This window comes from Methylobacterium sp. J-030 (assembly GCF_022829545.1).
Taxonomy (GTDB): Bacteria; Pseudomonadota; Alphaproteobacteria; order Rhizobiales; family Beijerinckiaceae; genus Methylobacterium.
Genome location: NZ_JAKSYM010000341.1, coordinates 1 through 96,355, shown reverse-complemented (window position 1 = coordinate 96,355; position 96,355 = coordinate 1). Strand labels below are relative to the sequence as shown.

Sequence of the window (96,355 nt, the reverse complement as noted above, 5' to 3'; positions counted from 1 at the left end):
TCGAGGAATGGAGGTGCCACTACAACGAAGATCGACCCCACACGGCCCTGGGCGGCTTGACGCCCCGAGCCTTCGCCGACCAAGCTGTCACAGCCCGAGAACTTGCATAGGCCGTGGACCACAAACGGGGTCAACTCCACTAACCCGCAGGCCATACCTCAGGGCGGACCACTTCGATGGGGGCGGATCACAGAGGCGGGTGACCAGTCGATCGCAGGTCGAACTGCCTCCATTACCGCACGCCGTGAGGCGTACTGCAGCGCTACCGGTAGGCTCCGGGTACCCCTGTGATAGGGCTGGACTACTGACTGCAGCCAGCAGCAGGCCAATTGTTTTGCAGCGCACTAGCATGGTGAGTTCCGTCTCTGTCCCAGTGGTATGTGTATTCAATGTGCCCCTTTGAACGTCGAGCCGTTGTAGCGTTGGGACCCATAACGGTGGCGCGGACGGCTAGGGTGTGATTCGCGGCGCTTACGGGAGGCGCTCATGGACCCTTTCTGGCTGAGGGACGAGCAGTTTGCGAAGATCGAACCGCTTCTGCCGAATGACACGCGGGGCAAGGAGCGCGTGGACGACCGGCGGGTGATCAGCGCCATCATCCATGTGCCGCTGACTGCCCTTGCTGCAGTGTTAGCGATGATCCCGCAGTCGCGGAGTGCCTTCTGGAGACCGATGGCGATCACCATCTTGGCGGCCTGTTTATAGCTACGTTCCTAACCCCGCTGTTTTTCCGGCTCTCTATGCCCTGTGGTACCGGCACCGTCTCGACGAGTGTTCGAGATTGACCGGCGACACAGCGAAAGCCTGCGAAATGTCTCTGGCCCTGACAGCGGAGTAACCCGGCCGCATTCCGAACCAGGTGCAAGAACCAGCCCTACGATACGACCAAACCCGAAAGGTCGAAGTGGAAATCCGCTTGGGAACCGGTTTGGTAAAGTTTGGTTCGTCCCACAACCAGGGAGTCAGAGCCGAGCTAATTCCATGAAGCACGACCTGAGCCACATCGTCGGACTGAGGGTGAAGAGAGCCCGCGAGGCTTCGGGGCTTACGCAGAGCCAGTTGGCTGAGCGCATCGATCGTACGAAGGAAGCCGTCAGCAACATTGAACGTGGCGTGAGCCTGCCCGGCCTCGATACGATCCAAACGATATGCGATGTCACCAAGGTGCCAATGGTTTCTATTGTTGATGATACCATGGAAGACAGCAAATCTATCGATCTTCGCGCCCGTCTCAATGCAATTTTCTCTCAGCTTTCTAGTAACGATCAGCGTCTACTGGTATCATTAGCATCGGCGATGGTCGAACACGCTCAGTCAGATGTTTGATAAGACTGCCATCTCTTCGCTATCATTCCCTGTTTGTTATGATATGGTGTCAAGATAGGAGACACCATGACAGAGGATGATATTTGGCATACGGGACTTGCTGTTTTCGGATCGCATAGCTTACCTAGATCCAAACGATCGATTCGAACATCAGTCACCCATCCTCTTCAGATCGCCACAATCCCTGTTGGAGACAAGGCGGCCGAATTGGTATTACGCTCTGTCCCGGCAAGGTGGATCCATCGTCAGTCGGCGGTCCATGGAAGCGTGACCTAATCGCAGACATAGAGGCCATCCGGACGTGGGGTGCGTCATGCGTTCTCACCCTGCTTGAACCGCACGAATTCTATCTATTGAAGGTCCGTAGGTTGCCTGAGGCCGTGCGGGATGCGGGCATGGTCTGGTTGCACGCTCCAATCCCCGATGTTTCTATTCCAGGGCCGGCGTTCGAAGCGGCCTGGAAAACGATTGGCCCACGCCTGACGGATCAATTACAAGGAGGCGGGTCAGTCGTGGTTCACTGTAGGGGCGGCCTCGGTCGTGCGGGTCTGGTGGCGGACAAACTCCTCGTGATGATGGGCGACGATCCTAGGAGGACGATGGAACGGGTTCGCGCCACTAGACCGGGAGCGATAGAGACACCGGAGCAGGAAGCTTACGTTCTCAGGCAGGGGGCATTCGATGTCTGATGCCGTTCGTGACCGTGTGTTGGGCGCTTTCATTGGTCTCGCGGTGGGGGCTGCGCTCGGAACCACGCTGGAATTCGATCCGCGGGACGCCAAACTGCCTGCAACTGACATGGTAGGAGGCGGACCGTTCAATCTGTTGGCCGGGCAGTGGACGGACGATACCTAGATGGCCCTGTGTCTGGCCGACTCATTCATAGCGTGTGTTGAGTTGAACGAACGCAACCTGATGAAACGATTCTGTCGGCGGTATCTCGACGGAAAGAATAGCGCGACGGGAACGTGCTTTGGTATTAATCAACTCGCAACGGCATCGTAAACTTTCGCAACCTTGAGATGTCCGTATTACAGATACGAACTATTTCGACGAGGTACCAAACGCATTAACAAGTGAGTCCAGAAACTTGAAAAAAATCTCGACCCCATAACCAACCAAGAATGCAGTTGCTAGAGGAGAAAGCGATAGACTATGAGCTGGATTTACCATCCCTGATATTGCCCCGGCGATGACGGCAGTAATCATCCGAGCAGAATCAGAGAACGATGGGTGGTAAGTACGCCGACGTATAGTTTCAGAAAATGTTCTAAGTCTGTAGGCGAACGCGCCAAGTACAGCATATAAAATTGGTAACGCGTATGAGCTTATTCCTCCGTACAATGCCCCATAATTGTCCCGCACATTTTCTGCAAAACTTCGGACTTCTTGAAGCGTTCTTATTTTGCAAAGCGAGTCCGCAGCATAGTTAGAAATAGCAGGATTTATTTCGAGCTGTGCTCGGGAGTCCATTTCGTTTTTTGGCTGCACCTCTGTGAGATATTTTCTATCTTTGTGTCTTTTAGCCCTTAAGTAATCTGTATTTTGTGAACAGCTTGGTATCGGATCACACTCAACACTTCTCATTGTGATATTCAACTTGATTGATCTATTGTGTATTTCCCTAATTTTGCTACTCAGAGACTGTAGTAATTGTATATCATCCTCGCTTATGTGCACTCCATTGGGTAAAGCTACAATTTTATATATCTCGGCACATGGGTTTACTGCAAAACTATTGGTGCCGCCAGGGAATGAAAGCCTGAGCTTGGCTGCCAACGATGAAGCTGAGTCTATATCTTCTTTGATTTTGCTTGATGTCGAGTCAAGAACAAACGTAAGTAGGGATATGGTAGTCGCAATTACTGTGATCGAGATCGCCCAAACCCGATTTCTTCGAAGTATAGCCCTGGTACTCTCGGAGGAACAGTTGCGAATTGTGTTTGCCGTTACATCGCCAAGCAGTTTGGTAACAACGCTATAAGAGGCATAGAAATTAGACTTCGTCGAGATATCAAAGGAGCCAGTTTGAAGCTCGTCTCGTGCAGCAAAAATGTTTGTCAGATCAGATGCGGGAACAGCAATCCCTGTCTCCGATGCATATTTTACTAATACCTCCGCGTCATCAATTATATCTTCGAATGTATCTCGGGATAGAGCAATAGATTTCACACTAATATCATATGCCTGCTTCATAAGCGACGCATACGCAGCTTGAAATGCAGCTACATGCTCAGGCGTTAGAGAATTTGACCGGTTGGCATCCAATGCGGCCTGAATTGGAATCACAATATCTGGCGAGATCGTTCGACCGCCCTCGGCTGATCTTAGCAGTATAACTTCGGCATCTTCTATTGAAATTGACAAATGGTCAGTCTTGTACCCAAATATTGATTGTCCAGGCTTCAAACGACCCCAGAATTGTGCCAGCTTCATTTCTTATCCCATAGGTGGCAGCGAAACTCGAATGACTGCCATTAATAATATCAATTCAGCTTTAGCGTCTACATCTTTTTTGTGCTGATAACCGACTAAGTCGGTCGCAATGGAAGGCGCTATTTAAGCAATTATAGTTTTATCAAGTGCAGACATGCTCGAAATCGCATATAATAGACTCGAAACGAATTTTTGATCAGTTGTGTTTGTGAAATATAAACGATTTCATTTTCCGTATGTACTTGGCAATCGCCTCTGCTTCCCCTTCGCGAGATCGTCGGCATCATATCTTCTGCGATCCGTTATCGGTAAGGTATGGTCTTTCTTATATTTGAAGCTAATGGTCGACAGAGCAAACATCGCACAATCGGCGAATCCGACGTTCTTCACTGCTACAACTATAGTCTGTGGATCAGTTGATTTCGCAGTCGGCGCTACTGAATCGACTCGAAACTCAATTTGATGGGTGCAGAATGGTCTAGTTAGAACAGCGTCAAGGGCTGGCATTTCGAACGATATCCTTGGCTGGTCAGTGACGCTCGGAGGGCGGGGTCGCGGAACTATACGAGCCTATCAAGCGGGATGGTGGTCTCACACCCAGGATTCCCGTTATCATTCCGAAGCGTGGCTTTGACGGGAAGCTGTGACGCTATTCCCCTCATGTTCAATCATCGTCCAAAAACCGCTCAGTATCGCCGAGAATCGTTACGGGTGATCGGCTGCTTGAAACCGTTCGTGGCCGCGTGTGATGCTTGTATGTATTCTGGGGGGATCCTGAGCGAACAGTACGGGACAACAAGTCGGAGGTCAGTGGGCAAGCTCGTTATCGTTGTGATGATGGGCGCAAAGGCCGGTGGGGTGATCGGTTTGCTCTTCGACCGGAATAATAATGAAAACGGTGATCGCGGGGACGAGCAGAGGTAGGTCGCCGCAGTCCCTATTGCAAACTCATTATTGCGTAGGAAGGCACGTGAGCGACTTGGACGGCCCAGGGCAAACCGCAAATGCGCAGAACCGATCGTGGCGCTGGTGACGATCCTATGCGCTCCCACCCCCATCCGTAATGAACGGCGGGGGATGGTGGGCGGCTGTAGGTGGACGATCCTGTGATCGTAACGGTAGGCGCAAGGTCGGTTAGATGGCCGGCAGTGTCGTTGGTCGTAATGATAACGGGAGCCCCGATGCGAGGGACAGAAGGGAGATGGATAGCCGCTGTCCCTGTTCCCGCCCCTTCATCGCGTAGGATCGATCAGGAACGGCTTGAGCAATCAGGGCCGTGTCTGTGATGCCCAGAATCGTTTGCGGCCGCTGGTGACGATCCTACGCGCTCCTATCGCCTTCCTGAGTAAACAGTAGGAGACAGTGGAAGGCTGTAGGCCACTGATTCCATTATCGCCCCAACTACAGTAGAGCCGAAGAATGGGTGGTTGCATGGCCGACCGGGAAGAGTACGTGCAATTCTAGGGCAACCTTTGAGCCGAACACTACTCTTAAATACCCCAGGACCAACTGTTTTGGTCCTGGGGTTCTAGCGCAGTCAGGAAAAAACTCCAAATCGACGCTACTGTCGCGCTAATTTTCACCGAAAGTGAAATTAGAGTGGCTCTCAAGTGAGCAGATATGCCCTGCTACGCCGAGGCGGTTGCTCAACTGCAGTATATCGAGAAGTCCATCCCCCTCGATCTCGATCGTAAGTGATATCGTGATGGAACTTCCGAACGCGCTCATGTAGCCGCTCGTGATGCTCATCTCGCGGTGATCGAGAGTGACCTTGATGTCAGGCTGCGCATTCAAAACAGCGTCGCGCGTCTGCTCAGATTTGGCATGATCTTCGTTGGGCAACTTGACTGCGATAACCGGGATTTTTGTTCCGTCCGCCTCCAATCCGATACGAACAGCCGCAGCCTTCTTGGGATCACTGAAGTGGAGATATAGAGCAACAGCAGTCATATGAGCATCCAGTTGTCATATATTCATATACGCCGCGATGACACGACGTATTGCGTGTACGCCCACATTGCATTCAGTGAGTATTGCACAAATTGTCGCAGTATAACCTGCGGCGCTTGACAATAAATAACTCTTTCCAATTAAATATAAGCAAAACTCCGTCATAAAGTCGATCTTCGATGATACATGAAGAACTTCTGGTCTCCATCTTTGAGATTTTTGCTCGAAATTAGGATCCCATCCGAGAACGATATTTGGATGATTCATCTGGAGATACCAGTACATGCCTGCTTGAATTCCCCAAGGGCTATGAAACATGCCCTCAATCACCTAATGATGCACGAAATGTGGATTACATTTTTCGGAAGCTCATCTAATGACATGTATGATTGAGCTACAATCGATTGCTCGACAACTTTAAACGAATTACGTCATTTATCGCATTTGTATGAAGCGCAATGAAAGTATAAATTATCTGCTATCGCTTTCATTGCTCATCAACCAGCATCTTTCCATTCATTTTGCCCATTAAAATTGCAAATACCCGTAATGTCTTCTGACATTACGGGTATTAATTTTTGAGGATTAGGATTTAAAGTTTACCTGACTGAATACTTCTCGTGATCCGCCTTACATCTGCCTTCCGATCTAGCGGTGATGTTGCTTTTGACGCAGCATCGAGAAGCTGACTTCTAATTTCCCATATCGAAAGCTTGGCGCGTCTTAGAGAATGAGAAAGAAGAAAGATTCCTCTGTGACCATTCCCCCTTAGCCTTCCGTGCGTTTCCCATCGGTGCATCGCGTCTGTAATTATTATTTGCTGCTCCTCTGTCAGAACCGTTTCCCCGGTTGAGTCATGGGGAACAGGTAGATCGAAGAAATCGTTATCATTCTCCATCCATGACTTCTGTTTAAGCCAGATAGAAACGTCGAGAGGTTGTCGTCCTTCGGTTCTCTCGACGAAGAAACTCGCCTTACGATCATTGGACTGGCAGGGAAGAATAGAAAGCTGTGAAGGTCCAGAACGATTATCAATGCCATCAAATCTATCGGTATGGCTTACGCCACGCTTCGCGGTTACTCTCTTTCCCTGTTTCCATCCAAATGACTTGAGTGTATGTTTAATCTCGTGATAGATCGATACACTCTCGTCTTCATACATGGCTCTATTGGTAGGAATATAGATCCTGAAACGTGGATCCTGTTTCGTGTGATTGAAAGTGCTATAGGCGATGAACTGTAATTGAGGAAAAGACTGCTCGAAATCCTTGACTGTCAGATCTCCGCCCTCGATATCCAACCAAAGACCACGAGTTATGAGAACAGTCGTCCCGTCTCGTGTTCCTCCATTATTGATTCTTGGATCGAAAAGCGCACCGGTGATACAGGGTATGTCGTCTTTTTGTTCGTGTATCTGTGAAGACATATTCCGTAAGAAATCAAAGAACTGATCTTCCTCCCTATAGATGATTTTCGGATCGATTCGTCTCATGTGATCGAAATAAGAACCACGGAAATAGCGGACGAAATCACCTATAGTCTTATAAGTAGTTTCGTCCTGTTTATCCAAGAAAACGACATCCTCGGTAATTGCAGGTGCGATGTAACGGACGAAGTCCGCGCGAAGCGCCGATGATCCTTCCCTGGTTCGTTCGTGATGCCTCTTTCGTTCGTTATCGTTCTGGTGCTTTCGAGGTCGTCCCGCTTTCTTCTTTACAACCGGCACCAGACCGAGAGCCTTCACTACTGATCCAGGGAATCGTTCGGATAGCAGTCTCGCGTCTTCCTCACACGCCACCACCCATCGCGTTTCCCCGTCGATCTCATCATTCCTGAGAGAGCCGCGCATGAACGCCTGATAGAGCGTGTCCCCCATCGCTCGGTTCTGCTTCTCACGATCAAACCCAGCTACCCGTGAGAGGACATCAGCCTGTCCGGGGTCATAGTTCGTCGCAATGAGGATGACCCCGTGCCGAACGTCGCTGAAACCGTTCTGTCCAGCCGATACAGGTGGAAGACGCCTACCATTAGGGCATGCGTTTAGAGGGCTACTGTCGCGTCGGTCATTGTTCTCCAAATACAGGAAGGGCTCTCCACCTATCACCTGGACGGCCGTTTCCCGCAGCTCTCCGTTCCCTGCCTTCTCCAATCGGTCTCTGAGGCTCTTTGAGTTCCGACCCTCATAACCGTAGTAGATCACCAAGCGCGAATTCTCAGGATGGACTGGCCGTAGAAGCCTCTCTGCCACATCCTCATCCTTGCGCCAGTTCGCCCCAAGGCTCTTCCAGTGATGATAGGTGAAGGTGTCCGCGAAGAACGCCGAAGCGAACGTCACTCCATCGAACCCGACAAAACGATCCGGCCCGCGAAAGGCATAGATCGTCAGTTGACCCTTTGGTTTAAGGCCATTTTTCAAATCATTCAGTTGTTTGATCGAGACATAGTAAGCGCAGTCATCTCGCATCAACAGCGAGCACAACGGTCTCAGACTACGGTAAACAGCATCATCGTTCTTGTTGTCCACGATGCGCTTGATCGCCGTTCTATTGACAATCTTGATCTTGCCATGGACCGGCCCTGCATCCACGATCTCGATATGGTCCGTGATAAGTCCATGGTTGACGTGCAGGTTCAAAGTCCCAGTATCAAAGGTCGGAATATTTTCATCGACTAGCAGTTTACAACGTGCCTTACCGTCGAAGTAGGGTAAGTTGAGAAAACACTGATGGGTAATGATGAGGATATCACCGGGGCACCATTCCTCGCGCAGGTATTTCGAGACCTGCGCAGAGACAGACACGTCAGAGCCATCGTCGCTGTGAAACACCACAACGCGACACTTCGGATCCGTGATCGATATGACCTTCTGTAGCTCAAACAATAGCGCGACGGTTGGAACGACGATGAGGGTGTTCTTCCCATCCTCCGATCGTCCGGTGGCGATTTCTATGTATGCCGTCGACTTTCCTGCACCGGCTCTTGCTGCCACGTAACTAAGATTGATGGGCTGATGCAGTTTGATGGCGCCGAACGAATGAATATCAGGCCGGGCCACGATCCGAGCTTGACGCTCATCATCCATACTGTCGCGAAAGGACAGTTCGGGCGGAGTGTGAATTATTGTATCTTCTAACAATATCATTACCTTTAATTGGACAAGCAAAATCGTTTGGACTCACGGCCCTTCAAATCGATCAAAGCTGATTGGGTTGATAGAAAAAGCGCCGAACAAAAAGTCCGGCGCCTGATGGATAGCGCAAGCAATAACGTGATATATACAGGAATGTTGATGTTGCGTCAAGTCTTATTTATGGGCCTACAATGCCTAGAAGTTATGCGCATCATAGGCCCGTCATAAACCTGCGTGCAAACTGTCCGGGGAACCCTGCTCGCCCGTCGCTACTGCTATAGTAGTAGCCCTTCCCCACCCAGCCGACGATAGGTAGCGATATGACAACCATAGCGCGCCTCGCCGCCTGTAATAGTTACGAGGATTGCCCAGACAGCCGCGCCAGCTTCGCAGCCACGTTTTCGGGCTTCAAATGGGTGTATCTCTGCAAACATGAAAGTGTTCGATGCCCGCTTACGACGGAAACTTCCGGTATTGTCAATCCAATCTCGAACATTCGACTGATAGCTTCATGCCTCATTGAATGCATTTTTATATCGTCCAGGTCAGCTCGCTTACGAAGACGCTCCCATGCCAATCTCACCGCGTTAGCCTTTATCGGAAATACATTTTTTCCGTTACGTGGCAGTTCGGTCAGTATCTCTATCGCTTTTGGCGTCAGTGGAACAGTTCTTCCATATCCGTTCTTCGACAACTCCAAGACGGCAAGCCCGCTCACCAAATCGATGGCATTCCATTGTAGCGCAAGTATTTCGCTGCGCCGCATCCCTGTCTCAAGCGCAAGAATGATGAAGGGCCGGAGATACCACGCTCTAGTTTTAGATAAGGCAGCCATTAGGGATGCTTCGGCCCCTTGTGGAAGCCTTTGACCTCTTACCTTCGACGGGCAGGGGAGGGTGATTTGGCGGACAGGGTTTCCAACGAACGGCATACCCCATTCTTTTCGGGCGGTCTCGATACAGTGTCGCAGGACCGTCAGTTCCCGACGAACGGTCTCCCCCTTCACGGTCTTGAGACGTTCATCCCTGTGAGCCGCTATCATAGAGGCCGTCAGCCGATGCGCCGCTACATTCGCGAGCGGAGAGCGCAGGAAAGTCCGTATGCGAGATGCTTCGAACCTTTGCCCCCGCTTACCGCTCGTGACCTCCGCCTCATAGCGTAGGAGGAGGGTGCCCATGGTAAGCTTATTCGCCGTCCGGGTCCCACTCGGCCGACCACCATTTTCGATCTGACGCTCAGTTTCTCGCGCCCAACCGTCCGCATCAGCCTTCGAACGGAACGATTTGGTGATCGGGGGAAACCCGTCGCGGCGAATCTGAACTTGCCACGCTTGCCCGCGCTTTCGAATCGTAGCCATGCTCCGTGCCCACCGTGCTTGTGACGCCAGTGTGACAGACGGATCGAAAATGGGCTTGGTCGACGGAACCTTAAAAGCCAAATCTATAAGGAAATCAGAACCTTAAGATTGGCGCACCCGACACGATTCGAACGTGTGACCTTTGCCTTCGGAGGGCAACGCTCTATCCAGCTGAGCTACGGGTGCAGGCCGTGGCCATTCCCTAGCCCAACCGCGACGCCGGCGCAACGGCGTCCGCGGCCGCATCGATCAGTGCCACATGACCCGGCAAGCCCGGACCGCGGTGGTATACTCTCGGCGCTGCGACAACCTGAAGGTGTACGAGCCGTAGCCAGTCACGCGAAGCTGTGCTGTATAGGCCCGACAAAGGGCTGTGGGGCGTCGAGGCGCCGGCAGTGCGGTCTCGGTTTGCTCGTGTCCACTCAGCTCGGCATCGCGGCGCGGCCGCAGATCACGGCAGACGACCTGGCCCAGCGCATCGCCGCCCTCGGGCCCGGCGAGCGCCTCGTCGTCCTGGGGGCCGGCCGCACGACCATCGGCACCCTCGTGGCCGAGGGCACGGACCGCAGTGCGCTGCTCGTGGCGGGTGCGGACCGATCCAGCACGGCACTCATCGACCGGCTCCTCGACGATCTGGCCGACCTCGCCCGCGCGCGCTGGCCGCACTGGTACGGCCGCGATGCCTCCGTGACCCCGCTCAGTTCCGACCCCTGGCTGAAGGCGGCGGCGAAGCGCGCCCGACTCGGCCTGACGCCGCGCTTCCGCCGGATGGCGCGCGACCTCGAACTGCTGCGCCTCGCGCAGGCGATCGAGCCCGCCGGCCTCGTCCTGATCTGGGCGATCGATCCGGCCTCGCCCGACCGCGCCCGGCCGGCCATCGAGGCGCTGGAATGGTGCGCCCGGCACGGGGCCGCGGTGGTGGCGGCGCTCGCCGCCGAACCGCCCGAGACGCCCCCCTACGACCGGATCCTCTACGGCGCCCTCGGCCTCGCCGAGGAGGTTCGGCCGGCTGCGGAACGCTTCATCCCGCCCCCCGGCGGCATCCCGGCGAGCGCTATCGAGCGGCGGGTGGCGGCGGCTTTGGGGCAAGATCCGGACCTCGCGGGCCTGTTCGTCTGCAACGCCCCGGTCCCGGTCGGCGCCTGGGGGGCACGGCCGCGGGTCGATCTGCTGTGCCCGACGCTCCGCGTGGTCGTCGAACTCGACGGCCCCGAGCACCGGGCCGAGCCCAAATTCGGCGCCGATCGTCACCGGGATTTCGAGCTGCTGACCGCGGGCTACCTGGTTCTGCGCTTGACCAACGATCAGGTGGCGGCCGACCTTCCGCTCGCCATCGAGAAGATCCGCGCCGTGGTCCGCCTCCGGCGCGCAGGAGGGGGGTTAGCCGATGCGTGACACGCCGACGCCGCAGCAGGCCTTGATTCTCTGGTGCCTCCTCGGCCGGGGCGGAACCGCCCTGCAGGGCACGCTCGTGCCGGGGGTCAAGCCGGCGGATCGGAAGGCCCTGGTCGCGGGTGGCTATCTCACGGTCGAGAAGCAGGCGCGCGCGCTGCGGCTGACCGTCACCGACAAGGGCTGGAACTGGGCGGGGGGCCATCTGGACGCGCCCCTGCCGCCAGCCTTCCGGGCGTTGCAGGACTGGCTGGGGCGTATCGGAACCGACCTCGCGGCGCGCGGCCGCCCCCTCGCCGATTTCGTCGGCCCCGTTGCCGACGAGCCGCTCCCCGAGGCGCCGCGGACGCGCAACAAGGCGTCCCAGGGTCCCACGACGGCGAAGGGCACGACGGCGGCGAAGGGCACGACGGCGACCAGCGCAAAGACGTCGACCAAGCTCACGACGGCAGGCGTCGCCGACAAGCCCCCCGGTTCCCGGACGCCAGCCCGCCCCGGAAAAACGGCGCCACCCAAGAAACCCCACAGTCCCGAAAAACTTCGCGCCCGGATCGAGGCGGCCTATCTGGCGCTGACCGGCGGGGAGCGGGCCCGGCCCGTGCGCCTGAGTGCGCTGCGCACCGAACTCGCCGACCTCGACCGCGCGACGGTCGATGCGGGCCTCGCGGCGATCCTCGGCGGCGACAGGACCGCGCGGCTGAGCCAGTTCAGCGACCCCCGGTCGCTCGACGATGGCGAGCGCGAGGCGGCGTTCAGCCCCGCGGGCGAGCCCTTCCACGTCCTCTGGATCCAATCATGACCGATGCCCTCGACGCCCTGCGCCGGGTCGATTTCGACTGGGTGCGCACCCTCGACAGCATCTGGATCGACACCCCGCCCACCGGCAGCCCGAACGAGCGGCTCGTCCCGGACCTCGTCGTCGATCTCCACGCCAAGGCCCGCAAGCCCGCCGACCGCGCCCTCGGCCGCGTCTTCGTCGGCCCGTCCGGCGTCGGCAAGACGCATCTTGTCGGGCAGATCCGGCAGGAGGCGTGGCGCACGGGGGCGTGGTTCGTGCCCCTCGACGTCCTCGGGCTGACGGATTTCTGGCGCAGCGCCGCCCTGAGCTTCGTCACCGCCCTGCTGCAGACGATGCCGGACGGGCGGCGGCAATCGGATGCGGTGCTGGCCGGCGTCGCCCGCCGATTCGGCGTCGAAGCGCAGGTCGAGGCGGCGTTCAACACCCCGAACATCGATGCCCGCCGGATCGTCGACGTCCTGGTCACGGCGCTGATGCGGGTCGATGCCGGCCGCGCGCTCAAGCACCTCGACGTGTTCCGGGCGCTCTGCCTGCTGCGCTCGCAGGATTTCGGCGTGGTCGGCCTCGCTCATGCCTGGCTGCAGGGCTACGACGCCGACCCGACCGAGCGGGCCGCCCTGGGGTTCAAGACGCCGCCGCCGGCCCCGGTCGAGCTCGTGCGCGGCATGTGCTGGATCATGGCGCTCAGCGGGCCGACGATCGTCGCGGTCGACCAGATCGACGGGATCATCGAGAGCAGCCGGCTGGCCGCCCAGGACGGGCTCGAGGCGGAGGCCGGCCTCGCCGAGGTGCTGGCCGCGGGCCTGCTCGAGGTCAACATCGTCTGCGACCGCAGCATGACGGTGGTGACCTGCCTCCAGGAGTCCTGGGAGCGTCTTGCAGCGCGCAGCCTCGCGCCGATGCTGGGTCGCTTCGCGGAGCCGACGGTGCTGCTTGGCATGAACGAGCGGTCCGCCGCAGCCGCCCTGGTGGCCAGCCGACTGGCCCCGGCCTACGCGGAAGCAGGGTTCGAGGCCCCGTTCCCGACTTGGCCGTTCGGCGAGCGCGCCATCGCGGCGGCGGCAGCCGCCAACATGATGCCGCGCACGCTGCTGATGCGCTGCGACGCCGTCCGCCGCCGCTGCCTCGCGGAGGCGGTGGTCACCGTCTGCGACGACCTCGGCGCGCCGCCTTCGCCGCCGCGGCCCGTGGAGGACGGCACCGAGTTCGATCTCGCCGCCGCCTCCGCGCAGGCCGACATTGCAGGCATCCGCAGCGACGAGGACGCTTGGCTCGGCCAGCTCCTGCGCGATGTCTTCGACCTCTACGCCCTGGAGGACGACCCCGACGATTCCCTCGACGTCGCCAGCAAGGGCGAGCCGGAGCAAAAAATCCCGCCGCTCCACGGCCGTCTGATCTTCATCCACCACGACCAGAACGACCGGGAGCGGCACGTCTGCTACCGGGCGCTCCAGCACCAGAACGCCATCGCGTTCCAGGCGCGCCTGCGGGCGGCGCTGACGGCCTCCGGCATCTCGACGCGCATCCCCGACCGGGAATTGCTGCTCGTCCGCCGCGGGCCCGTGCCGGGCGGGGCCAAGACGAAGCAGCTCGTCGAGGCCTTCAACGCGGCCGGCGGCCGGGCGCTCGACCCCTCGGACGACGATCTGCGGGTGTTCGCCGGCCTGCGCGACCTGCGCGCCTGGGCGCAGGACGAGGGCATCTCCGACCGGTTCGAGCGCTGGATCCGCGCCGAGCAGCCGCTGGCCGAGACGGCCTTCTTCCGGGCGGCGGGCCTTGCCCATGGTGTGGGCGGCGGCAAGGGGAGCGGGGAGGGCGGTCGGGCAATCCCCGCCGCATCGGAGGTCCCTTCGCGAGCCGAAGGGCCGGCGGACCGCGCCACCGCCCCGGAGGAGGCCCCGAAGGAAGCCGCGAAGGCCCCTGCCAAGGCCGCCGCCGGGCGTCCCGCCGCCGCGGACGCGCCGGATCAGAAGGTCGGGAAGGCCGCCCCCGACCCGGAGCCCGCGCCGGACGCGATCCCGGTCGGCCATCGTCTCACCCCCGAGGCCCCCGCGGTGAGCCTGCCGCTGCGGCTACTGCCCCGGCACACCGCGATCATCGCGGGCTCGGGGTCGGGCAAGACCGTGCTGCTGCGCCGCCTCGTGGAGGAGGCGGCGCTCGCGGGGCTGCCGGCCATCGTGATCGACCCCAACAACGACCTCGCGCGGCTCGGCGACCCGTGGCCGGAGCAGCCGAAGGGCTTCTCCCCGGAGGATGTGCGCAAGGCGGCGCTCTACGCCGAGCGGGTCGAGGTCGTGGTCTGGACGCCGGGCGTCCATGCCGGCAACCCGCTGTTCCTCTCGGTCCTGCCCGACTTCGGGGAGCTGGGGGAGGATCGCGACGAGCGCCAGCAGGCGATCGAGATGGCGGCCGAGACCCTCGGGCCGCTGGCCGGCGCCAAGACCAATCTCCTGCGCGGCGTGCTCGCGGGGGCGCTCCAGCATTTTTCGGAACACGGCGGCGGGAAACTCAGCGCCTTCATCACCCTGTTGGCCGATCTGCCCGATGGGATCAGCGAGATCGGCAACGCAGCCAAGCACGCGGCCGGCATGGCCGACCAGCTCCGCGCCGCGATCGCCACGAACCCGCTCCTCAAGGTCGAGGGCACGGTGCTCGATCCGCGCCACCTGTTCTTCGGGCGCGACCCGGCGCGCACCCGCGTCTCAGTGATCAACCTGTCGGGCCTCGCCTCGGAGGCGGCGCGGCTCGATTTCGTGAACCGGCTCCAGATGGCGCTGTTCGGCTGGATCAAGAAGAACCCGCAGCCCCGCGGGATGCTCTACGTGGTCGACGAGGCGCAGACCTTCCTGCCGGCGCAGGGGGCCTCGCCGAGCCTCGGCAGCGGCATCAAGCTGGTGGCGCAGGGCCGCAAGTACGGGCTCGGGATGATCGTGGCGACGCAGGTGCCCCGCGGCATCCACAATCAGGTGGTCTCGAACTGCACCACGCAGTTCTTCGGCCGGCAGAGCGCGCCCGCCACCATCGCGGCCGCCCAGGAGATCCTGGCGGCGAGCGGGGGCAGCGCCGCCGATATCGGCAAGCTGGGGGCGGGGGAGTTCTACTTCGCCACCGAGGGCTCGGGCCGCCCGGCCAAGCTGCGCACGCCGCTCTGCCTGTCCTACCATCCGGCCAACCCGCCGACGCCCGAGGAGGTCGTCCGGCAGGCGAAGCGCTCGGCCGAGCTGGCCTGAGCCGGCGTTCGCGCAGGCTGGGGTTTCCGAAGGGCGGCCCCAGCCCATTCACGGTATCGGGCGCTCGATCCGTCCGATCCAACCCGTCATCGCGAGCGAAGCGTAGCGACCCAGGGCAGCGCGACATCGTTCGGGGTGGGCGCGACACTGGATTGCTTCGCTGGGCTCGCGATGACGGCCTTGCGCATGTCATGCCGAGTCGTCGATCATCCTCGACGGAACCGGATATCGGCACGGTCTTCGCCGCGACCTACGTGCACGACCTGCTGCCGGACGGCAGCGCGGTCCGGCGCGGCCTCTCGGACGGCAGCGGGAGGGGCGCTGCGTCTGCTTCGTGGGCGACGGCATCAACGACGCCCTCGCGTTCCGTCAGGCGGACGTCTCGGTCTCGCTGAGCGGCGCCGCCGGCATCGCCACCGACACGGCGCAGGTGGTGTTCCTGGAGGGCAACCGGCGGCGGATGAGCGACCTGTTCGGCATCGCCCGGGAGCTGCACACCAATGTCGGCCAGAGCTGGACCCTGATCCGCGGCGCCAACGGGATCTGCGTGGCCGGCGTGTTTCTGGCCGGGTTCAACCTCTGGCACTCGGTGTTCTTCAACAACGTCTCCGCCCTCGGCGCCCTCGGCAATGCACTGCGCCCGCTGCAGCGCCGGGCCGGGACTGCGGGCGTCCTCAACCTCCTCCGCTGACGCATCCGGCGGGTCCCGAACTCTCGCTGCTACCTGAGGACCGACGCGCCGTGATCCTGACCTTCGCCCGCGGCGAGACGCACCTGCACCCGCTCGACCGATTCCCCGCGGAGGAGCGACGGCAACGCCTCGCCCAGTCCCTCTGGGTCGATCTCCTGGCCGCCACGCCGGAGGAATGTGCGCTGGTCTCCGAGACGCTCGGGGTCGCGCTGTTCAGCCCGGACGAGCTGCACGAGATCGAGGAATCGAGCCGCATCTTCGTGGAGGGGGATGCGGTCAACCTGATCTGCTGGCTGCCCTCCTTTGAGGCGGACGTGCCGGTCAACCTGCCGGTCGGCCTGATCGCCGACCGGACGCGGCTGATCAGCATGCGCCAGGGCGACTTCCACGCCTTCCGCACCTATGCCGAGCCGCGCCGCCGCAGCGGCCTGCCCCGGGTCGACAATGCGGCCGACATGCTGGTCGACCTGCTCGACACCATCGTGGGGCAGCTCGCCAGCACGCTCCGCATGGTCGAGCAGGACTTCAACGCCCTCACCACCGAGATCTTCGCCGACGGCGAATCCCCCCCGCCTCGACTTCCGCCGGGGGTCCGGGCGGCGGCGGACGAGCTTTCGCGATCTGAAGGGGATCGTGCAGCGGCTCGGCCGGCGCAACGCCCTGGTGTCGAACCTGCGCGAATCCGCTGTCACCGTGGCGACGATCATCCCTTTCGTCATCAACAACGAGCGGCACTGGGCAGGCCCGGAGACGGTGGCCCAGCTCAAGCTGATCGGCAAGGACGTCGCGTCCTTGCGCGACTACAACGGCCAGCTCGCGGCGGAGATCTCGTTCCTGCTCGACTCGACCATGGGACTCATCACCATCGATGAGAACCAGAGCATGAAGTTCCTCGGCGTCGCCGCCCAGATCGTGGCCTTCGTCTGAGGGGCCTGTTTGACCGCACAACCTCAGACCATACGCCGCTCGATACGACAGAGATCCCACCCACCCCCTCATCCTGAGGTGCCGGAGCGCAGCGAAGGCTTCGAAGGAGCCCTCCAGCGGCCACCGCGATCCCTGGAGCCCTCCTTCGAGGCCCGCTTCGCGGGCACCTCAGGATGAGGGGGCTGGATGGGATCCACCCGGTCATTCTGCCACAGGGTGCTGTCGCGTACCGTTTGGCTTGCGACCGCTTCATCCGTCCAGCCCGGAAGCGTGGCCGCAGATCCCGCCCCGGTGTTGCCGCTTCGCCCTTGTATGATCACGGGGTTTTCCGGCTCCTAGGCGGGTGGCAGGCGAGGGGGGCGGGCAGGGTGAAGGCGGCGGGCGCCCGGACGGACGCGCGGGCGAACAATTTCGGGACGCTGCGCCTGCTGTTCGCGGCGCTGGTGATCCTCGCCCACGCCCCCGAACTGGTGGACGGGGACCGGTCGCGCGAGCTGCTCACCCGGGTGTTCGGCACCCTGTCGTTCGGGGAGGTGGCGGTCGACGGCTTCTTCCTCGTGAGCGGCTACCTGATCACCGCGAGCTACCGGGCCAAGCGCTCTTTCGCCGACTACCTGATGCGGCGGGTGCGGCGGATCTACCCGGGCTTCGTGGTGGCCTCGCTCCTGTGCATCGCGGTCGTCGCGCCCCTGGCCGGGGGCGACCTCGCGGCGGTCTCGCTCCCTGAGACCCTGGCCCGGCTGGCGCTGCTGCTCATGCCGGTGGTCCCGGGCGCCTTCGCGGACCTGCCCTATCCGCTGCTCGACGGGTCGATGTGGACGATCCCCTGCGAGTTCGGCTGCTACCTGCTGCTCGGCCTCGTCGGCACCGCCCGGGCGCTAAGGCGGCGGGGCCGCTACCTCGCCCTGCTGGCGGGCCTGAGCGGGCTGCTCGTCCTGCGTTGGCTCACCCTGCCGATCGGGCATCCGGGCGACGGGCTCGGTTCCCTGTCGGAGATGATCCGGCTCAGCTTCGTGTTCGCCTGCGGCGGTGCCTTCCAGCTCTTCGCCGACCGGATCGCCTATACCGGCCGGGGCGCGGCCTGTGCCGTGCTGCTGCTCCTGCCGCTGCTGTTCAGCCCGCCGCTCGCCGAGCCGGCCTTCGCGCTGCTCGGCGGCTACCTGATCTTCTGGTTCGCCTTCGCGGTCCGGCCCCTGGCGCTCAGCCGCGCCACCGCGCAGGTCGATCCCTCCTACGGGCTCTATCTCTACGCGTGGCCGATCCAGAACCTGCTGATCGCCCGGGTGCCGGGGATCTCCCCCTGGACGGTGGCGGCCCTGGCGCTCGCGGCCGCGCTGCCCCTCGGGATCCTGAGTTGGTATCTGGTGGAGCGGCCGATGCTCCAGCGCCCGCAGGGCTCGGCCGGGTTGGGGCCGGGCGACGCGTTGGCCGCCCTCGGCCGCTGAGATCCGGTAACCACCCGCCCGCGCGCGCGTTGCCGCCGGGCCAGCCGGGCGGGGAGACCGGACATGTCCGAAAGCATCGATCGCGGGACCCTCGAACGCCTCATCGCCCGCGGACGGGACCGGGGTGAACTCTCGGCGGAGGACCTGCGGGCCGCGCTGCCGGTGGAGCGCATGGAGGTCGACGACCTCGTCCTTGTGATGCTGGAACTCGAGGCCGCGGGCATCAGCGTCGAGCCCGAGGCCTTCGGGCCACCCGCCGACACGCCGCTCATGACCGCCCTGACCCTGCCGCCGCGGGATCCCGGCCCCATCCCGCCGATCCGGGCGGGGGAGGGCGCGGATGCGGTATCCGCCCCGACAGCCTCCGAATCGCAGCCAGCACCGCCACCGCGGGCGGATCCGGATGACGGGACAGGGGTCAACCGGGCCGTCATCCTGGCGGGCCTCATGACGCTGCTCGTGCTCGGGGCCGTGCTGCTGCTCCTGTAAGGAGGGGCGGAACGCTTCGGCCGGCGGGTCCGTTGGCCCGCGGCTCTCCCAGGAAGATCCGGCACCATGCGCCAAACCCCCGACGGAAGAACCCCTGACGGACGACACCCTGAGGGGACCTTGGCTCTGCTGATCGCGGCCCTGCGCGAGGGCAGCGCCCATGTTGAGGCGCTGCTGACGCTGGCGCGGAGCGAGGTCGACGGCAACATCCGGGCGATCGTCTCGCTGGTCGCCATCGTCGGGACGATCCCGATCCTCCTGATCGTGACCTTCTTCCTCGGCCTCGACGGGGTGGTGAAGCTGCTGGCCCTGCCTCTGGGCTCCGAGGCGCCGGCGGCGCTGATCGTCGCCGCACCCTTCATCATCATGGCGCTCTGGCTCGGCTGGCTCGGCGCGCGCCGGATGGCGCTCTCGAACCTCGAACCCTGGCGGACGTGGCGGCAGGCGAAGCGGACGGTCCGGGACGTGGCCGGGACCGAGGCCTGACGCCGGCTCTCAGCGTCCCCGCGTGCCGGTCTTTTCGGGGCGCAGGTGCAGGAAGCTGCGCTCGCCCGTGGCGGCCTCGGCGACGTGCTGGATCGTGTCGAGGAGGTCGGACACCCCGAGCGGGCCGGCGGGCCGGAACGCGGCCTTCGGGGCGACCCAGCGCTTCCGCGTGCGGCCCGCGGCGATCTGCGCCTCGCTCAGCGCGTCGAAGTCCCGGCGTCGCGTCATGGATCGTCCCTCCAGGCTGGCCCGCGATGGGAAAATCTGCCCGAACTATGGTTGATGGATGGTTAACGCCGGGGTCTTCGTCCCCAACCAGCCTCGGCTAAAGAGAAGCCGCTTGCGCGGCACTGTGTGTGCCGGCTCCCGGACAGGGGTGGTGCAGGATGAAGCGCCGACCCTCTCCCGGGTGCATGGCGCGCCAGCGGAATGCGATCCGGGATCCCGCACAAGAACGTGCCGCCAAGCGGCTCATAACCCGCGGCTTGATCCCCGGCATCAACCCCTATAGTCAGAAAAACCGAGGCGCACCAATAGATTAGTGTGATTATAAACTGCAGCCCCCGGATGGCCGGTCATCCCGGCGCCGGATCCCGGGCGTAGCCCCATGGCGGCAGGACACGCCCTCGGCGACCGGGTCACCGACACCCTGGCGGGCCTGCGCCCGCTGGCGCCGTTCTTCTGCCTGTACGTGACCTTCGGGGCGACCCTCGGCTTCCTGTCGGGCGGGGCGCCGCTGATCCTGCGGGCACGGGGGGTGGACCTCGCCGAGGTCGGGCTGCTGCAGCTCATCAACCTGCCGGTCGGGCTCACATTCCTCTGGGCGCCGCTCCTCGATCGCCTGCACCTGCCGGTGCTGGCCCACCGGATCGGCTGGATCGCGGCCGCGCAAGGAGCGACGGTGCTCCTGCTCGTCCTCCTCAGCCTCGGGGAGCACTGGCCGCTCCCGACGCTCCTCGCCCTGGCGGTGGCGGCCTGCACCGGCGTTGCAACCATGGACATCGCCCTCGAAGCCCTGGTGGTCGAGACCGTGCCGGCGGACCGGCGCGCCTTCGTGGCTTCGGCCAAGCTGTGCGGGGCCTCGCTCGGCGGCATCCTGGGCGTCGGAGTTTTGGTCGGCGCCTACGACCGGCTCGGCTGGCACGGGGCGGTGCTGGCCTGCGCGGCGCTGGACGCGCTCTGCCTCCTGCCGATCCTGGTCTATCCGGAGGCGCGCCGCCGCGGGGCCGGGGGCCGGCCGGAGCTTTGGTCGAGCTCGCTCGCGCGCCTGCGCGTCCTCGGCGGGCGGGTGCTGGTGCTCGGGGCCTACTTCGCAGCCGCCTACCTGCTCTCCGGCCCCAACACCCTGGCGCTGCTCGATCTCGGCGTGCCCCTCGGGCAGGTCGGCTTCCTGACCGGCACCGTCCTGCCGGCGGTCAACCTCGTCATGGCGCTGGCGGCGGGCGGGCTCGCCGCCCGGTTCGGCACGGTCCGGCTGATCGCCTTCGGGGCGGCCGGCGTCCTCGCCTCCGGGGCGGTGATGGCCGGAGCCTGCGCGGGCCGGATGTCGGATCTCGCCATCGCCGCCACGGTGCTGAACTTCGTCGCCGGCGGGTTCCTCGGGGTGCCGGTGTTCAACATGATCTATCGGTGGGCACAGGGACCGAGGCCCGCCACCGACTACGCGCTGCTGTTCGGGGCGGCGTTCTTCGCCGCGATGCCCCTGCGGGTCGCCGCCCCGGCGCTCGCCGGCTGGATCGGCTGGCCGGGCTACTTCGCCGCCGCCCTCTTGCCCTACGCCGCCGCGGTGGCCTGGCTCGCCGTCGCAGTGGGCCGGACCCTGCGGGCTGACCGGACGGGTCCGCGATGATCGCCGCGCAGGTCGCCTCCGAGGTCCCTGAATCCCTCGCTGCCTACCGGCACGGCGTCGCCGACGGGCCCGGCGGCCCGGGGGCGACGCCGCTCCGGGCGCTGCGCGACCCGCTCGTGTTCGACGCCACCCTCTCGGCCTTTGCAGCCGGCCTCGGCCCCGAGGCGGGCTGCATCCCTTGCGACCGGCGCATCCTGGTCTCGTACTGGAGCCAGTTCTACTTCGCGGCGCTCGCCACGCCCGCGCTCACCGCCCTGATCCGCCTCGGCCGCCCGCTTCCGCTCGCCTTTGACGCGATGAGCCTCGAACGCGACGGGGCCGGACGGCCCTGCCGCTTCCGCCTGCCCGCGGCCGGATGCGGATCCTGCCAAGCCCCCGGCCTCGCCGGGCTGGTGGAGGCCCATCTGCGGCCCTTCGTGGAGCTGTGCCACGCCCGCTGCGGCATCGCCCCGCGGATCCTCTGGGGCAACGCCGCGGTGATCCTCGACTACGTCGCGCGGGAACTCGGAGACGGAGAGACGGCAGCGTGTGACGACGTCGCGTCCTGCCTCGGATGGCGCGCCGGCCCCGCCTGTTCTAAGAGCCCGCTGGCGCAGGCGCTCTGCCCGGGGGCGTCGGGCTGCCGGCGGCGGGTCTGCTGCCTGCGCCACCGCCTGCCGGGGGTGCCGTCCTGCGGCGCGCTCTGCCCGGTCGACTGCGCCGCCCAACGCCGATCCGAGCCGCGATGCTGAAGGCCTTCCTCGCCTATTACCGGCCGTACCGGACCCTGTTCCTGGTCGATTTCGGCTGCGCGGTGCTGTCCGGCCTGCTGGAGCTCGGCTTCCCCGTGGCCGTGAAGGGCTTCATCGATTCCCTGCTGCCCCGGCAGGATTGGGGCCTGATCCTGCTCGCCGCCGCCGGGCTGGCGCTGATCTACGTCGCCAATGCCGGGCTGATGGTGGTGGTCACCTACTGGGGCCACGTGCTCGGCATCAACATCGAGACCACGATGCGGGAACGGGCCTTCGACCATCTGCAGAAGCTCTCGTTCCGCTTCTACGACGGCCAGAAGACCGGCCACCTCGTCGCCCGGGTGACCAAGGACCTGGAGGAGATCGGCGAGGTCGCCCATCACGGGCCCGAGGACCTGTTCATCGCCATCATGACGCTCTTTGGCGCCTTCGCGCTGATGCTGATGGTCCACGCGCCGCTGGCGCTGATCACCGGGGCGATCCTGCCGGTGATCGCCTTCGTGTCGATCCGCTACGGCGGCCGCATGACCCGCAACTGGCAGGCGCAGTACGGCCGGGTCGGCGCCTTCAACGCCCGGATCGAGGAGAATGTCGGCGGCATGCGGGTCGTCCAGGCCTTCGCCAACGAGCCGCACGAGCGCGCCCTGTTCGCCCGCGACAACGCCCGCTACCGGGACACCAAGCTCGAGGCCTACCGGCTGATGGCGGCGGGGCTGTCGATTAACTATCTCGGCCTGCGCCTCGTCCAGATCGCGGTGCTGCTCGGCGGCGCCGCCTACGTGGTCCGGGGCGACCTGACGCCCGGCGGCTTCGTCGGCTTCCTGCTGCTGGTCGGCGTGTTCTACCGGCCGCTGGAGAAGATCGGCGCCGTGGTCGAGACTTATCCGAAGGGCGTCGCGGGCTTCCGCCGCTATCAGGCGCTGCTCGCCACCGAGCCCGACATCACCGACCGGCCGGACGCCCGCGCGGTGGAATCCCTGCGCGGCGACATCCGGTTCGAGGGGGTGGGCTTCGGTTACGGCCCGGGCCGCCCGGTCTTCACGGGCCTCGACCTCGCGGTGGCGGCGGGCGAGACCGTGGCGTTCGTGGGCCCCTCGGGGGTCGGCAAGACCACGCTCTGCGCCCTGCTGCCGCGCTTCTACGAGGTGGAAGCCGGCCGGATCACCATCGACGGGATCGACATCCGCGCCATCACCCTCGGATCGCTGCGACGCCGGATCGGCATCGTGCAGCAGGACGTGTTTCTGTTCGCCGGCACGATCCGCGAGAACATCGCCTACGGCCGCCTTGACGCCACCGAGGCCGAGATCGACGTGGCCGCACGGCGCGCCCGGCTCGGCGAGCTGATCGACGGCTTGGCCGACGGGCTCGACACCGTGGTGGGCGAGCGCGGGGTGCGCCTGTCGGGCGGGCAGAAGCAGCGCATCGCGATCGCGCGGGTCTTCCTGAAGAACCCGCCGATCCTGATCCTCGACGAGGCGACCTCGGCGCTCGACACGCAGACCGAGCGGGAGATCCAGCGTGCGCTCGCGGACCTTGCCCGCGGGCGCACGACCCTGGTGATCGCCCACCGCCTCGCCACCATCCGCGATGCCGACCGCATCGTGGTGCTGGGGCCGGGCGGCGTGGTCGAACAGGGCCGCCACGCGGCTCTGCTCGCCGCCGGGGGGGCCTACGGCCGCCTGCACGCGGCCCAGTTCGGGGGCGGGGCGGCCGATCCGGTGCTGGCCGCGGAGTAGGGCCGACGGCGCGCTGCGCCGGCCCACGCCCATCACGCGTCCGGACCGACGATCTCCGCCAGCGCCGCCTCGACCCGGCCGCGGAAGAAATCCGCGTTGGGCATATCCCGGGTCATCGTGTCGGCGCGGGCGGTGGCCTGCCGCAGGATCTCGCCGCGCAGCGCCGGATCGGAGCGCTCCATCATCTCCAGCAGGATGCGCACCACCAGCTCGGTGGCGATCGACCGGGCCGGGTGGTCGTAGTTGGGCTTCGGTTCGTCCATCGTGGATGTTCGCTCTCAGGAATGGATCGGTGCGTCGTGCCGGTGGAACGCGCGCACGCGCTGCCAGACCGTCGTGTCGTAGTTCGAGGGCGTCTCCGCCTCGCCGGTGAGCCACTTGAACAGGTCGCGGTCCGGCACTTCGATCAGCGCCTCGAACTGGTCGAGCTCCGCCTCCGACAGGTCGCCGATCTCGGCATCGGCGAAGCGGCCCATGATCAGGTCCATCTCGCGGATGCCCCGGTGCCAGGCACGGTAGAGGAGGCGGCGGCGGCGCGGATCGAGATCGGCGCTCGTGCGGGTGGTGCCGGACATTTTCTTCGACTTCCGGTCGGAGGAACGGGCGGGTGTCGGCGCCAAGATAGGCGGCCGGACGCCCCGGATCCAGGATCGGGACCCGGCCGCACCCGGAGCGCGAGCGTCAAAAGGAAAAAGAAATTGCCTCCGGCCGTCGCTCCGTTATCTCGGTGGCCAACGCCCGGACGGGGCGGCGAACGGGAGCACGACGATGCCGAAGGCGATCCGGGTCTACGAGTACGGCGGCCCCGAGGTGATGCGCTTCGAGGACGTGCCCCTGGCCGAGCCCGGCCCTGGGCAGATCCGCGTCAAACAGGCGGCCATCGGCGTCAACTTCATCGACATCTATTTCCGCACCGGCGCCTACAAGTCGCCGCACATGCCCTTCACCCCCGGCAAGGAGGGCGCCGGCACCGTCACGGCGGTGGGCGAGGGCGTCAGCCAGTTCAAGCCCGGCGACCGGGTCGCCTACGGCTCGGTGGCGGACGGCTGCTACGCCGAGGAGCCGGTGGTCCCGGCCGCTGCGGCCGTGCCGATTCCCGACGGCGTCGACGAAAAAACCGCCGCCGCCATGATGCTCAAGGGCCTCACCGTCGAGTACCTGCTGCACCGGACCTACGCGGTGAAGCCCGGCGACACGATCCTGTGGCAGGCGGCCGCCGGCGGCGTCGGCCTGATCGCCTGCCAATGGGCCAAGCACCTCGGCGCCACGGTGATCGGCACCGCCGGCAGCCCGGAGAAGGCGGACCTCGCCCGGCAGAACGGCTGCGACCACGTCATCCTCTACCGCGAGGAGGACGTCGCCAAGCGCGTGCGCGAGATCACCGGCGGCAAGGGCGTGCCGGTGGTCTATGACGGCGTCGGGCAGGCGACTCTGATGGGCTCCCTCGACAGCCTCGCGCCGCTGGGCCTGCTCGCGAGCTTCGGCTCGGCCTCCGGGCCGATCACCGGGCTCGACCTCGGGCTGCTGGCGCCGCGCGGCTCGCTCTACGTGACCCGCCCGACGCTCGCGACCTTCTCGGCGAACCGCGCGACCCTGGAGGAGGCGGCCGCCCGCCTGTTCAAGGTGGTCGGCGAGGGCGCGGTGAAGATTGCGGTCAATGCCACCTATCCGCTGGCCGAGGCGCAAGCCGTGCACCGCGACCTGGCCGGCCGGGAGACCACCGGCTCGACCGTGATGCTGCCGTGATGCTGTTATGACGTCCTCCCCATGACGTCCTCCCCATGACGTCCTGGCCGTGACACCTGCCGCCTCGGACCTGCTCCTCGTCATCGACGTGCAGGTCGATTTCCTGACCTGCGGGGCGCTGCCCGTCCCGCAGGGCGACGCCGTGGTCGGGCCGATCAACGCGCTCCAGCAAAAATTCCGGACCGTGGCCCTGACGCAGGACTGGCACCCGGCCGATCACGTCTCCTTCGCGGACAATCATGTCGGGCGGGCGCCCTTCGAGACGGTCGCGCTCCCCTACGGCGCGCAGGTGCTGTGGCCCCGGCACTGCGTCCAGGGCAGTCCCGGCGCGGGTTTCGCGCCGGGGCTCGCCACCGACCGGGCGTCCCTCGTGATCCGCAAGGGGCTGGATCCCAGGGTCGACAGCTACTCGGCCTTCCTGGAGGCCGACCGGGCCACCCGCACCGGGCTCGCCGGGGCGCTCCGGGAGCGCGGCATCACCCGCCTCGTCCTGTGCGGCCTCGCCACGGACTTCTGCGTCGCCTGGAGCGCGCTCGACGCCCGCGCGGCGGGGTTCGACACCGTCGTGGTGGCGGATGCGGTGCGCGGGATCGACGTCGACGGGTCGCTCGCGCAGGCCTGGGCGCGCATGGAGGCGGCGGGCGTGCGCCGGATCGCGGCGGCGGAGATCGGCTGAGCGCCCGGACGGCCATGCGCCGTACCCGGGAGGCGAACCGCCGCACGGGATCCGGGAGACCGCATCGGCTCCGACGCGTTGGCCCCGCTCCGGAACCCGACAGGAGCCAGCATGTCAGGCAAGCACCCCAAGACCGAGACGCCCACGGATGCCGACCTCAAGGGCAATCCCGGCATCGGCACCTCGAAGGGCATGAGCGGCGCCGATCCAGCGGATCTGCAGGCGGATTCGACCTTCGAGGGTGACGTCGACAACGAGACGAAGCTCGACGGCGGCATCGACCCGAACCACCGGCCGCGCAAGAACGCCTGAGCCGGCTTCGCGACTCGGGCCGCCGGCGTTGCGCTGAAACCCGGCGGCCAACCGCGGCCCCGGAACGGAGCTGCGTCGGCCAACCCCCGCTCCGCGTCGCACGGCCGGCCCCCGAGGCGTCCCGATTTGTGCCGTGGACCGTGTTGCGGCGCGGTCGGGAACGGCTTCAGGACCGAACCGTGATGAGCCTGCCTCATCGGGGTTCGTCCGCGCGACGGCGCGGCGGCGGTCGTCCGCCGGGGGCGCTGATCCCGACCCCGGGTCGGGATCAGCGCAACTTGGTATAAGGCTACCGGCATGAGCGAGACACACGAGTCGGGCCGGGCGGGCGGACCATCGGCCGGGGAAGCGTCGGCGGAGACGGAACTGGGCCGGCTCCTGCGCCTGATGGCGGCGCTGCGCGACCCCGTCCGCGGCTGCGCCTGGGACGTGGCGCAGACCTCCGCCACCATCGTGCCCTACACGATCGAGGAGGCCTACGAGGTCGCCGACGCGGTGGCCCGGGGCGACCGCGACGACCTGCGCGACGAACTCGGCGACCTGCTGCTGCAGGTGGTGTTCCACGCCCGCATGGCCGAGGAGCAGGGGGCCTTCGCGTTCGACGATGTCGCCCGCGCCATCGGCGACAAGCTGGTCCGCCGCCATCCGCACGTCTTCGCGCCGGACGGGGCGCTCCTGCCGGAGGGTTCGCCCCAGCGCGACCCGGCGCAGGTCGAGGCGCAATGGACGGCGATCAAGGCACAGGAGCGGGCGGCGCGCGGTGACGCGGAATCCGGACCGGATCCGCTCGGCGGGGTCGCCCGCGCGCTGCCGGCGCTGGCCCGGGCGGAAAAGATCTCCCGGCGGGCGGCGGGCTACGGCTTCGACTGGGACAACGCCGCCCAGGTGATCGACAAGGTCCGCGAGGAGACCGACGAGGTCGCCGAGGCCCTGGCGGCGGGCGACCGGCGGGCCGTGGCGGACGAGATCGGCGACCTGCTGTTCTCGGTGGCCAACCTCGCCCGGCATGCCGGGATCGACCCGGAGGCAGCGCTTCGCGACGGCACCGCCAAGTTCGAGCGCCGCTTCGCCGCGATGGCGGCGCATCTGACGGCGGCCGGGGGCGAGCTCGGCCGCTCGGAGCTGGCCGCCATGGAGGCCGCATGGCAGGCGGTGAAGCGCGACGAGGCCGAGCGGACCGGATAGGCCGGCGCGACGATCCTGCGCGGGGCGCGGCGCCTCCCGAGGGCTCGACAGACCTCAACCGGCGGATATGTTGCCGCCCATGCGTGTCACCTTCCCCGTCCTCGCTCTCCTGACTGCGACCCTGGCCGCGACCGCCCTGTCCCGGTCCGCCCGAGCCGAGACGATCGTCCAGGGGCGGTTCGGCTGTCATTCGCAGGAGGTCACGGACCGCCTGTTCAAGCTGGTCATGGCCGGCGACGAGTCGGGGTTCGGACAGCTCCTGCAGGGCAGCCTCGCGAGCGGCGAGTGCCGGAACTGGAAGCCCGGCGAGGCGGTCCGGCTCGAAACCCGGACGATGAGCTACGGGTGCTTCGCCCCGCAGGCCGGGCAGGAGCGCTGCTACTGGACGCCCCTCAGCGCGATCGAGAAGCCGCACTGAGCCGCGCGGACGGATCGAATCGTGGTCTCAGAAGGGCGAGACCGTTCGCGGGTCCAGCACTCCGCCCTCAGCACCCGCCAAAGGGCAAGCCCTCTGGAAACCCAGGATTTTCCCAGTCACGCGGGCCCTCAGGCCGCCCGCACGGTGCTGAGGAACCGGTCGACCTCGGTCGAGAGCTGCCCGGCATGGCGTGACAGGTCGGTCGCCGCCGTGAGCACATGGTCGGCCGCCTGGCCGGTCTGCTCCGAGGCCTGGGCCACGCCGGCGATGTTGCCGGTGACCTGCTGCGTCCCGGCCGTGGCCTGGCCGACGTTGCGCACGATCTCCTGCGTCGCCGCCCCCTGCTGCTCCACCGCCGCCGCGATCGTCGCCGCGACGGCGTTGATCTCGCGGATGCGGCCGGTGATCGTACCGATCGCCCCCACCGTCTCGCCCGTCGCGCCCTGGATCTGTGCCATCTGGCCGGCGATCTCCTCCGTCGCCTTGGCGGTCTGGCCCGCCAGGTCCTTCACCTCGGCGGCCACCACCGCGAAGCCTCGCCCGGCCTCGCCGGCGCGCGCCGCCTCGATCGTGGCGTTGAGCGCCAGCAGGTTGGTCTGGGCCGCGATGCTCGAGATCAACTGCACCACGTCGCCCACCCGGGTGGCCGCCTCGCTCAGGGCGGAGACCAGCGCCGCGGTCTGATCGGCCTCGCCGACGGCCCGCCGGGCGAGGTCGGTCGAGCCCGTCACCTGCCGGCTGATCTCTTGGATGGAGCTGCCGAGTTCCTCGGTGGCCGCCGCCACCGTGTTGACGTTGACGGCGGCCTGCTCGGCCGCCGCCGCCACGGCCGTGGACTGGCTGGCGGCTGCCTGGGCGCTGGCCGACATCCGGCGGGCGGTATCCTGCAGGGTGGCGGCCGCGTTCGAGACCATACCGACGATGCCGGCGACCGTCTGCTCGAAAGTGTCGGCCAGGTCCATCATGGAGCGCTTGCGCTCCGCGGCGGCGGCAAGCTCGTCCGCGTGCCGCCGCTCCACCGCCTCGGCCGCCTTGCGGGCGACCATGGCCCTGATGTCCTCGACGGCGCGGCCGACCGCGCCGATCTCGTCCCGGCGCTCCGCTTCCAGGAGCGTGACGTCGCTCGCGCCGCCCGCCATGCGCTGGAGGGCGGCGACGAGCCTGTCGAGGGGGCGCGTGATGCCGAACACGGCAATTCCGCCCGCGACGCTCAGCGCCGCGAGCAGCCCCGCCACGGCCGTGACAATCAGGACCGTCGTCGCGCGCTCCACGTCGCGCTGCGTCTCCTGCTTCCTGTCGGCGATCTGCCGGTCCACCTGCCGGAGGCTGTCCTGCATGGCCGCGTGGAACGCCTTGCGGCCCGCGCCCGCCTCCTGGAACGCGAGCCGTAGCGCCGCCTCCCGGTCGCCCGCCAGGGCCGCCGCGTTGCTGCGCGCGACAATGTCGAACAGCGGAACGACGATCGTGCGGATCGCCTCGACCTTCGCCCGGTCCTCCTCGGATCGCGACGCGGCGATGAGGCGATCGAGGGTGCCCAGCATGGCCTCGACGGCCGCGTCGTAGCGGGTCTTGTAGGTGGGAAGATCGGCCCTGGGTTCGCCGATGAGAAGGTTGCGGTTCATCACCGCGGCGTCGTCGAGGCTGATCCGGGCGTTCTGCAATCCCGCCAGCCGGACCGTGAAATAATCAGCGATGAGGCTGCTGCGTTCCTGGACCGAATGCAGGGTCCGGATCGCGGAATATGCGGTGATGGCGCTGACCAGGGTCGTGATCAGCAGAGGAATGACGATTTTGGTGAGAATTTTGATCCGAAATAAAATCGCCATCGAAATGTTCGCCCGCAATACGCCACATCAGAAACAGTCACCACACGACCTGCCGCGCAGTCCTGTTCGGTGCCGATTGTTCATTCGGCAAGCGGCGCTTTATCATACCGTAATTCAGTGTTCAACGATTAAGATTCCACGCCCGATCGATGGTGTTTTCGCGATACGCAGCCGAGGAAAGCAAGACCTGTAATTGAAAATCGAGATTGATGATTTTCCAGATGATTGCCGCACATAATGTTTTTGAACGCGGGATCGATTCTCGATCGTCGGCACGGTGCGTCGTCGATGCATGTCCTGTCTGTCGAGCGAGCCCGGCGCCATCGATGACGGCGCCGGGCTCGGCGCTCAGGCGGCCTTCTTGCCCTTCTTCGCCGGCTCGGCATCCTCGGGGGTGCCGTCCGTGTTGATCGCCTCGGCGATCTTGGAGAGGAGTGCGTCGGCCTTCTTCTCCTCCTGCAGGGTCTCGTCGAGGAGCGTGGCGGCCTCCGCGTAGCCGAGCTGGCTCGCCCAGGTCTTCAGGGTGCCGTAGCGGGCGATCTCGTAATGCTCCACCGCCTGGGCGCAGGCGGCCAGCACCGCGTCGGCGGCCGGGCTTCCCTCGAACTCCTCCAGATCCTCCTCCATCTCGGAGACGATGCCCTGCATCGCCTCGCAGGTCTTGGCCCGGGCGGGCTTGCCGATGATCTCGAACACCTGGGTCAGGCGCTCGACCTGCTGGGCGCTCTCTTCGGCATGGGTCTCGAACGCCTCGCGCAGCTCCGCGTGCTCCGCCGCCTTGGCGGACTTCTTGAGCGCTTTCACGGATTGCTTCTCGGCGTAGTAGACGTCCTTCAGGGTCTCGTAGAAGGCGTCGTGCAGCGTCTTCTGCTTGGCCATGGCGGTCTGTCTCCGTTCAGGGACGCCGCGGACGGGTGTGCGGCATCCGGACGGGGAACGCCGGTGCCGCCGGGCGTATCCGACCGATCTTTTCCGATCTCTCGGCCCTGGTGAGGAACTTTTTCGAGCGCCGGCCTGTGGGGCCGGCGGCCTGTGATCCCGTGATCCAGGGTCTGCGGGATCACGGGTTGGACGGATCCTGGGTTAGAAGGATCCTGGATCGCCGTGATCCCTGGATCACGGGATCCCGTCAGGGCGTGGGGGTCGACCCCCCGGCCGATCCTCCGGCACGGCGGAAGGGCCAGTCGATCAGCCCGCCGGCCCAGAGCGCCGCCCAGACGAAGACCGGCTGAAAGGCGAGCCGCGGCCCGTGATACCACCAGGAATCCGGAATGCCGTCGATGTGGATCTGCTCGAAGGCGTGCTTGAGGTTCGCCGGGTAGACGCAGACCGCGTAGAGGGCAAGGCCGATCGCGGCGGCGCGGCGGAACCGGCCCGTCAGCAGGCCGATCGCGCCGGCGAGCTCGCATAGGCCGGTGGCCTGGATGACGAGGCGGGGCTCGGGCACCCAGTCGGGCATGAGCGGCAGCATCGCGTCGGTCGCCACGAGGTGGACCACGCCGATGAACAGGTAGATGGCCGCGAGCCCGTAGCGCAACCGGCGGCGGCCGGTCTCGATGGCTTGGTCGGTCACGCTACCACCTCCTCCGCCACGCCGCAGGCGCGGGCCACCCGGGCGCGCAGCGCCGGCATCAGGCTCGCGACCGCCGGATGCGCGGCACCCGGAAAGGCCCTGTCGCCGATGGCGGTCACGGGGGCGAGGAGCCGCAGGGAGTTGGTCAGGAACACGGCCTCGGCGCCCAGGAACGCCGGCAGGCCGAGCGACCGTTCCTCGGCCTGCAGTCCACATCCGGCGGCCAGATCCAGAATTTCCGCCCGCACGATGCCGGCGAGCACGCCGTCGTCGAGTGGCGGCGTGACCAGGGTTGCGCCGAACAGGGCGAAGAGATTGCCGGTGCCCGCGCAGGCGACGCAGCCCCGCGTGTTGCGGAACAGGGCCTCGTCGAAGCCGGCGGCGGCGGCCTCCCGGGCGGCCAGCACCGCGTCGAGATAGCCCAGGGTCTTCAGCCGGGCGGCGGGCGACGTGTCGTTGCGCGCGATGGCGGTCGGCCAGAGGCGCAAGGGCGTGAAGGCAGCGGACTTCGCACCCGGCGCCGCGGTGACGAACAGCGTCGGCCGTGGATCCGCCGGGGGCCTCAACCCCCGCGGGCCGGAGCCGCGGGTGAGGGTGGTGCGGAGCGCGAGCCGCTCGCCCTGGACGGCGACCGCCCGCATGGCGGCGCGGATCCGCTCTGCCTCGGCCGGGATCCCGAGGATCGCCGCGGCGGCCACCAGCCGGGCGATGTGGGCGTCCGCGAAGGCCACGCGGCCGCCGAGCGCGAGCGCGGTGTCGAACAGGCCGTCGCCGAGCGTCAGGCCGCGGTCGGTGTGGTCGAGGGGGGCCGTGGTCCCGGCCGTGAGCGCCCCGTCACGCCACAGCATCGCGGCGTCCCTCCGGCCGTTCCCGCCACGCGCGGGCGAGGTCCAGAAAATTGGCGAACAGGGCGTGGCCGCCCTCGGTCAGGACCGATTCCGGGTGGAACTGGATGCCGTAGGTCGGGTGGGTCCGGTGCGAGAGCGCCATCACCTCCCCCTCCCGCGAGACGGCGTCGACGGTGAGATGCCGGTCCATGTCGGGGCCGGGATTCACCACCAGCGAGTGGTAGCGCCCGACCGGCATCGGGGCCGGCAGCCCGGAGAACAGCCGCGCGCCGGTATGGGCGATCGGCGTCGCCTGCCCGTGCAGGGGACGCTGCGCCCGCGCGACCGTGCCGCCGAAGGCCGCGCCGATCGCCTGATGGCCGAGGCAGACGCCGAGGATCGGCACGGTGCCGGAGAGGTCGCGGATCGCCGGCAGCGAGATCCCGGCCTCTGCCGGGGTGCAGGGGCCGGGCGAGACCACCAGGGCCTCCGGCGCCAGCGCCCGGATGCCGGGCACGTCCAGCGCGTCGTTGCGCACGACCCGGACCGTCTCGCCCAGTTCCTCCAGGTAGCGGACCACGTTGAAGACGAACGAGTCGTAATTGTCGAGGACGAGGATCATGCGAAGGCCTCGAACACGCGGGCAGCCTTGGCCAGGGTCTCGTCGTATTCCGGGCCCGGCTCCGACAGCAGGGTCACCCCGCCCCCGGCCTGCAGGACCGCCTGCCGGTCGTCCATGAACACGGTGCGGATCGCGATCGAGGTGTCCATCGCCCCGTCGAAGCCGATCCGGCCGATGGCGCCGCAATAGAGTTCGCGCGCGTCCCCCTCGATCTCCGTGATGATGTCCATGGCGCGGATTTTCGGGGCGCCCGTGATCGAGCCGCCCGGAAAGGTCCCTTCCAGAAGGTCGAGGGCGTCGAGCCCGTCGCGGAGGTCTCCGGTCACCACCGACACCAGATGGTGGACGTTGGCGTAGGTCTCCAGCCCGCAGAGCGTCGGCACGGCGACGCTGCCCGGTCGGCAGACCCGCGACAGGTCGTTGCGCAGCAGGTCGACGATCATGACGTTCTCGGCCCGCTCCTTGACGTCGGCCTGGAGCGCGTCGGCCACCGCCCGGTCGGCCTCCGGGTCCTCGAGGCGGCGGGCGGTGCCCTTGATCGGGCGCGTCTCCACGCGCCGTCCGTCGAGGCGGATGAACCGCTCGGGCGAGGACGAGGCGACCGTCAGCCCGTCCCATTCCAGGTAGGCCCCGAAGGTCGCCGGGTTGGTGGCGCGCAGGCGCCGGTAGAGAGCGAACGGGTCGAAATCCGCCGGCAGGTCGGCGGTGAAGCGCTGGGCGATGTTGGCTTGGTAGATGTCGCCGGCCCGGATGTAGGCGCGAACCTTTTCGACTGCCATCTCATAGCTTTGGCGATCGAAGTTCGAGTGCCACACGAGCGGGTCCGCCGGTTCGGCCGCGGCCTCGACCGGAGCCCCGGCGCCGAGCCGGTCGGCGAAGCGGGCGAGCCGCGCCGCCGCGCGGGTCCGCCGGGCCTCCGGTTCGGTTTCCGGGAAGCCGGTGGCGACGAGCCGGCCGGTGCCGGCGGCGTGGTCGATCACCAGGGCGGTGTCGTAGAGGTTCAAGGCGATGTCGTCGGTGAGCCCCGCCCGCCGGGCCGGCGCCGCGACCCGCTCCAGCGCCGCACCGAGATCGTAGGCGAAGTAGCCGATCGCCCCGCCCGGAAACGGGATGTCGGGGCTGGGCGCGATCCGGTAGGGCGCGAGGCAGGCGCGCAGGGCCGTGAAGGGCCCGCCCGGCACCGGCGCGCCATCCAGGGTCGCCTGACCCGCGCGAAAACGGAAGCGCGCGAACGGATCGGCGGCCACGATCGAGTGGCGGCCGAGCGGATCGTGCCGCATGGCGCTGTCGAGGAAGGCGACCCCCGGCAGGGACCGCAGCCGGGCGGCGGCCGCGACGGGATCGATGTAGGGGATCTCTCGGGTCCACATGACCGGGTTCGGGGCCGTATCCTCTGGCTGTGCGTCACCGCTGCCGTCGCACAGGCGATGCCGCGGGGGAAGCGGCAGTTCCACGCAGGCACCGCCGCTCGGCGCGGCCGGGACGTGTCTGCAGCGCAGGGCAAGGGCGCCAGAACCTCATGTGTGGGCTCAGGATCGGCGCGCAAAGGGCCTCCATGACGGCAATTTTTCGATGCTCGGTAGCCTCGCACCCGGGACCGGCCACCCCTGCGGCGGCCGGTCTCGCGCGGGCGGGCTGGAACCGCTATAGGGACGCGACCCCGAATTCTCGTCCCCGCGCCCCGTGTGGCTGTCCCACCGGCCACACGCGGGCGGCGTCCGATCCGTCGAATGCGCCCATGACCGCCACCGCTACGCCCGCCGCCAAGACCGCGGCCCCCAAAATCTCGTTCGTGTCGCTGGGCTGCCCTAAGGCGCTGGTCGATTCCGAGCGGATCCTCACGCATCTGCGCGCCGAGGGCTACGAGCTGGCCCGCCGGCACGACGGGGCCGACGTGGTGATCGTCAACACCTGCGGTTTCCTCGATTCCGCCAAGGCGGAGTCGCTCGCGGCGATCGGCGAGGCCATGGCGGAGAACGGCCGGGTCATCGTCACCGGCTGCATGGGCGCGCAGCCGGAGGAGATCCGCGAGAAATACCCCGATCTCCTGGCGGTGACCGGGCCCCAGGCCTACGAGTCCGTGGTGGCGGCCGTCCATCAGGCGGTGCCGCCGGCCCACGACCCGTTCCTCGACCTCGTGCCGCCGCAGGGGATCAAGCTCACCCCGCGCCACTACGCCTACCTGAAGATCTCGGAGGGGTGCAGCAACCGCTGCAGCTTCTGCATCATCCCGTCGCTCCGCGGGAACCTCGTAAGCCGCCCCGCCGCCGACGTGCTGCGCGAGGCGGAAAAACTGGTCACCGCCGGCGTGAAGGAGTTGCTGGTCGTCAGCCAGGATACCAGCGCCTACGGGATCGATATCCGCTACGCCGAGAGCCCGTGGCGCGACCGGAGCGTGCGGGCGAAGTTCTACGATCTCACCAAGGAGCTCGGCGCGCTCGGGGCCTGGGTGCGGCTGCACTACGTCTACCCCTACCCGCACGTGGACGAGGTCATCCCGCTGATGGCCGAGGGCACGGTGCTCCCCTACCTCGACATGCCGCTCCAGCACGCGAGCCCGTCGGTGCTCAAGCGCATGCGCCGCCCGGGAAACCAGGAGCGCCAGCTCGACCGGATCCGGAGCTGGCGGCAGACCTGCCCGGATCTCGCGATCCGCTCGACCTTCATCGTCGGCTTCCCCGGCGAGACCGAGGCGGAGTTCGAGGAGCTGCTGGCGTGGCTGCAGGAGGCCAAGCTCGATCGGGTCGGCTGCTTCGCGTACGAGCCGGTGGCCGGCGCCACCGCCAACGCGCTGGGCGATCTCGTGCCGTCCGAGGTGAAGGCCGAGCGCAAGCGCCGGTTCATGGAGACCCAGAACGGCATCGCGCTCCGGCTCCAGCGGACCAAGGTGGGCAAGCGGCTGCCCATCATCGTCGATGCCGTCGAGGGCGGGGTCGCGCGGGGTCGGTCCAAGGCCGACGCGCCGGAGATCGACGGCACCGTCCACGCGGCGTTCCGGCGGCCGGTGCGGGTCGGCGACATCGTCACCGTGAAGGTCGATCGGGCCGAGGCGTACGACCTCTACGGCAGCGTCGCCTGAGGTAGCCCTTTGAAGGCGTCAGCCCGGTCGATCGAACAACCTCCCGACAAACCCTTCATCCGGTGGTGCCGAAGCGCAGCGCAGGCCTCGAAGAAGCTCTTCCGAGGCCTCTGCAATCCCTCGAGCTCCAGACTGAGGAGGTCAGGTGGAATGGCCCTGTCCTCAATGCGCGCGCTGGCTGAGCCAGAGCGCGCCGAGGGCCAGCACCCCGCCGCCAAATGGCGCCGCGAGCCGGAGAAGGAACTGGGCTGTCGTCAAGGGCGAAGGGTCCGCGGTGCGTTCCACACACCCCAATGACGGCACGATCCATAGCCCGGCCAAGCCCCGTGATGAAGCGCACCGGGTCAAGCGTCCCCTCCGTCATCACGAGCGCAGCGAAGTGACCCAAGGACAGCGCGCGACTGGCCGGTGTTGCGCAACATTGGGTTGCTTCGCTCCGCGCGCAAAGACGGTGGCAACGAAATCGTCGAGCAGCGCCGAATCACACCTGCTTTACAGCCGCCTCATCCGCCGCCCAGAGGTGCTGCGCCGCGTAGGCCCGGTACGGCCGCCATGCCTCGGCCTGGGCCAGAAGCTCGGCCGCGCTCGGACGCCCGGTGGCGGTCGCGAGCGCCCGCAGCAGGCCGACATCGCCCACCGGCAGGGCGTCCGGCAGCTTGAGCACCCGCATGGCGATGTACTGCGCCGTCCAGGGACCGATGCCGCGGATCGCCGTGAAGCGCAGCACCGCCGCTTCCAGGGATTCGGCTGGGGCGAACAGGTCTGGATCTGCCAGCGCCGCCGCGGCCAGCGCCCGGATCGCCGCGCCGCGGGCCCGCGGCATGTTGAGCGCCAGGGCGACATCCGCCTCGATCAGATCGGCCGGTGCGGGAAAGACGTGGGTCAGGCCGCCGAACGGCTCCGCGAGGGGCGTCCCGAACGCCGCCACCAGCTTCCCGGCGAGCCCGATCGCGGCGGCCACCGAGACCTGCTGGCCGAGGATCGCCCGGCAGCCGGTCTCGAACGGGTCCCAGGCGCCGGGCAGCCGTAAGCCGGGCCGTGCCGCCACGAGCGGCGCCAGCACCGGATCCCCGGCGAGGCATTCCGCGATGGCGGCGGGATCCGCGTCGCAGTCGAACAGGCGGCGCAGGCGTCCCGTGATCGTCGGAGCGTCGCTCGCCTCAATGCCGCGGAGCGTCGCGCACAGGCCGTCGACGCCGGGCTCGACCGTCACGAGGCCGTGCCTCCCCGCGACGCTGACCGTGCGCGCGTAGGCCGCCGCGGGGTCCGTCGCCTCGACCCCGGGGATCGCCCGCTTGGCCAGGAAGGCGCGGATCGCCGCCCAATCGTAGGGCGGGCGATAGGCCAGGCGGAGATCCGCCGGCCCCGCAAACGCGAAGGGCGGCCTCCCGGCCGCCCCCCTGATCATCGTCCGGGCCAGGTCCCGCCTCAGCCGCGCTGGTCCACCGCCACGTAGTCGCGCTGGGCCGGGCCGACGTAGAGCTGGCGCGGACGACCGATCTTCTGCGACGGGTCCTCGATCATCTCGGCCCACTGGGCGATCCAGCCGACCGTGCGCGCCACCGCGAACAGCACCGTGAACATGTCGGTCGGGAAGCCCATCGCCTTGAGGGTGATGCCCGAATAGAAATCGATGTTCGGATAGAGCTTCTTCTCGATGAAGTAATCGTCCTTGAGGGCGATCTGCTCCAGCTCCATGGCGACGTGGAGCAGCGGGTCGTCCGAGTGGCCGAGTTCCTTCAGCACCTGGTGCGTGGTGTTCTGCATGATCCGGGCGCGGGGATCATAGTTCTTGTAGACCCGGTGGCCGAAGCCCATCAGGCGGAACGGATCGTTCTTGTCCTTGGCCTTGGCGACGTACTTGCTGACGTTCTCCGGCGTGCCGATCTCCATCAGCATCTTCAGCGCCGCCTCGTTGGCGCCGCCATGGGCCGGGCCCCACAGGCAGGCGACGCCGGCCGCGATGCAGGCGAAGGGGTTGGCGCCCGAGGAGCCGGCGAGCCGCACCGTCGAGGTCGAAGCGTTCTGCTCGTGGTCCGCGTGCAGGATGAAGATCTTGTCGAGCGCCTTGGCGAAGACCGGATTCACAACGTAATCCTCGCACGGCACCGCGTAGCACATGCGCAGGAAGTTCGAGGTGTAGTCGAGGTCGTTCTTCGGGTACACGAAGGGCTGGCCGATCGAGTACTTGTAGGCCATCGCGGCCAGCGTCGGCATCTTGGCGATCATGCGGATGGAGGCGATCATCCGCTGGCTCTCGTCCGTGATGTCGGTCGAGTCGTGGTAGAAGGCCGAGAGCGCGCCGACCGAGGCCACCATCACGGCCATCGGGTGCGCATCGCGCCGGAAGCCGGTGAAGAACCGGTTCATCTGGTCGTGCACCATGGTGTGGCGCGTGACCCGGTAGTCGAAATCGGCCTTCTGGGCGGCGGTCGGCAGGGCGCCGAACAGCATCAGGTAGCAGGTTTCGAGGAAGTCGCCCTGCTCGGCGAGCTGCTCGATCGGGTAGCCGCGGTAGAGCAGCACGCCCTCGTCGCCGTCGATGTAGGTGATCTTCGATTCGCAGGAGGCCGTCGAGGTGAAGCCCGGGTCGAAGGTGAAGGCTCCGGTCTGGGCGTAGAGCTTGCCGATGTCGATGACGTCCGGCCCGATCGTACCGGATTTCACCGGCAATTCGATCGTCTTGCCGTCCACGGTGATGGTGCTGGGTGCGCTCATGGATCGTGGACCCTTCTCTGGCGACGTGGCGGATGCCGGCCTCGGGCTCCCCCGGGCGGTCCCGGGGGCATGAGCACCGCGCCACATGCTGCGGGTGCTCACAGACCTGCGTTACCCAAACCGCACTGCAGCAGCAACGGGGTCCGTGACAACCGGACCCCGACGCCAAGCAAATTCGTGACCCGGATGCCACCAAGCGAAATCCGGGCCGGAATCCGCCGTTCCCGGCCCTGCGGGCGGCTTCAGCCCTGCGACACCTGATCGCCGAGGCGGGCCAAGGTCTCGTCCCGGCCGAGCACCGCCATCACGTCGAACAGGGGCGGGGAGGTTGTCCGGCCGGTGAGCGCGGCCCGCAGGGGCTGGGCCACCTGCCCGAGCTTGCAGCCGGCCTCCTCGGCGTAGTGGCGCACCGCGCCCTCGGTCGAGGCCGCGCCCCACTCCGGCAGGGCTTCGAGCGCCGGCTTCACGCCGGCGAGGCGCCCGCGGCCCTCGTCGGACAGGAGGGCGCGGGCCTTGTCGTCGAGTTCGAGCGGGCGCCGGGCGTAGAGGTAGTAGGCGCTGTCGAGAAGTTCGATCAGGGTCTTGGCCCGCTCCTTGAGGCCCGGCATGGCCTCAGTGAGCTTGGCCTTGAGGTCCGGCGGCAGCGGCGCCGACAGGCCGCGCTGGGGTCCGACGCCCGGTAGGATGGTCTCGATCGCCGCCACGAGGTCGGCATCGGCGCTGCCGCGGATGTAGAGGCCGTTGAGGTTGGCGAGCTTGGCGAAGTCGAACCGCGCCGCCGAGCGCCCGACCGAGCCGAGATCGAAGGCCGCAATCATCTCCTCGGTGGAAAACACCTCTTGGTCGCCGTGGCTCCAGCCGAGCCGCACGAGGTAGTTGCGGAGCGCCGCCGGCAGGTAGCCGAGGTCGCGATAGGCCTCGACGCCGAGCGCCCCGTGCCGCTTCGAGAGCTTCGCCCCGTCGGCCCCATGGATCAGCGGGATGTGGGCCATCCGCGGGACGTCCCAGCCGAGCGCGGCGAAGATCTGGCTCTGGCGGGCCGCGTTGGTGAGGTGGTCGTCGCCGCGGATGATCTGCGTGACGCCCATGTCGTGGTCGTCCACCACCACGGCGAGCATGTAGGTCGGCGTGCCGTCCGAGCGAAGCAGGACGAGGTCGTCGAGGTCCCTGTTGGCCCAAGTCACCCGGCCCTGGACGGCGTCCTCGACCACGGTCTCGCCCTCCAGGGGCGCGCGCAGGCGGATCACCGGCTTGGCTCCGGCGGGCGCCTCGGACGGGTCGCGGTCGCGCCAGCGGCCATCGTAGCGAGGGGCGCGCCCCTCGGCGCGGGCGGTCTCGCGCATCTGCACGAGTTCCTCGGCGGTGGCGTAGCAATGATAGGCGCGGCCGGCGGCCAGCAGTTCCTCGGCCACCGCACGGTGGCGCTCGGCCCGGGCGAACTGGAACACCACGTCGCCGTCCCAATCGAGGCCAAGCCACGACAGACCGTCGAGGATCGCGTCGATCGCCCCCTTGGTCGAGCGCTCGCGGTCGGTATCCTCGATGCGCAGCAGCATCCGCCCCCCGGTGTGGCGGGCGTAGAGCCAGTTGAACAGGGCCGTCCGGGCGCCGCCGATATGGAGGTAGCCGGTGGGCGAGGGGGCGAAGCGCGTGACGACGGCTGAGGACATCGGTCCGGTAGGTTCGGGGCGAGATGGGGAGCACGGAGCGGCGGGCTCGATGAGGGCGCCCGTAGCACGAAGCGCCGCCCGTAGCACGGGCCCACGGATGCGATAAGAATCGGCCGGGGAATCGCCCGGCCGCCGACGACAGGTCGCGCGGATCGGGGCAGGGGCAATGCGGCGGATCGGCGCGAGGCTGACGGGGGGTGCCTTCGCGCTCGCCGGCCCGCGCGTGCCCGCGCTTCCGGCCGTTCGAAACTGGCTGGTCGAAGGCCTTGCCCGGGAGGCCGAGCAGCGCCGCCTGTTCCCCTGGCTCGCGGTGGCGTTCGGGGCCGGAATTCTCGTCTATTTCGGAGCCGCGGACGGCACGCCACTCCTGGCCGCCCCGCTGATCGGGGCGACCCTCGCCCTGGCGCCGGTGCCGTTCCTGGGAGCGCGGCCGGTCGCGATGGCGCTGGCGCTGGCGGTCGGCTTCGCGTTCCTCGGCTTCGCGGCGGCGACGTGGCGGGTCTCGCAGGTCGCCGCGCCGATCCTGGCCCGGACCACCATCGGGCCGCTCATCGGCATGGTGGAGGCCTTGGACGAGCGCGAGGTCGGCGCCCGGCTGGTGATCCGCGTGGAGAGCTTCGCCGGACTCAGGCCCGAGGCGCGGCCGTCCCGGGTGCGGGTCTCGTTCCGCAAGGCGCCGATCCCGCGGCCCGGCGAGACCATCGCGGCGACGGCCCGTCTGCTGCCGCCCCCGGAGGCGGCCCGGCCGGGCGGCTACGACTTCGCCCGGGACGCGTATTTCCAGGGAATCGGCGCGGTCGGCTCGCTCCTCGGCGCGGTCACGGTCCGGGCGCCCGCGGAGCCGCCGCCCCTGCGGCTACGCCTCGCCGCGACGCTGGACCAGGCCCGCAACGCCCTGACTCGCCGGATCGCCGAGGCCGAAGGCGGCCAAGCGGGCGCGGTGGCGGCGGCCCTGGTGACCGGCAAGCGCGGGCTGATCGGCCCGGCCACCAACGACGCTTTGCGCGCCGCCGGCATCTACCACGTGGTCTCGATCTCGGGCCTCCACATGGTGCTGGCCGCCGGCGTGGTGTTCTGGCTGGTGCGGGCGCTGCTCGCGCTGATCCCCCACTGCGCCCTGTTCTGGCCGATCAAGAAGATCGCGGCCGGCTTCGCCATGGTGGGGGTGAGCGCCTACTGCGCCTTCTCGGGCTGGGACATCGCCGCCGAGCGCTCGCTGATCATGACGCTGATCATGCTGGGCGCGATCCTCGTCGACCGGCCGGCCCTGTCGATGCGCAACCTCGCGCTGGCCGCCCTGATCGCGCTGGCCCGCGAGCCGGAGGGCCTGCTGGGGCCGAGCTTCCAGATGTCGTTCGGCGCGGTGGCCGGGCTGATCGCCTGCGCCCGGCTGATCGACGGGCGCCTGTTCGTGCGGCCGGGGGCCGGGCGGATCGGCCGTCTCGTCGGGACCGGCCTGTCGGCGGTCACCGGTACCCTGGCCACGACCCTGGTGGCGCAGATCGCGACCGCGCCCTTCGCCACCTACCACTTCCAGACGATCCAGCCCTTCGGCCTCGTCGGCAACGCCCTGACGCTGCCCCTCGTCTCGCTGGTGGTGATGCCCTCGGCCGTGATCGGGTGCCTCGCCTATCCCTTCGCCCTCGACCGGCCGGTCTGGTGGCTGATGGGGCAGGCAGTGGGCGGCATGCTGGCGATCTCGAACTGGATCGCCGGGTTCGAGCGGGCGAGCCTAGTGGTGCCGGCCTTCGGCCCCGGGGCCCTCGCCGCCCTGACGGCGGCCCTGCTGCTGGCGACACTGCCGGCCTCGCGGCTGCGCTGGCTCGCCCTGCCGCCCGTCCTGCTCGGGATCGGCCTGCTCGTCCAGCCGGAGCGCCGCGACCTCTACGTCGACCGGCAGGGCTCAGGGGCCGCGGTGCGCGGGCCGGACGGCCGCCTCGCGGTCCTCGGCAGCCCTTCGGGCTTCGTGCTGGAGCAATGGCTCAAAGCGGACGGCGACGGGCGGCGACCTGATCGCGGATCCGGCGCGGCCCCGGGCGGGCGCTGCGACCGTCTCGGCTGCATCGCGCTCCTGCCGGACGGCAGGCCGGTCGCCTTGGTCCGCGACCGGCGCGCCTTCCAGGAGGATTGCGCCCGGGCCGCCGTGCTGATCACGAGCCTCACGGCGCCGCCGACCTGCACGGGACCGCTCGTGATCGACCGCCGCGTGCTGGCCACGCGCGGAGCCATCGCCCTGCGGGCGGACGAGACTGGCTTCACGATGCGCGCGGCCCAGGGCGATGGCCGGTCCGCCCCCTGGCGTCCGCGGCCGGCACCCGCTCCGCTCGAGCAAGGGGCGGATCCCCCCGCGGGGACGGACGGCGGCATGGCCTCGACCGAAGCGCCTCAGATCCCCGCGGAGGCCCCCACCGAACCGCTTCAGTAGCGACGTACGAGGCTGACGAGCCGGCCCTGGATCTGGACCCGGTCGGGACCCAGGACGCGGGTTTCGTAGGCCGGGTTGGCGGCCTCCAGGGCGATCGAGGAGCCGCGGCGGCGCAGGCGCTTGAGCGTCGCCTCCTCGTCGTCGATCAGCGCCACGATGATGTCGCCGGTATTGGCCGTGTCCTGCTTGCGGATCACCACGAGGTCGCCGTCGAGGATCCCGGCCTCGACCATCGAATCACCGCGCACCTCCAGGGCGTAGTGCTCGCCGCCTGCGAGGAAGTCCGGCGACAGCGTGATGGCGTGGCTCTGGTTCTGGATCGCCGAGACCGGCGTACCGGCCGCGATCCGGCCCATGACGGGGATCGAGACCGCCCGGCCTGATTCGTCGATCATCCTGGCGCTCGCCGGCATCGGTGGCGCTGCCGCCGGCTGCCGGGACTTGCCGCCCTCCACCACGCTCGGGGTGAAGCGGCGGGGCTCGGGGGCGGGCGAGGCCGCCTGCGCCAGACTCTCGGGGATGCGGATCACCTCGATGGCGCGCGCCCGATTCGGCAGGCGGCGCAGGAAGCCGCGCTCCTCCAGGGCCGTGATCAGCCGGTGGATGCCCGATTTCGACTTGAGGTCGAGCGCGTCCTTCATCTCATCGAAGGAGGGGGGAACGCCGCATTCCTGCATGCGGCTCTGGATGAACCGCAGAAGGTCCAGCTGCTTGCGCGTGAGCATCGAAGAGGGCCTCGCGGCTTGGCGGACCGCCCCGGGCGGCCGCAGAAACAAATCGCGAACAGGTTAAACGTTCCGCAAGTGTTCCGCAAGAGCGATATGGCCACGCTGTCAGGTCGCGGAGCCGCCGGCACATCCCCAGGGGCGGCCCGGGACGAGCCGGCACCTCGCCCCGGCCCGCCGGACGGGGTGCGGCGACCGCGTGGTGGCGGGGCCCCGAGCCCACACAGGAGGACCGGTTCAACGCGCGGCTGCTAGCCGCCTACGCCGTGTTCCTGCGCCAGACCCCGTGGTACCGCTACCCCTTCGACCAGGACCTGTCCCGGCTCCGGCACGCGGCGCCGTTCGTGCCGTCCCTGCGGGCGGTCGAGCGGCGCGGGGCGCTCCCGCTGCAATGTGGGGTGAAGGGGCTGTACACGCGCGGGATCGCGTGGCTCGCCGGGATGGACCCGGCCGTGCTCACGATCCGCAGCGTCGTGGCAGGTCTCGATGCCGCCGACGCGGCCGCCGACCCGCGCATCACCCTCCTCGGCCCGGTTCCGAACGACGCGCACGGGCCGGCCGCCCCGATGGAGACGCCGCGCTACCAGGCCTTCACGGCGATCGTCCGGGGGCTCGGCGCCCGCGGCCGGACCGTGCTGGAGATCGCCGGCAATCGCCGGATCCTCACCTCCGTCCTCTTGCCGGCGGGCCGGTCGGTCGCCCTCGGCGGGGCCGAGCCGCTGTTCGCGATGCCGATCCAGTCCGAGCCGGGCTGGCGGCGGGTCGGCTACGACACCGCGGTGGAGCAGCTCGCGGCGGAGATCCGCGCCGTGGAAGACGAGGGGGCCGCTTCGAGCAGGCCTACGATGACGGACCCGCGCCTGCGGCGGAGCCTGCCGGTCGCCGCCATCGCGGCCGCACTCGCCGGGGGCTCGGCGTCACGGCCCTGACGACCCTCGCGGTCCAGCCGGAGACCTTCGTGGCGTTCGGTGCTCCAGTGGCGCTCGCGGCGTCCGGTGAGGGCGCCCTGGTCTCGGCCGGCCGCGCCATCAGGTGGTGCAGCCCGCAGCGCCGGGCGCGGTCGGGCGCCTCTATGCCGGGCGCGCGTGGCTGGTCCTGCCGGCGCCCGGGACGGGCTGTCTCGGGGGGCGCTGACGGGCCGGATCACCAGCCGCGGCCGGCTCGATCCCCGGCGACCCGGCAGCCCGTGGTCCGCACCCGAGCCGACTCCGTCCACGGCGAGCCTTTCCTGCGCCGCGGCATCGACGATGCGGCAGAGGGCCTTGTCGATGTCCTGGCCGGACTGACCCGCCTGCACCATGGACAGCGCGTCGATCCGGCTGCCCTTGCCGGCCTTGCGAACCACGACCCGCAGGGTCCGCGGCCGGCCCGAACCGGAGGTCTGCTGCTGGGCCGTCAGCGTACCGAGTTCCTTCTCGGCGTTCACGTCTACGAAGCCCTCAACCAGGACCGCCTGCGTCGCGCGGTCGAACGCGGCTTTGGGATTGACGTTCGGGCAGACCATCCAAGTCTTGTCGGCGAGGGCGTTGAACATCAGGACGCCCTCCATCCCGTAATTCTCGGCACAACTCTTCGTCGACGCCGCCGATAGGCACAATATTGCTAGACCGATCCCTCAGAGAACCCCATTCGCCATCGAATCCTCGGCTTTGTTCGCGGAAACAACCAAAGATGCGCGGGATAAGTCACCGCCGCTGGCTGCGCCGTCAACGCGCACACATGGAGGGGTGGCGTCTCGCGGGATTGCAGGCCGCGATCGAGCACGACCACGCTCGCGAAACGGTTCGGAGCGGTTCTGCCCCCCTTTATCCGGAACGCCGCGAAGACCCCGGACCGCGTGGGATCACACAGGAGACACCGGTCTCGAACCCCGTCGGGTGCCGTGGGGCGCAATGCTCCCACGGCCGGAGGCGAACGCGCGGGTGGTTCCACACGCCCTCGGCGGGCCCCGTTCCGGGATCGATGCGGGCATCCCGGGTCTTACGGATCCGGCCCCGGATCGGCCCGCACCGCCGCGATGCCGGCCCCGGCCGCCCAGGCTTCCAGATCGTCCTTGCGGATCGCCGCCGCCATCATGTCGGGGAACAGGTCGGGCGTGCAGGCGAAAGCCGGGACGCCCAAAGCGGCCAGCCGGGCCGCGAGCGCCCGGTCGTAGGCCGGAGCGCCGGAATCCGACAGGGCGAGCAGCGCCACGAACTGCACACCGGCCGCGACGAGGCGCTGGGCATGGCCGAGCAGCCCCGCCGTCACGCCGCCCTCGTAGAGGTCGGAGATCAGCACGAGGATCGTGTCCTCGGGCCGGGTGATGCGCGACGCGCAGTAGCCCACCGCCCGGTTGATGTCGGTGCCGCCGCCGAGCTGCACCGAGAACAGCACCTCGACCGGATCGTCGAGGGTGTCGGAGAGGTCGACCACTTCGGTGTCGAACACCACGAGCCGGGTCGAGACTGCCGGCAGCGAGGCCATCACGGCCCCGAAGATGCTGGCATAGACCACGGAGGCGGCCATCGAGCCGGACTGGTCGATGCACAGCACCACGTCCTTCAGGGAGCCGCGGCCCCGGCGCCCGTGGCCGAGCCGGATCTCCGGGATGATGGTTTTGTAGTCGGCTTGGTAATGGCGCAGGTTCGCCCGGATGGTGCGATTCCAGTCGATCTCGGCGTGGCGCGGGCGCCGGTTCACCCGGGACCGGTCGATCGCGCCGTTCACCGCCTGCCGCTCCGGCTCCTCGAGCTTGCACATCAGCGCCTCGACCACCCGGCGCACCACCAGCCGGGCGGTCTCCCTGGTCCGGCCGCCGAGCAGGCTGCGCATGGAAATCAGCGTCGAGACCAGGGCCACGTCGGGCACCACGGCCTCCAGCATTTCGGGCTCGGTGAGCATGCGCTTGAGGTCGAGCCGCTCGAACGCGTCGCGCTGCATCACCTGCACCACGGAGGCCGGGAAGTAGTCGCGGATGTCGCCGAGCCAGCGCGGCACGGAGGGCGCGGAGGCGCCGAGCCCGCCCGTGCGGTCGGAATCGTAGAGCGCGCCGAGCGCCCGGTCGATCCGCAGGTCGCGCTCGGACAGGCCGCAGCCGGTTCCTTCGGCCGGGCCTCCGCCAGGGCGACGGGTTGCGGGGCTCGCCTGATCGACCCGGTCCGGCGGTCGGCGGCGGACCGGATCCTCCGCGCAGACCCGGACGGGACGCCTGACCGCACCCCGATCATCGACTCGACGAGCACGGCTCAACATAAATGAAGGTGACGATGTCCCCTCTGCAGAACGAGCAGGACGAACCCTTCGATACTGAGAAGGCGCAGGCCGTGGTCCGCATCGTCATGATCAGCAGCACGATCCTCCATTATCTACTATTGACTTTTGTCAATATTATTCGCCAGAGGGGTACATCATCCCCAATATTATGGTTTTCAGTCTGTTTTTATCTTTCATTTAATACGATTGGATCAGACGGCGGCCGGGCAACATGCTCCTGCGGCGCGTCATCACGATCAGCAACGACATGGGCTCGATGACCTGGACCATGGCGGTGGGCGGCGCTCCGATGATGCCGATCTACGCCATCCTGATGTGGATCACGGTGGGAAACGGCCTGCGCTTCGGGACGACCGATCTGAAGATCACGGCCGCGGTGGCGCTGGCGTCGATCGTCGTGACGGCCACCTGCAACGCGTATTGGCGGGACAATCCCTTCCTGGTGCTGACGCTGGCCTGCACCCCGATCCTCGTGCCGGCCTACATCCACGCGCTGCTGCAGCGCCTGCACACGGCCTACGCCCGCGCGCAGGAGGCGAATCTGTCCAAGTCCCGCTTCCTGGCGCAGGCGAGCCACGACCTGCGCCAGCCGACCCACGCGATCAGCCTGTTCACCGCGCGCCTGCGGAGCGCCGAGCTCGGCCCGGAGGAACTGCGGATGGTCGAGATCATCGACCGGTCGCTGCAGCGCGTCTCGCGCCTGTTCAAGTCACTCCTGGACATCTCGACCCTCGACAGCGGCAAGGTGGAACCGCGCTTCGCGGCCGTCGCGATCGGCGACATCCTCGAGGACGTGCGGCGCCGGAACGCCGAGGCGGCCCAGCGCGACGGGACGGCGCTGCGCATCCGCGCCTGCGCGGTGATCGTGCGCGCCGACCGGGCAATGCTGACCACGATGCTGCGGAACATCGTCAACAACGCGATCAAATACGCGCCCGGCCGGCCGATCCTGATCGCCTGCCGTCGGCGGGGCGGTCGGCTCGCCATGCAGGTCTACGATCGCGGCCCCGGCATCCCGGTCGAGGATCAGGCGAAGGTGTTCGACGAGTTCTACCGGGTCCACCACCGCGGCGACCGGGACATCGAGGGCGTCGGCCTCGGCCTGCCGATCCTCCGGCGCCTCGGCGGGCTGCTCGGCCTGGAGGTGACGCTGCGCTCCGCGCCGGGGTACGGGACCTTTGTGGGCATCGGCAACCTCCCGGTCGTCCAAGCGCAGGCGCTCGCGGCTCCGCCGCGCACGCTCGATCCGCCGTCGACCCTCGGCGGCCTGCGGGTGCTGCTGGTCGTGGATGATGAGGCCGTGCTGCGGGCCACGGCCAGCCTGCTGGAGTTATGGGGCTGCCGGGTTCAGGCCGAACCCGCGATCCCCGCTTCCGTCGCCGAGATCGACCTTCTCATCACCGACTTCGAACTCGGCAACGGCGTCACGGGAACGGATTGCATCGCGGCGGTCCGCCGCCGCGCCGGACAGGCCCTGCCGGCGGTGGTGATGACCGGCCACGACGAGGGGCGCGTGCACGAGGATCTCGGCACGGCGGACGTCCCGATCCTGTCGAAACCGATCCGGCCGGCGCAACTGCGCTCCGTCCTCGCCGCCGCAAGCATCGGAATGCGACCCCGACCGGTGCGGTCGGGTGACGGTGCGGGAGCGGGTCTCCCGCGGGCCGTATGTCCGCCGGATCTCGCGAGGGTCCGATTTGTCCGATTGTCGGCCGATCCCGGCAACGCCGCCCCGGCGCCGCTGGCGACGACACCCATCGGCGGGACGCGGAGGATGCCGGTTACAAACGCATTGACGGCGCAAGCGCAGCCGTTTCAATGCACACCGGTGTCCCGCCGGAGCGCGCGGCGGATCGGTTTCGGGCTGGGGATGACGAGGATGCGACAGCGCGCGGCCCTGAGGCCCTTCCGGCTCGCCCCAGCCGCCGTCTTCCTGGGCTCGGCGCTCGCCGGCTGCACCGCCACCGGATTTTCCTACATCTCGCGGAACTATGTGGCGCTCACGCCGCAGGTGGTCACGATCGGCTGCAAGGAGCCCTACGAGGTTTACGACAACCGGCAATTGCGCCGGATGCTGATCGTCTCCAACGCCCTGCGCGAATATGCCGGCTGCAATCTCAGCGAGGTCCGCATCGATCCGGAGCCGGCGGCGACCCGGGTGACGCGCTTCCGCACGGCCGCCCGCGCCTATCTCGACGAGACCGTGCGGGAGGATTGCCGGATCACTGGCGAGACCGTGTTCGACCCGCAGAAGTCTGAGTTCGCCTATGCCTGCGATGCGCCGGTCGAGCGGCGCGGCACGGTGGTGCCGCGCCTGCCGGGCCGCAACCCCGGTCCTGCCCTGCGCTGAGGCGGATTCACGTCCGCGGCTTCGGGAATGTGCGCTCGGCGGCGTCGCCCGCCGCCGCTAGCAGCGCGCGCGCGAAGGCGCGGGCCTCGGCCCGGTCCAGCACGATCACGGCGGTGACCGGCCCACCGCCGAGGTCCGACAGGGCGAGTTCCAGCCGCACCCCCTCCGGTACGGCGCTCGCCTGAAGGCTCCAGCCGAGCCCCCGCTCCGCGCTCTCCGCCATCGCTGTCCCCTCCCGCGCCCGGGAAAACGCCGCAGGCTCCCGCCGGAACCGCCCCAGTCCGGGACTGTTCCCGAGCCGTGCCCAGCGCTTCCCTGCCCCGCCTCGCCACGTTCCTCAAGACCGCGGGTCCCGGACTCGTCGTGATGCTGGCCGACACGGATGTCGGCAGCCTGATCACGGCGGCCCAGAGCGGCGCCCGGTGGGGCTATTCGCTGCTGCTCCTGCAGATCCTGCTGGTGCCGATCCTCTACGTCGTCCAAGAGCTGACGGTGCGGCTCGGCACCGCCACCGGTCGCGGCCACGGCGAGCTGATCCGGGCGCATTACGGGCCGGTCTGGGCCTGGATCTCCTACGGCGGCCTCGTGGTCGCCGGAATCGGCGCCATCGTCACCGAATTCTCCGGCATCGCCGGCATCGGCGACCTGTTCGGCGTGCCGCGCCTCGTGAGCCTCGGTCTGCCGGCGCTCCTGCTGCTCGGGCTGGTGTTCACGGGGAGCTACCGGCGCGTCGAGATGGTGGCGATTGCGGTCGGCCTGTTCGAACTGGTCTTCATCGGCCTCGCGATCGCGGCACGGCCGAATCCCTCGGAGATCGTGGCGTCCTTCGCCCACATGCCGCTGGGCGACGGCCAGTTCCGGGTGCTGATCGCCGCCAATATCGGCGCTGTGATCATGCCGTGGATGATTTTCTACCAACAATCGGCGATCGTCGACAAAGGCCTCGGCTGGGACCACGCGCGGAGCTCGCGGCTCGACACGTTCGTGGGCGCTGTGATCTCGCAATGCGTGATGGGGGCGATCCTGATCGCGGCCGCCGCCACGATCGGCAAGGCCGGGCAGGGCACGAAGGAGGGTCTTCAGACCGTGGGCGACCTCGCGGGGGCCTTCACCCCGGCCCTCGGGCCCTGGCTCGGGCAGGCAGTGTTCGGGGTCGGGATCATCGCGGCGGCCTTCGTGGCGCTGAACGTCGTGGCGCTGGCGCTGGCCTGGGGTTTTGGCGACGTGACGGGCAAGCCGCATTCCCTGGAGCAGTCGCCCCGGGAGGCGCCGGCCTTCTACGGCGCCTTCGCGCTGGTGGTCGCCGCGGGGGCCGTGGCCGTGCAGCTCGTGCCGAATCTCGTGGCCCTCAATATCGCCGTCGAGGTGATGAACGCGCTGCTCCTGCCCCTGGCGCTCGGCCTGCTGATCCTGCTCGCCACCCGGGCCCTGCCGGAGGACAAGCGCGTCACCGGCGCCTACAAATGGGTGGTCTACGTCATCTCGGGCATCACGATCGCCTTCGCGCTGGTCGGCGTGCTCGACGGGGTCGGCCTGCTCTGAGCAATTGACGCGGGCGGCGCGATGATGTCTCCCGCGGGCTCCGATCAGGTGGAGTCGACATATGCAAGAGATCTGGTTCCGCACGGGCGAGGCCACGGTGCTGGCGGCCGAGGGCCAGTACACCGACGCGATGCCGGAGGTGCTGATCGGCTCCGTGCGCGGGCCGGTGGGTCAGGCCTTCGCGTCGATGATGGGGCAGGTGCAGGGCCATACCCGGATGTTCGTGGTCCGCGACCTCAACCAGCTGGTGCGCCCGGCCACGATGATGACCACCAAGGTCACGATCCACACGGCCGAGTATGCTGAGCTCCTCGGCGGCGTGGTCCAGGCGGCCACCGGCGACGCGATCGTGGACTGCATCATCGAGGGCATCCTGCCCAAGGACGGCCTCGACGAGCTGTGCATGATCATCATGATCTGGCTCGATCAGCGTTGCGCCGAGGACGACGACCTCGACCAGAAGGACCTGTACCGGACCAACTACGAGGCGACGAAGCTCGCCATCGCCCGCGCCCTCAAGGGCGAGCCGACGGTCGACGAGCTGATCGCCAACCGCAAGACCGTGAAGCACTACGCGCTCGATGGCGTGATCGAGTACTGATCAGCGCCGCGCCCGCACGAGGGGCGTGCGGGCATAGAGATCGGCCACCGCGCAATCGAGACCGAAGCCGGGGAGGACCAGACGGTCGTCCCCGGTCAGGCGGAACAAAACCTCCAAGCTGTCGTGTCTTGCGGCCTCGGCTGCGTAGGCCCATCGTCATGTCTTGATCGCAACAGGATCTAAGCGTGACCGCCTCAGAAGCTCACTCCGGTCTGATAGCCCCTCATCCCTATGAGCGGCAGGTCCTGGCTAATGTCGGCAACCGCTACGTGGTGTTCGGATCGAAGGTCCGGATGCACGGACCTCGCCTGCTCGGGCCGGACGACGTAAGGGCGCGCTTCACCGAGCGCGTTGGGGACGAGACGGACTTCCCTCCCGAGCGCCTGATTAGGAGCATCCAGATCAAGGATGCCGAGGTGTGCCACGAGTTCTCGGAGGGGCCACCCGCGTCGAACCTGAGAATCGTCTTCCCGGATAGTGTGGTTGTGACCGCTGCTGTGAGCGTGGGCACGCGCGACTTCAAAGGCACAGAGCTGGAGCGGTGCTGGAAAGAGCTGTTCGAGCTGTCGCGCGGACCGGGGCCCCAGCACGAGGTCTGGAACTTCAACGTCGAGCGCCTAAGGCTGTCGATCTTGTATTTCGATGGCAACGTGCCCCATCACTGCGACTTAGATCCGCTCTACGTTTGGGAATTCAACGACGACGGCAGCGTCTTCGATAGGACTGACTTGGACATGCGCTTGGACGATTGGCAGCAGCGTATCGCGGCCATCTACGCCCAAGCAGAAGCGTGGGGGGCCCGTGAAGGCCTTACTGCGGACCGCTCGCGAACGATCCTCATGTCCGAAGATCTGATGCAGAAGTTCGCTATTCCCGATCGCGAACTGGCCATCCTCGACCTCAGCAGGGGCGAGTCGCCAGTCATGAGCATCGTGCCAGCTGGGCTTTGGGTCATCGGCTCCAATGGCCGCATCGACATTATCACGCATGAACGGAGCGCTATCCTTCTCGACACTTCGCGCGACATCAGCATCACGCGTTGGGTCTACATCATCCGGGGCGAGCGGCGGGAAGCGCGGCCATGGGATGAAACAGCCTTCCGTGACCTAATCGGCGTGGAAGTCCACGCGTGAGCAAACTGACTGACACGAAACGTGCCTACGACCGGGTCAGGGCGCTTCTGGACAAGCAACTCTTGGAGCGGCGGGGCGACGCCCAACAGATCCGCGATGCACAGGAAGCTGTTGACGTAGCGTTCTATCTCCTGGGATGGGCGCAGTTCGAGTACGTTACCCGGAAGGAAGCAGAGAAGCGTATCGAGGGAGAGGCTGCCGCCAAGACCGTCCAGGGGACGGCTTGGCGCTACGTTCTTGAGAACATCAAGGCATTCTCGCTGAGGCGGAAGCTGGAAGTGATCTTTCAAGCGGATCCGGCCACCCTGGCGACTCTCAACAAGGACTATGATGTCAGAAACGAGGCAGCCCACAACTACAAGCGTCTTCCAGCCGAGGCTCGCGATGTCTCGGCTTGGTTGGAAAGTCTGGAGCGGCTCGTTGATCACTACTGATGGCGAGCACCGAACAGGCTGCTAAAAAATTCTCCGGCAGCTTGGCTGCAGAGATGACTCGTTCTGCTGGAGGCATTGACGAGGTTCGAGCGCTGCGCGGGCGTAAGGCTTTGTCGGACAACCTCCGTATCAATAATAGCTATGTCTCACGGCATCGCATCGACCGGATCAGCGCGAGCCCTATCCCGGCGGGATGCGTCCCACCGAGCACAGGGTGCGCATCGTGCTGCTGCCCGGGTCGGTGTAGCAGGAGGCCGACCAGCCATTCTGCTGGATGAAGGACTTGCGCCGCTCCGACAGCGATGTCCGGTAGGCGTTGGCGATGATCGGCTCGACGGCGGAAGCCGATTCGCCAATCAGGATTTCGGAGGCCACCGACAGGTCGCGGAAGAAGGTCGCCGAGGGGGCGGGCTCGGCCGAGGTCGCCTGCACGATCGGCTCGGCCCGGCAGGTCACATCGAACTTGATCGGCCCGGCGAGACGGATGTCGATGCTGGGGCCGGCGCGCTTGCCGACCTTGCCGCCGATCGCCCCCGCGATCTGGCGGGCGAGGTCGTCGCAGGTATCGGCCCGGGCGGCCGCGCCCAGGAACGGCAGGCAGACAACGAGGGTCAGAAGGCGTACTACGGTCAAGCTCGGCATGGCGTTACTTTAGTTGCGGCGCGGCCCCTGTCGAGGGGGCGGCCCGGCCCGCATCCGGGCGAAGCTCGCGAGCCAGGCCGGGGCGACGCGCATCCCCGACGGCACCAGCTCGGCCGGGGGCGGCCGGCGTACGCAATCCAGAAGATAGGCCAGGGATTCCTCCAGCACCGAGCCGGTGAAGGGTTTGGCAATCACCGCCGTGGCGCCGGCCATATCCTCGCTGAGCGCCCGGGCGTTGGCGGTCATGAACGCGGCCGTGATACCGCCGAGCTGGCGCACCGCGTGCGCCACGTCGACGCCTGAGGAGCCGTCGCCGAGGCGCAAGTCGATCAGGACCAGTTCGGGTCGGGTCTCGTGGACGAGGGCGATGGCCTCCCGGGAGGTCATGGCCGTTCCCACCACGCAGTGGCCGGCCTCCTCCAGCATCATCTCGATCTGCATCAGGATGAGGGCTTCATCCTCGACGACGAGGATCCTGAGCGGCTCGGTCATGAGGACTCCAGACCGCCGGCCATCTCACGCGGCAAGCGTATGCTGACGATCGTGCCGGGATCGTTGGCCATCCAGGCGATGCTGGCACTGAGCTGGCGGCAGAGCGTGCCGATCAGGCGCTTCCCGAAGGAGCGCTGTTCCATCACCTGGACGGGCATGCCGACGCCGTCATCGGCGATCTTGATGGTGAAATAGCCCGCGTCCGGCGCAACCGTCACGGAGAGCCGGCCGGGGCGGTCGTCCGGGAAGGCGTGCTTGAGGGCGTTGGTGATCAGCTCGTTCATCATCAGCGCCACGGGGGGGGCCTTGGCGACCGGGATCTCCACGGCCTCCAGGTCCAGGTGCAGGCGGATCCGGTCGCCGGAGCCGCGGACGAGGTCGGTGGCGAGGTCGCGGGCGAACTCGGCCACGTCGAACCGCTCGACGTTGTTGGACTGGTAGAGCCGGCGATGGACCGTGCCCAGGGCCTCGACCCGGGTCAGCATCGCCTCCATGGCATTGCGCGCCGCCGGATCGGTGATCGCCCGGGTCTGCATGGCGAGCAGCGCCGCGATCATCTGGAGGTTGTTCTTGACCCGGTGATCGACCTCGTGGACCAGCATGGTCTGGGTGGCGAGCGCCTCGGTCAGGTCGCGGGTGCGGTTGGCGACCTCGGTCTCGAACCGGTCCTTCTCCTGCTGGACCCGCAGGTGCGCGTCCACCCGGTCGCTGACGTCGAGCTGCGAGGCGAAGAAGAACAGAACCTCGCCCCCCTCGTTGACGACGGGGCTGAGATAGAGGGCGTTCCAGAACGGCATCCCGTCCTTGCGGTAGTTCAGGATGTCGATCGCGATGTCGGTGCGGGCCTGGACCGCATCGCGGATCAGCGCGACGGCGCCGCGATCCGTGTCCTTGCCCTGGAGGAACCGGCAGTTGCGGCCCAGCACCTCGTCGCGGCCGTAACCGGTCATGCGCAGGAAGGCATCGTTGGCGTAGACGATCGGGTTGTCGGGGATCCGCGGATTGGTGATGATCATCGGCATCCGCGTGGCGCGGACCGCGGCGGCGAACGGATCGCCCTTGCCCTGCTCGGCGTCGAGCCGGTCTGTCTGATGCCAAGCGTCGGGCTGTTCCATCGAACCTGCTCTCTCCTGCCCGGCGTTCGTCACCTCCGGCAATCGAATCCTGGCCGCGCTGCGGCAGCCTACGACCCTAACGGGTCAGGTGCGGCAAGAGTTCGGGACTGACACGCTTTCATTTCGAACTTAGCTAGACAGAACGCCGCACCGCCCGCAATTTCAGGTTATTATCGAGACTCATACCGACGGCCGGGTGCTTCGACGCGTCCGGCCTCGTCCGCCGGCAGGCGCGACTGCGCGTTGCCGCAGGCAAGGCTGTGCTGCGAACACTTGGCAGCTTGTGGCGGAACACCCTCGAGGCGCCAGCCGCAAGGGCTATTGGGATCAGTGGAAATCCCGGCTGCGATACACGCGCCGATCCTGTGCGACACCGAAATCCGTGGTCTCGGGGGGCAACCGCATCCCGGCCTCGCGCAGGTCGCGTAAAGAGGCGGTGAGATCGCGAAACCCCTCGGCCACGAGGTGGACGACGCCGCCCGCCCGCTGGATCCGGCCGCGCACGGCGAGGAACCGGGCCTGCATGGCGGCCCGGCGGTTGGCCTCGAACATCGACTTCCAGACGATCACGTTGGCGATGCCGGTCTCGTCCTCCAGGGTCAGGAAGACCACGCCCTTGGCGGTGCCCGGTCGCTGGCGGATCAGCACGAGCCCCGCCACCGTGACCCGCGCCCCCTGGGGCAGGGCCGGATCGAGATGAGCCCGGGCCGAGATCGCGCCGATCCGGGCGAGCCGCCCCCGGAAGAAGGCGACCGGGTGCCCCTGCAGCGACAGGCCGGTGGCGGCGTAATCCTCGGCCACCGCCTCGGATGGGGCGAGGGACGGCAGCTCCACCGCCGGCTCGTGGCGGAACAGGCCGTCATCGGCGTGCCAGGCGAAGAGCGGCAGAGGCGCGTCGAGGAGATGGGCGCGGCGCTCAGAGCCGTCGACCCTGGCGGCCTTGCGGGACGACGTCCCTTCCAGGGTGCGGACCATCCAGAGGGCGGCGCGCCGGTCGAGGCCGAGCGAGCGGAACGCATCCGCCTCGGCCAGACGCTCCAGGGCGTTGCGGGGCAGGGCGAGGGACGCCTGCAGGCCCTCGATGCTCGCATAGCCGTTGGCCCGCAGCCGCACGAGCCGGCGCATCGCGGCCTCGGGCAGGCCGCGCACGACGCGCAGGCCGATCCGCACGGCGTGCCTCTTCGGATCCCCGGCCGGCTCCAGGGTGCAGTCCCAGTCGCTGGCGTTGACGCACACGCCCCGCACCTCGACCCCGTGGACGCGGGCGTCGCGCACGAGCTGAGCCGGCTGGTAGAAGCCCATCGGCTGGGCGTTGAGGATCGCAGCCAGGAAGACGTCGGGGTGCCGGCACTTCATCCAGGCCGAGGCGTAGACGAGCAGCGCGAAGCTCGCCGCGTGGCTCTCCGGGAAGCCGTAGGTCGAGAAGCCGCGGATCTGCGCGAAGCAGCGTTCGGCGAAATCCTTCGGGTAGCCCCGGCGGGTCATGCCGCCCACGAATTTTTCTTCAAATCCGCCGATCGAGCCGACATGGCGGAAGGTCGCCATCGCCCGGCGCAACCCGTCGGCCTCGGCCGGGGTGAAGCCCGCCGCCGTGATGGCGATCTGCATGGCGTGCTCCTGGAAGAGCGGCACGCCGTAGGTTTTTTTCAGGACGTCCTTCAATTCGTCAGGGTCGCCGTGAGCTGAATCGGGTGAGGGATAGATTACTGGCTCCTCCCCCGAGCGCCGCCGCAGGTAGGGATGGACCATGTCGCCCTGGATCGGGCCGGGGCGCACGATCGCGACCTGCACCACGAGGTCGTAGAATTCCTTCGGCTTCAGGCGCGGCAGCATCGACATCTGCGCCCGGCTCTCGACCTGGAACACGCCGACGGAATCGGCCTTCGCCAACATGGCGTAGGTCTCGGGATCGTCCTGGGGCAGGTCGGCGAGCGTCGCGTAATAATCGCCGTGATCCCGTTCCAAGAAATCGAGGCCGCGCTTGAGGCAGGTCAGCATGCCGAGCGCCAGCACGTCGACCTTCATCAGGCCGATCGTGTCGATGTCGTCCTTGTCCCACTCGATGAAGGTGCGGTCCGCCATGGCGCCGTTGCCCACCGGCACGGTCTCGTCGAGGCGGCCCCGGGTCAGCACGAAGCCGCCGACATGCTGCGACAGGTGGCGGGGGAAGCCGATCAGCTGGTGGGCGAGGTCGAGCGCCTGCCGGATCGCCGGGTTGGCGGGGTCGAGGCCGGCCTCGCGCACGTGCTGGTCCGGCATGCCGGTGCCCCAGGAGCCCCAGACCGTGTCGGCGATCGCAGCGGTCACGTCCTCGGTCAGGCCCAGGACCTTGCCGACCTCGCGGATCGCCATGCGCGGGCGGTAGTGGATCACCGTGGCGCAGAGGGCGGCCCGCTCCCGCCCGTAGCGGGCGTAGAGGTGCTGGATCACCTCCTCCCGGCGCTCGTGCTCGAAATCGACGTCGATGTCGGGGGGCTCGCCCCGGTTCTCCGAGATGAAGCGGGCGAAGAGCAGCCGGTGCTTCGACGGATCCACCGCGGTGATGCCGAGGCAGAAGCACACGGCGGAATTGGCCGCCGAGCCCCGGCCCTGGCAGAGGATGCCCTTGCTGCGGGCGAATTCGACCACGTCGAACAGGGTCAGGAAGTAGCGGGCGTAGTTCATCTTGGCGATGAGCCGCAGCTCCTCGTGGAGCGTCGCCTCGACGGAGTGCGGAATATCCCCGGCATAGCGCCAGCGCGCCCGCTCCCAGGTGATCTCCTCCAGATAGGCCTGCGGCGTGCGGCCGGGGGGCACCGGCTCATCGGGATACTCGTAGTGCAGCTCCGACAGGCTGAAGTCGCAGGCCTCGGCGATCTCGATGGTGCGGGCGAGCGCCGCCGGGTGGTCGGCGAACAGCCGCGCCATCTCGGCGGGTGGCTTGAGGTGGCGCTCGGCATTGGCCTCCAGGCGGTAGCCGGCCTCCCCGATCCGGCAGCCCGCACGGATGCAGGTGACAACGTCCTGCAGCGGGCGCCGCTCGGGATGGTGATGAAGCGCATCCGAGACCGCGACCATCGGGGCGCCGGCGGCCGCGCCCAGTTCGGCGAGCAGCCCGAGGCGGCGCCGCTCGTCGCCCCGGCGGGCGTGGCTCGCCCCGAGGAAGGTCCGGCCCGGCGCCGCGGCGGCGAGCGCCTCCAGCCGCGCCCGGAACCCCTCCGGCAGGCGCCGGGCGGGGGGCATGGCGATGAACATCTGCCCCTCGGCGGACTCCAGCATCTCGGCGAAAGTGAAGCGGCATTCCCCCTTGCGGACGCGGCGGTTGCCCAGGGTCAGCAGCCGGCAGAGGCGGCCCCAGGCGGCCCGGTCCATCGGGTAGGTGACGGCCTCGAACCCCTCCTCGGTGACGAGGCGCACCCCCGGCAGGATCCGGATCGGGGCGCCCTCCAGCGCCCGCACCGCCGCGTGGGCCCGCACCACGCCGGCCACGGTGTTGCGGTCGGCGATCCCGATCGCCGTCAGACCGTAGGCCGCTGCCTGCACGACGAATTCCTGCGGGTGCGAGGCGCCGTGCAGGAAGGAGAAGTTCGTGGTGACGGCGAGTTCGGCGTAGGGGATTTTGGGGAGGAGTTCGGGGCCGCTCACGCGAACAGCCCGTGGACGTACCACGCGGCCGGGCGATCGGGGGCGTGCGGCCCGTCGCGGTAGAGCCAGAGCCGGTGCCCGGCCTCGCACTCGACGCGGTAGTAGTCGCGGGGCTCGCCGGGTTCGCGCCACCACTCGGCAGCGATCCGCTCCGGACCCTCGACATGGGCGACCCGATGAATCTGCGCGCGCCAGCGGAAGCGCCGGGGCGGCCCCTCGGGCACGGTCGAGAGCACGTCGCAGGCGGCCTCGCCCCGGGGGAACAGCACAAGGGGGCGGGGCGGGAGGTGATCGGGCCAGGGGGAGGCGAGGGAGCTATCGGACCCGCGCATCTCCCTCCCCCCTCTGCGGGGGAGGGTACCCTGCGCAGCAGGGGGGGAGAGGGGAGCGACGGTGCAGGACGGAGCGCCGGCCTTCATGAGGGTCACGCTACATCCGGAAACGTCGCTCCCCTCTCCCGACCCCCTTCGGGGGCCACCCTCCCCCTCAGAGGGGGGAGGGAGACGCGCCCGTAACCGGCCGATGCCTTGATCGGCTGACGATCCAGGCCCCTCTCCGGCCACCCAAAGAACACCACGCTCACCCCGCTCCGGCAGGTGGCTCGCCCGCGGTTCGAGCCGCAGCAGCGCCCGCCCGAGCCGCTGCGCCAGGGCGTCGGCCAGGAACCCGACCCCGTCGCCCCCGACCCCGTCGCCCCCGGAATTCGCCCCGAGATCCGTCTGCCGGGCCGGCATGGCCCCCGTCACCGTCACGGCGAGCGCCACCGTCTCGAAGCCGAAGCCGGCATCGAGGCCACTGCCCAGCCGGTCGAGGCGCAGCGACACCAGGGCGGCGACCCGCTCAGGGCAGCGCTCGGGGCGGGACAGGCCGAGATCGAGGGTCCGCACCGCCCCGTCGACCCGGTGGAGGGCGAGGCGCAGCGCGCAGGCGCCGAGTCCGTCCCGCTCCAGCCGGGGGGCGAGGTCCGCCATCAGGTCCCGGGCGGTCCGGACGATGTCCGATTGGCGGCCGATCGGGTCGAGGAAGCCGCGGGCGGCGGCGTGGTCGGCCGCCTCCGTCAGGGGCGCCAGCGGCTCGGGCCGCCGCGCCAGGGCCTGATCGAGCCGCAGCAGCAGCGCTTCGCCGAACCGGCGGGCCAGCGGGCCGCGGGGGAGGGCGTCGAGCGCGCCGATCCCGCGCAGGCCGAGCCGCTTCAGGCCCGCGACCGCGCCGGGATCGAGCCGCAGGGCCTCCACGGGCAATCCCCGCAGCGCCTCGGCGGCCCCGCCCGGCGGCACGACGATCCGGTCGGCCCCGCCGTGGCGGGCCAGCGCGAAGGCCCCGCCGGGGGTGTCGGCGAGCGCGATCCGCGCCGGGATGTTGCCCCGCGCCAGACGGGCCGCCAGATCGTCGACGAGCTTCGCCTCACCGCCGCGCAGGTGGCTCGCCCCGGCGACGTCGATGTAGAGCCCGTCCGTGGCCTCGGCCGGCCCGAACGGTGCAACCAGCGGCGCGTAGCCCCCTGCCCAGCGGCAGAGCCGCAGCAGGGAATCCCGGTCGGCCGCCGGGTCGGCGGGATGGACCCGGAGCGGCACGCCGATCCGCGCCCGGACCCGGCCCAGCGGCTCGCCGGGCCGCAGGCCCAGCGCGAGGGCCTCCGGGTCGAGGGCGACGAGCCGCAGGCCGCCCGGCCCTTCGGCCGCAACCGCCATCGGGCCGCCCTCAGGCGCGAGACCGGCTCGGCGCAGCCGCGTCACCGGCCAGTGGCTCAGGCAGATGCAGACGATGCGCGGCATGGTCCCACTCCAGAAGCCAGTCGCCCCCGCGCCCGTTGCGGCAGCGTTCGAGCCGCGCCCGCCAGCGCGGCCTGTCGAGGGTGCCGAACCGGTCCCGGGAGGCCGGCGCGGCGGCGATCCGCCAGCGGGTGGCAGCGCCGTTGGGCATCCCGGCCTGCGCGGGCCGCAGCAGCAGCAGGAGCGGCGGGTCGGGGCCTTCCGCGGCGATCTGCAGGCGCCGGCCCGGCTTCAGCGGCAGCCCGTCCCGCAGGAGGCCGACGAGAGCCGCGAGGGCGCGGGCGTGCAGGGCCGCCTCGAGGGCGCGAAAAACCTCCGCGTCGCTGCCGGCCTCCAGGAGCAGCAGGCGGCCGGGATCGAGGCCGAGGCTGGCCAGCCCGTGGCCGTAGGGCAGGGGCTCGCCGGGGGCGGCGGCGATCAGCGCCTCCCCGGAGACCCGGGACAGGTGCAGGGCGCAGAGCGCCAGGGCGAAGCCGAGGGCCGCGACTCCGTCCGCAGGCCCGGCCGGCGCGATCTCGTGCGGCGGCCCGAGGACGAGGCCGCCGCCTGGCAGATGGGCGTCGAGGGCGGGCAGGCCGAGCGGCAGGACCGGGCGCGGGGCCCGGCCGTCCACCGGCGGCGCGAGCTGAGCCCGCAGCGCTGCCAGCCGCATCCGAGGATCGCCCGGCGCGGGCGTCCGCTCGGTCTCGTCCGCAGGGTCCAGCCCCATCTCCGTCGGCTCCGGTCATGGCGGACGATAAGAACATAACAGGAACACGATCAAACGGTTTCCGCGGGGCCTTGGAAACGCGCGTCCGTGCAGCAGCTTGGCCTGTGGATGGGTGTGGACGCCTGTGGAATCAGCGGCAGCCGCCGGTTTCAACGGTTACGGTTGACCGCAATCGCAGGGTGGGCCCACACGTCGGCTGCCGCGTGCCGGACGCGGCCCAGACGGACCGCGCATGCGCTCGACCCTCGCTCTCCCGCTCCTGCTCGCCTTGTCGGGGGCGGCGCTGGCCCAGCAACCGGCGGATCCGGGTGGGGCGGCCCCATCTGTCCCGGGACGCCCGGCCCGGGCGCAGGCCCGGCCTCCGCAGCAGCCGAACCAGCCGATCATGGTCTACGACGCCCGCATCGAGGCCGGCGACCTGCGGATCTCGGGCTCGGTGCGCAAGCCCGGCGCCATCGTGGTGCTGGACGACGACATCTCGATCCAGGCCGACCGGCGCGGCCGGTTCGTCTTCCGCGTGCCCTACCGGCCCGCGACCTGCGTGGTGACGCTGAAATCCGAGCCGGACGAGCGCGAGGCGGTGGTGGCGAACTGCGCCCCCGAGGGGCCTCCGGGTCCGCCCGGCCCTCAGGGCGCCGCAGGACCGCCCGGTGAGACGGGGGCCAAGGGGGATGTTGGGGCCAAGGGGGATCAAGGTCCGCGGGGTGAAGCGGGACCCAAGGGCGAAGCGGGGCTCCAGGGTCCGGCCGGTCCGCAGGGCGCACCCGGCCCGAAGGGCGAGCCGGGCGAGAAGGGGAGTCCGGGCCTCCAGGGCCCTCCGGGACCGCGGGGTCAGGCCGGAACGCCGGGCGGGACGGGCGCGCGGGGGGAGGCCGGCCCATCCGCCGCCCTGAGGCCGGTGCGCAAGTCCGACTGCGCGGGCGGCTGCACCGTGACCTGCGAGGCCGGGGAAACGCTGGTCACCGCCCGTTGCCTCAAGGCCGGCACCCCGACCTACGACGGGGAGGGCGCCGCTTGCCCGACGGAAGCCGCGGGGATCCTCGGCTTGTGCACGCGGCCTTAGGGCCTGAACACACTGCGCTGGATCGTGATTGGCAGCTCTCGACCCGTTGCGGACCCTCGGAAGGCCCGCTTCATGGCTGTCGTCGAGACCAAGATGTATCGACGTTGATCAGCGCTTTCCGTGGATGCATGCTAGACCGAGAGTTCAGAAGGAGCTCAAGCTTGTCGGTCGTTCTACGGCACAACGTGAGGCAGGCCGGTGCCGATGGGACCGCCATGGTCTTCGCCCATGGCTTCGGCTGCGACCAGAACATGTGGCGTTTCGTGGCGCCCGCGTTCGAGGACCGCTACCGCACGGTGCTGTTCGACCATATCGGCGCCGGCGGCTCGGACCTGTCGGCCTACGACGCCGGGAAGTACGCCTCGCTGGACGGCTACGCCGACGACGTGGTGGAACTCTGCCGTGCCCTGGACGTCCGCGGCGGGATTTTCATAGGCCATTCCGTCAGCGCCATGATCGGTGTCCTGGCCTCGAAGAAGGCCCCGGAACTGTTCGCGAGCCTCGTCCTGGTCTGCCCTTCGCCGCGCTACCTCGACGACGACGGCTACGTCGGCGGCTTCAGTTTTCAGCAGATCGAGGAACTGCTCGACTTCCTCGATACGAACCACATGGGTTGGTCCCAAACGATGGCGCCGGCGATCATGGGGAACGCCGACCGCCCCGAACTCGGCGATGAACTGATAAATAGCTTCTGCCGCACAGACCCAGACATCGCCAAGCGGTTCGCCCGAACCACCTTCCTAGCCGATAACCGCGCCGATCTCGCGGGCGTGACGGCGCGCTGCCTCGTCCTGCAAAGCTCGGAGGACGTGATCGCGCCTCGTGAAGTTGGGGAATACGTCCACCATCACCTGCCAAACAGCGCGTTCGTCCTGCTCGACGCGACAGGCCATTGCCCGAACCTGAGCGCGCCCGACGTGACCATCGCAGCCATCGAGGGGTTCCTGCGGGAAGCGGGGCTTGAATGAGGCGACGCCCGATCCCCGGGCGCAAGATGCTGACGACCTCGAGGATCTGTTCGAGAACGCGCCCTGCGGCTACGCCTCGGCGCTCCCGAACGGGCGCATCTCCAAGGTCAATCGCACGCTCGCGACGTGGCTCGGCCACACCAACGAGCATCTCGTCGGCCGCCGTTTCCTCGACCTGCTGAACATCGCCGGCAAAATCTACTACGAGACTCACTTCGCGCCGCTTCTACGCATGCAGGGCTTCTTCAACGAGGTGGCTCTGGACCTCGTGCGCGTGGATGGCACGACACTGCCGGTCCTAGTCAACGCTGTGGTGCGCCGGGACGAGGAAAGCGAGATACGGTTCATCCGGATCACCGTGTTCAACGCTTCCGACCGCCGGCGCTACGAGCGCGAGATGCTGGAGGCGCGACGGTCTGCGGAGCGGGCTACGGCCGCACTGCAGGACCTGAATGCCACCCTCGAAACCCGGGTCGCGGATCGTGTCCGCGCCCTGGAGCAAGCTTGGCGGCTGTCACCGGATCTACTGGCTATCGCCGATGGGCAGGGGACGTTCCTCGCCGTCAACGCGGCCTGGAAGGTCTTACTCGGCTGGGAGGTCTCCGACCTCGTCGGGCAAAGCTTCGTCGGATTCACGCACCCGGACGACTTGGAGGGGACACAGGCTGCCCTCGGCCGCATCATGACGGCCCCGATGGTCGCGCCCTACGAGTACCGCCTCAAGCACGCGGACGGCACCTATCGCCGGTTCTCCTGGACGGGCGTTTTCGAGGGCGGCCAAATCTACGCGACCGGACGGAACACGACCGTCGAGCACGAGCAGGCGGCCGCCCTGAGCCGCGCGGAGGAGGCCCTGCGCCAGTCGCAGAAGCTGGAGGCCGTGGGTCAGTTGACCGGGGGCGTCGCGCACGACTTCAACAATCTGCTGACCATCATCCGCTCATCGGTCGATTTTCTGAGGCGTCCGGACCTGCCCGAGGAGCGGCGGGCCCGCTACATGGACGCCGTTTCCGACACGGTCGACCGCGCCGCCAAGCTCACCAGCCAACTCCTCGCATTCGCCCGGCGGCAGGCGTTGAAGCCCGAGGTGTTCGACGTCGGGGACCGCCTTCGTCGGATCGCCGACATGCTCAACACCGTGACCGGTGCCCGCATCCATGTCGTCACCGAGATCTCGGATATGCCGTGCTTCGTGAAAGCCGACGTGAGCCAATTTGAGACGGCACTCGTCAACATGGCGGTGAACGCGCGAGACGCCATGGATGGCGCGGGCACGCTGACCCTTCGGCTCGACGACACGGGCAACCTGCCACCCATCCGCGGGCATGCCGCCGCATCCGGCCAATTCGCGTCCATCTCTCTGACGGATACCGGCGCCGGGATCGTACCAGAACAAATCGATCGGATCTTCGAGCCCTTCTTCACCACCAAAGAGGTCGGCAAGGGTACCGGGCTCGGCCTCAGTCAAGTCTTCGGCTTTGCCAAGCAGTCGGGTGGCGACGTCGAGGTCCAGAGCGCGCTCGGCCAGGGCACCACCTTCACGCTTTATCTGCCGATGATCGCAGCGGAGGCGTCCGCGCAGCCAGCGCCCGTTGGCGACGGCGAGGATTTCCCGATCGGTGATGGTCAGTGCGTTCTCGTTGTCGAGGACAACGTCGAGGTCGGCCGGTTCGCTACCCAAATCCTGGAGGATATTGGTTACAGGACAACGTGGGCCTCCAACGCCGAGGAGGCTCTGGAGAAGCTTGGGGTGGACGGCAGCGGCTTCGACGCGGTTTTCGTCGACGTGGTCATGCCGGGCATGGGCGGGATCGAGCTGGCCAAGATCCTGCAGCTCCGGATGCCGGACCTGCCTCTCCTGCTGACGTCGGGCTACAGCCATGTGTTGGCTCAAGACGGTCTCGACGGCTTGCAGCTCGTGCATAAGCCTTACTCGGCAGACCAGCTCGGGCGTATGCTCGGAAAGTTGGTGCCACGGCGGCCCTGAGCGGTCGGCCGAATTGCTGGATCGCTGGACTAGGGCGGCGGTTACTTGTCCGCTTTGGAGCAAAAGACCAGGGCCTGCGCTCACCTATTCCGTTGAGGAACCCGGGGCCGGGTCGATGCAGTCCCGCGGACCGCTTCAGCCGTAGACGGTCCTGCCATCGCGTTGTTTTGGAATTCGCTCCGGTGGTGGGACGGCATCGGCCATTTAAGAACAGTCTTCAAAAATAATGCTTCAAACGCCGCCTCAAGTGCTGCCTCCGCGTTTTTCTAACAACAACGACCCATTGCGGATGCTACCGGGCGCCAGGTGGACAACTTGGCCCTGGCTTCGACCTGCTCGAGCAGCCGTTGTACCCCAGTCACGTGCCACCGTCCGCCGCACTCTGAAGGAATCCTGGCCTGCCCCCATCTGGCAGTAGGCCACAGGTGCCTGGCGAGGATCTTCACTGAAGCGGTGTAAAGGAGGCCTTGCGGACGCGAGGATCGCGTTAAATACGTCGCTACAAATGACTCAGCTGAAAGATTTCAACGATTTAACCACGTGGATGGACAGATATTTTATAACAAGACGTTTACGTTCCGTTAAGCATCCCTCCTGATGGTGATGCGACCTCGGAAGGACACGTGATGAAGCCGAGTGGCTTGATTCGGAAGCCGGATGCTCTGGTAAGCAAGATCCTGGACAAGGCCACAGCGCATCACTCAGCTGGACGCCTGCAAGATGCCGCTTGCCAATACAGGCGTTGTCTAGACCTTGAGCCGGGACATGCGGCCGCGCATTACAATCTCGGCGTGATCGCTACGCTGTTGCGCGACCATGCACGTGCGGTTTTTCATCACACCGAGGCGCTTCGCGCCGCTCCGGACATGCCCGCACGCTGGGTAGCCCTCGCAGGAGCGCTTCTCGCCTCCGACAGGGTGAACGATGCTCGGGCAATCCTCGAACGCTTCCTGACGTACGGCTTCCCGAAAGAGATCGTGTCCCGGGAATGCCGGCCGCTCGTGATGATGCTCGGCGCCAATGCCCGCATTGCCTTCGACTCAAAGCAGTTTGAGGAGACCGAGCGCCTGCTCGAACTCCTCATCCTACTCGACGCGGATAATGCCGCGGCCGTGCATCTCGCCGGCCTGGTCGCCCTGCGCACTGGGCGCGTGCAGCACGCTGTCGACCTGCTCACCATCGCGGTCTATCGTGACGGCACCAACGCCACTTACTTTGCCGATCTCGGGCTCGCCTTCCGGGACAGCGGCAACCTCGTGGCCGCAGGCTCGGCCTTCGAGAAGGCCCTCGAACTTGACTCGGCGTTGGACAAAACCCGCGTCGATCTGGCCGATCTCTACCAAGTCACAGGACGCCTTCAGAACGCCGCAGCCTGCTGGCTTGAGCTAATCGCCCGGGTTCCGGGTTCAGCCGAGATGCACAACAACCTCGGAGCGGTATTGCACAGGCTCGGGCGCACCGAGGCGGCCGTCGCCGCCTTCGAGAAAGCGCTGGCGCTCAATCCCGCTGCCGCCTTCGCGCATGGCAACCTTGTTTATACGCGGCTCTATGTCGAATGTGGTTCGGCGGAGGACTTCGCGGAGATGGCCAAGTCCTATGGCCGCCGCCACGCCGACGCGTTACGGCGCCTGCGGCCTTTCGCCAATGACCCCAGCCCAGATCGGCGGCTGAACATCGGCTTTGTCTCAGCGGACTTCCGCGATCACCCGGTGGTACGGTTTCTTGAACCCTTTCTCATTCATGCCGACCGGGAACGCTTCGACTTCTTCGCCTATAGCAATGCCAGCTGCGACGACGCGGTGACCGAGACGCTGAAAGCCCACTTTAAGACTTGGCGTCCGATTGACCGACTCGACGACGAGGCCGCAGCGGACCTGATTGAGTCCGATCGCATCGACATCTTGGTAGACTTATCCGGCCATAGCGGCGGCAACCGCTTGTCGGTCTTCGCGCGCAAGCCTGCACCAGTTCAGGTGACCTGGATCGGCCTGCCGGCCACCACGGGGCTGGCAGCCATCGACTACCGCCTCACCGACGCGATCTACGACCCGGTTGGAGAGACAGAGCACCTGCATTCCGAAATGCTCTGGCGGATTGCCGGCACCGGTATCTGCTATCAGCCGTTCCTGCCAGCGCCGGATGTCGCCGAGACTGCACCCTTCGTAGAAAACCGCTACGTTACTTTCGGTTGCTTCAATCGCTTCGAGAAGCTGACGGACGACGCGCTCACGGCCTGGGGCGCCATCCTCGCTGCGGTTCCTGACGCGCGGCTGATGCTGATCATCGCCGATATCGACGATCCCAGGACGCGTGGGGACGCGGAAGCACGTCTTACCACCTGCGGACTACCGCTGGATCGGATCGCCTTCGCACCCCGCAATACAACCAACCGCTATGCGATGCATCGCAGCGTCGACATCGCGCTGGACCCGTTCCCGTTTAACGGCAACACCACCACCTTCGACACGCTCTACATGGGCGTACCTGTCGTAACGCTCGCCGGCCCACGGACGGTCGCGCGTGTCGGCGCCGCCATTCTCGGGCTCATCGGCCTGTCGGAACTGATCGCGCGCGACGTCGACGGCTACGTCGCAATCGCCCGCCGTCTCGCCGGTGATCCAGACCAACTTTTGCGCATGCGCAGCGGCTTACGCGAACGACTGATCGCCAGTCCCCACATGGACCACGTCGGTCACGCACGGGAAGTTGGAACGGCCCTCACCGGGATGTGGCGACTTTGGTGTGCCGAGTCCACGTCGCGCGAGGTGTTTGCCGGCATGCATGAAGACGCACAGTCGGCCGATTGATCGGGATGGGCGCACCGCTGCCAGTTTGGCAGCATACCGAGCGCACTTCCGGTGGCCGCGTGACAAGTTCGTACGGAAGACAGGCCGAGAGCAGACCGTCTGTCTACCACCCCGAGCCGAATTTGCTTGTCGGCCTGATCGGCCCCCTCTCGGACATCGTCACGGCCAAGCTGATCGGGTTCGGACCCTGAAAACCTCAGCCGCCGGTCTCGGCCAGCCAGTCGAGCATCCCGGCGGCGGCCGCCCGGCCGCCCGCGATGGCGCCCTGGAGCAGGTAGCCGCCGGTCGGGGCTTCCCAGTCGAGCATCTCGCCGGCCAGGAACAGGCCGGGACGGTCGCGCACCATCGACCGCCCGTCGAGGGCGTCGAGCCGGACCCCGCCCGCCGTCGAGATCGCCCGCTCGATCGGCGCCGGGGCGGTGAGGGTGAGCGGTGCGGCCTTGATCAGCCCGGCGAGCGCCCCGGGATCGGCCGGGAGGGCCGAGCCGGCCGCCTCGCGCAGGAGGCCCGCCGCCACGGGCGGGAGCCCCGCGGCCTTGCGCAGCCGGGTCGCGGCCGAGTCGCCGGGCCGGGCGCCGGACAGGCGGCGGGCGAGGGCGTCGCGGCTGAGATCGGGGCGCAGATCGAGGACGAGTTCGGCGCTGCCACGGGCTACGATCGCCTCGCGCAGGATGCGCGACAGGGCGTAGACCGCCCCGCCTTCGAGGCCGTCTCGCGTGACCACGGCCTCGCCCCGCGCCGCGGCGCCGTCGCAGGCGAGCGCGATCCGCTTCAGCGGCGTGCCGGCGAAGCGCGTCCGGAACACGGCCGACCACGCCACCGCGAACCCCACATTGGCCGGGCGCAGGGGCGCCACCGCCACGCCGAGCCCTTCGAGGAGCGGCACCCAGCGTCCGTCCGAGCCGAGCCGCGGCCAGCTCGCCCCGCCGAGCGCCAGGAGGGTCGCCCGGGGCCGGAATGCGAGGGGGCCGTCCGGGGCCTCGATCGTCAGCCCCGCGCCGAGCGCCGTGAGCCGGTGCCGGGTCCGGATCCGGACGCCGAGGCGGTCGAGCCGCGCGAGCCACCCCCGCAGCAGGGGCGAGGCCTTGAAGCTCCGGGGGAAGACGCGCCCGCTCGATCCCACGAAGGTCGGCTCGCCGAGCTCCGCGCACCAGTCCCGCAGGGCCTCGGGCGGGAAGGCCGCGATGGCGGCGTCGAGGGAGCCGAGCGGGTGGTAACGGGCGAGGAAGTCGGCCCGCGCCTCGCTGTGGGTGATGTTGAGGCCGCCCCGCCCGGCGATCAGCAGCTTGCGCGCGACCGACGGCATCCGCTCGTAGACCGTGACCGCGCGGCCGGCCTCGCCCAGCACCTCGGCGGCGGCGAGCCCGGCCGGCCCGCCACCCACGATGGCGATCTCGTCCCTGTCCTGCGGCATGTGCCCGGAGAGCGGCAGGCAGCCCTTCCTGTCAAGGGCGGGCCCGTGGTGAGCTGGCTGAAGTCGGGCCGCTTCGCGGCAAATCCCGTGCTGGCTCCCGGGTCGCATTCCGCTGGCGCTGCATGCGCCCGGGAAAGGGAAGCGATTCTTTCTGCACTGACCCTTTCCCGGGCAGGTGCAGCGCAGCGGAACCTGATCCGGGAGCCAGCACGGGACTCGCCGCGAAGCGGCTCCGCACCACCGGAACCCGGACCCGCAGAACAAAATTCCCCTTCGTCCCCGAAGCTGCCGTGATCGACGCGCCAGGCTCGGCCGCGCCCACCCCGAACCGCAGAGGCTCAGACACGTGGCCAGCCCCGTCGCCATCACCGGGACCCCGAGCATCCCCGCCCCGCAGGCCCAGCTCGGCCCGCTCGAGATCCGCGCGATCGTCTACGGCCTGATGACCGCGATGCTGCTCGCGGCCCTCGACCAGACCATCGTGGCAACCGCGATGCCGACCATCGGGCTGGCGCTGGGGGACGCGGCCAACCTCCCCTGGATCGTCACCGCCTACCTCCTGGCCTCTACGGCGGTGACGCCGCTCTACGGCAAGCTCTCCGACATTCACGGCCGGCGGATCATGCTGCTGATCGCCATCACGACCTTCGTGCTCGGGTCGGTCGCCTGCGCCCTCGCCCCCACGATGGTGGCCCTCGCGCTGGCCCGGGGCCTCCAGGGGATCGGCGGCGGCGGGCTGATCGCGCTGTCGCAGACCATCCTCGCCGACATCATGTCGCCCAAGGAACGGGCGCGCTACCAGGTGGTGATCGCGGGGGTGTTCGTGGCGGCCTCGGTGGCGGGGCCGCTGCTCGGGGGGTTCTTCGCCCAGCACCTGCACTGGTCGCTGATCTTCTGGATCAACCTGCCGATCGGAATCCTCGCCTTCCTGCTGACCAACGCCAACCTGAAGCGCCTGCCGCGCCACGAGCGCCGCCACCGGCTGGACTGGCCCGGGGCCGCCCTGATGGTCTCCGGTTCGATCGCCCTGCTGCTCGCCCTGAGCTGGGGCGGCGTGCGCTATCCCTGGGGCTCGGCGCCGGTGCTCGGCCTCCTCGCCCTGGCCCTCGTGCTCGGCGGCGGCTTCGCGGCGCGCCTCGCCACGGCGCCCGAGCCGCTGATCCCCACCGAGGTGCTGCGCAACCAAGTGGTCTACAGCGCGACGCTCGCCGCCTGCTTCGCCATGGGCACCTTCATCGGGCTCACCATCTACGTGCCGATCTTCCTCGAAGGGGTGATCGGCCTCTCGGCGAGCGAGTCCGGCGTGGCGCTGGTGCCGCTGATGGTCGGCACCGTCACGGGCGCGACCCTGTCGGGCCGGTCGATGATCTACTTCCGGCACTACAAGCGCGTGCCGCTCGCCATGATGAGCCTCAGCATCGCCTGCTGCGCCGTCATCGCGTGGCAGGGCCGGGCGCTGCCGTTCTGGCTGATGGAGGTGTTGTTCGCCCTGCTCTCCATGGGGATCGGGACGATCCTGCCGCTCTCGACCATCGCGATCCAGAACGCGGTGGCGCGCCACCAGCTCGGCATCGCCACCGCGGCGATGAATTTTTTTCGGTCCCTCGGAGGCGCCCTGATCGTGGCGGCGTTCGGTACGATCGTGCTCGGCGGCGCCGCGGGTGGGGCAGGGGGTCATGGGACAGGGGGGCACGACATCGAGAGCCTGATCCGCGGCGCCGACCCGGCGCAGCTCGCCCTGACCTTCCGGTACGTGTTCGCGGCGGCGTGCCTCGGCCTGCTGGCGGCCTTCGCGTTCCTGGCTCTGTTGGAGGAGCGGCCGTTGGGTGGGCGCCCGGCGCCGAAGATGAGCGGCGCGCCGGAGACGCCGCAAGGGTGATCCGGGCTTCAGCGGAACGAGGCCGCGCGCCTGCCCTTGATTCGCCCGGATCACCGCTTACCTCGGCACCATCGGCTGCGGGCCCCTCTGGCGGGCGCTGTCCAGCGCCCGTGATGTCGGAGCCGATGCTTTCCATTCGGAATCAGCATCAGGTCCCCGCATGATGGACGTCCTCACCGTCGTATGGCTCGGCAAGCCGTTGTGGATGTGGCTCGGCTTCCACGTCCTGATCGCATGCCTGCTCGCCTTCGACCTCGGCCTCCTGCACCGGGACAAGGAGCACGAGATCGGCGTGCGGGAGAGCCTCCTGCTCACCGGCTTCTACCTCGCCCTCGGTCTCGCCTTCGGCGGCTGGGTCTGGTGGTATCTCGGGGGCCAGGCCGGCCAGGAATACGTCGCCGGCCTCGTGGTCGAGAAGTCGCTGTCCATGGACAACGTCTTCGTCATCGCCATGATCCTCACGGCGCTCGGCGTGCCGCGGGCCGCCCAGCACCGGGTCCTGCTCTGGGGCATCCTGGCGGCCGTGCTGCTGCGCGGTTTGATGATCGGGCTCGGCGCCGCGCTGGTGCATCAGGTGCACTGGGTGCTGTCGCTGTTTGCCGCCTTCCTGATCTATGCCGGCCTGAAGATCCTACTCTCGGGCGACGAGGAGGCGGGCGACTTCCAGAACAGCGCCGTGGTGCGCTGGTTCAAGAGAACCTTCCGGGTCACGCCCGACCTGCACGGCCAGCGCTTCGCGATCCGCAGGACCGACCCGAAGACCGGCAAGGTCGCCCTGTGGTTCACGCCGCTGGCGCTCGCCCTGGTGCTGGTCAACGGTGCCGACGTGATCTTCGCGGTCGACAGCGTGCCGGCCATCTTCGCGATCACCACCGACACCTTCGTGGTCTACACCTCCAACATCTTCGCGATCTTGGGGCTGCGCGCCCTCTACTTCGCACTCGCCGCGATGGTGGACCGCTTCGCGTATCTCAAGACGGCGCTCGCCTTCATCCTGATCTTCATCGGCGCCAAGATCGTGGTCGCCGACACGTTCGAGCTCGTCGCAGTGCCGCCCTGGGTTTCGCTGGTGGTGACGCTGGCCTTCCTGGCGGCGGGCGTCGCCTACAGCCTGTGGCGGACCCGCACCGATGCGCCGGCTCCGGTCTCGGAGGAGCCAGGGCACCCGCACACGGCGCGGGCGCACAGGGCCTGAAGGCCGGCTCGTTCCGGCCCCGAACAGAGATCCGACGCCGTCGCGGGGACCCGCGAAGGAGCCGTCCGGATCATCCGAGGACCGCTTATGTCGTGCGGGTTCCCTCAGGTCCCGCCGGCGCTCCACCTGCCCGGAACAGGCGCGCCCGGGATCTCCGGGCCGGCACCCTGGAAAGGCCACCCTACGGGCATTGGGTATGACAGCTTCAGCTCACGCGGCCCGCGCCTCGGGGGTGGACCGGGAGACCAGCGCCACGGCTTCCCGCAGGGTGGCGAGATCGGCGTCGGGCCGCATGGCGTGGGTCGAGAGGTGGCGCCGGTAGGCCCGAGCGCCGGGCCGGCCGTTGAACAACCCGAGCATGTGGCGGGTCACCGCGTGCAGGCGCTCGCCCTGGGCGAGGACCCCGGCGATGTAGGGCTCGAACGCCGCGACGGCCGCGAAGGCGTCGGGGGCCGGCGCGGGCACGCCGAACAGGTCGGGATCGACGCCGAGCAGCAACGCCGGTTCGGCATAGGCGGCGCGGCCGACCATCACGCCGTCGACCTCGGCGAGCCGCGCCTGCACGGCCTCGAGGTCGCGCAGACCGCCGTTGACCGCGATCGGCAGGCCGGGCAGCCTCCGCTTCAGCCGCGCGGCCCGGCCGTAGTCGAGGGGCGGCACGTCGCGGTTCTCCTTGGGCGAGAGGCCCTGGAGCCAAGCCTTGCGGGCATGGACGATCAGCCCGTCGACACCGGCGGCCACCACCGCGTCGGCCAGGGCATCGAGGGCCGCCTCGGGGTCCTGATCGTCGACGCCGATGCGGCACTTCACCGTCACCGGCACGGCGACCGCGGCCTTCATGGCGGCGACGCACGCGGCCACCAGGGCCGGCTCGCGCATCAGGCAGGCGCCGAAGCGGCCCTCCTGCACGCGATCGGACGGGCAGCCGACGTTGAGGTTCACCTCGTCGTAGCCGAACGCCGCGGCGATTCGCGCCGCCTGCGCCAGCTCCGCCGGGTCCGACCCGCCGAGCTGGACGGCGACCGGGTGCTCCACCGCCGAGAACGCCAGCAGGCGCTCGCGCGGCCCGTGCAGCACGGCGCCGGTGGTCACCATCTCGGTGTAGAGCCGCGCGCGGGCGGAGAGCGTCCGGTGGAACGCCCGGCAATGTCGATCCGTCCATTGCATCATCGGGGCGACGGAAAAGCGCCATCCGTTGAGCGGCTCAAAGATATCGTCGCGATTGGTCATGTGAGGTTGTTCTGGCGCGCTCCGCTGCGCGCTGCCGCCGAGACCGGAGGAACCGGCCGGCACGTGCTCGAAAGAGAGGGTCGTCGAGGATACCATGCGCGGGGCGCGGTCCCAAACGACTGCGCCCCGCGCATGCTCCGGCATGACGCTGTCCCGCGCGGCGGTCCGGGCACCTGCCGGGCAGGAAGACTTGGTCACAGCGGGCCACCCATATCACAGGTCCTCGGCCGCCCTTCGCGGCCATCGCATCCCTAGAATGTCGGTCCGCGAGACACATCTTCTGGTATTATAGACTTTTCTTGGAAAATCATATGTGATGAACCTGATATCTTTCGACGGCATGACATAAGATTGCGGAATACTGCAATTTTGACGGCATCTTTTTTCAGAAACATACTTGTCATGACGATCGGAAGAAAGATATTTTGTATTTTATCAGGCTGTCTACTGGTGTTCACCGCGATCATCGTTCTACAGTTGCTTTCCGTGGAACGGGTCATGTTGGACGGCCGCAAGGCTGCGATCCGCTATCAAGTCGAAGCAGCGCGCGGTATCGTCGCCGCCATGGCCAAGCAGGCGGAGGCCGGGACGATCTCCGCAGACGAGGCCAAGCGCAGGGCGGGCGACGCGCTGCGGGCGATGCGCTTCAACGGGGCGGATTACGTCTTCGCCTACAGCGCGGCGCCGGGCGATCTCGGGCGCAACGTGGTGCATCCGGACCCCAAGATCGAGGGCACCAAGTCCCGCGACGACGCCGCGATGATGAAGACGTTCGTGGGTGCGATGATCACGCGCGCCAGCGAGGGCGGGGGCTTCACCGAATACCGGTGGCCGCATTCCGGGCAGACCGAGCCCGCGCCCAAGGTCGCCTACTCGCTGGCCTTCGAGCCCTGGCAATGGGTCATCAACACCGCACTCTTCGTGGACGACGTCGAGGCCATGGGCCGGGCGCAACTGGTCGACACGCTGCTCTGGCTGGTTCCGCTCTGCCTCGTCGTCGCGGTGGCCGGGATCCTGCTGGTCCGCAGCATCGCCAGGCCGCTCGCCGCCTTCACGGACGCCCTGCGCCGGCTCGCGGCCGGCGAGATGGGCATCGTCATCCCCGGCGTTCGTCGGCGCGACGAGATCGGACACATGGCCCAGGCCGCCGGCGTGTTCCGGGACAGCATGATCCAGGCACAGACGCTCTCGGCGGAGCAGCGCGCCGAGCAGGCCAAGCGCGAGGAGCGCGGTCGCTGGATCGAGGATCTGGCCCGCAGCTTCGATCAGAGCGTCAGCGCGCTCCTGAAGGAGGTCGACACCGCGGCGACCGGGATGCGGCAGGCCTGTCAAGCCATGTCGCAGACCGCCGTCCAGACCGCTGCGGAGGCCGGCACGGCGGCGCAATCGGTTCAGCAGGCCTCGGCCAACGTGCAGACCGTGGCGGCCGCCACCGAGGAATTGACCACCTCGATCGCTGAGATCGGCAGGCAGGCGATCCGGTCGGCGGAGATCGCCGGGCAGGCGGTCTCGGAGGCCGGGCGCACGGATCGGCAGATCCAGGGCCTCGCCACCACGGCCGAGCGGATCGGCGAAGTCGTGCGGATCATCTCGATGATCGCCGGGCAGACCAACCTGCTGGCCTTGAACGCCACCATCGAGGCGGCGCGCGCCGGCGAGGCCGGCCGGGGTTTCGCCGTCGTGGCCGCGGAGGTGAAGGGCTTGGCCGAGCAGACCGCCAAGGCGACCGAGGAGATCACCGCACAGATCGGCGCCATCCAGCACGAGACCGCTGTGGCGGTCGAGGCGGTTCAGTCGATCGGCCAGACCGTCGGCACGATGAACACGATCGCGACGGCCATCGCCGCGGCGGTGGAGCAGCAGCGCGCCGCCACCGGCGAGATCTCCCGCAACATCGAGGAAGCGTCCCGGGGGACCGACGCGGTGAGCGGGACCGTGGTCTCGACGGCGGCGGCGGCGGACGAGACGCGGCGCGTGGCCCAGGATGTCGGCGACGCGGCCGGCGGGGTAAGCCAGGGCGCGGAGGCCCTGCGCGCCGAGGTGGTGCGCTTCCTCGCCGACATGCGCGCCGCCTGAGTGGCGCCGGGCGGTCTCAGAACACCGGCATCGCCCCCGCCACCGTGACGAGCGCGCCCGACGTGTAGCTGCTCTCGTCCGAGGCCAGCATCACATAGGCCGAGGCGAGCTCGGCCGGCTGGCCCGGGCGGCCGAACGGCACCTGGCTGCCGAACGACGTCACTGCGTCCTGGCTCATCCCGGCCGGGATGAACGGGGTCCAGATCGGCCCCGGCAGCACGCCGTTCACGCGTATCCCCTTCTCGGCCAGCAATTGCGCGAGGCTCAGCACCATGTTGCTCAGGGCGCCCTTGGTGGCGCTGTAGGCCATCAGTGTCGGCATCGGGTGCTTCGAATTCACCGACGAGGTGAAGATCACCGAGGCGCCGGGCTTCAGGTGGGGCAGCGCCGCCTTGGTCACGTAGAACGGCCCGAACACGTTCGTGCGGAAGTGGTCCTCGAAGATGGCATCCTCGATGGCGCCGAGATCCCGGTTCGGCTGCTGGAACGCGCCGTTGTTGACCAGCACGTCGAGACGCCCGAACGCCTCGACGGTCCGGGCGACGATCTGAGGCCCGTAGGCGGCATCCTTGAGGTCGCCGGGCAGGAGCAGGGCGCGCCGGCCCGCCTTCTCGATCCACTGGCCCACCGCCTCGGCGTCCGCCTGTTCCTCCGGCAGGTACGAGATCGCGACGTCCGCCCCCTCCCGGGCGAACGCGATGGCGACGGCGCGGCCGATGCCGCTGTCGCCGCCGGTGATCAGCGCCGCCCGCCCGGTGAGCTTGCCCGAGCCCGCATAGCTCGCCTCGCCATGATCGGGCTCCGGCTCCATGCGGCCGGTCCTGCCGGGGAACCCCTGCGGCTGAGCCGGGAAGGGCGGGCGGGGATACTTGTGCAGCGGATCCGTGGTCACGCGTCGTCTCCGGTTGGGATGCCGGTCCAACGGTGAGGTCTCCGGGGTGTTCCCCGCCGCGTCGCCGTGCCCGATCCGGCGGATCGCGGGTCCGATTCCGTGCCGGAGCGGGGCCGGACCGGGCCCGACGCCGACACAGCTCAGCAACAGGCGCGCATCAGTCTCGGCACCGAGGAGGCGCCACCATGATTGAATATCAACCCGACGATCGGGCGGCCCGCGTGATCGACCGCGTCCTGCTCTGCGCCGCGATGCTCTCGCTCACCTTCGGTCTCGCCACCGGCCTCTGGGGCCTGCTGCAGTGAATCCGCCGCTGAAGGCGGTCGCGGGTCGCGACCGGTGATCCGGATCGGCCGCCCGGGGCGGCGCGGATCCGACGGGACCGCCGGTGCGCTGATCGGTGTGGGGCTCGTGCTGCTCGTTCTGGCGCTCCTGTTCGCGGGCTTCCCGTGAACGGACGCTTCGAGCCGTGGCCCGGCGATGGCGATCGGTCGCGATGCTGAACCGGGTTTTGCTCGTGGCCACCCTGCTCGCGGTCGCCGCCTTCCTCATCTATCTGGCAAGCCTCGCCCGCGACGCGCTCTCGCCGAACGAGACCTACGCCTCCAGCATCGGGCTGACCCTCGACCAGTGCGTCTCGGCGCAGGACGGCCTCAAGCCGGAGGAGGCCCGCGGCTATTGTCGGCGTCCCGTGCCGAAGCGCCTGTGAACGGGCGCCGAGGCTGATCCACAATGCGGACCGCCCTCGGGGGCGCGCGCCGGGGCGTTCTCCAAGTCCGGCGCGCCGTCGCTTGGAGGCGCGCCCGATCGCATCACCACAGTACATGAGAACGATGCACCGACAGGCTTGGCCTGCGCGACGGCTCCCTCTCCCGCCCGGGAGAGGGGACCGGCGCCGCGTTCGGCGGGGATGGCGTGAAAGTCGTCGACCGTGCGCGTTACAGCCGCGCGCGGCACCCAGCCGATGTTGTCACGCGCGCTCTTGCGCCGAACCGGTGTCCACTTCGGCGGAGAGCGCCCTAGCTGCCGAACTTGTAGTTCAGCCCCACGCGGCCCAGCACGCCCTCGTTCTGGAAGCGCGTGACGTAGGCACCCTGGCCGCGGCCGATCGCCGGCAGCGGAAGCGTGCTGCGGCCGAGGTCGTAGTACAGCGCCTCGGCCTTCACCGTCACCGCGTTGGAATGAAAGACGTTCAGGAACGAGTCGGTCGGCATGGCGAATTCGATGCCGCCGCCAGCCGCGTAGCCCGTCTCGAAGCGCGAACGGGTACCGGAGAAGACGGGTTCGCCCCACGGCGTCTGGAAGGTGGCCCGCTCCCTGTCGGCCGCGTAGGCGAAGCCGCCGGTTCCGTAGACCAAAACGCGATCGAAGGCGTAGCCGACGCGGCCACGCACCGTGCCGAGGAAGTCTCCTGTCTGCCGGTAGGTGCTGATGCCGCCCTGTCGGCCAACGACCCTGCGGGTGCGGTTCAGGTCCGTATAGCTCGCATCGGCCTCGAGGCCGACCACGAAGCCAGAGCCCGGGGTGAACTGATAAGTGTAGCCGAGCTGCCCCCCGACGGTGAACCCGTCCTGCGGCAGCGGCAGGGCGCCCGGGCGATTTCGGGTCCGGACGCCGTTATTGCCCGGGTAAACGCCCGCCGACTGCACCGTGTCCTTGGTCGTCGTGATGTAACCGGCGTTGACGCCGAAATACGCGCCCGTCCAGCTGAAGATCGGGACGGGGATCGGCGCAGGCGGGAGCGCGCGGCGGGGCAGATCGGCGGCCGAAGCGGCGGCCGTCAAGGCTGCGAAGGCTGCGGCGAAGACAAAAACCCTGCTCATGTGGACCGTTCCAAGATTAAGACCCTGGATCGGATGTAGCGACGGATCGGCCTGGAGGCTGTGATCGAGCTGCAACAGTGCACCCCGTAGCATATTGCCGAATTATTCATGAAAAATATATGATTTCTAGCGCTGTATCGTAGTGTAAATCTATCCTCTGCGCGCAATCCGTGCTTTCCCAAGGCAATATAACCAGATTCGATATTGAAATGTGGGCCGGCAATCATCCGCAATTCAGACCGCGCGCGGGCTCTCGAAGGGGCCGCTAAACACGGGCGGCTCCCGATCGGGTCGCGATCGGGAGCCGCTTCGATCCGGGACTTCCCCGCCCGGACCACGAACAGGTCGCTCAGTCCGCTTCGAGGGCGTGCTCAAAGCCGGTGTTCTGAGGCGCCCCCGGCGCCGGATCGGCGGCGACCTCCGCGGAGAGCATTCTAGTGATCGTGGCTGCAGCCCGGGCCGTGTTCGTGGCCGTGGTGGTGATGGTCGTGGTCATGGTCGTGGTCATGGCCGTGATGATCGTGTCCATGATCATGCTCACGGTGATCGTGTCCGTGATCGTGGCCGCAGGTGCTGTGATCGTGCGCCGCATGCTCGGGCCGGAAGGGCCGCGAGACCGGGCTCGCGAGGCAGCCCTGGCCGCGCACCAGCTCGGCCGCGGCGGCGGTCGCCGGGACGTAGAGCGCGTCCGCGGCGATCTCGGCGGGCATGTGGCTGCTGCCGAGCTGCCACGCCAGGCGCATCAGCCGAGCCGGCTTCTCGGCGCGCACCTCGTACAGATCCTGCGCGGCCGCCCGCACCGCGACGAGCCGACCGTCGTCGAGGCGCAGCGCATCGCCGTCATCCAGGGCCGCGGACTTGGCGAGCGACACCGTGAAACCGAGCCCGCCCTCGGCCACCAGGGTTTCGGGGAGCGCGGACCGGCCTTCATGGTCGAGGCTCACCGCGTCGACGACGCGGTCCGCCCGCACCGCGGCCCGGCGGACGATCGTGGTGGCTGTCGGCATGGCCGTCGGCTCGGGCGTCGACATGCGTGGAATCCTCGGACTTGGCGCCGCGGCCCCCGGCCGGGGGCCGCCTCAGGGGGCGAGGCATAGGGCGAGACGGGAACCGGGCGCAACTCCGGTCTCGCTCCGATGGAACCTTAGCCGTAGGGTCGCCATTGCATTGCTGCTAAGCTCGGGCCGATCCGCCACGATCACGGCCATCGGCCGGCCGGATGCACAAGGGAGATCTGGGGACCATGAAGAAGCTGACTGCCGCCGCCCTCGCCACCATCGCCGCCCTGTCGCTCGGCGCCTGCAACACCCCCGAGGACCGGGCGCTCGGCGGAGCCGGCCTCGGCGCGCTCACCGGCGCGGCGATCGGCGCGGCCGCGACGGGCCGTGCGGGCGGCGCCCTGGCCGGCGCCGCGATCGGCGGCGCGGGCGGTGCCATCGTGGGCGCCTCCACCGCGCCGCAATGCCCCTACGGCACCTACCGCGACGCCTACGGCAACATCTACTGCCGTTGATCCCGACGCGGGTGGGGCCGGGTGCGTCCCGGCCCTTCCGCGGGGCTTGCAGAGCGGCTATCCCGGCGCTCGGCCGGGGCGTCCCGGTGTCGGACCCAAGCCGCCCGCGATGATCGCACCGCGTCGTCCACGTTTCGCCCCGGAACCGGGCCGCCCATGACGTCGGCGGCCGAGTCCCAGGGCGTTTGGGGCAAGATCGGCGGGGCCGGGCTCGGCCTCGCGATCGGCGGTCCCCTCGGGGCGCTGATCGGCGGCGTCGCGGGCCATTTCTTGCTGGATCGGGTCGGCGCGCCCTTCGGCCGGACGCCCCGCGACGTGGTGTTCACCACCGGCCTCGTGGCGCTCGCCGCCAAGATGGCCAAATCCGACGGCGTCGTGCTGCCCTCCGAGGTCGAGGCCTTTGGCCGGGTCGTGCAGGTGGAGCCCGCCGCGCGGCCGGGGGTCGAGCGGCTGTTCGATCTGGCCAAGAAGACCACGAACGGGTTCGAGGCCTACGCGCGCCAGCTCGCCACGACCTTCGGCGACGAGCCGGCCCTGCTCGAGGACGTGCTCGACGGCCTGTTCCAGATCGCGGGCGCCGACGGGGCGCTCCACGAGGCGGAGGAGCGCTACCTCCGATCCGTGTCCGGGATCTTCGGCTTCGACGAGGCCGCGTTCCGGCGCATCGCCGCCCGGCATGTGCGGCTGCCGGACGATCCCTACGCCGTCCTCGGCCTCGACCGGGACGCCGATGAGGCTGCCCTGAAGGCCCGTCATCGGGAATTGGTGGCCGAACATCATCCGGATCGGGCGCTGGCGCGCGGCCTGCCCACGGAGGCGGTGGCGATCGCGACCCGGCGCCTCGCCGCGATCAACGCCGCCCATGATCGGATCGTGGAGGAGCGCAGCCTGCGGTGAGCCCGCCTCGCGCCGTTGGATCCGAGCAGCTCGGAGCCTGTTCGACCCGGGATCCCGGGTTTCCAAAGGGCTTCGCCCTTTGGCGGGTGCTCAGGGCGGAGCTCTGAGATGTTCTCCAGGACTCCGCCCTGGACCCGCGAAAGGTCGCGACCTTTCGAAACCGGGACTTGATCGGTTCGCGTGACGGGGAAGAGCTCCAGTCAGAGAAGGCTCTCAGGACGCGCAAGCCTTGCATGGCGCGGAGGGGCTTCGCAGCTCCGCGCCGCCAGCAGGTCCGGCGGCAGCGTGTCGAAATCGGGTGCCATGGGGATCCGGTCGCGGAGCGCGCCGGGTTTGCGGGCGGCGCGGGGAACCTGTGCGGTCGGCCGGATCTCGGCCAGGACCTCCCCCCGCCCGGTCACGAGGAACGAGGTACCCGCCGGGGGCTCCCGAAGGCGGGCGTCGAGATTCCCGCGGAACGCGCGTACGCCGCGGTGTCTTTATCGTTGGTCTTTGAATCGGCCATCGGCGATGTCCGCTCGTACTCCAGATGTGGGTGCATCGTCCAAACGCCGCCAACGGCCGATGCGCGCGATCCGGTGCGTCGCGGCCCCAACCATGGCACAAGCCCGGCATGACGCTGAAACCGGACAGCCCCCTCGCCCGCCGCGTCGCCCCATCGCCGAATCACGGCGCACGCCAGGGGGATCGGCCCGACATGCTGATCCTGCACTACACCGGCATGGAGAGCGGGGCCGCCGCCCTGGCGCGGCTGCGCGACCCGCTCAGCGAGGTCTCGGCCCATTACCTGGTGTTCGAGGATGGCGGCGTCGTCCAGATGGTGCCGGAGGCGCGCCGGGCGTGGCACGCGGGCGCGGGCGCCTGGAAGGGCGAGACCGACGTCAACTCCCGCTCCATCGGGATCGAGATCGTCCATCCAGGCCATGCGGGCGGGCTGCCGCCCTATCCGGAGGCGCAGGTCGATGCGATGATCGCGCTGGCCCGGGACATCCTCGGCCGCTGGCCGATCCCGCCGGAGCGGGTGCTTGCCCATTCCGACATCGCCCCTGATCGCAAGGAGGATCCGGGCGAGATCTTCCCGTGGGAGCGTCTCGCGGCGGCGGGCATCGGCCACCATGTGCCGCCCGCCCGCCTGCGGGACGGCCGCTTCTTCGCCCAGGGCGATGCCGGCCAGCCCGTGGAGGCCCTTCAGGCGATGTTCGCGCTCTACGGCTACGACCTGCCGGTCACCGGGACGTTCGATGCGCGCACGCAGGCCGTGGTCACCGCGTTCCAGCGCCACTTCCGGCAGGCGCGGGTGGACGGTGTGGCCGACGCCTCGACCATCACCACCCTGCGCGACCTGATCGCGGCCCTGCCGGCGCAGGGCTGACGGGCCTTCGGTATCACGGCGGGCTCAGGATCAGGCGGTCTCCCCGGACCTCGTAACCCGAGAGCCGGGCCAGGAATGTCTGGCCGAGGAGATTGGCCGAGAGCGCCCCGGGCTTGGCCACCATGGCGTTCACACGCCGCTCGGTGATCGTTCCGACGCTGAGCGAGTCGAGCTGAACCGGGGCCGCGTAGGTGATGCCGTTGGCGGTGGAGACGCGGGCCGTGAAGTCGGACGCTGCGGGGGTGAGCCCGAGGGCGGCGGCGTTCCCGGCGGTCAGGACGACGCTGCTTGCGCCCGTGTCGAACAGGAACGGCTGCGCCCGTCCGTTGACCTCGGCCTCGAGCCGAAAGTCGCCGTCGGCCCGCCGGACGATCGTGACGGCGCCGTCGGCGCGCGTGGTCGCGGTTCCGGGCCGCACCGCGCCGAGCACCTGGGAGCTGACGCCCTGGATCCGGTCGCGCTCGCTGTAGCCGATCACGAGGGCGAGGCCGAGGAGCGCCCAGGCGAGCAGCGCCCGCAGGTTCGCGCCGAGGCGCGCCGTGAACTGCCGCCAGAACCCCGCCACCACCAGGATCAGGATCATCCCCGTCCAGGCGAGGCTCGCGAGCTGATCGGGCCCGATCACGTCGCCGACGCTGCCGCTGCCGTCGCTGACGACCAGGGCGACGAGGACCAGCGCGATCGCGGCGAGCCCGAGGTAGATCATGACGGCAGGGCCCCCTCCGGCGGGATCAGGTGAGCCGCGCGCATCCGGGCTTCCAGCCCGGCCATGATGATGCGGCGCTCGACCTCCGACATCGTGCCCCAGGCGGCGATCTCGTCGCGGGTCCGGCCGCAGCCGCAGCAGAGGCCGGTCGGGGCGTCGAGCACGCAGACCTTGGTGCAGGGCGAGGAGGGTTTTTGCACGGGCGGCATCGGGGAACCTTGGCCGGCGGATCGTGGCCGGGTGATGACCGTCACCGGTGCGTTAATCCGTTACCGCCGCCACCAAAACCACCAGCGCGGCGATCTCGGCCACCTGCTGGCAGGCGCCGATCACGTCCCCGGTCTGGCCGCCGATCTTGTGCCGCGCCAGCCGGGTCAGGCCCAGGGCCGAAAGTCCGGCGCCCAGGATCATCAGCGCGACGCCGCCGAGCGGCAGGCCGCAGAGACACGCAACCAGCGCCAGCGCCAGACCGAGCCCGAGCGCGGTGGCGAGGCTCGCCCGGTCGGGCCGCCCGACCGAGGCGGAGAGCCCGCCCGGACGCGCCGGCTTCAGCAGAACCATCGGCGCGAGGGCGGCGACCCGCGACAGCGCGGCGGCCAGGATCAGGGCGGTGACGGCGGCGTAGCCGGTGCGGTCGAGGAGCGTCGCCAAGGCGCCGATGCGCAGGGCGAGCGACAGGACCAGGGCCGCCCCGCCATAGGCGCCGATGCGGCTGTCGCGCATGATCTCCAGGCGGCGCTCCCGGGTGGCGCCGCCACCGAAACCGTCGGCTACGTCGGCGAGCCCGTCCTCGTGCAGCGCGCCGGTCGCCACCACCAGGGTCGCGACCGCCAGCGTCGCGGCCAGGAACGGCCCGAGCCCGATCCACCACGCCGCCGCCAGCACCAGGGCGGCCGGCAGGGCGAGGAGGAGGCCGGCCAGCGGCAGCATCCGGGGGAGGGTGGTGAAGTCGGGGCTGCGATGCGGGTCCGGCTCGCCGGGCAGTTGCGGCACCGGCAGGCGGGAATAGAAACGCAGGCACCCGGCGAGGTCGTAGAGGGCGGCGCGCCCGGGCCAGTCGGCCTCGCCGCCGGTCTGCCTGTCCATCGCGGTCTCCGGCCTCGCTCGTCTCGGGCGAGCCGGTCCAGTATACGCGGCCTGTTCCCGCTCCGTCTCCCCGCCGGCTTGCACCCACAGGAAATCATCGCCCATGCCTGATCCAGGCCCGTTCGACGACATCCGCAACCTGCTGAAGGCCATGCCCGGCCCCGACCGGGAGGCGGAGGAAGCCGTCGCGGCCCGGGACGCGACCCTGACCAAGCCCGCGGGCGCCCTCGGGCGGCTCGAAAGCCTCGTGACCTGGCTCGCGGGCTGGCAGGGCAAGGCGCCCCCGAGCTTCGACCGGCCGCTGGTCTGCGTCTTCGCCGGCAGCCACGGGGTGACCCGCCGGGGCGTCTCGGCCTTCCCGGATGCGGTCAACCGGCAGATGCTCGACAATTTCGCGGCGGGCGGGGCGGCGATCAATCAGATCTGCGCGGCCTACGGGCTCGGCTTCAAGGTGTTCGACCTCGCCCTCGACATGCCGACCGGCGACATCGCGGAAGGGCCGGCCCTCGACGAGCGCGCGACGGTCGCCACCATGGCGTTCGGCATGGAGGCGGTGGCCGCGGGCACCGACTGCCTCGGCATCGGCGAGATGGGGATCGGCAACACCACCGTAGCGGCGGCCCTCTACGCCGCCCTGTTCGGCGGCGATCCGGCCCACTGGGTCGGGCAGGGCACGGGCGTCGACCGGGAAGGCTTAAGCCGGAAGGTCGCGGCCGTGGAGGCGGCGCTGGCCCACCATGCCGGGCATCTCGGCGACCCGCTCCAGGTGCTGGCCCGCCTCGGCGGCCGGGAGATCGCCGCCATGGCGGGGGCGATCCTGGCCGCGCGGCTGCAGCGGATTCCAGTGGTGATTGACGGCTACGTGGCCACCGCCGCGGCGGCCGTGCTGCACGCCGCCGACCCGTCCGCCCTCGACCATTGCCTGGCCGGCCACGTCTCGGCCGAGGGTGTCCACGCGGAGGTGCTGGAGCGGCTCGGCCTCGTGCCGCTGCTGGCGCTCGGCATGCGCCTCGGCGAGTCCTCGGGTGCCGCCATGGCGATGGGTGTGCTCAAGGGGGCGCTGGCCTGCCACACCGGCATGGCGACCTTCGCGCAGGCGGGGGTTTCCGGGAAGGGAGCGGCGCCCACGGCCTGACGCGTCGGGGCGGGTTACCTCGGAACGTCGAAGTCCCGATTTCCAAACGTCCGCGACCCAGCCCATTCGAGGTGCCGAGGGATCTCATGGGAGGCACCGCCCCTTTCCCGGGCGCATGCAGCGCCAGCGGAATGCGACCCGGGACCTAGCGCAAGACGTCGCGAAGCGTCCGCCTAAACCAGACTGTGCCGCTGCGGCGGTGCTCTTTCGGGCTGGATCCCGGATCACCTTCCACTGCGTTCCAGGCGTCCGGGAAAGGGCGCGTGCTGAGGAAACGTCAGGCGTCGTCGCAAACGTTCGCGAGGCCAACACCTCGAAAGCGCTGATCCGGGACCTTTCGCGGGTGCAGGGCAGAGCCCTGCGGTACGTGTCCTCGCCCCCCTCCAAGGGGGCAGAGGACACGTTCGTCGGGGTTTCACCCCGATACCCCACCAAAGGGACTCGTCCCTTTGGAATCCCCCGATCAGCCGGTCTTCTCGATGTTCCAGAAGAACTGGACCGGGGCCATGACCATGCCCTTGAGCTTCGTGCTGATCGCCATCGGCTGCTGCACGAGACCGGCCGGGGCGTAGGGCACGACCGAGAAGGCCCGCTCCTCGATCTGCGCGGCCAGCGCCTTCTGGCGCGCCTCGTCGCCCGTCGCGATCCATTCGCTCCGCAGCGCCTCCAGCGTCGGGTCGTCCGGCCAGCCGAACCACGCGGCCGGGCCGTTGGCCCGGATCAGCGGATGCAGGGCCGGGTTCAGCACGTCGGCGCCCGACCAGAGCGTGTGGAAGACCGACCAGCCGCCGGCATCGACCGGCCCGCGATTGCCGCGGCGGGCGATGAAGCTGCCCCAGTCGGTCGAGACCAGATCGACGTTCATCCCGAGCTGCTTCAGCAGGTCCTGTGTCACCAGCGACTGGTTGTAGGCGATCGGCTGGTCGGCCGGGGCCAGCAGCACGACTGTCTCGCCCTTGTAGCCGGCCTTGGCCAGCATCGCCTTGGCCTTGGCGAGGTCCGCCTGCATGGCGGCGGCCCCGCCGGCGCCGGTCGACATCGGCGAGCCCGGCGTGAAGAAGGTCTTGGCCTCCCGGTAGTATTCGGGGTCGCCGACCACCGCCTGCATGTAGTCGTCCTGCTTCATGGCCATCATCACGGCCCGGCGGATCTCGGGATTGTTGAACGGCGGCTGCGTGTGGTTGAACCGCATCAGCAGGATCAGCCCGAGCGGGACGTTGCGGATCTCGATCCCCGGCTTGCCCTTGAGCACGGGGATCAGGTCGATCGCCGGCTGCTCGTACCAGTCGACCGCCCCCTGGATCATCGCGCCGACCGCCGCCGATGCCTCGGTGATGGCGAGCCACTCGATCCGGTCGACCTTCGCGACCTTGCCGCCGGCCGCCCAGGACGGCGCCTCCTCGCGCGGGCGGTAGCCGGCGTGGCGGGTGTAGATCGCGTTCTGGCCCGGGATCCATTCCCGCGCCGCGAAGCGCCAGGGCCCGGATCCCGTGGCGTCGGCGATCGGCTTGGAGGCGTCCTGCAGGGCGATGCGCTCCGGCATGATGAAGGGCACGTTGGACGACAGCTTGCCCAACGCCGCCGGCAGGAGGGGGAACGGCTGCTTCAGGCTGATGGTGAAGGTCCGCGCGTCCTTGCGGCCGTATTCCGCCACGAAGCCCGCGAGCGTCTGGCCGAACGCGTCCCGCTTGGACCAGCGCGCTATCGACGCGGTGCAGTCCCTGGCCTCGACGGGCGTGCCGTCGTGGAAGCTGAGGCCGTCGCGGAGGTGGAAGGTCCAGCGCAGGCCGTCGGGCGCGGTCTGCCAGTCGCTCACCATCTGCGGCTGGATCCGGAAATTCTCGTCCGTGGCGAACAACGTGTCGTAGACGAGGTAGCCGTGGTTGCGGATGACGTAGCTCGTGGCGACGATCGGATCGAGGGAGGGCAGGGGCGTCGACGGGATGAAGCGCAGCACACTGCCGCCGGGCTGGGCCCGGGCGCGGTACGGGCGGCCGATGCCGGCGGCGGCGCAGGCGGTCCCGGCCAGGAGCTGGCGGCGGTCGAGCGTCATCGCGGGCACCCCTTCGTGATCGGGCGCGTTGCCCGAATGATTTTATACAATTTCAACACCGGAGCACCGCCGTCAAGGGTCCTGCGGCGCGGCCGGGACCGATCGGGAGCGCGACGATGAAGAACCGGACCATGGCGGGCTCGATCGGGGCCGAGATCCGGCAGCGCATCCTCGACGGCCACTATCCCGCCGGGTCGCAGCTCCGTCAGGACGGCCTCGCCGCGGAGTTCGGGGCCAGCCGGATCCCGGTCCGCGAGGCCCTGTTCCAGCTCGAGGCCGAGGGCCTGGTGCGGATCCACCCCCATCGCGGGGCCATGGTGGCGCCGCTCTCGCCGGCGGAGGCCGCCGAGGCCCTGGAACTGCGCGGCGCCCTCGAACCGCGCCTGCTGGCCCTCTCGGCGCCCAGGCTGACCGCCGATGACTTCGCCCGGGCCGACACCCTGCTGGACGAGTACGCCGCGGCGCTGCGGGCCGGGGCCACGGCGCGCTGGGGCGCCCTCAATACGGACCTGCACCTCCTCCTCTACAGCCGGGCCGAGCGGCCCCGCGCCCTCGGCCTCGTCGGCTCCCTCCTGGCCGAATGCGATCGCTACACGCGCCTGCAGCTCTCGACGGACGGGGCGGAGCTGGAGCGGGCCGACCGCGAGCACCGCGAGATCGTCCGGCTGTGCCGGAACGGTCATGTCTCGGCCGCCTGCGCCCTGCTGGTCGACCATATCGCCCACGTCGCCGCCGCGCTGATGGCCTTCCTCGGCGACGGGCCCGGCTCGACCAAATCGGCCCGGATTGTATAAAGTTCTTGCCAGACGCACGCGGCTTTGGCATGGAGAGTCGCGCTGCCCCGCGAGGCCCCAGGCCGGCCGGGACGCTCCCCCTTCCTGCAGACGAGCCGGCGATGGCCTCCGACCGACAGATCTTCTCCGGCACGATCCCAGCGCTGATGACGCCCTGCCGGCCGGACCGCACGCCGGATCTCGACGCCCTCGCCCGGAAGGGGCGGGAGCTCGTCGATGCCGGGATGTCGGCGGTGGTCTATTGCGGCTCGATGGGCGATTGGCCGCTGCTGACCGACGAAGAGCGGATGGCGGGCGTCGAGCGGCTGCTGGCGGCCGGCGTCCCGGTGATCGTGGGGACCGGCGCGCAGAACCCGAAGGCGGCGGCGGCGCTCGCGGCGCACGCCAAGGCGGCCGGGGCGCAGGGCCTGATGATTATCCCGCGGGTCCTGTCGCGCGGCAGCTCGGCGGCGGCGCAGGAGGCCCATTTCGCCGGCATCCTGGAGGCGGCCATCGACCTCCCGTCGGTGATCTACAACAGCCCCTATTACGGCTTCGAGACCCGGGCGGAGCTGTTCTTCCGCCTGCGCGACCGGTTCCCGCACCTCGTCGGGTTCAAGGAGTTCGGCGGCGCGCAGGCGCTGACCTACGCGGCGGAGCACATCACCGGCCAGTCGCCCGACATCACCCTGATGGTCGGGGTCGATACCCAGGTGGTGCACGGCTACGTCAATTGCGGCGCCCGCGGCGCCATCACGGGCATCGGCAACGTCCTGCCGCGGGAGGTCCTGCACCTCGTCGCCCTGTGCGAGAAGGCCGCCACGGGCGACGTCCTGGCCCGCCGGCGGGCGGAGGAACTCGACGCCGCGCTGGCGATCCTGTCGAGCTTCGACGAGGGCCCCGACCTCGTCCTGTACTACAAGCACCTGATGGTGCTGGAGGGGAACCCGGAATACGCGCTCCACTTCAACGCCAGTGACGAACTAAGCGCCGGCCAGCGCCATTACGCGGAGACGCAGCTGCGGCTGTTCAAGGCGTGGTATGCGCAATGGTCGGAGGAGACTGCCGGGGCCTGACCCTTCCCGGCGGCCTCGGGACACCCCGCCTTTGCGCGGGACGGCCGGTCGGCGCTATGGCGGGGGCGAGATCGGTCACAGCCCGCGACGAAGCCCGCCCATGAAGATCACCCAAGCTTTCACCTTCGAGGCGGCCCACCGGCTGCCGAACGTGCCCGCGACCCACCGCTGCCACCGGATGCACGGCCATTCCTACCGGGTCGAATTGACGGTGGGCGGCCCCGTCGATCCCCACACCGGCTGGGTGATCGACTTCTACGACATCGAAACCATCTTCGGGCCGCTGCTCGCCCGGCTCGACCACCATTGCCTCAACGAGATCGAGGGGCTGGAGAACCCGACCGCCGAGAACATTGCGGCCTGGATCTGGCATCGGCTGCGGCCGGACCTGCCGGGGCTCGCCCGCGTGCGGGTGGCCGAGACCCCGATGTCCTGGGCGGAATACGATGGCGACTGAGTCTGCGGGCGATCGTTCGGCGCTGGTCCTGTTCTCCGGCGGCCAGGATTCGGCGACCTGCCTCGCCTGGGCGCTCGACCGGTTCGACCATGTCGAGACGCTGGGCTTCGATTACGGCCAGCGCCACCGGGTCGAGCTCGACCGCCGCGCCGCCCTGCGCGCGGGCACGACCCGCATCAACCCAGCCTGGGCCGGGCGGCTCGGCGACGACCACACGGTCGCGCTCGACGCATTGGGAAAAATCTCCGAGACGGCGCTCACCCGGGAGGCGGCGATCGGCTACGAGGCCTCGGGCCTGCCCAACACCTTCGTGCCGGGGCGCAACATCGTGTTCCTGACCTTCGCGGCGGCGCTCGCCTACCGGCGCGGGATCCGCCACGTGGTCGGCGGCATGTGCGAGACCGACTATTCCGGCTACCCCGATTGCCGCGACGACACCATCAAGGCGCTGCAGGTGGCGCTGAACCTCGGCATGGAGCGCCGCTTCGTGCTGCACACGCCCCTGATGTGGCTCGACAAGGCGCAGACCTGGGGGCTGGCCGAGACCCTGGGCGGCCGGGCGCTGGTCGACCTGATCGTCGAGGAGAGCCACACCTGCTACCTCGGCGAGCGCGGGCAGCGCCATGACTGGGGCTACGGCTGCGGCACCTGCCCGGCCTGCCGCCTGCGGGCGGACGGGTTCGCGCGGTACGGCGCCGGGCGGATGAGAGCGCTCTCCGCCGAAGTGGACACCGGTTCGGCGTAAGAGGGCGCGTCCCGACCAGAGCTTCGAGCCGCGCACGATTGCAACGCGCACGGTACACGACAGCACCTCGTTGCAGGGCCATCCATTGATCCCACCCAACCCCCTCATCCTGAGGTGACCGCGTCAGCGGGCCTCGAAGGAGGGCTCCAGGGATCGCGCGGCTGGCTGGAGGGCTCCTTCGAGGCCTGCGCTGCGCGCCGGCACCTCAGGATGAGGCGTTAGATTGGACAGCCGCCTCGAAACCTTCCTGGTCTTGTGTCGTGAACCGTGTGCAACGCGATCGGGCACGGCTCGAGCGGCTCCGCACGTTTGCCTCCGTCCGGCGAAACTTTCCCGCCGCCGGCCCCGTAAGGGGGTCCGCTGCCCCGCTCTTCGGGGTCGGACGGAAGGAAACACGATGCTCACCAGGAACATGGGTCGACGCACGGCCAAGGCCCTCGCCCTGACCCTCGCGCTCGGCCTCGGGGCGAGCGGCGCCGCCTACGCCAAGAACCCGATGGTCGGGGGTGCGCCGATGTACGCGCAGAAGACCATCGTGGAGAACGCGGTCAACTCGAAGGACCACACCACCCTGGTCGCCGCCGTGAAGGCGGCGGGCCTCGTCGACACGCTGAACGGTCCGGGCCCATTCACGGTGTTCGCGCCCACGAACGCCGCCTTCGCCAAGCTGCCGCCGGGCACGGTGGAGAACCTCGTGCAGCCGCAGAACAAGGCGACGCTGACGAAGATCCTGACCTACCACGTGGTCCCCGGCGTCTATACCGCCCAAGAGCTGATGGCGCTGGCCAAGAAGCCCAGCGGGCAGAACCAGCTGACCACCGTCGAGGGCGAGCCGCTCGCCGTCTCGACCCAGGGCAAGAAGGTCTACATCACCGACGTGAAGGGCGACACCGTCGCGGTGACCATCCCGAACGTGATGCAGTCGAACGGCGTCATCCACGTCGTCAACGGCGTGCTGATGCCCTGATCGACCCGAGCGATGCGGCACCCGCAGCCCCAACGCGGCTGCGGGTGCCGCATCGTCAATCGTCGCGACCGGCGAATTCCCATCATTCCGCGATGAGCTTGCCGGTATAGACCACCGGCCCCGTGGGCTGACCCGTGGGCGAGCCCCCGGGCGGCTCCACCGAGACGGCGATCACGCCATCCGGAGCCGTCCCTGCCGGCAGCCGCACCTGGCTCGCGCCGGCGCCGACGAGGCCGAGCGGCCGCGGCCCCTGGGCGCCGACATACCAGAGCTCCAAACTGCGATCCGCGGGCGCCTCGGCGCCGACGGGTCTGACCTGCGCGAGGCCGGTGCGCATGTCCACCTGCACGATCAGCGCCGGGAGCGTGCCGCCCCCCTGTACCACGGCGAGATAGCGGCCACCGGACGGCGCGGGCGACGGACCGACCGCCAGGAACAGCGCGAGCCCGGCGGCCAGCAATCCGGCGCCCCCGGCGGCGATCCGCCAGCGCCGGAGCCGGACGCGCAGATCATCGATCTCGCGCGCGTCCGCGGACCCCGGATTCGGCAAGGCCCGCAGCAGAGCGGCGCGCACGCGGGGCGGCGGCATCTGGGCGCCGACGGTCTCCGCCAAAGGGTTGAGCCGCTGTTCCCAGGCCCGGATCCGCGCCTGAACGACCGGATCGCGGGCCGCCTCGCCCTCGACCACCGCACGCTCGCGGGCGTCGAGCGTCCCGAGGACGTACTCGGCCGCCCGGAGGTCGGAGTCGTCGGCGTCAGGCTCGCCCGTCCCAGTCACGACGCGGTCTCCAGGCAGGTCTTCAGACCCGCAAGAGCCCGATGGAGCCAGGTCTTGATCGTGTTGACGGGCCGGTCGAAGTGGCTTGCCAGCTCTTCGCGCGACCGGCCTTCGCAATAGGCCAGCACGACGCAATCTCGGTGCAGCGGTTCGAGCCGACCGAGGCAGGCCACGAGGGCCTCGCGATTCTGGAATGCCGCCGCCTCGTCACGCGGATCGATCAGCCGTGCCACCCAATCCTCGCCGCTCTCGAGTTCCGGTCCCTGCACCTCGGTCTTCCGGCGCACGCTGTCGATGGCGCGATGGCGTGCGATCGTGACCAGCCAGGGCATCGGCGGTCCGGCCTCCGGCCTGTAGGCGCCCGCGGCCTGCCAGATCCGCATGTAGACATCCTGGAGCACGTCCTCGGCCAAGCTCCGGTCGCGCTGGATACGCAGGATCAGCCCGTAAAGTTTCGGGCTCGTGAGATCGTAGAGTTCGGCAAGCCGGTCCGCCTCACCGCGGCCGATCCCGGCCAGCAGCCGGCGCAGCGTGGCATCGTCGGCCAAGTCAGCTCCCCGTACAGTCCGAGGCGCCTTCGATCGGACGCCCCTCCGGATGCTGCTTTAGACCAAGCTTCGTTACGATGACGAGACCTGCCGTGAAAGCGCGCGGGTCGCGGCTTCGAAAGATCGAACGTCCGGCCTGCGGCTCTGCCGGCGAGAGGCGCACCAGCCGCAAACCACCTGTTCCGGAGACCCTCCCGGGGAACCGATCGCGTTCGGACCCGGGCGCGGGCCGGGGGGAGGGGCCATCGCCTCCGCCGCCCTATGACGGCCTGAGCCCGTCGACCAGCACCGCCAGCGTTCCCCGGAAGGCAGGCGGGCTCGCGAACAGGCGCTCCATCAGCAGCGCCCCCTCCAAAGTCGCAATGACGTAGCGGGCGAGCGCCGCCGGATCCGCCCCGTCGCGGACGCTGCCATCCGCCTGGCCCGCGCGCAGGACCGTCTCCAGCCACGCGAGGTGATCCGCGAAGAAGGCCGCGATGTCCCGGCGCAACCGCTCGGGCAGCGCCTCCCCCTCGATGGCCAGCGCGGCGCACAGGCAGCCGAGCCCCTGCTCGACCCCGCCGAGATAGAGCCGGCCATAGGCCTCGATCCGCCCAGGCCCGTCCGCCACCTCCGTGCGGATCGCCTCCAGGGCGGCGGCGTAGCGGGCCGCGTAGGCCGCCACCAGGGCGGCGCCGAGATCGACCTTGCCGGGGAAATGGTGGTGGATGCTGGCCTTGCGGATGCCCACCGCCGCCGCAAGATCGGCGTAGCTGAAGCCGGCATAGCCCCGCCCCCGGACCAAGGTCTCGGCCTGGATCAGCAGTTCGGCGCGGGTGTCCCTCATCGCAGCCTCATCCGGGGTGCCGCTCACGCGAACGTGCAGACTGGCCCACACCTCCCCTTATCTGCCACTTGACGGACCGAAAATCTACCTACCTAATGGTAGACAAGAACAACAGGAGGATTCGGCATGACGGCCCCCGCCGTCCAACCGAGGGCGTTTCCGGGGCAGCGTGCCCTGTCGCGGCGCGGCGTGCTGTTCGGCGGCCTGTGCCTGTGCTGCCTGCCGACCCTCGGCCGCGCCGCCGAATTCTTCACGACGGAGGAGGTCGGGCCCGGCATCTTCGTGCGCAAGGGCCTGATCGTTGACGCCACCGCCGACAATGCCGACGCCATCGCCAATATCGGTTTCATCGTCGGCAAGACCGGCGTGCTGGTGACGGAATCCGGCGGCAGCCTCGCGGACGGCCAGTGGCTGCGCGCCGAGATCGCCAAGCGCACGCAGAAGCCGATCACCCACGTGGTGCTGACCCATGTCCATCCGGATCACGTGTTCGGGGCGGGCGCCTTCGAGCAGGACAAGCCGGTCTTCATCGGCCACGCCAAGCTCACCGAGGCGCTGTCCGCCCGGGGCGAATTCTACCGCAAGCGCCTGATCGACCTGCTCGGCGAGGCCCGCACCGGCCCGGTGGTCTACCCGACGATGACCGTCGCCGACACGGCCGAGGTCGATCTGGGGGACCGCCGCCTGACCTTCACGGCGCACGGTCCGGCGCACACCACGTCCGATCTGTCGATGATCGATTCGGGCAGCGGCCTGCTGTTTCCCGCCGACCTTCTGTTCGTGAACCGGATCCCGTCCCTCGACGGCAGCCTGAAGGGCTGGCTCACGGAAGCCGCGCGCCTGAAGGCCATGGGGCCCAGCCGCGCCGTGCCGGGCCACGGGCCGGTGACTGTGGACCTCGCCCCGGCGCTCGCCGACCTCACCGGCTACCTGACCGCGCTGCGCGACGGCACCCGCGCGGCGATCGCCAAGGACGTGTCGATCGAGAAGGCGGTCGACACCGTCGCCCGGGACCAGCGGGACAAATGGGCCCTGTTCGACACCTATAACGGCCGCAACGTCACCGTGGCCTACCAGGAACTCGAGTGGGAATGATTTTTTTAGGATACCCATATCCAAGACAATCGGGAGATACGCCATGACGTTCAGGATCGGGAAGACCCTCTCCAGCCTCGCCCTCGGCCTCGCCCTGGCGACGACGGCGCTCACCCCCGTGGCGTGGGCCGCGGGCGCCTCCGACACCGATCAGGAGCGGGCCGCCCGCTGGCATGAGATCGCCACATCGATCTTCGGCGATCGCCCGATCGCGCAGACCGACAGCCTCGTGAAGATCGACGCGCCGGTGCGCGCCCTCGATGCCGCCCTGGTGCCGATCACCCTGACCATGCCCAATGACGGGCAGATCAAGGCGGTCTCGCTGATCATCGACGACAATCCGGCGCCCTACGCGGCCAAGTTCGAGTTCGGCCCGGCCGCCGACCCGGCGGAGCTGAAACTGCGCGTGCGGGTCAACAACTACACCGACATGCACGCCGTGGTGGAGACGCAGGACGGCAAGCTCTACGAGGCCAAGCAGTTCGTGAAGGCGTCCGGCGGCTGCTCGGCCCCGATGGGCATGAGCGACGAGGAGGCCATGAAGGGCATGGGCGACATGCGCATGAAGTTCGCCGAGAGCCAGCCCGGCAAGCCGGTCGAGGCGACGCTCATGGTCCGCCACCCGAATTTTTCGGGCATGCAGATGAATCAGGTGACCCGGGACTACACGCCGGCGCGCTACATCGACAAGCTCACCGTCTCGGCCGGCAACCAGAAGGTCTTCACCCTGACGGGCGACATCTCGATCGCCTCCAACCCGGTGATCAATTTCGCCTTCAAGCCGGACGGCAAGCCGATCCAGGTGGCGGCGTCCGACAATCAGGGCGGCCACTGGCAGCACAGCTTCACCCCGCCGAGCCCGACGAACTGAGCGATGGGTCGAGGACGCATGACCGGTCGGATCGCGGCGGCCTGCGCCGCGCTCCTGTGCCTCGCGGCCGCGCCGGCTGATTCTCCGGTCAACGTGGCCGAGCCGGAGGGTCTCTACGCCGGACCGCCGCACGGCTACACGCCGCCGACCCTGAAAGGCGCCGCGGTCGTCGATGCCGCTTCGGTTGCGGCCCTCAGGGCGGGGCCGGACAAGCCGGTGCTGATCGACGTGGCGGCGCCGGACCGCAAGCCCTCGAACTTTCCAACCGGCCGCCTCTGGCTGCCGGTGCATCCCTCGATCCCCGGCGCGGTCTGGATGCCGGAGGCCGGGGCCGAGCCCCTGGCGCCCGAGCGTGAGGCCCTGTTCTACGATCGCGTCGCCGCGCTGACCGGGGGCGACAAGGCCAAGCCCGTCGTGGTGTTCTGCCATGTGGAGTGCTGGGGCAGCTGGAACGCCGCCAAGCGGCTGGTGCTGAAGGGCTATACCGGCATCCGCTGGTTCCCCGAGGGCGTCGAGGGCTGGCAGGAGACGCACGAGACCGCGGCCTTGCGGGTCGATCCGGCCTGGCAGGCGGCGGGCGAGCGCCAAGCGGGGCGCTGACCCGGGACGACGGGCGGTGTAAGAAGCGCGTGAGGCATGACACGTGCCTCTCCCTCCCCCCTCTGCGGGGGAGGG

General features: G+C 68.5%; 86 protein-coding genes, 1 tRNA gene and 3 pseudogenes. 52 read left to right on the top strand and 38 right to left on the bottom strand.

All coding sequences use genetic code 11. The features are described from left to right. The 6 genes and pseudogenes from MKK75_RS26580 to MKK75_RS26555 all read left to right on the top strand — a co-directional run. The coding region (locus MKK75_RS26580) for a transposase (protein WP_244045380.1) at positions 1-110 on the top strand (110 nt) is incomplete at its 5' end. Between the two features lie 376 nt (positions 111-486). Continuing rightward, positions 487-606 (top strand): annotated as a pseudogene (locus tag MKK75_RS26575) (IS5/IS1182 family transposase); the annotation flags it as partial. Next, positions 604-838, top strand: a pseudogene (locus MKK75_RS26570) (hypothetical protein); the annotation flags it as partial. The pseudogenes MKK75_RS26575 and MKK75_RS26570, both read left to right, overlap by 3 nt. 143 nt (positions 839-981) lie before the next feature. After that, positions 982-1,326: a helix-turn-helix domain-containing protein gene (locus tag MKK75_RS26565; protein ID WP_244045479.1), complete on the top strand. Its 345-nt coding sequence runs from the start codon at positions 982-984 to the stop codon at positions 1,324-1,326. 233 nt (positions 1,327-1,559) lie between these two features. After that, positions 1,560-2,015, top strand: a complete 456-nt coding sequence (locus MKK75_RS26560; protein WP_244045478.1) for a cyclin-dependent kinase inhibitor 3 family protein — start codon at positions 1,560-1,562, stop codon at positions 2,013-2,015. Continuing rightward, positions 2,008-2,181 (top strand): ADP-ribosylglycohydrolase family protein, encoded by a 174-nt coding sequence (locus MKK75_RS26555; RefSeq protein WP_244045477.1) that lies wholly within the window; start codon positions 2,008-2,010, stop codon positions 2,179-2,181. Before MKK75_RS26560 ends, MKK75_RS26555 begins: the two co-directional genes overlap by 8 nt. Before the next feature lie 189 nt (positions 2,182-2,370). Here MKK75_RS26555 and MKK75_RS26550 read toward each other — a convergent pair whose 3' ends face one another. The 5 genes from MKK75_RS26550 to MKK75_RS26530 form a co-directional block, all read right to left on the bottom strand. Next, positions 2,371-3,762 carry a hypothetical protein gene (locus tag MKK75_RS26550; RefSeq protein ID WP_244045476.1) on the bottom strand — a complete coding sequence of 464 codons (1,392 nt, stop codon included), beginning with the start codon at positions 3,760-3,762 and terminating at the stop codon, positions 2,371-2,373. A gap of 1,572 nt (positions 3,763-5,334) precedes the next feature. Next, positions 5,335-5,712: a hypothetical protein gene (locus tag MKK75_RS26545; protein WP_244045475.1), complete on the bottom strand. Its 378-nt coding sequence runs from the start codon at positions 5,710-5,712 to the stop codon at positions 5,335-5,337. 592 nt (positions 5,713-6,304) lie between these two features. Further along, the gene (locus tag MKK75_RS26540) at positions 6,305-8,794 is read right to left on the bottom strand and encodes a DEAD/DEAH box helicase family protein (protein ID WP_244045474.1); all 2,490 of its coding nucleotides are present in this window, start codon (positions 8,792-8,794) and stop codon (positions 6,305-6,307) included. 403 nt (positions 8,795-9,197) lie between these two features. Further along, positions 9,198-9,677: a site-specific integrase gene (locus MKK75_RS26535; RefSeq protein ID WP_244045484.1), complete on the bottom strand. Its 480-nt coding sequence runs from the start codon at positions 9,675-9,677 to the stop codon at positions 9,198-9,200. A gap of 631 nt (positions 9,678-10,308) precedes the next feature. Then, a tRNA-Arg gene (locus MKK75_RS26530) sits at positions 10,309-10,385 on the bottom strand. A 228-nt stretch (positions 10,386-10,613) separates the two neighbouring features. On the opposite strand from MKK75_RS26530, the gene MKK75_RS26525 reads away from it, so the two are divergent. The 9 genes and pseudogenes from MKK75_RS26525 (at position 10,614) to MKK75_RS26485 (ending at position 19,658) form a co-directional block, all read left to right on the top strand. Further along, positions 10,614-11,594, top strand: a complete 981-nt coding sequence (locus MKK75_RS26525; RefSeq protein ID WP_244045473.1) for an endonuclease domain-containing protein — start codon at positions 10,614-10,616, stop codon at positions 11,592-11,594. Next, positions 11,587-12,390: a hypothetical protein gene (locus tag MKK75_RS26520; protein WP_244045472.1), complete on the top strand. Its 804-nt coding sequence runs from the start codon at positions 11,587-11,589 to the stop codon at positions 12,388-12,390. The genes MKK75_RS26525 and MKK75_RS26520 overlap by 8 nt, the downstream gene beginning before the upstream one ends. Further along, positions 12,387-15,620: an ATP-binding protein gene (locus MKK75_RS26515; RefSeq protein WP_244045471.1), complete on the top strand. Its 3,234-nt coding sequence runs from the start codon at positions 12,387-12,389 to the stop codon at positions 15,618-15,620. The genes MKK75_RS26520 and MKK75_RS26515 overlap by 4 nt, the downstream gene beginning before the upstream one ends. A 334-nt stretch (positions 15,621-15,954) precedes the next feature. Next, positions 15,955-16,311 carry a hypothetical protein gene (locus MKK75_RS26510; RefSeq protein WP_244045470.1) on the top strand — a complete coding sequence of 119 codons (357 nt, stop codon included), beginning with the start codon at positions 15,955-15,957 and terminating at the stop codon, positions 16,309-16,311. 50 nt (positions 16,312-16,361) lie between these two features. Beyond that, a pseudogene (locus tag MKK75_RS36455) lies at positions 16,362-16,805 on the top strand (Mg2+ and Co2+ transporter-like protein); the annotation flags it as partial. Between the two features lie 199 nt (positions 16,806-17,004). Next, positions 17,005-17,238: a hypothetical protein gene (locus MKK75_RS26500; protein WP_244045468.1), complete on the top strand. Its 234-nt coding sequence runs from the start codon at positions 17,005-17,007 to the stop codon at positions 17,236-17,238. A gap of 368 nt (positions 17,239-17,606) precedes the next feature. Beyond that, positions 17,607-18,683, top strand: coding sequence for an acyltransferase family protein (locus tag MKK75_RS26495; RefSeq protein ID WP_244045467.1), 1,077 nt, complete (start codon positions 17,607-17,609; stop codon positions 18,681-18,683). A 63-nt stretch (positions 18,684-18,746) separates the two neighbouring features. Next, complete coding sequence (locus MKK75_RS26490; protein ID WP_244045466.1) at positions 18,747-19,172, top strand: RNA polymerase sigma factor region1.1 domain-containing protein; 426 nt, start codon at positions 18,747-18,749, stop codon at positions 19,170-19,172. 120 nt (positions 19,173-19,292) lie between these two features. Next, on the top strand, positions 19,293-19,658 hold the full coding sequence (locus MKK75_RS26485; RefSeq protein WP_244045465.1) for a phage holin family protein: 366 nt from the start codon (positions 19,293-19,295) through the stop codon (positions 19,656-19,658). A 9-nt stretch (positions 19,659-19,667) separates the two neighbouring features. On the opposite strand, the gene MKK75_RS26480 is transcribed toward MKK75_RS26485, so the two are convergent. Beyond that, positions 19,668-19,886, bottom strand: a complete 219-nt coding sequence (locus MKK75_RS26480; protein WP_244045464.1) for a hypothetical protein — start codon at positions 19,884-19,886, stop codon at positions 19,668-19,670. Positions 19,887-20,265: 379 nt separating this feature from the next. Between MKK75_RS26480 and MKK75_RS26475 the strand changes: the two genes are divergently transcribed. The 3 genes from MKK75_RS26475 to MKK75_RS26465 are packed head-to-tail and all read left to right on the top strand — an operon-like array spanning position 20,266 to position 23,977. Next, positions 20,266-21,507, top strand: a complete 1,242-nt coding sequence (locus MKK75_RS26475; RefSeq protein ID WP_244045463.1) for an MFS transporter — start codon at positions 20,266-20,268, stop codon at positions 21,505-21,507. Then, a complete protein-coding gene (fhuF, locus tag MKK75_RS26470; RefSeq protein WP_244045462.1) occupies positions 21,504-22,238 on the top strand; it encodes a siderophore-iron reductase FhuF in 735 nt (244 codons plus the stop codon). The genes MKK75_RS26475 and fhuF overlap by 4 nt, the downstream gene beginning before the upstream one ends. Then, positions 22,232-23,977, top strand: coding sequence for an ABC transporter ATP-binding protein (locus tag MKK75_RS26465; RefSeq protein WP_244045461.1), 1,746 nt, complete (start codon positions 22,232-22,234; stop codon positions 23,975-23,977). Before fhuF ends, MKK75_RS26465 begins: the two co-directional genes overlap by 7 nt. Before the next feature lie 32 nt (positions 23,978-24,009). Here MKK75_RS26465 and MKK75_RS26460 read toward each other — a convergent pair whose 3' ends face one another. Together MKK75_RS26460 and MKK75_RS26455 are read right to left on the bottom strand one after the other, a co-directional pair. Then, positions 24,010-24,240 (bottom strand): hypothetical protein, encoded by a 231-nt coding sequence (locus tag MKK75_RS26460; protein WP_244045460.1) that lies wholly within the window; start codon positions 24,238-24,240, stop codon positions 24,010-24,012. Between the two features lie 15 nt (positions 24,241-24,255). Further along, positions 24,256-24,552, bottom strand: a complete 297-nt coding sequence (locus MKK75_RS26455; RefSeq protein ID WP_244045459.1) for a succinate dehydrogenase assembly factor 2 — start codon at positions 24,550-24,552, stop codon at positions 24,256-24,258. Between the two features lie 193 nt (positions 24,553-24,745). On the opposite strand from MKK75_RS26455, the gene MKK75_RS26450 reads away from it, so the two are divergent. The 5 genes from MKK75_RS26450 to MKK75_RS26430 all read left to right on the top strand — a co-directional run bounded on the left by MKK75_RS26450 (position 24,746) and on the right by MKK75_RS26430 (position 28,314). Further along, on the top strand, positions 24,746-25,723 hold the full coding sequence (locus tag MKK75_RS26450) for a quinone oxidoreductase family protein (RefSeq protein ID WP_244045458.1): 978 nt from the start codon (positions 24,746-24,748) through the stop codon (positions 25,721-25,723). Positions 25,724-25,772: 49 nt separating this feature from the next. Beyond that, positions 25,773-26,399 (top strand): bifunctional nicotinamidase/pyrazinamidase, encoded by a 627-nt coding sequence (gene pncA, locus MKK75_RS26445; RefSeq protein WP_244045457.1) that lies wholly within the window; start codon positions 25,773-25,775, stop codon positions 26,397-26,399. A 111-nt stretch (positions 26,400-26,510) separates the two neighbouring features. Then, entirely contained in the window at positions 26,511-26,711 is a 201-nt protein-coding gene (locus MKK75_RS26440; protein WP_243970991.1) for a hypothetical protein, read from the top strand. Between the two features lie 297 nt (positions 26,712-27,008). Continuing rightward, positions 27,009-27,896 (top strand): nucleoside triphosphate pyrophosphohydrolase, encoded by an 888-nt coding sequence (gene mazG, locus MKK75_RS26435; RefSeq protein WP_244045456.1) that lies wholly within the window; start codon positions 27,009-27,011, stop codon positions 27,894-27,896. 79 nt (positions 27,897-27,975) lie between these two features. After that, the gene (locus MKK75_RS26430) at positions 27,976-28,314 is read left to right on the top strand and encodes a hypothetical protein (RefSeq protein WP_244045455.1); all 339 of its coding nucleotides are present in this window, start codon (positions 27,976-27,978) and stop codon (positions 28,312-28,314) included. A gap of 128 nt (positions 28,315-28,442) precedes the next feature. Here the strand turns inward: MKK75_RS26430 and MKK75_RS26425 are convergent, their stop codons facing one another. From MKK75_RS26425 to pabB, 6 genes are all read right to left on the bottom strand, one after another. After that, positions 28,443-30,140: a methyl-accepting chemotaxis protein gene (locus MKK75_RS26425; protein WP_244045454.1), complete on the bottom strand. Its 1,698-nt coding sequence runs from the start codon at positions 30,138-30,140 to the stop codon at positions 28,443-28,445. A gap of 348 nt (positions 30,141-30,488) precedes the next feature. Beyond that, complete coding sequence (locus MKK75_RS26420; protein ID WP_244045453.1) at positions 30,489-31,019, bottom strand: ferritin-like domain-containing protein; 531 nt, start codon at positions 31,017-31,019, stop codon at positions 30,489-30,491. A gap of 250 nt (positions 31,020-31,269) precedes the next feature. Further along, positions 31,270-31,713, bottom strand: a complete 444-nt coding sequence (locus MKK75_RS26415; protein ID WP_244045452.1) for a DoxX family protein — start codon at positions 31,711-31,713, stop codon at positions 31,270-31,272. After that, positions 31,710-32,561: an aminotransferase class IV gene (locus tag MKK75_RS26410; protein ID WP_244045451.1), complete on the bottom strand. Its 852-nt coding sequence runs from the start codon at positions 32,559-32,561 to the stop codon at positions 31,710-31,712. Before MKK75_RS26410 ends, MKK75_RS26415 begins: the two co-directional genes overlap by 4 nt. Next, positions 32,548-33,162 (bottom strand): anthranilate synthase component II, encoded by a 615-nt coding sequence (locus MKK75_RS26405; RefSeq protein WP_244045450.1) that lies wholly within the window; start codon positions 33,160-33,162, stop codon positions 32,548-32,550. The genes MKK75_RS26410 and MKK75_RS26405 overlap by 14 nt, the downstream gene beginning before the upstream one ends. Next, on the bottom strand, positions 33,159-34,532 hold the full coding sequence (pabB, locus tag MKK75_RS26400) for an aminodeoxychorismate synthase component I (RefSeq protein WP_244045449.1): 1,374 nt from the start codon (positions 34,530-34,532) through the stop codon (positions 33,159-33,161). Before pabB ends, MKK75_RS26405 begins: the two co-directional genes overlap by 4 nt. Before the next feature lie 368 nt (positions 34,533-34,900). On the opposite strand from pabB, the gene rimO reads away from it, so the two are divergent. Beyond that, positions 34,901-36,241 (top strand): 30S ribosomal protein S12 methylthiotransferase RimO, encoded by a 1,341-nt coding sequence (rimO, locus tag MKK75_RS26395; RefSeq protein ID WP_244045448.1) that lies wholly within the window; start codon positions 34,901-34,903, stop codon positions 36,239-36,241. 481 nt (positions 36,242-36,722) lie between these two features. Here rimO and MKK75_RS26390 read toward each other — a convergent pair whose 3' ends face one another. The 3 genes from MKK75_RS26390 to gltX form a co-directional block, all read right to left on the bottom strand. Continuing rightward, positions 36,723-37,649 (bottom strand): DNA-3-methyladenine glycosylase family protein, encoded by a 927-nt coding sequence (locus MKK75_RS26390; protein ID WP_244045447.1) that lies wholly within the window; start codon positions 37,647-37,649, stop codon positions 36,723-36,725. Positions 37,650-37,669: 20 nt separating this feature from the next. Further along, positions 37,670-38,959, bottom strand: coding sequence for a citrate synthase (gltA, locus tag MKK75_RS26385; protein ID WP_244045446.1), 1,290 nt, complete (start codon positions 38,957-38,959; stop codon positions 37,670-37,672). Between the two features lie 242 nt (positions 38,960-39,201). Further along, on the bottom strand, positions 39,202-40,629 hold the full coding sequence (gltX, locus tag MKK75_RS26380; protein WP_244045445.1) for a glutamate--tRNA ligase: 1,428 nt from the start codon (positions 40,627-40,629) through the stop codon (positions 39,202-39,204). A gap of 166 nt (positions 40,630-40,795) precedes the next feature. On the opposite strand from gltX, the gene MKK75_RS26375 reads away from it, so the two are divergent. After that, positions 40,796-43,054 (top strand): ComEC/Rec2 family competence protein, encoded by a 2,259-nt coding sequence (locus MKK75_RS26375; RefSeq protein WP_244045444.1) that lies wholly within the window; start codon positions 40,796-40,798, stop codon positions 43,052-43,054. Here MKK75_RS26375 and lexA read toward each other — a convergent pair. Further along, entirely contained in the window at positions 43,048-43,779 is a 732-nt protein-coding gene (lexA, locus tag MKK75_RS26370; protein ID WP_244045443.1) for a transcriptional repressor LexA, read from the bottom strand. The genes MKK75_RS26375 and lexA overlap by 7 nt on opposite strands. Positions 43,780-44,045: 266 nt before the next feature. Between lexA and MKK75_RS26365 the strand changes: the two genes are divergently transcribed. After that, the gene (locus tag MKK75_RS26365; RefSeq protein WP_244045442.1) at positions 44,046-44,708 is read left to right on the top strand and encodes a hypothetical protein; all 663 of its coding nucleotides are present in this window, start codon (positions 44,046-44,048) and stop codon (positions 44,706-44,708) included. 257 nt (positions 44,709-44,965) lie between these two features. Further along, positions 44,966-45,370 (top strand): hypothetical protein, encoded by a 405-nt coding sequence (locus tag MKK75_RS26360; RefSeq protein ID WP_244045441.1) that lies wholly within the window; start codon positions 44,966-44,968, stop codon positions 45,368-45,370. A 389-nt stretch (positions 45,371-45,759) separates the two neighbouring features. On the opposite strand, the gene MKK75_RS26355 is transcribed toward MKK75_RS26360, so the two are convergent. After that, positions 45,760-47,013 carry a VWA domain-containing protein gene (locus tag MKK75_RS26355; protein ID WP_244045440.1) on the bottom strand — a complete coding sequence of 418 codons (1,254 nt, stop codon included), beginning with the start codon at positions 47,011-47,013 and terminating at the stop codon, positions 45,760-45,762. Between the two features lie 232 nt (positions 47,014-47,245). Here MKK75_RS26355 and MKK75_RS26350 point away from each other — a divergent pair, with 232 nt between their 5' ends. Beyond that, positions 47,246-49,384, top strand: a complete 2,139-nt coding sequence (locus MKK75_RS26350; protein WP_244045439.1) for a hybrid sensor histidine kinase/response regulator — start codon at positions 47,246-47,248, stop codon at positions 49,382-49,384. A gap of 7 nt (positions 49,385-49,391) precedes the next feature. On the opposite strand, the gene MKK75_RS26345 is transcribed toward MKK75_RS26350, so the two are convergent. After that, entirely contained in the window at positions 49,392-49,607 is a 216-nt protein-coding gene (locus MKK75_RS26345; RefSeq protein ID WP_244045438.1) for a hypothetical protein, read from the bottom strand. Between the two features lie 77 nt (positions 49,608-49,684). Here MKK75_RS26345 and MKK75_RS26340 point away from each other — a divergent pair, with 77 nt between their 5' ends. The 4 genes from MKK75_RS26340 to MKK75_RS26325 all read left to right on the top strand — a co-directional run bounded on the left by MKK75_RS26340 (position 49,685) and on the right by MKK75_RS26325 (position 53,094). After that, positions 49,685-50,926, top strand: coding sequence for an NRAMP family divalent metal transporter (locus tag MKK75_RS26340; protein WP_244045437.1), 1,242 nt, complete (start codon positions 49,685-49,687; stop codon positions 50,924-50,926). A 61-nt stretch (positions 50,927-50,987) separates the two neighbouring features. After that, positions 50,988-51,527 carry a formaldehyde-activating enzyme gene (fae, locus tag MKK75_RS26335; RefSeq protein ID WP_244045436.1) on the top strand — a complete coding sequence of 180 codons (540 nt, stop codon included), beginning with the start codon at positions 50,988-50,990 and terminating at the stop codon, positions 51,525-51,527. Positions 51,528-51,712: 185 nt separating this feature from the next. Continuing rightward, on the top strand, positions 51,713-52,660 hold the full coding sequence (locus MKK75_RS26330; RefSeq protein ID WP_244045435.1) for a hypothetical protein: 948 nt from the start codon (positions 51,713-51,715) through the stop codon (positions 52,658-52,660). Then, on the top strand, positions 52,657-53,094 hold the full coding sequence (locus MKK75_RS26325) for a hypothetical protein (RefSeq protein WP_244045434.1): 438 nt from the start codon (positions 52,657-52,659) through the stop codon (positions 53,092-53,094). Before MKK75_RS26330 ends, MKK75_RS26325 begins: the two co-directional genes overlap by 4 nt. A gap of 180 nt (positions 53,095-53,274) precedes the next feature. On the opposite strand, the gene MKK75_RS26320 is transcribed toward MKK75_RS26325, so the two are convergent. The 6 genes from MKK75_RS26320 to MKK75_RS26290 form a co-directional block, all read right to left on the bottom strand. Beyond that, positions 53,275-53,736 (bottom strand): hypothetical protein, encoded by a 462-nt coding sequence (locus tag MKK75_RS26320; protein WP_244045433.1) that lies wholly within the window; start codon positions 53,734-53,736, stop codon positions 53,275-53,277. A 9-nt stretch (positions 53,737-53,745) separates the two neighbouring features. Continuing rightward, positions 53,746-54,228 carry a response regulator gene (locus MKK75_RS26315; protein WP_244045432.1) on the bottom strand — a complete coding sequence of 161 codons (483 nt, stop codon included), beginning with the start codon at positions 54,226-54,228 and terminating at the stop codon, positions 53,746-53,748. Then, on the bottom strand, positions 54,225-55,343 hold the full coding sequence (locus MKK75_RS35890) for a histidine kinase dimerization/phosphoacceptor domain -containing protein (RefSeq protein ID WP_279594145.1): 1,119 nt from the start codon (positions 55,341-55,343) through the stop codon (positions 54,225-54,227). The genes MKK75_RS26315 and MKK75_RS35890 overlap by 4 nt, the downstream gene beginning before the upstream one ends. Before the next feature lie 327 nt (positions 55,344-55,670). After that, complete coding sequence (locus MKK75_RS26300) at positions 55,671-58,967, bottom strand: error-prone DNA polymerase (protein ID WP_244045431.1); 3,297 nt, start codon at positions 58,965-58,967, stop codon at positions 55,671-55,673. Continuing rightward, on the bottom strand, positions 58,964-60,742 hold the full coding sequence (locus MKK75_RS26295; protein ID WP_244045430.1) for a DNA polymerase Y family protein: 1,779 nt from the start codon (positions 60,740-60,742) through the stop codon (positions 58,964-58,966). The genes MKK75_RS26300 and MKK75_RS26295 overlap by 4 nt, the downstream gene beginning before the upstream one ends. After that, entirely contained in the window at positions 60,669-61,448 is a 780-nt protein-coding gene (locus tag MKK75_RS26290) for an ImuA family protein (protein ID WP_244045429.1), read from the bottom strand. Before MKK75_RS26290 ends, MKK75_RS26295 begins: the two co-directional genes overlap by 74 nt. Positions 61,449-61,680: 232 nt before the next feature. On the opposite strand from MKK75_RS26290, the gene MKK75_RS26285 reads away from it, so the two are divergent. From MKK75_RS26285 to MKK75_RS26265, 4 genes are all read left to right on the top strand, one after another. Then, positions 61,681-62,511, top strand: coding sequence for a collagen-like protein (locus MKK75_RS26285; RefSeq protein WP_244045428.1), 831 nt, complete (start codon positions 61,681-61,683; stop codon positions 62,509-62,511). Between the two features lie 215 nt (positions 62,512-62,726). After that, a complete protein-coding gene (locus MKK75_RS26280) occupies positions 62,727-63,479 on the top strand; it encodes an alpha/beta fold hydrolase (protein WP_409567614.1) in 753 nt (250 codons plus the stop codon). Continuing rightward, the gene (locus tag MKK75_RS26270; RefSeq protein ID WP_279594144.1) at positions 63,472-65,466 is read left to right on the top strand and encodes a PAS domain S-box protein; all 1,995 of its coding nucleotides are present in this window, start codon (positions 63,472-63,474) and stop codon (positions 65,464-65,466) included. The genes MKK75_RS26280 and MKK75_RS26270 overlap by 8 nt, the downstream gene beginning before the upstream one ends. A gap of 626 nt (positions 65,467-66,092) precedes the next feature. Beyond that, on the top strand, positions 66,093-68,273 hold the full coding sequence (locus tag MKK75_RS26265; protein ID WP_244045427.1) for a tetratricopeptide repeat protein: 2,181 nt from the start codon (positions 66,093-66,095) through the stop codon (positions 68,271-68,273). A gap of 196 nt (positions 68,274-68,469) precedes the next feature. Here the strand turns inward: MKK75_RS26265 and MKK75_RS26260 are convergent, their stop codons facing one another. Continuing rightward, positions 68,470-69,687: a TIGR03862 family flavoprotein gene (locus MKK75_RS26260; protein WP_244045426.1), complete on the bottom strand. Its 1,218-nt coding sequence runs from the start codon at positions 69,685-69,687 to the stop codon at positions 68,470-68,472. Between the two features lie 346 nt (positions 69,688-70,033). Here MKK75_RS26260 and MKK75_RS26255 point away from each other — a divergent pair, with 346 nt between their 5' ends. Together MKK75_RS26255 and MKK75_RS26250 are read left to right on the top strand one after the other, a co-directional pair. Continuing rightward, entirely contained in the window at positions 70,034-71,566 is a 1,533-nt protein-coding gene (locus MKK75_RS26255; RefSeq protein WP_244045425.1) for an MDR family MFS transporter, read from the top strand. Positions 71,567-71,726: 160 nt separating this feature from the next. Next, positions 71,727-72,761, top strand: a complete 1,035-nt coding sequence (locus MKK75_RS26250) for a TerC family protein (protein ID WP_244045424.1) — start codon at positions 71,727-71,729, stop codon at positions 72,759-72,761. 210 nt (positions 72,762-72,971) lie between these two features. On the opposite strand, the gene dusA is transcribed toward MKK75_RS26250, so the two are convergent. Beyond that, positions 72,972-73,991 carry a tRNA dihydrouridine(20/20a) synthase DusA gene (dusA, locus tag MKK75_RS26245; RefSeq protein ID WP_279594143.1) on the bottom strand — a complete coding sequence of 340 codons (1,020 nt, stop codon included), beginning with the start codon at positions 73,989-73,991 and terminating at the stop codon, positions 72,972-72,974. A gap of 498 nt (positions 73,992-74,489) precedes the next feature. Here dusA and MKK75_RS26240 point away from each other — a divergent pair, with 498 nt between their 5' ends. Continuing rightward, positions 74,490-76,067: a methyl-accepting chemotaxis protein gene (locus MKK75_RS26240; RefSeq protein WP_244045423.1), complete on the top strand. Its 1,578-nt coding sequence runs from the start codon at positions 74,490-74,492 to the stop codon at positions 76,065-76,067. A 16-nt stretch (positions 76,068-76,083) separates the two neighbouring features. On the opposite strand, the gene MKK75_RS26235 is transcribed toward MKK75_RS26240, so the two are convergent. Then, positions 76,084-76,959 carry an SDR family oxidoreductase gene (locus tag MKK75_RS26235; protein WP_244045422.1) on the bottom strand — a complete coding sequence of 292 codons (876 nt, stop codon included), beginning with the start codon at positions 76,957-76,959 and terminating at the stop codon, positions 76,084-76,086. A 496-nt stretch (positions 76,960-77,455) separates the two neighbouring features. Here MKK75_RS26235 and MKK75_RS26230 point away from each other — a divergent pair, with 496 nt between their 5' ends. Next, entirely contained in the window at positions 77,456-77,668 is a 213-nt protein-coding gene (locus MKK75_RS26230) for a hypothetical protein (RefSeq protein ID WP_244045421.1), read from the top strand. Positions 77,669-77,978: 310 nt separating this feature from the next. Here the strand turns inward: MKK75_RS26230 and MKK75_RS26225 are convergent, their stop codons facing one another. Next, complete coding sequence (locus tag MKK75_RS26225; RefSeq protein ID WP_244045420.1) at positions 77,979-78,782, bottom strand: outer membrane protein; 804 nt, start codon at positions 78,780-78,782, stop codon at positions 77,979-77,981. A 434-nt stretch (positions 78,783-79,216) separates the two neighbouring features. Further along, complete coding sequence (locus MKK75_RS26220; RefSeq protein ID WP_244045480.1) at positions 79,217-79,789, bottom strand: urease accessory protein UreE; 573 nt, start codon at positions 79,787-79,789, stop codon at positions 79,217-79,219. Positions 79,790-80,025: 236 nt separating this feature from the next. On the opposite strand from MKK75_RS26220, the gene MKK75_RS26215 reads away from it, so the two are divergent. From MKK75_RS26215 to MKK75_RS26205, 3 genes are all read left to right on the top strand, one after another. Further along, positions 80,026-80,295, top strand: coding sequence for a glycine zipper domain-containing protein (locus MKK75_RS26215; protein WP_244045419.1), 270 nt, complete (start codon positions 80,026-80,028; stop codon positions 80,293-80,295). Between the two features lie 156 nt (positions 80,296-80,451). Continuing rightward, the gene (locus tag MKK75_RS26210; RefSeq protein WP_244045418.1) at positions 80,452-81,192 is read left to right on the top strand and encodes a TerB family tellurite resistance protein; all 741 of its coding nucleotides are present in this window, start codon (positions 80,452-80,454) and stop codon (positions 81,190-81,192) included. Between the two features lie 613 nt (positions 81,193-81,805). Beyond that, the gene (locus MKK75_RS26205; RefSeq protein ID WP_244045417.1) at positions 81,806-82,564 is read left to right on the top strand and encodes an N-acetylmuramoyl-L-alanine amidase; all 759 of its coding nucleotides are present in this window, start codon (positions 81,806-81,808) and stop codon (positions 82,562-82,564) included. A 13-nt stretch (positions 82,565-82,577) separates the two neighbouring features. Here the strand turns inward: MKK75_RS26205 and MKK75_RS26200 are convergent, their stop codons facing one another. From MKK75_RS26200 to cobS, 3 genes are read right to left on the bottom strand one after another with little or no spacing between them, the layout of a single operon-like run. Further along, positions 82,578-83,270, bottom strand: coding sequence for a TIGR02281 family clan AA aspartic protease (locus MKK75_RS26200; RefSeq protein ID WP_244045416.1), 693 nt, complete (start codon positions 83,268-83,270; stop codon positions 82,578-82,580). Continuing rightward, entirely contained in the window at positions 83,267-83,479 is a 213-nt protein-coding gene (locus tag MKK75_RS26195; RefSeq protein WP_244045415.1) for a DUF1289 domain-containing protein, read from the bottom strand. The genes MKK75_RS26200 and MKK75_RS26195 overlap by 4 nt, the downstream gene beginning before the upstream one ends. A gap of 52 nt (positions 83,480-83,531) precedes the next feature. Further along, complete coding sequence (cobS, locus tag MKK75_RS26190; RefSeq protein ID WP_244045414.1) at positions 83,532-84,356, bottom strand: adenosylcobinamide-GDP ribazoletransferase; 825 nt, start codon at positions 84,354-84,356, stop codon at positions 83,532-83,534. A 103-nt stretch (positions 84,357-84,459) separates the two neighbouring features. Between cobS and cobT the strand changes: the two genes are divergently transcribed. Further along, complete coding sequence (gene cobT / locus MKK75_RS26185) at positions 84,460-85,491, top strand: nicotinate-nucleotide--dimethylbenzimidazole phosphoribosyltransferase (RefSeq protein WP_244045413.1); 1,032 nt, start codon at positions 84,460-84,462, stop codon at positions 85,489-85,491. A 463-nt stretch (positions 85,492-85,954) separates the two neighbouring features. Here the strand turns inward: cobT and MKK75_RS26180 are convergent, their stop codons facing one another. Next, complete coding sequence (locus MKK75_RS26180) at positions 85,955-87,544, bottom strand: ABC transporter substrate-binding protein (protein ID WP_244045412.1); 1,590 nt, start codon at positions 87,542-87,544, stop codon at positions 85,955-85,957. A gap of 116 nt (positions 87,545-87,660) precedes the next feature. Here MKK75_RS26180 and MKK75_RS26175 point away from each other — a divergent pair, with 116 nt between their 5' ends. From MKK75_RS26175 to MKK75_RS26155, 5 genes are all read left to right on the top strand, one after another. Next, on the top strand, positions 87,661-88,338 hold the full coding sequence (locus tag MKK75_RS26175) for a GntR family transcriptional regulator (RefSeq protein WP_244045411.1): 678 nt from the start codon (positions 87,661-87,663) through the stop codon (positions 88,336-88,338). A gap of 101 nt (positions 88,339-88,439) precedes the next feature. Further along, positions 88,440-89,393, top strand: coding sequence for a dihydrodipicolinate synthase family protein (locus tag MKK75_RS26170; RefSeq protein ID WP_244045410.1), 954 nt, complete (start codon positions 88,440-88,442; stop codon positions 89,391-89,393). Positions 89,394-89,493: 100 nt separating this feature from the next. Then, the gene (gene queD / locus MKK75_RS26165; protein ID WP_244045409.1) at positions 89,494-89,850 is read left to right on the top strand and encodes a 6-carboxytetrahydropterin synthase QueD; all 357 of its coding nucleotides are present in this window, start codon (positions 89,494-89,496) and stop codon (positions 89,848-89,850) included. Beyond that, complete coding sequence (gene queC, locus MKK75_RS26160) at positions 89,840-90,595, top strand: 7-cyano-7-deazaguanine synthase QueC (protein ID WP_244045408.1); 756 nt, start codon at positions 89,840-89,842, stop codon at positions 90,593-90,595. The genes queD and queC overlap by 11 nt, the downstream gene beginning before the upstream one ends. Positions 90,596-90,992: 397 nt before the next feature. Further along, positions 90,993-91,562 (top strand): fasciclin domain-containing protein, encoded by a 570-nt coding sequence (locus MKK75_RS26155; RefSeq protein ID WP_244045407.1) that lies wholly within the window; start codon positions 90,993-90,995, stop codon positions 91,560-91,562. A gap of 82 nt (positions 91,563-91,644) precedes the next feature. Here MKK75_RS26155 and MKK75_RS26150 read toward each other — a convergent pair whose 3' ends face one another. The 3 genes from MKK75_RS26150 to MKK75_RS26140 form a co-directional block, all read right to left on the bottom strand. Beyond that, positions 91,645-92,340 (bottom strand): anti-sigma factor domain-containing protein, encoded by a 696-nt coding sequence (locus MKK75_RS26150; RefSeq protein ID WP_244045406.1) that lies wholly within the window; start codon positions 92,338-92,340, stop codon positions 91,645-91,647. After that, complete coding sequence (locus MKK75_RS26145; protein ID WP_244045405.1) at positions 92,337-92,888, bottom strand: sigma-70 family RNA polymerase sigma factor; 552 nt, start codon at positions 92,886-92,888, stop codon at positions 92,337-92,339. The genes MKK75_RS26150 and MKK75_RS26145 overlap by 4 nt, the downstream gene beginning before the upstream one ends. 259 nt (positions 92,889-93,147) lie before the next feature. Then, complete coding sequence (locus tag MKK75_RS26140; protein WP_244045404.1) at positions 93,148-93,714, bottom strand: TetR/AcrR family transcriptional regulator; 567 nt, start codon at positions 93,712-93,714, stop codon at positions 93,148-93,150. Positions 93,715-93,840: 126 nt separating this feature from the next. Here MKK75_RS26140 and MKK75_RS26135 point away from each other — a divergent pair, with 126 nt between their 5' ends. The 3 genes from MKK75_RS26135 to MKK75_RS26125 are packed head-to-tail and all read left to right on the top strand — an operon-like array spanning position 93,841 to position 96,280. Then, entirely contained in the window at positions 93,841-94,809 is a 969-nt protein-coding gene (locus MKK75_RS26135) for a quinoprotein relay system zinc metallohydrolase 2 (protein ID WP_244045403.1), read from the top strand. Positions 94,810-94,852: 43 nt separating this feature from the next. Next, a complete protein-coding gene (locus MKK75_RS26130; RefSeq protein WP_244045402.1) occupies positions 94,853-95,680 on the top strand; it encodes a quinoprotein dehydrogenase-associated SoxYZ-like carrier in 828 nt (275 codons plus the stop codon). Positions 95,681-95,683: 3 nt separating this feature from the next. After that, positions 95,684-96,280: a rhodanese-like domain-containing protein gene (locus tag MKK75_RS26125; protein WP_244045401.1), complete on the top strand. Its 597-nt coding sequence runs from the start codon at positions 95,684-95,686 to the stop codon at positions 96,278-96,280. Positions 96,281-96,355: the final 75 nt, after the last annotated feature.

Coding starts and splice junctions, on each gene's coding strand:
- MKK75_RS26170 (WP_244045410.1), top strand. CDS start 88,440: ATGGCCTCCGACCGACAGATCTTCTCCGGCACGATCCCAGCGCTGATG.
- MKK75_RS26130 (WP_244045402.1), top strand. CDS start 94,853: ATGACGTTCAGGATCGGGAAGACCCTCTCCAGCCTCGCCCTCGGCCTC.
- MKK75_RS26430 (WP_244045455.1), top strand. CDS start 27,976: ATGCGTGTCACCTTCCCCGTCCTCGCTCTCCTGACTGCGACCCTGGCC.
- MKK75_RS26285 (WP_244045428.1), top strand. CDS start 61,681: ATGCGCTCGACCCTCGCTCTCCCGCTCCTGCTCGCCTTGTCGGGGGCG.
- MKK75_RS26355 (WP_244045440.1), bottom strand. CDS start 47,013: ATGTTGAGCCGTGCTCGTCGAGTCGATGATCGGGGTGCGGTCAGGCGT.
- gltA (WP_244045446.1), bottom strand. CDS start 38,959: ATGAGCGCACCCAGCACCATCACCGTGGACGGCAAGACGATCGAATTG.
- MKK75_RS26230 (WP_244045421.1), top strand. CDS start 77,456: ATGCTGAACCGGGTTTTGCTCGTGGCCACCCTGCTCGCGGTCGCCGCC.
- MKK75_RS26375 (WP_244045444.1), top strand. CDS start 40,796: ATGCGGCGGATCGGCGCGAGGCTGACGGGGGGTGCCTTCGCGCTCGCC.
- MKK75_RS26140 (WP_244045404.1), bottom strand. CDS start 93,714: ATGAGGGACACCCGCGCCGAACTGCTGATCCAGGCCGAGACCTTGGTC.
- dusA (WP_279594143.1), bottom strand. CDS start 73,991: ATGACCAATCGCGACGATATCTTTGAGCCGCTCAACGGATGGCGCTTT.
- MKK75_RS26550 (WP_244045476.1), bottom strand. CDS start 3,762: ATGAAGCTGGCACAATTCTGGGGTCGTTTGAAGCCTGGACAATCAATA.
- MKK75_RS26205 (WP_244045417.1), top strand. CDS start 81,806: ATGACGCTGAAACCGGACAGCCCCCTCGCCCGCCGCGTCGCCCCATCG.
- fae (WP_244045436.1), top strand. CDS start 50,988: ATGCAAGAGATCTGGTTCCGCACGGGCGAGGCCACGGTGCTGGCGGCC.
- MKK75_RS26520 (WP_244045472.1), top strand. CDS start 11,587: ATGCGTGACACGCCGACGCCGCAGCAGGCCTTGATTCTCTGGTGCCTC.
- MKK75_RS26490 (WP_244045466.1), top strand. CDS start 18,747: ATGTCCGAAAGCATCGATCGCGGGACCCTCGAACGCCTCATCGCCCGC.
- MKK75_RS26265 (WP_244045427.1), top strand. CDS start 66,093: ATGAAGCCGAGTGGCTTGATTCGGAAGCCGGATGCTCTGGTAAGCAAG.
- MKK75_RS26455 (WP_244045459.1), bottom strand. CDS start 24,552: ATGTCCGGCACCACCCGCACGAGCGCCGATCTCGATCCGCGCCGCCGC.
- MKK75_RS26135 (WP_244045403.1), top strand. CDS start 93,841: ATGACGGCCCCCGCCGTCCAACCGAGGGCGTTTCCGGGGCAGCGTGCC.
- MKK75_RS26220 (WP_244045480.1), bottom strand. CDS start 79,789: ATGCCGACAGCCACCACGATCGTCCGCCGGGCCGCGGTGCGGGCGGAC.
- MKK75_RS26175 (WP_244045411.1), top strand. CDS start 87,661: ATGAAGAACCGGACCATGGCGGGCTCGATCGGGGCCGAGATCCGGCAG.
- MKK75_RS26420 (WP_244045453.1), bottom strand. CDS start 31,019: ATGGCCAAGCAGAAGACGCTGCACGACGCCTTCTACGAGACCCTGAAG.
- MKK75_RS26540 (WP_244045474.1), bottom strand. CDS start 8,794: ATGGATGATGAGCGTCAAGCTCGGATCGTGGCCCGGCCTGATATTCAT.
- pabB (WP_244045449.1), bottom strand. CDS start 34,532: ATGTGGACCCGAGAGATCCCCTACATCGATCCCGTCGCGGCCGCCGCC.
- MKK75_RS26250 (WP_244045424.1), top strand. CDS start 71,727: ATGATGGACGTCCTCACCGTCGTATGGCTCGGCAAGCCGTTGTGGATG.
- MKK75_RS26125 (WP_244045401.1), top strand. CDS start 95,684: ATGGGTCGAGGACGCATGACCGGTCGGATCGCGGCGGCCTGCGCCGCG.
- MKK75_RS26180 (WP_244045412.1), bottom strand. CDS start 87,544: ATGACGCTCGACCGCCGCCAGCTCCTGGCCGGGACCGCCTGCGCCGCC.
- MKK75_RS26345 (WP_244045438.1), bottom strand. CDS start 49,607: ATGGCGGAGAGCGCGGAGCGGGGGCTCGGCTGGAGCCTTCAGGCGAGC.
- MKK75_RS26555 (WP_244045477.1), top strand. CDS start 2,008: ATGTCTGATGCCGTTCGTGACCGTGTGTTGGGCGCTTTCATTGGTCTC.
- MKK75_RS26405 (WP_244045450.1), bottom strand. CDS start 33,162: ATGATCCTCGTCCTCGACAATTACGACTCGTTCGTCTTCAACGTGGTC.
- rimO (WP_244045448.1), top strand. CDS start 34,901: ATGACCGCCACCGCTACGCCCGCCGCCAAGACCGCGGCCCCCAAAATC.
- MKK75_RS26565 (WP_244045479.1), top strand. CDS start 982: ATGAAGCACGACCTGAGCCACATCGTCGGACTGAGGGTGAAGAGAGCC.
- MKK75_RS26155 (WP_244045407.1), top strand. CDS start 90,993: ATGCTCACCAGGAACATGGGTCGACGCACGGCCAAGGCCCTCGCCCTG.
- MKK75_RS26460 (WP_244045460.1), bottom strand. CDS start 24,240: ATGGACGAACCGAAGCCCAACTACGACCACCCGGCCCGGTCGATCGCC.
- MKK75_RS26290 (WP_244045429.1), bottom strand. CDS start 61,448: ATGGGGCTGGACCCTGCGGACGAGACCGAGCGGACGCCCGCGCCGGGC.
- MKK75_RS26450 (WP_244045458.1), top strand. CDS start 24,746: ATGCCGAAGGCGATCCGGGTCTACGAGTACGGCGGCCCCGAGGTGATG.
- queC (WP_244045408.1), top strand. CDS start 89,840: ATGGCGACTGAGTCTGCGGGCGATCGTTCGGCGCTGGTCCTGTTCTCC.
- MKK75_RS26195 (WP_244045415.1), bottom strand. CDS start 83,479: ATGCCGCCCGTGCAAAAACCCTCCTCGCCCTGCACCAAGGTCTGCGTG.
- MKK75_RS26280 (WP_409567614.1), top strand. CDS start 62,727: ATGGTCTTCGCCCATGGCTTCGGCTGCGACCAGAACATGTGGCGTTTC.
- MKK75_RS26315 (WP_244045432.1), bottom strand. CDS start 54,228: ATGACCGAGCCGCTCAGGATCCTCGTCGTCGAGGATGAAGCCCTCATC.
- MKK75_RS26545 (WP_244045475.1), bottom strand. CDS start 5,712: ATGACTGCTGTTGCTCTATATCTCCACTTCAGTGATCCCAAGAAGGCT.
- MKK75_RS26295 (WP_244045430.1), bottom strand. CDS start 60,742: ATGCCGCGCATCGTCTGCATCTGCCTGAGCCACTGGCCGGTGACGCGG.
- MKK75_RS35890 (WP_279594145.1), bottom strand. CDS start 55,343: ATGGAACAGCCCGACGCTTGGCATCAGACAGACCGGCTCGACGCCGAG.
- lexA (WP_244045443.1), bottom strand. CDS start 43,779: ATGCTCACGCGCAAGCAGCTGGACCTTCTGCGGTTCATCCAGAGCCGC.
- MKK75_RS26210 (WP_244045418.1), top strand. CDS start 80,452: ATGACGTCGGCGGCCGAGTCCCAGGGCGTTTGGGGCAAGATCGGCGGG.
- MKK75_RS26440 (WP_243970991.1), top strand. CDS start 26,511: ATGTCAGGCAAGCACCCCAAGACCGAGACGCCCACGGATGCCGACCTC.
- MKK75_RS26200 (WP_244045416.1), bottom strand. CDS start 83,270: ATGATCTACCTCGGGCTCGCCGCGATCGCGCTGGTCCTCGTCGCCCTG.
- MKK75_RS26475 (WP_244045463.1), top strand. CDS start 20,266: ATGGCGGCAGGACACGCCCTCGGCGACCGGGTCACCGACACCCTGGCG.
- mazG (WP_244045456.1), top strand. CDS start 27,009: ATGAGCGAGACACACGAGTCGGGCCGGGCGGGCGGACCATCGGCCGGG.
- gltX (WP_244045445.1), bottom strand. CDS start 40,629: ATGTCCTCAGCCGTCGTCACGCGCTTCGCCCCCTCGCCCACCGGCTAC.
- MKK75_RS26410 (WP_244045451.1), bottom strand. CDS start 32,561: ATGCTGTGGCGTGACGGGGCGCTCACGGCCGGGACCACGGCCCCCCTC.
- MKK75_RS26515 (WP_244045471.1), top strand. CDS start 12,387: ATGACCGATGCCCTCGACGCCCTGCGCCGGGTCGATTTCGACTGGGTG.
- MKK75_RS26350 (WP_244045439.1), top strand. CDS start 47,246: ATGCTCCTGCGGCGCGTCATCACGATCAGCAACGACATGGGCTCGATG.
- cobT (WP_244045413.1), top strand. CDS start 84,460: ATGCCTGATCCAGGCCCGTTCGACGACATCCGCAACCTGCTGAAGGCC.
- MKK75_RS26240 (WP_244045423.1), top strand. CDS start 74,490: ATGTTGGACGGCCGCAAGGCTGCGATCCGCTATCAAGTCGAAGCAGCG.
- MKK75_RS26215 (WP_244045419.1), top strand. CDS start 80,026: ATGAAGAAGCTGACTGCCGCCGCCCTCGCCACCATCGCCGCCCTGTCG.
- MKK75_RS26260 (WP_244045426.1), bottom strand. CDS start 69,687: ATGCCGCAGGACAGGGACGAGATCGCCATCGTGGGTGGCGGGCCGGCC.
- fhuF (WP_244045462.1), top strand. CDS start 21,504: ATGATCGCCGCGCAGGTCGCCTCCGAGGTCCCTGAATCCCTCGCTGCC.
- MKK75_RS26465 (WP_244045461.1), top strand. CDS start 22,232: ATGCTGAAGGCCTTCCTCGCCTATTACCGGCCGTACCGGACCCTGTTC.
- MKK75_RS26390 (WP_244045447.1), bottom strand. CDS start 37,649: ATGATCAGGGGGGCGGCCGGGAGGCCGCCCTTCGCGTTTGCGGGGCCG.
- queD (WP_244045409.1), top strand. CDS start 89,494: ATGAAGATCACCCAAGCTTTCACCTTCGAGGCGGCCCACCGGCTGCCG.
- MKK75_RS26225 (WP_244045420.1), bottom strand. CDS start 78,782: ATGAGCAGGGTTTTTGTCTTCGCCGCAGCCTTCGCAGCCTTGACGGCC.
- cobS (WP_244045414.1), bottom strand. CDS start 84,356: ATGGACAGGCAGACCGGCGGCGAGGCCGACTGGCCCGGGCGCGCCGCC.
- MKK75_RS26480 (WP_244045464.1), bottom strand. CDS start 19,886: ATGACGCGACGCCGGGACTTCGACGCGCTGAGCGAGGCGCAGATCGCC.
- MKK75_RS26320 (WP_244045433.1), bottom strand. CDS start 53,736: ATGCCGAGCTTGACCGTAGTACGCCTTCTGACCCTCGTTGTCTGCCTG.
- MKK75_RS26425 (WP_244045454.1), bottom strand. CDS start 30,140: ATGGCGATTTTATTTCGGATCAAAATTCTCACCAAAATCGTCATTCCT.
- MKK75_RS26535 (WP_244045484.1), bottom strand. CDS start 9,677: ATGGCTGCCTTATCTAAAACTAGAGCGTGGTATCTCCGGCCCTTCATC.